The organism is Pyxidicoccus sp. MSG2, assembly GCF_026626705.1.
In the GTDB taxonomy this organism is placed as follows: Bacteria; Myxococcota; Myxococcia; order Myxococcales; family Myxococcaceae; genus Myxococcus.
The window spans coordinates 2,524,941-2,638,915 of the sequence record NZ_JAPNKC010000001.1; the positions used below are offsets into that span (position 1 = coordinate 2,524,941).

The 113,975-nt window shown below is 69.9% G+C and carries 99 protein-coding genes and 6 tRNA genes (2 of these 105 cut by a window edge); 28 read left to right on the forward strand and 77 right to left on the reverse strand.

Annotated features, from left to right (window positions below; genetic code table 11):
* Positions 1-353, reverse strand: the beginning of a protein-coding gene (locus tag OV427_RS08995; protein WP_267855702.1) for an RNA methyltransferase. 388 nt of this gene lie to the left of the window's left edge; 353 of the gene's 741 nt are visible here — the first part of the coding sequence; it begins with the start codon at positions 351-353; its stop codon lies beyond the left edge, outside the window.
* Between the two features lie 53 nt (positions 354-406).
* Here OV427_RS08995 and OV427_RS09000 point away from each other — a divergent pair, with 53 nt between their 5' ends.
* Positions 407-997, forward strand: a complete 591-nt coding sequence (locus OV427_RS09000) for a hypothetical protein (RefSeq protein WP_267855703.1) — start codon at positions 407-409, stop codon at positions 995-997.
* Positions 998-1,069: 72 nt separating this feature from the next.
* Complete coding sequence (locus OV427_RS09005) at positions 1,070-2,029, forward strand: phosphoribosylaminoimidazolesuccinocarboxamide synthase (protein WP_267855704.1); 960 nt, start codon at positions 1,070-1,072, stop codon at positions 2,027-2,029.
* A gap of 54 nt (positions 2,030-2,083) precedes the next feature.
* On the opposite strand, the gene purB is transcribed toward OV427_RS09005, so the two are convergent.
* From purB to rimP, 15 genes are all read right to left on the reverse strand, one after another.
* Complete coding sequence (purB, locus tag OV427_RS09010; RefSeq protein WP_267855705.1) at positions 2,084-3,397, reverse strand: adenylosuccinate lyase; 1,314 nt, start codon at positions 3,395-3,397, stop codon at positions 2,084-2,086.
* A 224-nt stretch (positions 3,398-3,621) separates the two neighbouring features.
* Positions 3,622-6,162 carry a protein kinase domain-containing protein gene (locus OV427_RS09015; protein WP_267855706.1) on the reverse strand — a complete coding sequence of 847 codons (2,541 nt, stop codon included), beginning with the start codon at positions 6,160-6,162 and terminating at the stop codon, positions 3,622-3,624.
* Positions 6,163-6,272: 110 nt separating this feature from the next.
* A complete protein-coding gene (gene dut, locus OV427_RS09020) occupies positions 6,273-6,728 on the reverse strand; it encodes a dUTP diphosphatase (protein ID WP_267863391.1) in 456 nt (151 codons plus the stop codon).
* A 47-nt stretch (positions 6,729-6,775) separates the two neighbouring features.
* Positions 6,776-7,789 carry a M23 family metallopeptidase gene (locus OV427_RS09025; RefSeq protein WP_267855707.1) on the reverse strand — a complete coding sequence of 338 codons (1,014 nt, stop codon included), beginning with the start codon at positions 7,787-7,789 and terminating at the stop codon, positions 6,776-6,778.
* A gap of 13 nt (positions 7,790-7,802) precedes the next feature.
* Positions 7,803-8,600 (reverse strand): hypothetical protein, encoded by a 798-nt coding sequence (locus OV427_RS09030; protein ID WP_267855708.1) that lies wholly within the window; start codon positions 8,598-8,600, stop codon positions 7,803-7,805.
* 164 nt (positions 8,601-8,764) lie between these two features.
* Positions 8,765-10,939: a polyribonucleotide nucleotidyltransferase gene (gene pnp, locus OV427_RS09035; RefSeq protein ID WP_267855709.1), complete on the reverse strand. Its 2,175-nt coding sequence runs from the start codon at positions 10,937-10,939 to the stop codon at positions 8,765-8,767.
* A 391-nt stretch (positions 10,940-11,330) separates the two neighbouring features.
* A complete protein-coding gene (rpsO, locus tag OV427_RS09040) occupies positions 11,331-11,603 on the reverse strand; it encodes a 30S ribosomal protein S15 (RefSeq protein ID WP_163995723.1) in 273 nt (90 codons plus the stop codon).
* 123 nt (positions 11,604-11,726) lie between these two features.
* Complete coding sequence (locus OV427_RS09045; RefSeq protein ID WP_267855710.1) at positions 11,727-12,050, reverse strand: hypothetical protein; 324 nt, start codon at positions 12,048-12,050, stop codon at positions 11,727-11,729.
* 1 nt (position 12,051) lies between these two features.
* Positions 12,052-12,921, reverse strand: a complete 870-nt coding sequence (truB, locus tag OV427_RS09050) for a tRNA pseudouridine(55) synthase TruB (RefSeq protein ID WP_267855711.1) — start codon at positions 12,919-12,921, stop codon at positions 12,052-12,054.
* A 32-nt stretch (positions 12,922-12,953) separates the two neighbouring features.
* The gene (gene rbfA / locus OV427_RS09055; protein WP_267855712.1) at positions 12,954-13,313 is read right to left on the reverse strand and encodes a 30S ribosome-binding factor RbfA; all 360 of its coding nucleotides are present in this window, start codon (positions 13,311-13,313) and stop codon (positions 12,954-12,956) included.
* Entirely contained in the window at positions 13,310-13,948 is a 639-nt protein-coding gene (locus OV427_RS09060; protein ID WP_267855713.1) for a DUF503 domain-containing protein, read from the reverse strand. The genes rbfA and OV427_RS09060 overlap by 4 nt, the downstream gene beginning before the upstream one ends.
* 111 nt (positions 13,949-14,059) lie before the next feature.
* A complete protein-coding gene (infB, locus tag OV427_RS09065) occupies positions 14,060-17,266 on the reverse strand; it encodes a translation initiation factor IF-2 (protein ID WP_267855714.1) in 3,207 nt (1,068 codons plus the stop codon).
* A 109-nt stretch (positions 17,267-17,375) separates the two neighbouring features.
* A complete protein-coding gene (locus OV427_RS09070) occupies positions 17,376-17,684 on the reverse strand; it encodes a YlxR family protein (RefSeq protein ID WP_267855715.1) in 309 nt (102 codons plus the stop codon).
* Between the two features lie 20 nt (positions 17,685-17,704).
* Positions 17,705-19,405 (reverse strand): transcription termination factor NusA, encoded by a 1,701-nt coding sequence (nusA, locus tag OV427_RS09075; RefSeq protein ID WP_267855716.1) that lies wholly within the window; start codon positions 19,403-19,405, stop codon positions 17,705-17,707.
* A gap of 62 nt (positions 19,406-19,467) precedes the next feature.
* Positions 19,468-19,953: a ribosome maturation factor RimP gene (gene rimP / locus OV427_RS09080; protein WP_267855717.1), complete on the reverse strand. Its 486-nt coding sequence runs from the start codon at positions 19,951-19,953 to the stop codon at positions 19,468-19,470.
* A 208-nt stretch (positions 19,954-20,161) separates the two neighbouring features.
* On the opposite strand from rimP, the gene OV427_RS09085 reads away from it, so the two are divergent.
* The 6 genes from OV427_RS09085 to OV427_RS09110 all read left to right on the forward strand — a co-directional run bounded on the left by OV427_RS09085 (position 20,162) and on the right by OV427_RS09110 (position 26,358).
* The gene (locus OV427_RS09085) at positions 20,162-20,965 is read left to right on the forward strand and encodes a carbon-nitrogen hydrolase family protein (RefSeq protein ID WP_267855718.1); all 804 of its coding nucleotides are present in this window, start codon (positions 20,162-20,164) and stop codon (positions 20,963-20,965) included.
* Between the two features lie 93 nt (positions 20,966-21,058).
* Positions 21,059-21,508, forward strand: coding sequence for a FecR family protein (locus OV427_RS09090; protein ID WP_267863392.1), 450 nt, complete (start codon positions 21,059-21,061; stop codon positions 21,506-21,508).
* Positions 21,505-22,398 carry a peptidoglycan-binding protein LysM gene (locus OV427_RS09095; RefSeq protein ID WP_267855719.1) on the forward strand — a complete coding sequence of 298 codons (894 nt, stop codon included), beginning with the start codon at positions 21,505-21,507 and terminating at the stop codon, positions 22,396-22,398. The genes OV427_RS09090 and OV427_RS09095 overlap by 4 nt, the downstream gene beginning before the upstream one ends.
* Before the next feature lie 19 nt (positions 22,399-22,417).
* A complete protein-coding gene (locus OV427_RS09100) occupies positions 22,418-24,124 on the forward strand; it encodes an HD domain-containing phosphohydrolase (RefSeq protein ID WP_267855720.1) in 1,707 nt (568 codons plus the stop codon).
* 86 nt (positions 24,125-24,210) lie between these two features.
* On the forward strand, positions 24,211-24,549 hold the full coding sequence (locus OV427_RS09105; RefSeq protein WP_267855721.1) for a DUF971 domain-containing protein: 339 nt from the start codon (positions 24,211-24,213) through the stop codon (positions 24,547-24,549).
* Between the two features lie 12 nt (positions 24,550-24,561).
* The gene (locus OV427_RS09110; RefSeq protein ID WP_267855722.1) at positions 24,562-26,358 is read left to right on the forward strand and encodes a serine/threonine-protein kinase; all 1,797 of its coding nucleotides are present in this window, start codon (positions 24,562-24,564) and stop codon (positions 26,356-26,358) included.
* A gap of 14 nt (positions 26,359-26,372) precedes the next feature.
* Here the strand turns inward: OV427_RS09110 and OV427_RS09115 are convergent, their stop codons facing one another.
* The 5 genes from OV427_RS09115 to OV427_RS09135 all read right to left on the reverse strand — a co-directional run bounded on the left by OV427_RS09115 (position 26,373) and on the right by OV427_RS09135 (position 30,025).
* Entirely contained in the window at positions 26,373-26,903 is a 531-nt protein-coding gene (locus OV427_RS09115) for a ClpXP protease specificity-enhancing factor SspB (protein WP_163995737.1), read from the reverse strand.
* 33 nt (positions 26,904-26,936) lie between these two features.
* On the reverse strand, positions 26,937-27,422 hold the full coding sequence (gene smpB / locus OV427_RS09120) for an SsrA-binding protein SmpB (protein WP_267855723.1): 486 nt from the start codon (positions 27,420-27,422) through the stop codon (positions 26,937-26,939).
* 16 nt (positions 27,423-27,438) lie between these two features.
* Positions 27,439-28,296, reverse strand: coding sequence for a pantoate--beta-alanine ligase (gene panC, locus OV427_RS09125; protein WP_267855724.1), 858 nt, complete (start codon positions 28,294-28,296; stop codon positions 27,439-27,441).
* Between the two features lie 2 nt (positions 28,297-28,298).
* Positions 28,299-29,216 (reverse strand): 3-methyl-2-oxobutanoate hydroxymethyltransferase, encoded by a 918-nt coding sequence (panB, locus tag OV427_RS09130; RefSeq protein ID WP_267855725.1) that lies wholly within the window; start codon positions 29,214-29,216, stop codon positions 28,299-28,301.
* Positions 29,217-29,380: 164 nt separating this feature from the next.
* The gene (locus OV427_RS09135; protein WP_267855726.1) at positions 29,381-30,025 is read right to left on the reverse strand and encodes a deoxynucleoside kinase; all 645 of its coding nucleotides are present in this window, start codon (positions 30,023-30,025) and stop codon (positions 29,381-29,383) included.
* A gap of 226 nt (positions 30,026-30,251) precedes the next feature.
* On the opposite strand from OV427_RS09135, the gene OV427_RS09140 reads away from it, so the two are divergent.
* On the forward strand, positions 30,252-30,530 hold the full coding sequence (locus OV427_RS09140) for a hypothetical protein (RefSeq protein ID WP_267855727.1): 279 nt from the start codon (positions 30,252-30,254) through the stop codon (positions 30,528-30,530).
* A 27-nt stretch (positions 30,531-30,557) separates the two neighbouring features.
* On the opposite strand, the gene rsmA is transcribed toward OV427_RS09140, so the two are convergent.
* From rsmA to OV427_RS09165, 5 genes are all read right to left on the reverse strand, one after another.
* Entirely contained in the window at positions 30,558-31,415 is an 858-nt protein-coding gene (rsmA, locus tag OV427_RS09145; protein WP_267855728.1) for a 16S rRNA (adenine(1518)-N(6)/adenine(1519)-N(6))-dimethyltransferase RsmA, read from the reverse strand.
* A gap of 15 nt (positions 31,416-31,430) precedes the next feature.
* On the reverse strand, positions 31,431-32,426 hold the full coding sequence (tsaD, locus tag OV427_RS09150) for a tRNA (adenosine(37)-N6)-threonylcarbamoyltransferase complex transferase subunit TsaD (RefSeq protein ID WP_267855729.1): 996 nt from the start codon (positions 32,424-32,426) through the stop codon (positions 31,431-31,433).
* A 45-nt stretch (positions 32,427-32,471) separates the two neighbouring features.
* The gene (locus tag OV427_RS09155; protein WP_267855730.1) at positions 32,472-35,285 is read right to left on the reverse strand and encodes a response regulator; all 2,814 of its coding nucleotides are present in this window, start codon (positions 35,283-35,285) and stop codon (positions 32,472-32,474) included.
* Between the two features lie 215 nt (positions 35,286-35,500).
* Positions 35,501-41,035, reverse strand: coding sequence for a J domain-containing protein (locus tag OV427_RS09160; RefSeq protein WP_267855731.1), 5,535 nt, complete (start codon positions 41,033-41,035; stop codon positions 35,501-35,503).
* Positions 41,036-41,069: 34 nt separating this feature from the next.
* Positions 41,070-41,573, reverse strand: coding sequence for a tRNA (cytidine(34)-2'-O)-methyltransferase (locus tag OV427_RS09165; RefSeq protein ID WP_267855732.1), 504 nt, complete (start codon positions 41,571-41,573; stop codon positions 41,070-41,072).
* A gap of 17 nt (positions 41,574-41,590) precedes the next feature.
* Here OV427_RS09165 and OV427_RS09170 point away from each other — a divergent pair, with 17 nt between their 5' ends.
* Together OV427_RS09170 and OV427_RS09175 are read left to right on the forward strand one after the other, a co-directional pair.
* A complete protein-coding gene (locus OV427_RS09170) occupies positions 41,591-41,959 on the forward strand; it encodes a DUF192 domain-containing protein (RefSeq protein ID WP_267855733.1) in 369 nt (122 codons plus the stop codon).
* A gap of 112 nt (positions 41,960-42,071) precedes the next feature.
* Positions 42,072-42,836, forward strand: a complete 765-nt coding sequence (locus OV427_RS09175; RefSeq protein ID WP_267855734.1) for a Stp1/IreP family PP2C-type Ser/Thr phosphatase — start codon at positions 42,072-42,074, stop codon at positions 42,834-42,836.
* A gap of 57 nt (positions 42,837-42,893) precedes the next feature.
* Here the strand turns inward: OV427_RS09175 and OV427_RS09180 are convergent, their stop codons facing one another.
* Both OV427_RS09180 and OV427_RS09185 read right to left on the reverse strand, forming a co-directional pair.
* Positions 42,894-43,925 (reverse strand): nucleotidyltransferase family protein, encoded by a 1,032-nt coding sequence (locus tag OV427_RS09180; protein WP_267855735.1) that lies wholly within the window; start codon positions 43,923-43,925, stop codon positions 42,894-42,896.
* Positions 43,926-43,955: 30 nt separating this feature from the next.
* Positions 43,956-44,996 (reverse strand): aminoglycoside phosphotransferase family protein, encoded by a 1,041-nt coding sequence (locus tag OV427_RS09185; protein ID WP_267855736.1) that lies wholly within the window; start codon positions 44,994-44,996, stop codon positions 43,956-43,958.
* Positions 44,997-45,381: 385 nt separating this feature from the next.
* Here OV427_RS09185 and OV427_RS09190 point away from each other — a divergent pair, with 385 nt between their 5' ends.
* Entirely contained in the window at positions 45,382-46,749 is a 1,368-nt protein-coding gene (locus OV427_RS09190) for a pyridoxal-phosphate dependent enzyme (protein ID WP_267855737.1), read from the forward strand.
* Between the two features lie 95 nt (positions 46,750-46,844).
* Here the strand turns inward: OV427_RS09190 and OV427_RS09195 are convergent, their stop codons facing one another.
* The 5 genes from OV427_RS09195 to OV427_RS09215 form a co-directional block, all read right to left on the reverse strand.
* Positions 46,845-47,291, reverse strand: a complete 447-nt coding sequence (locus tag OV427_RS09195; RefSeq protein ID WP_267855738.1) for a MaoC family dehydratase — start codon at positions 47,289-47,291, stop codon at positions 46,845-46,847.
* Positions 47,292-47,433: 142 nt separating this feature from the next.
* Positions 47,434-49,296, reverse strand: a complete 1,863-nt coding sequence (locus OV427_RS09200) for a discoidin domain-containing protein (RefSeq protein WP_267855739.1) — start codon at positions 49,294-49,296, stop codon at positions 47,434-47,436.
* A gap of 186 nt (positions 49,297-49,482) precedes the next feature.
* Entirely contained in the window at positions 49,483-50,628 is a 1,146-nt protein-coding gene (locus tag OV427_RS09205; protein WP_267855740.1) for a cystathionine gamma-synthase, read from the reverse strand.
* A 74-nt stretch (positions 50,629-50,702) separates the two neighbouring features.
* Positions 50,703-51,464 (reverse strand): crotonase/enoyl-CoA hydratase family protein, encoded by a 762-nt coding sequence (locus OV427_RS09210; RefSeq protein ID WP_267855741.1) that lies wholly within the window; start codon positions 51,462-51,464, stop codon positions 50,703-50,705.
* A 95-nt stretch (positions 51,465-51,559) separates the two neighbouring features.
* Complete coding sequence (locus OV427_RS09215) at positions 51,560-52,024, reverse strand: DUF2147 domain-containing protein (RefSeq protein WP_267855742.1); 465 nt, start codon at positions 52,022-52,024, stop codon at positions 51,560-51,562.
* 204 nt (positions 52,025-52,228) lie between these two features.
* Between OV427_RS09215 and OV427_RS09220 the strand changes: the two genes are divergently transcribed.
* Positions 52,229-53,215, forward strand: a complete 987-nt coding sequence (locus tag OV427_RS09220) for a class I SAM-dependent methyltransferase (RefSeq protein WP_267855743.1) — start codon at positions 52,229-52,231, stop codon at positions 53,213-53,215.
* A gap of 30 nt (positions 53,216-53,245) precedes the next feature.
* Here the strand turns inward: OV427_RS09220 and OV427_RS09225 are convergent, their stop codons facing one another.
* A complete protein-coding gene (locus tag OV427_RS09225; protein WP_267855744.1) occupies positions 53,246-54,406 on the reverse strand; it encodes a hypothetical protein in 1,161 nt (386 codons plus the stop codon).
* A gap of 240 nt (positions 54,407-54,646) precedes the next feature.
* On the opposite strand from OV427_RS09225, the gene OV427_RS09230 reads away from it, so the two are divergent.
* Positions 54,647-55,312 carry an RNA polymerase sigma factor gene (locus OV427_RS09230; RefSeq protein WP_267855745.1) on the forward strand — a complete coding sequence of 222 codons (666 nt, stop codon included), beginning with the start codon at positions 54,647-54,649 and terminating at the stop codon, positions 55,310-55,312.
* Positions 55,299-56,972 (forward strand): FecR domain-containing protein, encoded by a 1,674-nt coding sequence (locus OV427_RS09235; protein WP_267855746.1) that lies wholly within the window; start codon positions 55,299-55,301, stop codon positions 56,970-56,972. Before OV427_RS09230 ends, OV427_RS09235 begins: the two co-directional genes overlap by 14 nt.
* Before the next feature lie 20 nt (positions 56,973-56,992).
* Here the strand turns inward: OV427_RS09235 and OV427_RS09240 are convergent, their stop codons facing one another.
* On the reverse strand, positions 56,993-58,186 hold the full coding sequence (locus OV427_RS09240) for a tRNA-uridine aminocarboxypropyltransferase (RefSeq protein WP_267863393.1): 1,194 nt from the start codon (positions 58,184-58,186) through the stop codon (positions 56,993-56,995).
* 148 nt (positions 58,187-58,334) lie between these two features.
* On the opposite strand from OV427_RS09240, the gene OV427_RS09245 reads away from it, so the two are divergent.
* Both OV427_RS09245 and OV427_RS09250 read left to right on the forward strand, forming a co-directional pair.
* A complete protein-coding gene (locus OV427_RS09245) occupies positions 58,335-59,099 on the forward strand; it encodes a 16S rRNA (uracil(1498)-N(3))-methyltransferase (RefSeq protein WP_267855747.1) in 765 nt (254 codons plus the stop codon).
* 34 nt (positions 59,100-59,133) lie between these two features.
* On the forward strand, positions 59,134-60,663 hold the full coding sequence (locus OV427_RS09250) for an aminopeptidase P family protein (protein WP_267855748.1): 1,530 nt from the start codon (positions 59,134-59,136) through the stop codon (positions 60,661-60,663).
* A 24-nt stretch (positions 60,664-60,687) separates the two neighbouring features.
* Here OV427_RS09250 and OV427_RS09255 read toward each other — a convergent pair whose 3' ends face one another.
* The 16 genes from OV427_RS09255 to OV427_RS09330 all read right to left on the reverse strand — a co-directional run bounded on the left by OV427_RS09255 (position 60,688) and on the right by OV427_RS09330 (position 80,291).
* A complete protein-coding gene (locus OV427_RS09255) occupies positions 60,688-62,148 on the reverse strand; it encodes a DUF2914 domain-containing protein (protein ID WP_267855749.1) in 1,461 nt (486 codons plus the stop codon).
* An 88-nt stretch (positions 62,149-62,236) separates the two neighbouring features.
* Positions 62,237-62,557: a Grx4 family monothiol glutaredoxin gene (gene grxD / locus OV427_RS09260; protein ID WP_267855750.1), complete on the reverse strand. Its 321-nt coding sequence runs from the start codon at positions 62,555-62,557 to the stop codon at positions 62,237-62,239.
* A 15-nt stretch (positions 62,558-62,572) separates the two neighbouring features.
* The gene (locus tag OV427_RS09265; RefSeq protein WP_267855751.1) at positions 62,573-62,830 is read right to left on the reverse strand and encodes a BolA family protein; all 258 of its coding nucleotides are present in this window, start codon (positions 62,828-62,830) and stop codon (positions 62,573-62,575) included.
* Positions 62,830-63,375, reverse strand: coding sequence for a YqgE/AlgH family protein (locus OV427_RS09270; RefSeq protein ID WP_267855752.1), 546 nt, complete (start codon positions 63,373-63,375; stop codon positions 62,830-62,832). Before OV427_RS09270 ends, OV427_RS09265 begins: the two co-directional genes overlap by 1 nt.
* A 90-nt stretch (positions 63,376-63,465) precedes the next feature.
* Positions 63,466-63,927, reverse strand: coding sequence for a response regulator (locus tag OV427_RS09275; RefSeq protein ID WP_267855753.1), 462 nt, complete (start codon positions 63,925-63,927; stop codon positions 63,466-63,468).
* Positions 63,928-64,028: 101 nt separating this feature from the next.
* A complete protein-coding gene (locus OV427_RS09280; RefSeq protein WP_267855754.1) occupies positions 64,029-64,841 on the reverse strand; it encodes an ABC transporter permease subunit in 813 nt (270 codons plus the stop codon).
* A complete protein-coding gene (locus OV427_RS09285; RefSeq protein WP_267855755.1) occupies positions 64,838-65,722 on the reverse strand; it encodes an ABC transporter permease subunit in 885 nt (294 codons plus the stop codon). The genes OV427_RS09280 and OV427_RS09285 overlap by 4 nt, the downstream gene beginning before the upstream one ends.
* A gap of 199 nt (positions 65,723-65,921) precedes the next feature.
* Positions 65,922-67,508, reverse strand: coding sequence for a peptide ABC transporter substrate-binding protein (locus OV427_RS09290; RefSeq protein WP_267863394.1), 1,587 nt, complete (start codon positions 67,506-67,508; stop codon positions 65,922-65,924).
* Between the two features lie 275 nt (positions 67,509-67,783).
* Positions 67,784-71,164, reverse strand: coding sequence for an RCC1 domain-containing protein (locus tag OV427_RS09295; RefSeq protein WP_267855756.1), 3,381 nt, complete (start codon positions 71,162-71,164; stop codon positions 67,784-67,786).
* A 270-nt stretch (positions 71,165-71,434) separates the two neighbouring features.
* Positions 71,435-73,894: an endopeptidase La gene (gene lon, locus OV427_RS09300; protein ID WP_267855757.1), complete on the reverse strand. Its 2,460-nt coding sequence runs from the start codon at positions 73,892-73,894 to the stop codon at positions 71,435-71,437.
* Between the two features lie 198 nt (positions 73,895-74,092).
* A complete protein-coding gene (locus OV427_RS09305; RefSeq protein WP_267855758.1) occupies positions 74,093-76,318 on the reverse strand; it encodes a prolyl oligopeptidase family serine peptidase in 2,226 nt (741 codons plus the stop codon).
* A 178-nt stretch (positions 76,319-76,496) separates the two neighbouring features.
* On the reverse strand, positions 76,497-77,777 hold the full coding sequence (gene clpX, locus OV427_RS09310) for an ATP-dependent Clp protease ATP-binding subunit ClpX (protein ID WP_267855759.1): 1,281 nt from the start codon (positions 77,775-77,777) through the stop codon (positions 76,497-76,499).
* A gap of 217 nt (positions 77,778-77,994) precedes the next feature.
* Positions 77,995-78,615 (reverse strand): ATP-dependent Clp endopeptidase proteolytic subunit ClpP, encoded by a 621-nt coding sequence (gene clpP, locus OV427_RS09315; protein WP_164006741.1) that lies wholly within the window; start codon positions 78,613-78,615, stop codon positions 77,995-77,997.
* Between the two features lie 41 nt (positions 78,616-78,656).
* Positions 78,657-79,934, reverse strand: a complete 1,278-nt coding sequence (tig, locus tag OV427_RS09320) for a trigger factor (protein WP_267855760.1) — start codon at positions 79,932-79,934, stop codon at positions 78,657-78,659.
* A gap of 101 nt (positions 79,935-80,035) precedes the next feature.
* Positions 80,036-80,117 (reverse strand) — tRNA-Leu (locus OV427_RS09325).
* A 101-nt stretch (positions 80,118-80,218) separates the two neighbouring features.
* Positions 80,219-80,291: transfer RNA gene (locus OV427_RS09330), tRNA-Lys, on the reverse strand.
* 392 nt (positions 80,292-80,683) lie between these two features.
* Here OV427_RS09330 and bet point away from each other — a divergent pair.
* On the forward strand, positions 80,684-81,892 hold the full coding sequence (bet, locus tag OV427_RS09335) for a phage recombination protein Bet (protein WP_267855761.1): 1,209 nt from the start codon (positions 80,684-80,686) through the stop codon (positions 81,890-81,892).
* 120 nt (positions 81,893-82,012) lie between these two features.
* On the opposite strand, the gene OV427_RS09340 is transcribed toward bet, so the two are convergent.
* The 13 genes from OV427_RS09340 to OV427_RS09400 all read right to left on the reverse strand — a co-directional run bounded on the left by OV427_RS09340 (position 82,013) and on the right by OV427_RS09400 (position 89,781).
* Positions 82,013-82,086: transfer RNA gene (locus tag OV427_RS09340), tRNA-Arg, on the reverse strand.
* A gap of 25 nt (positions 82,087-82,111) precedes the next feature.
* Positions 82,112-82,185: transfer RNA gene (locus OV427_RS09345), tRNA-His, on the reverse strand.
* A gap of 85 nt (positions 82,186-82,270) precedes the next feature.
* Positions 82,271-82,347: transfer RNA gene (locus OV427_RS09350), tRNA-Arg, on the reverse strand.
* A 37-nt stretch (positions 82,348-82,384) separates the two neighbouring features.
* Positions 82,385-82,458 (reverse strand) — tRNA-Pro (locus tag OV427_RS09355).
* 81 nt (positions 82,459-82,539) lie between these two features.
* Entirely contained in the window at positions 82,540-83,130 is a 591-nt protein-coding gene (gene rdgB, locus OV427_RS09360) for an RdgB/HAM1 family non-canonical purine NTP pyrophosphatase (RefSeq protein WP_267855762.1), read from the reverse strand.
* A complete protein-coding gene (gene rph, locus OV427_RS09365) occupies positions 83,127-83,840 on the reverse strand; it encodes a ribonuclease PH (protein ID WP_267855763.1) in 714 nt (237 codons plus the stop codon). The genes rdgB and rph overlap by 4 nt, the downstream gene beginning before the upstream one ends.
* A gap of 83 nt (positions 83,841-83,923) precedes the next feature.
* Positions 83,924-84,733 (reverse strand): N-acetylmuramoyl-L-alanine amidase family protein, encoded by an 810-nt coding sequence (locus OV427_RS09370; protein ID WP_267855764.1) that lies wholly within the window; start codon positions 84,731-84,733, stop codon positions 83,924-83,926.
* A gap of 222 nt (positions 84,734-84,955) precedes the next feature.
* The gene (gene selD / locus OV427_RS09375) at positions 84,956-86,014 is read right to left on the reverse strand and encodes a selenide, water dikinase SelD (RefSeq protein ID WP_267855765.1); all 1,059 of its coding nucleotides are present in this window, start codon (positions 86,012-86,014) and stop codon (positions 84,956-84,958) included.
* Positions 86,015-86,065: 51 nt separating this feature from the next.
* A complete protein-coding gene (locus OV427_RS09380) occupies positions 86,066-87,001 on the reverse strand; it encodes an FHA domain-containing protein (RefSeq protein WP_163995784.1) in 936 nt (311 codons plus the stop codon).
* Between the two features lie 5 nt (positions 87,002-87,006).
* Positions 87,007-87,729, reverse strand: coding sequence for a tetratricopeptide repeat protein (locus OV427_RS09385; protein ID WP_267855766.1), 723 nt, complete (start codon positions 87,727-87,729; stop codon positions 87,007-87,009).
* Between the two features lie 39 nt (positions 87,730-87,768).
* Positions 87,769-88,473 (reverse strand): hypothetical protein, encoded by a 705-nt coding sequence (locus OV427_RS09390; RefSeq protein ID WP_267855767.1) that lies wholly within the window; start codon positions 88,471-88,473, stop codon positions 87,769-87,771.
* Positions 88,470-89,246: an outer membrane protein assembly factor BamD gene (locus OV427_RS09395; protein WP_267863395.1), complete on the reverse strand. Its 777-nt coding sequence runs from the start codon at positions 89,244-89,246 to the stop codon at positions 88,470-88,472. Before OV427_RS09395 ends, OV427_RS09390 begins: the two co-directional genes overlap by 4 nt.
* A 10-nt stretch (positions 89,247-89,256) precedes the next feature.
* Positions 89,257-89,781 (reverse strand): regulatory protein RecX, encoded by a 525-nt coding sequence (locus tag OV427_RS09400; protein ID WP_267855768.1) that lies wholly within the window; start codon positions 89,779-89,781, stop codon positions 89,257-89,259.
* 35 nt (positions 89,782-89,816) lie between these two features.
* On the opposite strand from OV427_RS09400, the gene OV427_RS09405 reads away from it, so the two are divergent.
* Positions 89,817-90,554, forward strand: a complete 738-nt coding sequence (locus OV427_RS09405) for a hypothetical protein (protein ID WP_267855769.1) — start codon at positions 89,817-89,819, stop codon at positions 90,552-90,554.
* Between the two features lie 113 nt (positions 90,555-90,667).
* Here OV427_RS09405 and OV427_RS09410 read toward each other — a convergent pair whose 3' ends face one another.
* The 4 genes from OV427_RS09410 to OV427_RS09425 all read right to left on the reverse strand — a co-directional run bounded on the left by OV427_RS09410 (position 90,668) and on the right by OV427_RS09425 (position 95,382).
* The gene (locus OV427_RS09410; protein WP_267855770.1) at positions 90,668-92,062 is read right to left on the reverse strand and encodes a type IV pilus twitching motility protein PilT; all 1,395 of its coding nucleotides are present in this window, start codon (positions 92,060-92,062) and stop codon (positions 90,668-90,670) included.
* A 133-nt stretch (positions 92,063-92,195) separates the two neighbouring features.
* On the reverse strand, positions 92,196-92,597 hold the full coding sequence (gene rpsI, locus OV427_RS09415; protein WP_163995791.1) for a 30S ribosomal protein S9: 402 nt from the start codon (positions 92,595-92,597) through the stop codon (positions 92,196-92,198).
* A gap of 15 nt (positions 92,598-92,612) precedes the next feature.
* Positions 92,613-93,059, reverse strand: coding sequence for a 50S ribosomal protein L13 (gene rplM / locus OV427_RS09420; RefSeq protein ID WP_163995792.1), 447 nt, complete (start codon positions 93,057-93,059; stop codon positions 92,613-92,615).
* Positions 93,060-93,285: 226 nt separating this feature from the next.
* Positions 93,286-95,382, reverse strand: a complete 2,097-nt coding sequence (locus OV427_RS09425) for an ATP-dependent helicase (protein ID WP_267855771.1) — start codon at positions 95,380-95,382, stop codon at positions 93,286-93,288.
* 124 nt (positions 95,383-95,506) lie between these two features.
* On the opposite strand from OV427_RS09425, the gene OV427_RS09430 reads away from it, so the two are divergent.
* Positions 95,507-95,977 (forward strand): hypothetical protein, encoded by a 471-nt coding sequence (locus tag OV427_RS09430; RefSeq protein WP_267863396.1) that lies wholly within the window; start codon positions 95,507-95,509, stop codon positions 95,975-95,977.
* A 28-nt stretch (positions 95,978-96,005) separates the two neighbouring features.
* Positions 96,006-96,503 carry a caib/baif family protein gene (locus tag OV427_RS09435; RefSeq protein WP_267855772.1) on the forward strand — a complete coding sequence of 166 codons (498 nt, stop codon included), beginning with the start codon at positions 96,006-96,008 and terminating at the stop codon, positions 96,501-96,503.
* Between the two features lie 18 nt (positions 96,504-96,521).
* Here OV427_RS09435 and OV427_RS09440 read toward each other — a convergent pair whose 3' ends face one another.
* From OV427_RS09440 to OV427_RS09450, 3 genes are all read right to left on the reverse strand, one after another.
* Positions 96,522-97,709, reverse strand: coding sequence for a class I SAM-dependent rRNA methyltransferase (locus tag OV427_RS09440; RefSeq protein ID WP_267855773.1), 1,188 nt, complete (start codon positions 97,707-97,709; stop codon positions 96,522-96,524).
* Positions 97,710-97,716: 7 nt separating this feature from the next.
* A complete protein-coding gene (locus OV427_RS09445) occupies positions 97,717-98,967 on the reverse strand; it encodes a metallopeptidase family protein (RefSeq protein WP_267855774.1) in 1,251 nt (416 codons plus the stop codon).
* Positions 98,968-99,098: 131 nt separating this feature from the next.
* Positions 99,099-100,061, reverse strand: a complete 963-nt coding sequence (locus OV427_RS09450) for a DHH family phosphoesterase (RefSeq protein ID WP_267855775.1) — start codon at positions 100,059-100,061, stop codon at positions 99,099-99,101.
* Positions 100,062-100,451: 390 nt separating this feature from the next.
* On the opposite strand from OV427_RS09450, the gene OV427_RS09455 reads away from it, so the two are divergent.
* A complete protein-coding gene (locus OV427_RS09455; RefSeq protein WP_267855776.1) occupies positions 100,452-100,694 on the forward strand; it encodes a hypothetical protein in 243 nt (80 codons plus the stop codon).
* A gap of 293 nt (positions 100,695-100,987) precedes the next feature.
* Here OV427_RS09455 and OV427_RS09460 read toward each other — a convergent pair whose 3' ends face one another.
* Positions 100,988-102,508 carry a TolB family protein gene (locus OV427_RS09460; protein ID WP_267855777.1) on the reverse strand — a complete coding sequence of 507 codons (1,521 nt, stop codon included), beginning with the start codon at positions 102,506-102,508 and terminating at the stop codon, positions 100,988-100,990.
* A gap of 121 nt (positions 102,509-102,629) precedes the next feature.
* Here OV427_RS09460 and OV427_RS09465 point away from each other — a divergent pair, with 121 nt between their 5' ends.
* Positions 102,630-103,427, forward strand: a complete 798-nt coding sequence (locus OV427_RS09465) for a TatD family hydrolase (protein ID WP_267855778.1) — start codon at positions 102,630-102,632, stop codon at positions 103,425-103,427.
* Positions 103,428-103,454: 27 nt separating this feature from the next.
* Positions 103,455-104,351: a tRNA threonylcarbamoyladenosine dehydratase gene (locus tag OV427_RS09470; protein WP_267855779.1), complete on the forward strand. Its 897-nt coding sequence runs from the start codon at positions 103,455-103,457 to the stop codon at positions 104,349-104,351.
* Positions 104,352-104,367: 16 nt separating this feature from the next.
* On the opposite strand, the gene OV427_RS09475 is transcribed toward OV427_RS09470, so the two are convergent.
* Complete coding sequence (locus OV427_RS09475; RefSeq protein WP_267855780.1) at positions 104,368-105,345, reverse strand: PD-(D/E)XK nuclease family protein; 978 nt, start codon at positions 105,343-105,345, stop codon at positions 104,368-104,370.
* A 111-nt stretch (positions 105,346-105,456) separates the two neighbouring features.
* On the opposite strand from OV427_RS09475, the gene OV427_RS09480 reads away from it, so the two are divergent.
* The 3 genes from OV427_RS09480 (at position 105,457) to OV427_RS09490 (ending at position 107,982) form a co-directional block, all read left to right on the forward strand.
* Positions 105,457-106,275, forward strand: coding sequence for an SDR family oxidoreductase (locus OV427_RS09480; protein ID WP_267855781.1), 819 nt, complete (start codon positions 105,457-105,459; stop codon positions 106,273-106,275).
* Positions 106,272-107,570 carry an A/G-specific adenine glycosylase gene (gene mutY, locus OV427_RS09485; protein ID WP_267855782.1) on the forward strand — a complete coding sequence of 433 codons (1,299 nt, stop codon included), beginning with the start codon at positions 106,272-106,274 and terminating at the stop codon, positions 107,568-107,570. The genes OV427_RS09480 and mutY overlap by 4 nt, the downstream gene beginning before the upstream one ends.
* Positions 107,571-107,757: 187 nt before the next feature.
* A complete protein-coding gene (locus OV427_RS09490) occupies positions 107,758-107,982 on the forward strand; it encodes a DUF2934 domain-containing protein (protein WP_267855783.1) in 225 nt (74 codons plus the stop codon).
* Between the two features lie 11 nt (positions 107,983-107,993).
* Here the strand turns inward: OV427_RS09490 and OV427_RS09495 are convergent, their stop codons facing one another.
* A complete protein-coding gene (locus tag OV427_RS09495; protein ID WP_267855784.1) occupies positions 107,994-109,088 on the reverse strand; it encodes a hypothetical protein in 1,095 nt (364 codons plus the stop codon).
* 129 nt (positions 109,089-109,217) lie between these two features.
* Between OV427_RS09495 and OV427_RS09500 the strand changes: the two genes are divergently transcribed.
* Positions 109,218-109,799, forward strand: a complete 582-nt coding sequence (locus tag OV427_RS09500) for an outer membrane protein (RefSeq protein WP_267855785.1) — start codon at positions 109,218-109,220, stop codon at positions 109,797-109,799.
* A 13-nt stretch (positions 109,800-109,812) separates the two neighbouring features.
* Here the strand turns inward: OV427_RS09500 and OV427_RS09505 are convergent, their stop codons facing one another.
* The 3 genes from OV427_RS09505 to metH form a co-directional block, all read right to left on the reverse strand.
* On the reverse strand, positions 109,813-110,118 hold the full coding sequence (locus tag OV427_RS09505) for a hypothetical protein (protein ID WP_267855786.1): 306 nt from the start codon (positions 110,116-110,118) through the stop codon (positions 109,813-109,815).
* 102 nt (positions 110,119-110,220) lie between these two features.
* A complete protein-coding gene (locus OV427_RS09510) occupies positions 110,221-110,916 on the reverse strand; it encodes a hypothetical protein (RefSeq protein WP_267855787.1) in 696 nt (231 codons plus the stop codon).
* A gap of 90 nt (positions 110,917-111,006) precedes the next feature.
* On the reverse strand, positions 111,007-113,975 hold the 3' portion of the coding sequence (gene metH / locus OV427_RS09515) for a methionine synthase (RefSeq protein WP_267855788.1). The gene runs 547 nt beyond the window's last position; the window shows 2,969 of its 3,516 coding nt (coding positions 548-3,516); the start codon falls outside the window, past its right edge — the gene reads right to left on this strand; its stop codon occupies positions 111,007-111,009.

A 113,975-nucleotide genomic window follows, 5' to 3' on the forward strand; every position in this document is an offset into this window, starting at 1 on the left:
TCGCCGCCGAACACCAGCGCCACGCGCCCGCGCTCGCTCTCCTCCGCCAGCTTCCGGACAGCCTCCTCCGGCGTCAGGGCGGTGCGCCCCTTGAGCTGGGTGCGAGACGTGGTGCCGACGGCATACACGCAGTCCTTCAGCGCCTCTGGCAGATCGCGCGCCACGGCCATGCGCTCCAGCACGGCATCACCCTTCACGGCCAGGCGCTCGGCGCCGCGGAAGGAGTAGGTGGCGGGGTCCGACAGAATCAGCCGTGAAAACCCGAAGTTGGCCATGACGCGCGCCACGGCCCCCAGGTTGTCCGGCGAGCGCGTCTGGTGCAGGACGACGGTGAGATACTCCCCTGGACGCATGCCTCCGAGTTTAGCTGGTTGATCCGGAGGGAGATCGGTATATTCCCGCGTGTATGCGTCGCTGGCTCCCTGGGTTGCTCCTCTCGCTCGTCACCGTCCTCACCGCCTGTGGTGAGGCTGGCGTGCCCGCGCGCGCAACGATGAGCGCCCGACAGGCCCTCACCAACCCGCCGGAGTTCCTCGAGTTCGAGTCCCCGGCGACGCGGCTGGAGTTGTTCCGCGAGGTGGCCCGCCAGTCCGTGGTGGAAGCCGGCCAGGCGGCGCAGGCGCTGGTGCTGTTCCCCATCAGTCAGCAGGGGGAGCTGCTCGCGGCGCGGGGCTTCGACACGAAGATGGACCTCTTCCAGTCCCCGGACGCGGGCGGCGGCATCCAGCTGGTGTTCGATGCGCGCGCCGGCGAGCGTTGGCCGGAGGACCGCCGTGAGGGCCTGCAGGGGCTCTCCGAGCGTGAGGCCGCGGAGCTGGTGGCTCGCACGCTGCTCGCGCACTGGGGCATCCACCCGGAGGGTGCGGTGCAGGTGGACCGGGCCTCGGGCGCGCCGTACGCGGTGGCCTACGTGGACGGAATCCTGCGCATCAACCCGGCCTTCCTGTACCTGGCGGCGGCGTACGGTCCCGCTTCCATGCCGGCCACGCTCCAGTAGAGTCGCGCGCCTCCAACGGAAGGCCCACCTTTCTCTCGCCACTCCCAGCGAGGGGTGGACCTCGAGGCGCTTGTGGATACCTCCGCACTTCACGCTCAGCTTTCCCTCACGCTCCAGCAGACGGACCTGACGTCGCTCGGCCAGCAGTACCGCGGCAAGGTCCGCGAGACGTACCGGCAGGGGGACAGGCTCATCCTCGTCACCACGGACCGGCTCTCCGCGTTCGACCACATCCTCACCACCATCCCCTTCAAGGGCGAGGTGCTGAACCGGCTGTCCGCCTTCTGGTTCGAGCGCACGAAGCACATCTGCCCCAACCACGTGCTGGACGTGCCGGACCCGAACGTCACCGTGGCGCGCGCCTGCCAGCCCTTCGCGATTGAAGTGGTGGTGCGCGGCTACCTCACCGGCAGCCTGTGGCGCGACTTCCAGAAGGGCACGCACACCGTCTACGGCGTGCCCTTCCCGGAAGGCATGCGCAAGGACGCGGCCTTCCCCGAACCCATCATCACCCCGTCCACCAAGGCGGAGTACGGCCAGCACGACGAGCCCATCTCCGAGAAGGACCTGCTGGCGCGCGGGCTCGCCACGCCGAGGGACTGGGCACGCGTCGCCGAGGCGGCCAAGGCGCTCTTCCTGGAGGGCCAGAAGTGGGCGCGGACGCGCGGCCTCATCCTCGTCGACACCAAGTACGAGTTCGGCAAGGTGGGCGACACGCTCTACGTCATCGACGAGATGCACACCCCGGACTCCAGCCGCTACTGGGTGGCGGACGAGTACGAGGCGCGCTTCGCCAAGGGCGAGGACCAGCGCATGCTGGACAAGGAGAACATCCGCCAGTGGCTCATCCGCGAGCGGAACTTCTCCGGCCAGGGCACCCCGCCCGTCATCCCCGACAGCGTGCGAGAGGACCTGGCCACCAAGTACCTCGCCGCCTACGAGCGGATTACCGGCGCGCCGATGGTGCTGGAGCCCGGTGACGTGCACGCGCGAATCGAGCGCAACCTGCGCGCGAAGGGCTACCTCGAGTAGGCCCTCGCGAGGCCGGAGCCTTCATGGCTCCGGCCCGCTTCCGAGGCCCGGGGGCTACTCGCTCCGGCCGAACACGCGCCGGAACACGTCGTCCATGTGCCGCGTGTGGTAGCCCGGGGAGAAGCAGTCGGAAATCTCCTCGGGCGTCATCATCTTCGCCAGGTCCGCGTCCGCGAGCAGGGCCTTGCGGAAGTCGGTGCCCTCCTCGTACAGCTTCATCGCGTTGCGCTGGACGATGACGTACGCGGCCTGCCGGTCCATGCCCTTGCGCGCCAGCTCCAGCAACAGCCGCTGCGAGTTCACCACGCCGCCGAGCAGGTCCAGGTTCTTCTTCATCTGCTCCGGGTAGACGCGCAGATCCTCCATCAGCCGCGCGAAGCGGACGAGCATGAAGTCCATGAGGATGGTGGCGTCCGGGCCGATGACGCGCTCCACGGAGGAGTGCGAGATGTCCCGCTCGTGCCACAGCGCCACGTCCTCCATGGCGCTCACCGCGTAGCCGCGCAGCAGGCGCGCCAGGCCGGTGAGGTTCTCCGACAGGATGGGGTTGCGCTTGTGCGGCATCGCGCTGGAGCCCTTCTGCCCCGCGGTGAAGGGCTCCTCCGCCTCGCGCACCTCCGTGCGCTGCAGGTGGCGAATCTCCACCGCGAACTTCTCGATGCTCGAGCCCAGCAGGGCCAGCGCGGTGAAGAACTCCGCGTGCCTGTCGCGCTGCACCACCTGGCTGGAGGCCGGCGCCGGCTTCAGCCCCAGCTTGCGGCAGACGTGCTCCTCCACCGCCGGAGGCAGGTGCGCGAAGGTGCCCACCGCGCCGGAAATCTTGCCCACGGCGATGGTGTCTCGCGCGTGCTGCAGGCGCGTGCGGCCGCGGCGCAATTCGTCGTACCAGATGGCCAGCTTGTGGCCGAACGTAATGGGCTCGGCGTGGATGCCGTGGCTGCGGCCCATCTGGAGCGTGTGCTTGTGCTCGAAGGCGCGCTTCTCCACCGCGGCCATGACGCGCTCGAGGTCCTTGAGGATGAGGTCCAGCGCGTCGCGCAGTGTGAGCGCCAGGGACGTGTCGAGCACGTCCGAGGACGTCATGCCCAGGTGCAGCCAGCGCGCGCTGGGGCCCACCCGCTCCTCCATGAAGGTGAGGAAGGCGATGACGTCGTGCTTGGTGGTGCGCTCGATGTCCTCAATCTTCGCGGCGTCGGCGGCGGTGAAGTCACCGGCGCGCTGGAGGCAGTCGGCCAGCGCCTCGCGGGGAGCGAGCCCCGCCTCCACCATGCCCTCCAGGGCAGCGAGCTCCACGTCGCGCCAGCGGCGGTAGCGGGCCTCGTCGGACCAGAGGGAGGACATCTCCTGTCGGCTGTATCGCGGAATCACGGGCAGACCTTCGCGGCAAGGTCCACCGCGCCGTGAGCCGGAGACACTCCAGCACGGCGTCGGAGGACGGACCTGACTTCCTCGCGGCGGGTCCTACCCCTCCCCTCGCCCCACCGCCAGCGCTTCTGTCTGAACCATTTCGCTGGCGGTCGGTGACGGCATCACACGAACTGTTGGCCATTGGCCGTGGGGCCCGGCAGGCGAGCCCTCCAGGACTCAGGGGCTCAGGGCCTCGCGCCCGCGCAGCAGCGGAAGCCCACCGAGTTCAAGCGCTCCGTCGGGGCGCCGTTCTTCCGGGCCGAGCAGCGCGACGCATAGTTCGGCCGGTTGAATGCGCCGCCCTTCTGCGTGAAGTCCACCTTGTCGAACTTCGTGGCCGTCCACTCCGCCACGTTTCCGGCAAGGTCCACCACGCCGTAGGCGGAGCGGCAGTTCTTGGAGGCGCCGGAGACCGCCAGCTTCCGGTCCGCGCCCGAAGCGTCCTCGGTGTTGCAGATGTTCGCGTCGTACGGGTTGCCGTACGGGAAGCGCGCGTTGCCCGGGCCCTTGCAGGCCTTCTCCCACTCCTCCTCCGAGCACAGCCGCTTCCCCGCCCCCTCGCACAGGGCGCGAGCCTCCTCCCAGCTCACCTCCACCTTCGGCGCCTGCCCGGCCTGGTTGGGGTACTCGTACTCGTCGATGCAGAAGGTGGGCACCTGCAGGCTCGTGAGCGGGAGCTCGTCGAGGAACTTCATCGAGTCGTCCACCGGCGTCCCCATCTTGAACGCGCCGCCACTCACGCGGCGCATCCCCGCGGGGCAGTCCCCCACGGGCGCGGCCACGGCGGAAGTCCCCTCGCTGGCGGAAGGAGCCACGCCCTCGCGCCCTGCCTGCCCGGATGGCGCGGGGCCTCCAGTGCTCCCCGAGGTCATCGCCTGCTGGCGCAGGCGCACCAGCAGGTAGCCGCCGCCCAGGCCCAGGACGAGGCCACCCACGATGAGGAGCACCATCCACATGGTGGAGCGCGACTTCGACTTCGACTTCGCCGCCCGGATGACCGGCTGCGTGGGCAGCGCGCCGATTCGCGGGGCGGAGCGCGCCGCGGACGTCGTCGGTGAGTCCAGGCGCCGCGCGCCCGAGCGGGCTCCCGACATCGCGGGCGAGGAGTCCAGCGTGCGAGGCCCGGAGCGTGCGCCGGAGACCGCGGGCGACAGGTCCAGGGTGCGCGGCGCGGTCCGAGCGGCGGACACCGCCGGAGTGGCCTCCAGCGTCGGCATGCTGGCGCGTACGCCGGAGACCGAGGGGCCCGCGTCCAGGGGGGGCGCGCTGGAGCGAGCTGCCTCCGCGTCCATGCGCGCCGCCGCCCGGGGCTGCGCGGTGGGCGCTTGCGCGGGAGGAGAACGGGGCACGGGTGGAGATGACAGGGAGGGCACCGGCCCCGAGGGACGAGGTGCCGGTGGCTGCGCGGAGGACACGGGGCCCGACGGACGGGGCGCGGGGGCCGGAGGCGCCCTGGGCGCGGGCGGCGTGACGAACGGCAGGGCCTGTTCCGTCAGGCGCTGCGAGGGGTGTCCTCCGCCACCAACCGTCGACGGGTGGGCGCCGCCCATGATGGCCGCCAGCGTCGCGGCATCCAGGGGCTGCGTCGCATCGGGCGGGGGCGGCTCCTCCTCGGGAGGAAGCGGCCGTGGCGCGGCGACTCCAGGCGAGGCGACTCCGGGCGAGGCGACTCCGGGCGAGGCCGTCTCGAGAGGAATGGAAGGCAGCATGCCGGTGGGTACCGGCGGGGGCGGCGGCGGCCGGGACACGGCCTTCGCGGCCTGTGAGCCCGGAGGCGCGCGCTGCGCCGTCACGATGGCGGCCGGCGTGCGCGAGAGGATGCTGGCGAGCTCCGCGTGCAGCTCCCCCGCCGTCTTCGGGCGGGCCAGCGGGTTGGGGTTGAGCGCGCGGCGGTAGAGCGCCTCGAAGGACGTCGGCAGGTCCGGGTGGTGCATCGACAGCCCGGGGATGACGCCCTCGTCCGGGAGCAGCCCCGCGACGAGCTCGCCCAGGATGACGCCGAGCGAGTACACGTCCATGCGCGTGTCCAGCTCGCCTCCGGCGATGTACTCCGGGGCGATGTAGACGTCCGCGCGGTGGCCCTTCTGGGCCTGGACGAAGGGAAGGTGCGGCACCGCCAGCCCCAGGCCGTAGTCCGTCACCTTCAGCAGGTCCGGCAGGACGATGACGTTCTCCGGCTTGAGGTCGGAGTGCGGACCGAAGCGGTGCGCGGCATCCAGCGCGGCGGCCATCTGCGCCACCAGCGGCTCCACGTCCTTCAGCGAGAAGAGCTGCCCGCGCGTCGCGCGCTGCTCCAGCATCCGCCGCAGCGTCATCCCCTCCAGCATCTGCATGGTGAAGAAGGGCCGGTCCCCGTCCTGGCCCTCCTCGTACACACGCAGGAGGTTGGGATGGTTGAGCTTCTTGCCCACGCGCAAGGACAGCGAGAACTGGGTGCGCTCCTCCGGCTGCTGCACCAGGCGCGGGTGCACCGTCTTGAGGGCGAGCTCGACGTCAATCTCCTGGTCCTGGGCCCGGAAGACGAAGCCCATGGGGCCCGAGCCCACCACCTCCTGGATGGCGTAGCGGCCGGCGACGACGTCCCCCGGCTTGTAGGGAGCGCCCTCCAGTCCCCGCCTTCGCGCGGCGCCGGCCTGAGGGCGCGACGTCGCGTCGTACTTCAGCCCGCAGGTGGGACAGGTGTCTGTCGTCGGTGGGACGTGGCTGCCGCAGCGGTGGCAAAGCAAAGCAGTGGGACTCCAGGGGCCAGTCGGGGGATGGCCACCACGGGGGGCGGCTCAACCTCATATTCTGCCCGCTCCCCTGACAGCAAGGAACGACGAGCGGAGTCCGGTGGCTAGAGGCCCGTGGAACCGAAGCCCCTTTCACCTCGCGCGGTGGCGTCCAGCACGTCCACCTCTTGCAGCTCCACGGACGTGACGGGCGCTACGACCAGCTGCGCCACGCGGTCGCCCCGACGCAGCGTGAAGGGCGCCTGGGAGAGGTTGACGAGGATGACCTGCACCTCGCCCCGGTAGTCCGCGTCCACCGTCCCCGGCGCGTTGAGCAGCGTCACGCCGTGCCGCAGCGCCAGCCCCGAGCGGGGCCGCACCTGGCCCTCGTACCCGGGCGGCAGCGTCAGCGCGAGCCCCGTGGGCACCGCCATCCGCTCCAGCGGCCCCAGCACGCGCTCGCCCTCGATGTCCGCGCGCAGGTCCAACCCGGCGGCCAGCTCCGTCTCGTAGCGGGGCAGCGGCAGCGGGTCCGGGTGGGCGCGCACGCGACGCACCCTCACAATCAGCGGAGAGGCCATGTGCAACTTCATACCACATCCACTCACCAAAGCCAGTTTCCGGAGACTCAGGGCGTGAGGCTCCTGGCGGCCGCCGTGCGCAGCGCGGTGCGGAACTTCAGCGGGTCCATGGGCCGCGAGGCGAGCTCCAACTGGTAGTGCAGGTGCGGCCCGGTGGAGCGGCCGGTGTTGCCCGAGCGGGCGATGAGCTGCCCGCGCTCCACCCGCTGCCCCACCGCCACCACCAGCTCCGAGTTGTGGCAGTACGCCGTCGTCACCCCGCGCCCGTGGTCCAGCACGAGGACGCGGCCATTCACCGCGTCCTCGCTCGCGCGCCGCACCACGCCCGCGGACACCGCCAGCACGGACGTGCCGGTGGGCACGCTGAGGTCCACGCCGGTGTGTATCTTCCGGGTGCCCAGCACGGGGTGGAGGCGCTCGCCGAAGGGGCTCGACACCCGCGCGCCCTCGTCAACCGGCCACGCCAGGCCGAACGCGGTGGCCAGGGCCAGGGCCTGCGCCGCACCCACGGACGCGCCCTCGAAGCCAGGAGGCAGCTGCCCCGCCAGCCGCTCCAGCGTGGGCACCCCACCCTCCGCCATCACCCGCGCCAGCGCGTAGCGCGCGGGCACCCGGCCCGCGAACAGCGCCGTCAGCCGCGCCTCATCCCCCGGGAAGTCCGCCTCCAGCGCCGCATGCAACTGCTTCGCGGCGGCCGGCCCCTCGCCCGCGTCGAGCAGCGCCGTGGAGGACACACCCAGCTCCGTGGCCAGCGCCAGCACGGGCTGCCGGGCGCGCACGTCCAGGCCCTTGAGCGCCAGGTGCGTGCCCCAGGCCAGGGCCTCCGCGTCCGTCAGCGGCCTCGCCAGCGGCACCTCGGGTGCCACCAGGGGCTCGGACAGCGACGTGCCCGTCACGCCGTCGTAGTACGCGAGCAGCGGGCGCGCGGTGCTGCGCGTCCCGGTGGCCCACGCCGCGCCCCGGCGCACCAGCGCGCCCGCGGGCGTGTGGTGGTACGCCGCCCACAGGCACAGCACCGCCATGCAGAAGTCCAGCAGCCCCTTCGCGCGACTCGGGAACATGGAGGGGGCCTCGTCAGCGCAGGAAGGACAGCACCGGAGACGCATCCAAGACGGCGGCCACCGCCAACGGCACCACCACCGCGCACCCCACCAGCCCTCGGCGGAAGGCGCCCTTCCCTCCATCCTCCTCACAGGCCGCATCCGCCGCCTGCAGGTTGCGCAGCACCGCGCGCCACCCCAGCGACACCCCCACGCCCAGCAGCGCGCCCAGGGCGAGCCCCCGCGCCGCCACATCCGCCGCGCTGTCCCCCATCAGCTCGCGCCAGGAGAGGTACACGGTGCCCTGGACGAGCCGCGCCACCGCGCACGCCCCGGCCAGCGCCACCGCCGCCGTGGCCAGCGGCCGCAGCCACCGCATGGGCGTGGGCCGGCGCAGGCACCGCGTCCACAGCGCGCGCCACGAGGGCCGCGCCGGCTGCTGCCCCATCGCCGCGCGCCAGGCCTCCGCCGGCGCGGGCGCCCGTGCCTCCCGGTAGCCGAGCGCGGGCAGGGCCAGCACGAGGTCCGCGGACAGCTCCCACGCCAGCGCGAGCATGCGGGCCAGCCGGGTGCGCGACTCCAGGGACAGCCACTCCACCATGGGCGCGGTGGCGTCGTAGCGGCCCACCAGCGCGTCGAAGAGGGAGTCCGCCCGGTCCACCACCGCCAGCAGCCGGTCGTCCAGCGTGTCCGCCGCGGAGTGGACACCCACGGCCACCAGCGCCAGCAGCCCCAGCGGCATGAAGGCCCACCGGAAGCCGCCGAGGAAGCGGGACACGTCGGTGATGAAGCTCGAGGACGGCGGTGGGGCGGTGGGCGGTCGGGGCGGCACGAGGCCTCCAGGACGGGGCTCGCACCTCCAACGCACGGCCCCCTTCCCCCGGTCTAAGCCATCCGCGCCAGAAACGAAAACGCCCCCTCCCGCGCGGTGGCGGAAGGAGGCGTCAGCGGCTCAGGCCCTCACGGACCCGAGCCGTCCGGCGTCAGGCCTTCTGTTCAGGCCTTGGCGTCCGGCTGGGTGGCCTCGGGGGCCTGCTGGGCGGGCATGCCGTCGCCGCCGGCCGCGCCCTGCTGGGCCGCCGCGCGCTCCGCCATCGCCTCCTTGCGGGACAGGCGGATCTTGCCCGTCTTGTCGATGCTGACCACCTTCACCAGCACCTCGTCGCCCTCCTTCAGCACGTCGGACACGCTCTTGACGCGCTTGTCGGACAGCTCGGAGATGTGGATGAGGCCGTCGGTGCCGGGGAACAGCTCCACGAAGGCGCCGAACTCCGCAATCTTGCGCACCGTGCCCGTGTAGATCTTCCCGATTTCCGCCTCGCGCGTCAGCGCCTGAATCATGGCGATGGCGGCCTTCACCGCGTCGCCGTTGGCGCTGGCGATGTCCACGCGGCCGGAGTCCTCGATGTTAATCGCGGCGCCGGTGCGGGCGATGATGTCCTTGATGACCTTGCCGCCCGGCCCGATGACGTTCTTGATGAACTCGGGACGAATCTGGATGGTGGTGATGCGCGGCGCGTACTGGCTGATCTCCTTGCGGGAGGTCGCCAGCGTCTTGAGCATCTCACCCAGGATGTGGATGCGGCCCTGACGCGCCTGCTCCAGCGCGCGGCTCATGATCTCCGTCGTGAGGCCGGTGATCTTGATGTCCATCTGGATGGAGGTGATGCCCTTCGTGGTGCCGCACACCTTGAAGTCCATGTCGCCCAGGTGGTCCTCGTCACCGAGGATGTCCGAGAGGATGGCGACCTTGTCGCCCTCCTTCACCAGGCCCATGGCGATGCCCGCCACCGGGGCCTTGATGGGGACGCCCGCGTCCATCAGCGCCAGCGTGCCGCCGCAGACGGAGGCCATGGACGAGGAGCCGTTGGACTCCAGGATGTCCGACACCAGCCGCACCGTGTACGGGAAGGAGTCGCTCTTGGGGACCATGTTGCGCAGCGCGCGCTCCGCCAGCGCACCGTGGCCGACTTCACGACGGCCCGGACCGCGCAGCGGCTTCGTCTCGTTCACGCTGAACGGGGGGAAGTTGTAGTGCAGCATGAAGCGCTTGAAGGCCATGCCGCCCAGCATCTCCAGGCGCTGCTCGTCGTCGCTGGTGCCCAGCGTGGCCACCACGAGCGCCTGCGTCTCGCCGCGGGTGAAGAGCGCGCTGCCGTGCGTGCGCGGAAGCACGCCGACCTCGTTCGTAATCGCGCGCACCACGTCGTGCCCACGCCCGCCGATGCGGCCACCGTTGACCGTCATCTCGCGCATGTGCTCGTACTTCAGGTCCTCCACCACCGCCTTGGCGTGCTTCTCCACCAGCGGGGTGTAGCCGTCGCCCAGCTGCTCCTTGAGCCTGGCAATCGTCTCCTTCTTCGCCTTGGAGAGCGCGTCGTAGCGGGCACCCTTCTCCTTGATGCCGTAGCCGGCCTTGATGGAGTCCATGGCCAGCTCGCGCACCTTGGCGCGCAGGCCCTCGTCCACCGCGGGGGGCTTGTCGAAGGAGCGCACCTGCTTCTTCAGCTCGCGGCGCAGCTCGTCCTGCATGTCCAGCGCGGGCTGCGCCGTCTTGAAGCCGAACTCGAGCGCGGCCACCATGTCCGCCTCGGACACCTCTTCCGCGCCGCCCTCCACCATGACGATGGCCTCGCGGCTCACGGCCATGACGAGGTCCAAATCACTCTGCTCGCGCTGCTTCGCCGTGGGGTTGGCGACGAGCTGACCGCCGACGCGGCCCACGCGGATGCCGGCGAGGGGACCGTTGAACGGGATGTCCGACACCCACAGCGCCGCGGAGGCGCCGGTGATGCCGTGGATGTCACCCTCGTTCTCCGGGTCCGAGGAGATGACGCTGGAGATGACCTGCGTCTCGTACGCGTAGCCCTCCGGGAACAGCGGGCGCAGGGAGCGGTCGACGAGGCGGCTGGCCAGCGTCTCCTTCTCCGTCAGGCGGCCCTCGCGCTTGAAGTAGCTGCCGGGGATGCGGCCCGCCGAGTACAGCTTCTCCTGGTACTCCACCGTGAGCGGGAGGAAGTCCACGTCCTTCTTCTCGCGCGCGCTCACCGCCGTCACGAGCAGCATGGTGTCGCCGTAGCGCACCACCACGGAGCCGTCGGCCTGCTTCGCCATGCGGCCCACTTCAATGCTCAGCTCGCTCTCACCAATCTTGACGCTCTTCTTCAGCATGTCCGTGCCTCTGGGTACTTCAGGGGCGAGGACCCCACCGCACGCACCCGGCCCGCGAAATGCGGCCAGGCACCCCGGGAGGGCCCTCGGGGTGTATGAGCGGTCGCCAGGGCCTGGGACAGGCGCACGACAGGCAACCGCCAGCCTGTACTGCGGAGGGCGCTTGCGGAGCGCCGGAGGGATGTCTCGGAACTTTTGATCCCTGATCGCACCGGCTGACCTGTGGGTCAGCCGGTCCGAACGGAAACCAAAACCTCCGACGGCACCACTCCCTTGCCCGCCACCACCCACCGCGCTTCTACGACGTCACTTCCAAACCGCTTCCTACCGCCTACGTCTTAAACACGCGGGGCGCTGGTTGCTGCCAGCGCCCCGGGTGCTGCTCAGATGACTACTTGCGGATGCCGAGCCCCTCGATGAGCTTCTTGTACCGGGTGACATCCTTGGACTTGAGGTAGTCCAGCAGCCGGCGACGCTGACCGACCAGCTTCAGCAGACCGCGCCGCGAGTGGTGGTCCTTCTTGTGCGTCTTGAAGTGCTCGGTGAGCATGTTGATGCGCTCGGACAGCAGCGCCACCTGCACCTCGGGAGAGCCGGTGTCCGTCTCATGCGTCCGGAACTTCGCCACCAGCTCCGTCTTGCGCTCGGTATGCAATGCCGACATGTGTTGCTTCCTTCGCCCACTCCGGTGGAGGACTGCTCGAGTCACCACGGTCCGCGGAGGGGTACAGACCGGGTCTCGTCCTTCTAACGGCGGGGGGGCTTATAAGCTCCGCCCCCCACAGGGTCAACCTTCGACGCCTGCCCGCCGGGCTCCTGGCGTCCTCGACAGTGCGAAGAAATACAGCTTCAGGCCGGCGGATAGTCCCCCGCCCCCGTGGGCCAGCTCCTCGCTCGCCCGCTCGTCCAGGGCGATGTGGAGGTAGAGGCCCTGCCCGCCCCGCTCCCCCGCCAGGTACTGCCGGACGCGGGGGTAGAGGTTGAAGAGGGACTCCAGCACGTCACCCACGCCGGCATTCGCGGGCAGCCCCAGGGTGAGCTCACGCCTGCCCTCGAAGGCACCTCGCAGCGCGGGAGCCACCACCACCGTGACTTCCCAGGTCCGCGCCACGCTAGACGAGCACGCGCAGGTAGCGCAGCCGGCCGGCCACCACTTCGGCCACCGCCAGCAGCTCGCCGGCCGGGCCCATGACGCGCACCCGGCCGGGCCGCCCCGCGGGCACCTCCACCGGCACGCCATGCGACACCCGCTGGGCCTCCGCCGCGCTCACGCGCACCTCGGGCAATTCCACCAGCGCGTCCGCCATGGACACCAGCCGCGGCGCCAGCGCACCCTCCTTCGCCAGGGCCGGCAGGTCCGCCAGCGGCAGCGCCTGGGCCAGGGTGAAGGGGCCGCTGTGCGTGCGCCGCAGGGCCTCGAGGTGGGCACCGCAGCCCAACGCGCGGCCCAGGTCGAAGGCCAGCGTGCGCACGAAGAAGCCCTTGGAGCAGCGCACCGACAGCTGCAGGCGGTCCGCGGAGTAGTCGCGCAGCACCAATTCGTACACGGTGACGTGGCGGGCGGCCCGCTCCACCTCCTCGCCGGCGCGCGCCAGCTCGTACAGCCGCTTCCCGGCCACCTTCACCGCCGAGTACATGGGCGGCACCTGGTCGAAGGAGCCCCGGAAGCGCGCCAGCGCGGACTCCAGCAGGGCGGGCGTCAGCGGCGGCACGGGCGAGCGCGCCGTCACCTGGCCCTGCGCGTCCTGGGTGTCCGTCTCCGCGCCCAGGCGCACCGTGGCGTCGTAGGCCTTGTCGCCCTCGGTGATGAAGCCCGCCACCTTGGTGGCCTCACCCAGGCACAGCGGCAGCACGCCGGTGGCCATCGGGTCCAGTGTCCCCGTGTGGCCCACCTTCTTCAGCTTGAGCAGCGAACGCACCTGTCGCACCACGTCAAAAGACGTGGGGCCCGAGGGCTTGTCGATGACCAGGACGCCGTCCATGTCACGCCAATATTGTGGGCCCGGGGCTGGAACTACCAGCCTTCCTTGTTCCGGACCTCACGAAGGAGACGGTCAATCTTGTCTCCCTCTCCCACGGACTCGTCGAAGGAGAAGAAGATTTCGGGCGACACGCGCAGGTTGACGGTGGACGTCACCTCGCGGCGCACGAAGCCCTTGGCGGCCTCCAGCCCCTTCTGCGTGTCAGCACGCTCCTGCTCGGTGCCAATCATCGAATAGAAGACCTTGGCCACGCGAAGGTCCGGAGAGACCTTCACGCCCGTAATCGTGATGTAGCCGATGCGCGGGTCCCTCAGCATGCCCCGGGCGAGCAGGTCGCCGATGGCCGCCTGGATTTCCTGTCCCACGCGCTCCGGTCGGGAATGCGTCGTCATTTCTTCTCCCAGTCTCGCGGATTGCGCAGGGTGCGGGCCCGGGCCCGCGCCTCATCCAAGGTCATCCGTCCACCGCCCGACGGAGACGGGCGGCCCATTCCGGGGCCCCCCTCGTTGTCGCCTTCATGCCGGCGCTCCCAATCCCCCAACCCCTCCGCCTCCGCCAGCGACGCCTTGTCACCCCTCAGGAAGCGGGCAATGGCGGCCTCCGACTGCGCCGCCGCATCCTCGGGCGAGGCCTCCGCGTCCAGGAAGTCCTCGTCGCCGTCCTCTTCGTCCGCTGAAGCCATGCGCGGAGACGGGCTCCGGCCGGGCGAGCGGGTGGCCCCGCCGGAGAACAGCTGGTCCCCGAAGCCGAGGATTTCCGTCTCCCGCGCCATCAGCGGGGCGACGTACATCTCCTCGATGAAGTGGATGACCTTCTCCAATTGCTCGTCCACGTGGCGGCGGTCATTCCCCACCACCGCCAGGGCGAGCGCGGCCTTCTGCCAGAGATCCTGATCATCGACCTCGGCCATGGCCACGTTGAAACGGGCCTTCACCCGGTCCGTCACCCGGCGGAGCACCTGCCGCTTGGACTTGAGCGACCCGCTGTCCGGAATCTGGAGGGTGAGGCGTGCGACACCTACGAACATGGAAGTCCCCCGGCCACCGGCGGACGCGCCACGAAGGGCGGCCACCGGGGCATCAGCACCCTGGGAAGATGGGGTCTTCCCAGGGTTTCAAGGAGGGCACTGGACTGTCGACTACGTGAGGCTCTGACGAGTCTCTTCGATCTCGTAGGCCTCGATGATGTCACCGGGCTTGAGGTCGTTGAAGTTCTCGATGCCGATACCGCACTCGAAGCCCTGCGCGACCTCCTTGACGTCGTCCTTGAAGCGCCGCAGCGACGCCATCTTCCCGGAGAACAGCTGCTTGTTCTCGCGCATGAGCCGCACGAACGAGCCGCGCTTGATGACACCGTCCAGCACCGCCGCGCCGGCGATGGTGCCCAGGCGGGGCACGTTGAAGGTGTTGCGCACCTCCGCGCGACCCAGCTTGCGCTCGGTGCGGATGGGCTCCAGCAGCCCCTCCATGTCCTCGCGCACACCGTCGATGAGCTCGTAGATGATGGAGTAGCTGCGCAGCGTCACGTCCTGCGCCTTGGCCGCGGCCTCGGCACCGGACTCGGGGTTGACGTTGAAGCCCAGCACGACGCCCTTGGAGGCCGCCGCCCGCATCACGTCGCCCTCGGTGATGGCACCCACGCCCGAGTGGACGATCTCCACCTTGACCTTGTGCGTGGAGAGCTTCTGCACCGCCTGCTTGACGGCCTCGGACGAGCCCTGCACGTCCGCCTTGATGACGACGCGCAGCTCCTTGGGGCCTCCGCCCGCCTTCGTCTTGGCGAACAGCTGCTCCAGGGACTCGCGGTTGACCTTGCTGAGCTCGGTCTGCCGCTCCTTCATGTTGCGGTGCTCGGCGATCTGCTTGGCCGCCTTCTCGTCCGCCACCACGTTGATGGCGTCACCCGCGCTCGGCACGCCGGACAGGCCGACGACCTCGGCGCAGTAGCCGGGCTTCACTTCCTTGACCTGCTCGCCGCGGCTGTTCGTCATGGCGCGGACACGGCCGTAGTGCGCGCCGGTGACGATGGCGTCGCCCAGCTTGAGCGTGCCCTCCTGCACCAGCACCGTGGCCACCGGCCCGCGGCCGCGGTCCAGCTTGGCCTCGATGATGGCGCCCACGCCCGGACGGCTCGGGTTGGACGTGAGCTCGAGCACCTCGGCCTGGAGGGCCAGGTTCTCCAGCAGCAGGTCCAGGTTCTCCTTCGTCTTCGCGGAGACCGGCACCATGATGGTGTCGCCGCCCCACTCTTCCGGGACGAGCTCGTGGGTGGCCAGGTCCTTCTTCACGCGGTCCGGGTTGGCGCCGGGCACGTCCATCTTGTTGATGGCGACGACGATGGGGACTTCCGCCGCCTTCGCGTGCTTGATGGCCTCCACCGTCTGCGGCATCACGCCGTCATCCGCGGCCACCACCAGCACCACGATGTCCGTCACGTCCGCGCCACGGGCGCGCATGGACGTGAAGGCCTCGTGGCCCGGCGTGTCGAGGAAGGTGACGTCGCCGCGCGCCGTGGAGATGCTGTACGCGCCGATGTGCTGGGTGATGCCGCCCGCCTCGCCCGCCGCCACGTTGGCCTTGCGGATGGCGTCCAGGAGGCTCGTCTTGCCGTGGTCGACGTGGCCCATGATGGTGACCACCGGCGGACGGGGACGCTCGTCCTCGGGACGGGCCTCCACCTCGGGCAGGTAGTCCTCCACCTCGAAGCCGACGCGGTCGATCTTCCAGCCGTAGTCGGTGGCCAGCATCTCCGCGGTGTCCGCGTCGACCATCTGGTTGGCCGTGGCCATCTTCCCCAGGCCCATCAGCTTCTTGATGATGTCCGCGCTGCGCACACCCATGCGCTGGCCCAGGTCGGACACGCTGATGCCCTCCTGCAGCTTGATGACCTTCTTCTCCTCGGCCATCTGGGTGATCTGCGTCTTGGCGCCCTTCTTCGTGGGCTTCTTCTTCTTGCCACGGATGGGGATGGTGACGCGGCCCCAGACCATGTCCGTCAGTTCCTGCTTGGACACGCTGGTCGTATCGCCACTGGTGCGCTTGCGCTGGCCACGCTCCTTGTTCTTGGAGACGTCCACCAGCTCGCGGCCCCGGCCCAGGTGGTCCGGAACCACCTTGTACTCACGCCGCTCGGGGATGCCCGCGCGGCCCGGTGCCATGGGGTACTGCTTGGCCTGGCCGGCCGTGGGCGTCACACGGCGCACCTGGATGAGCGGGCGCGAGATGACGACGGCCTGCGTGGCCGTGGGACGGGCCTGGCCGCCCGTGGGCGACACCTGGGCGTGGGGAACGCCGCCCACCATGATGGTGGGACCCGCGGGAGCCGCCGTGCCACCGGCCGAGGCCTGGGCACCCGGCGCGCCCGTGGGACGCACCGGCGGCTGACCCGGACGCGCGCCCGGGCCCTGATACGTCTGCCCCTGGTAGCTGGGACGACCGCCCGGGCCACCCGGACGACCCCCGGGACCGCCCGGACCACCCGGACGCCCCCCCGGACCGCCGGGGCCACCCGGACGACCACCGGGACCGCCCGGACCCCCGGGACGCCCCCCCGGACCGCCCGGCCCCCCGGGACGACCACCGCCTGGACCACCACGCTGGACATAGCCCGGGCCACGGGACACGACGGTCGCGGACGTCGAAGTGCTCGAAGGCGTCCGGACAGTCGGCGGGACCGGTGAGCGAGGGGGGGGTTGGGGCAAGGTGGTGCGCTCCTGGGCTGGGGAAGTGGGCTGCGCGCCGGCAGGCGGCTGCACGGCGGCGCGAGGTGCCTCGACCGGGGCCCTGGGGGCCTCGGCAGCGGGCGTGGACACAGCCGCGACTGCGGCGGGGGCCTGGGGGGCCTCCGCGACGGGCGCGGGCTGCTGCGGGGTGGCTGCGACGGCGGGAGCCTCCGGAACCTCCGGGGCGGCCTCCACCGGCTTCGACTCAACGGCCCTCGGCGCCTCGACAGGGGCCTGGGGTGCCTCGACGACGGGAGCCGACGGCGGCTCCTCGGCCCGGGCGGCGGCCGGAGGCGCTTCGTACGCCGCGGGAGGCGGCTCGTACTGGGAATGGTCGTACTGCTGGCCTTCGCCCGCCTCCGCGGACGCACCACCGGCGGGCGCGCCCACCTTGCGGCGGACGACGAACCCCTTCGCCGTCACGGGCGGCGTGGCCTGCTTCGGCTTGCGCTTGTCCAGGATCTTCTGGACGGCGGCGGTCGCCTGGTCGTCATCGAGTGAGGACGAGTGGCTCTTGACGTCGTAACCGAGCGCAGAGAGCTCGGTCACGACCTCCTTGTTGTCGAGCTCAATGCCGTGGCCCTTGAGCTCCTTGGCGATTTCATGGACGCGCTTCTTCGACATATTGCCCTTGTTGGCCTTCTGCTCCGCCGGCTTCCGGGGCGCAGCACCCTAGTCCAAACCCGAAAATGTGTGCGAGTGGTCCTTAACACCCACTCCCCCCCCACACCCCTTAGCTCCCCGTCCCCGACTCCCACGCCTGCCCGAGCTGCGACGGGTCAACCTGTCCCGCCTTGCCGCGAAAGGCCCTTCCAAACGCCTTCCGCTTCAGCGCTGCCGTCAGACAACCGGCACCGCACAGGTAGGCGCCCCGTCCTGGCAGCCGCCGTGCCCTATCCACCTCGATGGCGCCCCCAGGCCCTATCACGAACCGGGTAAGCTCCGCCTGCGGTCGCTTGGACCCGCATCCGACGCACGTCCGGACCGGACCTGACTCCGCGCTCTGCTCTCCCGACGCCTTGCGGCCTGACGGGCGCCCCACGTTCCCTTCCCTCCCCTAGCTTACGGCGACTTGGTGGCTTCCGCGCCACCGTCCAGGGTCGCCGTCATCGTGCCACGCTCGGCGTTCAGCTCCGCGCGCAGCTTCGCCTCCTCCACGAGGTAGTTCTCCGCCGCGCTCTTCAGCTGGCGGGCCTTCTTGATACCCACACCCGGCACGTCGCCCAGCTTCGCCAGGTCCTTCTCGTTGGCGATGTCCTCCACCGACTTGTAGCCGGCGAGGATGAGCTGCTCGATGGTCTTCTCGCCGACGCCCCTGACACGCGCCATGCGCTCGGACGGGTTGAGCTCGTCCGGGTGGCGCCGGGCCTCGGCCAGCCGGGCCTGCTCCCTTTCATAATCCATGCGCGACAGTTCCGCCTGGTCCTCCACCATGCGCTTGCGCGCAGCCTCCTGCATGGAGGGGATGCGGGCGGGGTCGATGCCGGGCATCTGCGCCAGCATCTCCGCGTTCGCGTCCGCGATGTCCCGGGCCTGGCGGAAGCCGTGGGCGTAGAGCGTCTCCACCAGCATCTCGTTGATGCCCGGCAGCGAGCCCAGCGAGCGGCTGGCGAACTCGCGCAGCTCGCGCACCCGGCTCTCGCTGTTGATGTCCAGCTTCCAGCCGGTGAGCTGGGCCGCCAGGCGCACGTTCTGCCCGCGCCGGCCGATGGCGAGGCTGAGCTGGTCGTCCGGGACGATGAGCTCCATGGCGTGGTTGGCCTCGTCGATGATGACGCGGCTGACCTCCGCGGGCGCCAGCGCCGAGCACACGAAGCGGGCCGGGTCCTCGTCGAAGGGGACGATGTCGATCTTCTCGCCGCGCAGCTCCTGCACCACCGCCTGTACGCGGCTGCCCTTCATGCCCACGCACGCGCCCACCGGGTCCACGTCCGAGTCCCGGCTGGACACGGCGATCTTCGCGCGGCCACCCGGCTCGCGCGCCGCCGCCTCGATGACGACGATGCCCTCGGCGATTTCCGGCACCTCCATCTCGAACAGCTTGGTGAGCAGGTTGACGGAGGCGCGGCTGAGGACGATCTGCGGGCCCTTGGACTCGCGCAGCACGTCCAGCACGTAGGCCTGCACGCGGTCGCCGGGGCGGTACGTCTCGCGCGGCACCTGCTCGCGCACCGGCAGCACGGCCTCGGCGCGGCCCAGGTCCACGATGATGTTGCCGCGCTCGAACCGGCGGGCAATGCCGGTGACGATCTCGTTCTTGCGGTCCTTGTACTCGTTGAAGACGTTCTCGCGCTCCGCGTCGCGCGTGCGCTGCAGGATGACCTGCTTGGCCGTCTGCGCGGCGATGCGGCCGAAGCCGCGGCGGAAGGTCTTCAGGCGGAGGATGTCGCCGTACTGGTCGTCCTGGGCCTTGGCCTCGGCGGCGTCCTCGTCGCGGTAGAAGATCTGGAAGACGAGCTCGTCCCCGGACTCCACCTCCATGCCCTTCCTGTGCGCCTCGGCGGTGGTGATCTGGTTGACCGCCTGGACGGGGTCGACGATTTCATCCATCACCGTGATGGCCTGGAACAGCTCCACCACGCCCTTGTCGGGGTCGTACTTGGCCTCGAGCTCGCGGTCCTGGCCAAAGTGCTTCTTGGCCGCGGTCTTCATCGCGTCCTCGAGGGTGGCAATCAGCACAGCCCGATCGATGCCCTTGTCCTTGGCGACCTGGTCGAGGACGAGGTTGAGGTTGACGCTCGGGTTGGCTTGTTGCGTGGCCATGGTGTTCTCCTAAAAGGGTCCACGGGCGTCCCCGCTCGGAGGGGCGCCCTGTATGTCGACGTCTAGAACTCGAACTCCAGGTTCGCCTTCGCGATGTCCTTGAAGAGGATGTGGAAGGTTCCGGCACCTTCCACGTCCACCGAGATGCCGTCGCCCGCCACCTCGGTCAGCGTGCCGGTGAAGTTCTTGCGCGGGGGCTCGCCCAGCGGCCCGAACGTCTTCACCTTCACCTTCTGTCCCTTCACCCGCTCGAAGTGCGCCGGCTTCTTCAGCGGCCGGTTCACCCCGGGGCTGGAGACCTCCAGGCTGTACTCGTGCGGAACCAGGTCCTCCACGTCGAGCGCGGGGTCCACCGCGCGCGACACCTGGGTGCAGTCTTCCAGCCCCACCCGCCCGCCCGGCTTGTCGATGAACAACCGGAGGACCCAGCCCTCGCGCTCCCGGATGAACTCCAGGTCCACGAGCTCCAGGCCTTCACCCGCGACGATGGGCTCGAGCAGGCTCATGGCCCGCTCCTCCACCGTCTGCTTGAGGTTCTTCTCCGACATATCCGGGAAACAGGTCTCCAAAAACGCGAAAAGCGGGCACGCGGCCCACTTTTCGAGGTCCATCATCGAAAAATGTGGGGCGTCCGTAGCACACGCCCCGTCGGGGTGTAAAGGAAGGACGCACCCTCCTGCTCCGGGTGAAACCTGCCCGACAGGGCAAGGAATTCCCAGGGGTTCCGCGACCCGGACGGGCGTTATAACGGGGTCCATGCACCTCATCGCCGCCGCGCAGATGGTGTCCACCGCGGACAAGAGCCACAACCTTGAGGTCGCCACCCGCCTCGTGCGGCAGGCGGCCAGTCTGGGGGCCCGCCTCGTCGGTCTTCCGGAGAACTTCTCGTGGATGGGTCCGGAGCCCGAGCGCCCCGGAGCCTCCGAGGGACTCGACGGCCCGACGCTCGCCCGCATGGCCGAGCTGGCCCGCGAGCTGAAAGTGACGCTCCTGGCCGGCAGCGTGCTGGAGACGGGCGCGCCGGGGGGCCGGCTCTACAACACCAGCGTCCTCTTCGGGCCCGGCGGCGAGCGGCTGGCCGTCTACCGGAAGATGCACCTGTTCGACGTGGAGGTGGGAGACGGGGCCACCTATCAGGAGTCCGCCGCCGTGGCGCCGGGCACCGAGGTGGTCGCCGCCCAGACGGAGGTGGGCCGGCTGGGCCTGTCCGTCTGCTACGACCTGCGCTTCCCGGAGCTGTACCGGCGGCTGTCGAGGGACGGCGCCACCCTGCTGGCGGTGCCGGCGGCCTTCACGCTGATGACGGGCAAGGACCACTGGGAGGTGCTCCTCCGGGCGCGGGCCATCGAAAACCAGGCCTACGTGCTCGCACCCGCACAAGGTGGGAAACACTCCGCCAACCGCCTCACCTATGGCCACGCCATGGTGGTGGACCCGTGGGGGCTGGTGACGGCGCGGGCGTCGGAGGGCGAGGGGCTGGCGCTGGCGCAGGTGGACCCGGAACTGCAGGCGCGAATCCGCCGCAACCTGCCCTGCCTGCAGCACCGGCGATTGGACTAGCGTCTGAGTGGCCGGGCTCGTTTCCCACGAGTCCCTCCCATTACACTGCGGCTTCCCGGAACCCCCCACGTGAACGGACGACGCTGGCCACCCATGCTGCTCGCGCTCGCGCTCTCGGCCTCGCCGCTCGGCTGCACCGCCGAGGAGGCGCCGCCTGCGCCCGCGGCGTCCGCCCGTCCGGCACTCGCTCCCCGCGCGCACCTGAAGGCCCTGAAGGGCGAGGTGCAGATCAAGCGCGCCACCGAGGATGACTGGAGCGTCGCGCGCGAGGGGCACCCCCTCTTCGAGAACGACAAGGTGCGCACCGAGTCGGGCGCGGGCGCGGACCTCGTCTTCGCCAGCGACGGTGGCACGGTGCACCTGGGCGGCGACTCGCTCATCGGCATCGCCGAGACGCGACTGCGGCCGGGCCAGCCGCGCACGGACCTCACGGTGCTGCGCGGCCGCATCGACGCGGAGTTGGAAAAGCCCGCGGTCCAGTCCCTCTCCGTCACCACCCCGGCGGCCACCATCCAGGCCGGAAGGGAGATTGTCTTCCAATGAAGACGGCGCTCCTGACGCTGCTGGCGGGGCTGGGCGGCGTCGCGCAGGACACGGCGGTGGTGGGCCCCCACGAGACGCTGCGCCAGGTGGCGGAGCGCACCGTGGGCGACCCGGGCGCCGCGGAGGAAATCCAGGCGCTCAACCGGCTGACGACGGACACCGTGGCCGAGGGCACGCGGCTGAAGGTGCCCGGACAGGAGCGCGTCCTCGCGCAGCGGGCCCTGGAGACGGCGCGCACCCTCGTCGGGGACGCGGGGACTTCACCCGAGGCCGAGGCGCGGCTGAAGGAGGCGGAGTCGCACTTCCGCGCCGCCCGCTACACCCTGGCCTCCGAGGCGGCCAACGCGGCCGGGCGGCAGGTGGCGGCGACACCCAAGCCGCAGCCCTCCGCCTTCAGCGTGGAGGTGGGCCCGGACGGAGGCACCACCACCGTCACCGTGAAGAAGGGCCCACCCGTGCGAGTGGAGGCCGAGGGCGTTACCCAGCCTGTCGCCACGGGAGAGTCGCTCAGCGTGGTGAAGGGCTCTCCGCCGCCGGCGCCGCATCCCCCCCTGGTGGCGCCGAAGCCGGGATTGCCGGAGGATGGGGTGCTGCTGAAGCTGCGCCCGGACCGGGCGGGCCTGCTGGGGCCGGTGAAGCTGACCTGGGCGGGAGTGCCCGGAGCGGAGCGTTACGAGGTGGAAGTGCTACACGACACGGAAAACACCCCTGTCTTCGCGCAGAGCGTGTCCTCCGTGGAGTTGAAGCTGCCCGTACTGCCGGCGGGCCGCTACCGGTGGACGGTACGCGCGCTGGGCCCGGCGGGCCGGTCCGAGCCCGGGGCCTCCCGGCGCTTCGAGCTGGTGTCGGAGCGGCTCAAGCTCGAAGTGCAGAAGGGACAGTGGCAGTAGCCACTGGAGGAGCAGCACCGTGCGCCTTTTCAAAGCCATCCTCCTGTTGATGTTGGTGGTGGGCTTCGTCCCCACGCTGATGGTGGGCTGGCTCTCCGTGTCCCATACGCGCGAGCTGCTGGTGCGCGACGCGCAGGAGCTGGCGCAGGAGCGCGTGAAGCAGCTCCAGCTCAAGGCGGAGGGCTTCCTGGGCGAGCCCACCGACGCGGTGCTGATGCTGGCCCGCGTGCCCGGCTTCTTCGCGCTGCCCCTGGAGGCACAGCAGACGCACCTGGCGTCGGTGCTCACGCAGCGGCGCGAGGTGCTGGCGCTCACCGTGTTCGGCCCGGACCGCAAGCGGCTGCCGGGCCTGCAGGCCTTCTCGCGGCACGACGTGTCGCCCAGCTCGCTGGCGGGGCACGAGGAGCGCGCCCGCGCGCTGCTGGAGTCGCTGGACGGGCTGCGCTACGCGGACGTGGTGACGGGGCCGGACGGAGACGGGCCGGTGGTGACGCTGGCCTTCCCCGTGGGCGAGCCCGTGAAGGGCTACGTCGCGGCGGACCTGTCGCTGGCGGGGCTGCGGCGGATGCTGGAGCAGGAGCGCGTGGGCAGCACCGGCTTCGCGTACGTAGCGGACCGGCATGGGCACCTCGTCGCCGGAGGCGGAGGCGTGGCGGGCCTGGGCGAGGACGTGTCCCGGCGCCGCCCGGTGGCGCACCTGCTGCGACAGTTGGAGCGCCAGCCGGACACGGAGACGTTCCACGTGGGCAACTTCGGCGAGGGCCGGGACGCGGTCGTGGCCGCGTACACGGTGCTGCCGGAGGCCGGCTGGGCCATCATCTCCGAGCAGCCGGTGGAGCATGCGTACCGGCAGGTGGAGGCCATGGAGCGGCGCATCCTCCTGGGCCTGGGCGCGGCCATCCTCGTCGCGCTGGTGCTGGCGGCGCTCTTCTCGCGCAACCTCACGCGGCCCCTCAAGGGCTTCACGAAGGGCGCGCTGGAGCTGGCGCGCGGCAAGTTCGGCGTGGAGGTGGACATCCCCCAGAAGAACGAGCTGGGGGAGCTGGCCCAGACGTTCAACTACATGAGCAAGCAGCTGCTCGCGTACGACATGGAGAACCGCGGCCTCTACGAGAGCCTGGAGAAGGGCTACCTGGAGACCATCGTCGCGCTGGCCAACTCCATCGACTCGAAGGACGCGTACACGCGCGGCCACAGCCAGCGGGTGGGCGACGTGGCGGTGGAGGTCGGCCGCGAGATGAACCTCACCGAGCGCGAGCTGCGGCAGCTCCAGTACGGCGGCATCCTCCACGACATCGGGAAGATTGGAATCGTGGAGTCCATCCTCTGCAAGCAGTCGCGGCTGACGGACCAGGAGATGGCCATCATGCGCGAGCACCCGGCCATCGGCGACGCCATCATCGGCCCGGTGAGCTTCCTCGGCGCGGTGCGCGCGTGCGTGCGCCACCACCACGAGCGCTGGGACGGCACCGGCTACCCGGACCGGCTCCAGGGCGAGGACATCCCCCTGCTGGCCCGCATCGTCGCGTGCGCGGACACCTTCGACGCCTGCACCTCCACGCGCCCGTACCAGAAGGCCATGCCGCTGGAGAAGGCGATGGAGATTCTCGACAACCTCAGCGGCGCGCAGCTGGACCCGCAGGTGGTGCTGGCGCTGCGGCGGGTGCTGGCGAAGCAGGGCGTGCGGCTGGAAGGCCACCGGCTGCCCGTCAAGCTCGCCTCGTAGGGGGCTCGCGCGCGCTTCGACGCGCCACGGGGCGGGAAGGATGGTAGGGAGGGCGCGGCGCTGTTGAGACTTCGGAAGGTGCAACGTTGAGTTTCTGGGACCGCATCAAGCCCGCCGAGAAGCCCGTCTCCGGGACGGATGTCCGCGTGGCTCCCGACGGCTCCCGGCTGGAGCTGGGCTGGGACGACGGGGCGAGGACGGCCACCTCCGCACAGGTGTTGCGACAGCAGTGCCCGTGCGCCGGGTGCGTGGACGAGTGGACGAACAAGCGCACCCTGGACGCGACGAAGGTGCCCGCGGACCTGCGCATCAAGGAGGTCCAACCGGTGGGCAACTACGCGCTGGCCTTCGTCTTCAGCGACGGCCACACCACCGGCATCTATCCCTGGAAGTTGCTGCGTGAGGTCACCCAGCCCGTCACCTGAGGAAGACCGTCCGTGAACGAACGCTATCGGTTGGTACGGCTCCTGGCCTCTGGAGGCATGGCGGAGCTGTTCCTCGGCGTGGCGCGCACGGAGGGCTTCGAGCGCGCCGTGGCCATCAAGCGGATGCTGCCGCATCTGGCGCAGGAGCCGGACATCGCGCGCATGTTCCTCGCCGAGGCGCGGCTGGCCATGCTGCTGCAGCACCAGAACATCGCCACCGTGTACGACGTGGGCCAGGGCCCCGGCGGACTCTTCCTGGTGATGGAGTTGGTGGACGGGTGGGACCTGGGCGTGCTGCTGCGCACCGCCGCGCGGCAGGGCGTGCGCTTCCCGCCGCACCTGGCGGCCTTCATCGTGCTCCAGACGCAGGCGGGCCTCGCCCACGCGTACCGGAAGCTGCACGACGGGCGCCCGGTGATGGCGGCCCATCGCGACGTGTCCCCCTCCAACGTCCTCGTGTCGCGCGAGGGCGAGGTGAAGGTGACGGACTTCGGCATCGCCCGGCTGGAGGGCGGCTCGCTCACGGAGCCCGGCGTCTTCCGCGGCAAGGAGGCCTACAGCGCGCCCGAGGTGCTCCAGGGCTCGCCGGCCAATGCCCTCAGCGACCAGTTCTCCCTGGGCATCGTCTTCCACGAGCTGCTCGTGGGCCGGCATCCGTTCCATGACGTGAAGGAGCCCATGGCGGTGGTGTACGCCATCCTCTCCCGCGAGGTTCCGCCGCTGCCTCCGGACGTGCCCGCGCCGCTGGCGGACACCGTCCTGCGCATGCTGGCGCGGGCCCCCGAGCAACGCTTCCCGACGCCCGAGGCCCTGAGCGAGACGCTCGCGCGCTGGCTGGCCCGCTCCGGCGAGCCCGCCACGTCCCACGCGCTGGCCGACTTCATGCGGCGGATTTCCCTCCCCCCCACCCTGCGCGAGCAGGCCGAGGCGGGAATGGACGCGAAGTCGGCCCCGGCTGGAGCCACACGCCCGTCGAATCCGGGGCCCTTCTCGCTCGCCATGAAGGGGGAAGAGGTGGCGCTCGCGCCCGGGGGGCCAGCGCTCAGCGCCAGCGGACGGCTGACCCGCAACTGCGCGACGTGCGGTATGCCCCTGGCTGATCCGCAGGCGCCGTGCGACTTCTGCGCCGAGGAGACCTCCGCGCGCGATGACGTGGAGGGACTCCCCATGGCGGCCCCGCCTGGCTCGGAGCCGGCGCGCACGGCCGCGTTTGGCACCCCGGTGCCCGTGGCGCCTCGGGGGACCGGGGGCCACGCGGGTGCCGCGGCGCCCGTGGGCCCTGGTGTCTCCGCGTCGTCGAGCCAGGCGCGCCATCAGGGCATGCCCGCCCCGCAGCCGGAGCCCGTCCCTCCCCCGGAAGCCCTCCCACCGCGGAGCCTGCGGGAGACTCCCGCCAACGAGCTGGAGCTGGAAGAGCGCGCGCCGCGTCCGGAGAGCGACTGGGTGGAGGAGCAGGATCTGCCCCGCCCTCGCGGGCGCTGGGTGCGGACCGCCGTCGCGCTCGGTGTGGTCGCGGTGCTGGTCTCCGGTGGCCTCTGGGTGCTGACCACGCGCTCCTGGGTGGTTCCCATGGTGCTCGCGAAGCTGGGCGTCCCGATGCCCTCCCCCATCCTGAGCATCGTCAGCAACCCGTCGGGCGCCACGGTGCTGGTGGAGGGCCAGGACGTGGGCACCACGCCGCTCGCCGTGGACAACCTCTACCCGGACAAGCCCATCTCCGTGCAGCTCAAGCTCAAGGGCTACCGGCCGTGGAAGGGCACCTTCCGCGGCGGCGAGCCCGTCGAGTTCAAGGTGGCGCTGGAGCGCTGAGCCCGACTCCAGCCTTACTTCACCAGTCGCAGGTGGCCCCGACGCGGCGGCGGCGGGTCGTCCTGTGGCCCGTCCGGCGGTGCCGGAGGCGGAGCCACGTCGGACGGCTCACTGGAGCGCTCGCTGGCGGTGGGCACCTCGCGCAGGAAGGTGCGCGGGCGCTCGGCGGCCACGGGCACCACCGGCACGGGCTGCGGCGGACGCGCCGACGCGGGCTGCTGGAGCAGCTCCGGCGGCATGTCGTCCGGGTACATCCAGAACTCCTTCGTCACGTGGCTGGCGATGGCGAACAGCGCCGACCAGGGCACCGCCACCGTGAAGCGCGAGCCGGAGAAGCTCAGCGTGCAGCGCACGCCCCACTCGCCCACCGTCAAATCCGGCGGGTCGAAGCGGTAGGAGAGGTTGAGGCGCAGGTGGGCCTCCCCCCTGATTGAGGCGGGGACGAGCACGCCGGGGCGGCGCGCGTCCAGGTGGATCATCACCATCCCCTGGTCGAGCGCGGCCAGCAGCCGCTCCTTCTTGTCGAGACCCTTCTTTTCGTCCATCGGTGTACGGCGAGAGAAATTCGGGCGCCCCTCTCAACGTCGGCGCATCGCCCGGTCCATCTCCCGCTTCGTCTCCCGCTCCTTGATGTCCTGGCGCCGGTCTTCGTGGTTCTTCCCGCGGCAGAGCCCCAGCTCCACCTTGGCCCGTCCATTCTTGAAGTACAGCACAAGCGGGATGATGGAATAACCCCGCTCCCTCACCTTCGCCGCCCAACGGTCAATCTCGGCCCGGTGCAGCAACAGCTTCCGGCCCCGGGTGGGCAGGTGGTCGAAGAGGCTGGCGGCCTTGTACGAGCCGATGTTGGCGTTGAGGAGGAACAGCTCGTCTCCCTTGGGAAGCGCGTAGGCGTCCGACAGGTTGGCGACTCCCTCCCTCAGCGACTTCACCTCGCTGCCGGTCAGCTCCAGACCGGCCTCCAGCTTCTCGTCCACGGTGTAGTCGAAGCGCGCACGCCGGTTCTCGGCGATGACCTTCACCCCGGGCTCACCGCCGGGTCCCTTCGACTTGCCACTTGTCATACGCGTCCCGCGTCTCCTAACCGGCCAGCGGCATGTTGTCGATGAGGCGCGTCGTTCCACTGAAGGCCGCGACGAGCAGGCGGGCGGATTGTCCTGGTGCCACCGAGGCCAGGGACGTCAGCCGCTCCGCGTCCACCAGCTCCACGTAGTCCTCGCGCAGCCCCGCCGCCTCCAGCTCGCGACGGACGGCGCCCACCAGCGCCCCTGACTCCCGGTTGCCCTCCCGCAGGAGCGCCTGGGCCGCCTTCAGCCCCTTCGAGAGGGACAGCGCCCGCTTGCGCTCCTCGGGGGACAGGTAGGCATTGCGGCTGCTCATCGCCAGCCCGTCGGGCTCGCGCACCGTCGGCATGCCGACGATGTCCGCGCCCAGGTGCAAGTCCCGGTTCAGCGCCCTGATGACCTGGAGCTGCTGGTAGTCCTTCTCCCCGAAGAGCGCCACGTCCGGCCGGAAGAGGCACAGCAACTGGGTGACAATGGTGGCCACGCCACGGAAGTGACCGGGTCGCCGCTCGCCGCACAGGCCCTGGCTGACCTCCGTCACCTCCACGTACGTCTGGTACCCCGGCGGGTACATCGCCTTGGGGTCCTCCGGGGCGAAGACGACGTCCACGCCCGCGCTGGCGCACTTCGCCACGTCCCCGGAGAAATCCCGGGGGTAGCGCGACAAGTCCTCCTTCGGTCCGAACTGGGTGGGGTTGACGAAGATGGACGTCGCCACCACGTCGGTGCGGGAGCGCCCCTCGCGCATGAGCGAGAGGTGCCCCTCGTGCAGGAAACCCATGGTGGGCACCAGCGCGAGCCGGCGCCCCTCACGGCGCAGCCCCGCCACCCACGCCTTCACTTCCGCCACGGTGCGCAGGACTGCGGTGCCCATGGCTAGACCGGAACCCCGTAGACGGGACCAATCTTCTCCCCGCCCTCGGCGGTGGCGGTGGACGACTCCACGCGCGGCGCCGCGGGGTTGCCCGCCACGAGGCGGATGTTCTTGTTCGACTTGAAGGAGTGGTCCTCGTCGGGGAACGCGCCCTTGCGGACCTCGGAGAAGAAGGTGCCAGCCGCCTCCGTAATCGAGCCGTGCAGGTTGGCGTAGCGCTTGACGAACTTGGGCTTGAAGTCCGGGTTCATCCCCAGCAGGTCGTAACAAACGAGGACCTGGCCATCACAGTCCACGCCCGCGCCGATGCCAATGGTGGGGATGGACAGGCTCTGCGTCACCGTGCGCGCCAATTCCAGCGGCACGCCCTCCAGCACCAGTGCGTAGGCCCCGGCCTGTTCCAGCGCCAGCGCGTCATCGAGAATCTTGCGGGCCTGGTCCTCGTCGCGGCCCTGTACGACATAGCCGCCCATCTTGTGGACGGACTGCGGCGTCAGGCCCAGGTGGCCCATGACGGGGATGCTGGCGCGGGTAATCGCGCGCACCGTCTCCGCGAACTCGGCGCCGCCCTCCAGCTTGATGCTGCCCACGCCACCCTCGGACACCAGCCGGCCCGCGTTGCGCACCGCTTCCTGGGGCGACACCTGGTAGCTCATGAAGGGGAGGTCACCCACCACGTGGGCCCGGCGCGCGCCGCGCGTCACGGCGGCGGAGTGATAGACCATCTGGTCCATCGTCACGGGCAGCGTGGAGTCATGGCCTTGAACGACCATGCCCAGCGAGTCACCCACCAGCAGCACGTCCGCGCCCGCCTGGTCGAGGATGTGGGCGAACGTGGCGTCGTAGGCGGTAACCATGCAGATCTTCTGGCCGATCTGCTTGAAGCGCTTCAGCGTATGGATGGTGACCTTGTCCTTCACGGTTCACCTCCTGTTGTCGACGGGTTGAACGGCCGTTGCAGACCCCTTCGCCCCTCGCCGTCCCTTTCGGGATCGCCGGAAGCCCGGAGTCCTCACCGCACTCTAACGCCCTCCGGGCGGCCGTGGGGGCCAGGAGGGCGTGCGGCCCGCCGGGAGCCTGAACCTCAGGCCCGTCGGGAAGCCTTTGGAAGGTAATGCTGGGTCCCCGGCTTCGCCTTCCGGATGGTGGCCAGGAGGTCCTCCCGGTCCGCCTCGTTGTTGACGAAGTCGATGTCCGAGGTGTCGACCACCAGCAGCGGCGTCTCCGTGTAGTGGAAGAAGAAGGTGTTGTAGGAGTGGACGAGCCCCTCCAGGTACCCCGAGTCGAACTTGCGCTCGAACTCGCGACCCCGCTTCTTGATGCGTTGCAGCAACACGTCCAGGCGGGCCTGGAGGTAGACGACGAGGTCCGGCTTGGCCACGCGGGGCCCGAGCGCCTCGAAGACGCGCTCGTAGAGGGCGAGCTCGTGGGCGTCCAGGTTGAGGTGGGCGAAGATGCGGTCCTTCGCGAACAGGTAGTCGCTGACCGTCATCGAGCTGAAGAGGTCCTGCTGGAACAGGTCCTGCTGCTGCCGGAAGCGCGACAGGAGGAAGAAGATCTGCGTCTGGAACGCGAACTTCTGCCGGTCCCCATAGAAGCTGGAGAGGAAGGGGTTCTCCTCCACCACCTCGAGGATGCGCCGGCCGGACAGGCGCTCCGCGAGGATGTTGGAGAGGCTCGTCTTGCCCACGCCAATGGGCCCCTCGACCACGATGTACCGGTAGTCCATCCGCCGAGGCCTCCCGACCGCGGAATGCGCCACTCGAGGCCGCGCGCGCACCTGCGCGAGGGCACGGCCACGCACCCGGGCGGATAACACAACACGGGCGCTGGAATCCGGCAATTTTCGACGGCCGCACCGAGCGTCCGGGACGCTCGCGCTCCCTTGACGCTCCGGAGTGCATCCCCTACGGTCCGCGCGACTTCATGGCGTGTGCGCGGGACGGTCTCCGGACATGAGTGGCAGGCAGCGGGCGAAGACGGTGGTGGTGTTGGAAGAGGCCCGCCAGAGCACCACCTCCAAGTCCACACCCGCACCGCCGGTGGAGCCGGATCCGCTCTACGGCGTGGTGCTCCTGAAGACGGCGTTGGAGCTCAAGCGGCGGCAGGACGGCTCGGTGGAGGAAATCCTCCGCGGCGTGCTGGCGCGCATGCGCATTCCCGAGGCCGAGTTCTTCACGTACCTGGAGCAGCAGGGCGGCCTGCTCCAGGCGCTGGGCCTGCGCAAGCGCTAAAGCCCGCGCGAGCGCCTGGCCCCCGCCCTACTCCTCCAGCTTCGGAGGGGGCACCTTCTCCACCACCGGCCCGAGCGCGCGCTCGATGGCGGCGAACTCCTCGGGCGCGAGCGTCTCCGCGCGGCGCTGCGGGTCGATGCCGGCCGTCTGCAGCGCGGCGAGCAGCACTTCCGGAGTGCCGAGCGTGGTGTCCGACTTGATGGAGTTGAGCAGCGTCTTGCGCCGGTGCGAGAAGGACGCCTTCACCACGCGGATGAAGCGGGCCTCGTCGATGATGGGCGCGCGCGGGGCCTTGCGGCGGATGAGGCGCAGCACCGCGGAGTCCACCTTCGGCGGCGGGTGGAAGCGCCAGGACTCCAGCGTGAGGATGTTCTCCGCGTCGAAGTGCAGGCCGAGCAGGACGGTGAGCAGGCCGTAGTCCCGGTTGCCGGGCACCGCGGCGAGCCGCTCCACCACTTCCTTCTGCAGCGTGAAGACGGCGCGCGACACGTGGGCGCGCTGCTCCAGGACGCGGAAGAGAATCTGGCTGGACAGGTGGTACGGGAGGTTGCCCACCACCGCCACGTCGGGCGCGCCGGCCACCTCGGCGAAGTCCACCGTGGCGGCGTTGCCGGCCACCACGCGCACGCCGGGGATGGCCTCCTTCTCCAGCACCGTCAGCATGTCGCGGTCCCGCTCCACGGCGGTGACGCGCGCCTTCGTCGCGGCGAGGAAGCGCGTGAGGTGGCCCAGGCCGGGGCCCAATTCCACCACCGGCTCGCCCTCGCGCAGGTTCACCGCGTCGGCGATGGTCTCCAGTGCCTCCTCGTCCCCGAGGAAGTTCTGCCCCCAGCTGTGCTTGGGGCGCAGGCCATGACGCTTGAGGATGTCTCGAGGCTGTTCCACCCAATCTCCTTCCCGCTACATGCGCCAGGCGGGGTCCGCCGCCAGGCGGAAGTCTCCGCGCAGGCCGCGGCGGTAGGCCTCATACCCCGCCACCGCGATCATCGCCCCATTGTCCGTGCACAACCGCACCGGCGGCAGGAACATGTTCAGCCCCCGCTCCTCCGCCCGCGCCTTGCACAGCGCGCGCAGGCGCGAGTTGGCCGCCACGCCCCCGCACAGCACCAGGTTCTTGTGGCCCAGCCGGCGCGCGGCGGCCACCAGCTTCTTCGACAGCACGTCCGCCACCGCCTCCTGGAAGGACGCGCACAGGTCGGACAGGGCCTGCCCTTCCGGCAGGCCGTGCTTCTGCACGTGGTGCAGCACCGCCGTCTTCAGCCCGGAGAAGGAGACGTCGAAGTTGTCGCCGGGCAGCGCGCGCGGGAAGCGGATGGCCTCCGGGTTCCCCTTCTGCGCGAGCTGGTCGATGGGCAGCCCACCCGGGTACGGCAGCCCGAGGATGCGCGCCGTCTTGTCGTAGGCCTCGCCGGCCGCGTCGTCGCGGGTGCTGCCCACCAGCCGGTAGTGGCCGTAGGCCTGCACGTCATAGAGGCTGGTGTGCCCGCCGGACACGACGAGCCCGAGGAATGGCGGCTCCGGAGCCTCCTCGATGAGGCGGATGGCCAGCAGGTGGCCCTCCAGGTGGTTGGCGCCGACGAAGGGCTTGCCGGTGGCGAGGCTCAGCCCCTTGGCGACCTGCAGGCCCACCAGCAGCGCGCCGATGAGGCCCGGGCCGGAGGTGACGGCGATGAGGTCCACGTCGTCGAGCGTCTTCTGCGCGCGGGTGAGGGCCTCGTGGATGACGGGCATCACCTGGACGATGTGGTTGCGGCTGGCCAGCTCCGGCACCACCCCGCCCCAGCGCCGGTGGATGTCCACCTGGGTGGAGACGACGTCCGACAGCACGCGCCGGCCGTCCTCCACGAGGGCGGCGGCGGTTTCATCACAGGAGGTTTCCAGTCCGAGGACGAGCAAGGCGGCTCACTTCTCCGAGGCGAGGGGAGCCAGCCGCCAGCCCGCTCAGTTGCCCAGGCCCTTGAGCAGCGAGCGGACCTCGTTGGCGGAGGGTCCCGTCGGTTCCAGGAACAAGTATCGCTTGTAGGCCTCGGCCGCCTGGGAATTCCGCCCGGTGGACTGGTACGCCATGCCGAGCGACAGCCAGGCACGCGCATTCCGGTCCTCCTCCTTGACCACTTCCTGGAGGAGCTTGGCGGCCTCGCGGTGGGCGGACTGCGCGATGGAGCCGTTCACCAGCGAGATGCCCAGGCCGGCCTTCGCCTCCATGGAGGCCGGCTTGATCGCCAGCGCCTTGCGGTAGCTGATGGCAGCGGACATGTGCCGGCCACCGACGATGGCCGCCTTCGCCGCCTTCACCAGGCTCGCGTACTCGACCTCCGGGTCCACCGGCGGCGTGTTGACGACCGGGTCTCCACCCTCGGGCTTCGGAGCCTCCGCGGTGGCTGCCCCGGCATCCTGAGTGGCAGCGGGCGCGGGAGGAGTCACGGCGGCGGTGGCCGTTCCCGCGTCGACGGTGGCCGTCCCCGCGTCGACGGCGGCCGTCGGCGTGGCGACCTCTGTCGGAGGCGGCGTCGGGTCCTTCTGGGGCTGAGGCGGCTTCACCGTGTCGACCGGGGTCGGCTGCTCCACCGGAGGCTTCGGCGCGGGCTCCTTCTCCTTCCCACCGGAGCCCGAGCCCCCGCCGACGGCGACGACCGCGGCGACGGCGCCGATGAGCAGCGCGCCGACGGCCACGTACAGGCCGGTGCGCTTCGGACGGACGGCCTGGGCCAGCGCGGCGTCGGAGAGGTCCTCCTTCGACGCGGGGGCGGGCTTCACCTCGGCCGGCTTCGGGGCCGGCGTGGGCTTCGCGTCGACAGGCTTCGTCTCGACGGGTTTCGTCTCGACGGGCTTCGCTTCCGCGGGCTTCGTCTCGGCGGGCGGCGCGGTGACAGGCGTCGGCACCGCGCTCGGCGTTCGAGGCTCCTCGGCGAGGGCGGGCGCCACCGGCGCGGGAACGCCGTGGCCCGGGTACGGCGGCAGCGCGAGCTGCTGGGGCGGAGGCGACGGGACCTCCTCGACCTCCAGGACGGACTCGTCGGCCGCGGACACCGGTGCCGCCGGCGGCACGTTGGAGCCAGGCTGGGACGGGGCGCCCCTGCCGCTCACCAGCGTCACCTCGGACGACGGAGGAGCCGGCGAGGGCGGCGGCACGGGAGGCAGCGGGTTGGGGCCCACGGCGGCGCCGCCGAAGATGGGCGCGCGCGAGGCGGCCGACTCGGCGGCAACGGCGCCCTGGCCGAACGCCGGGGCCGAGGCGCCCTGGCCACCGGCACTCCCGAAGGTGCGCGGCGAGGGAGACCAGAGCGAGCCCGGCCCCCACGTGGACGCCGAGCTGATGCCGTCGGTGTCCACGCGGCTCCAGTCCAGCAGGAGGCTGCGGTGCGCCTGCTCCACGGCGCGGTGGGCCGGAGGCGGCTCCACGAGGAAGGCAGAGCCCTCCTCCGCGGGAGGCAGCGGGGGCGCCGCGGCCGGCTCCTCGGCGACGCCGTTGCGCCGGGGCCTCGCGGGGAAGACGACGACGTTGGCCGGCTGGGCCGGGCCCGTCGCGGCGGGCGCGAACGAAGCCTCGTCCTCCACGCCCGCGGGCGGCGAGAGCACGCTATGCGGCATCGTGCGCGGCGCGACCGGGACCTCCACGGGCGCGACGGCCACGGGAACGCTGGGGACTTCCACGGGCGCGACGGCCACCGGGACGCTGGGAGGCGGCTCGGGAGCCACGGGCGGCGGCTCGGGAGCCACGGGCGCGGGCTCCACCGGAGCGCTCGGAAGCGGGGCCGCGTTGAGCCACTGCTCGATGCCGGGCTTGCTGCTCTGCACCGGCTCCAGCGGGGCGTTGCCCAGCTCGCGGATGAGTCCCTCGAAGTACAGCTTGCTGATGATGCCCAGCGCGGCGAGGTCCTCGAAGTCCGAGTCCTCCACCACGCGGCTCAGGGTGCGCTTGCCGTCGAACAGGCGCAGCAGCCCGTTCACCTCGTCCGGAATCTCCGAGAGCCGGTCGGCGAGCTGGTGGTAGTCGATCTCGAACACCGTCTCGAGCGGCGGCAGCTGCTCGAGCATGCGCCCCCACTCGTCCAGGCGGCGCATGCCCTCCATCAGCAGGCCCTGGGTGGAGATTTCGATGCGCTCCGGGCGGTCCAGCGCGCTGAACTGCACCTCGAACTGGCCCTCGAAGGTGTTGAGCATGCGGTAGAAGGCGTTCTCGCCCTTCAGCCGCCCCAGCTCCGCGTCGATGACCCGTCCGTCCTTGAAGTAGACGGTGCCGGTGCGCTCACCCTGGATGTTGATGAGGCCCGTCTTGCGGCCAATCTCGAACGTCTGCACCAGGTCCACCACGCCCATGTCGGCGAGGCTGCCGGCGAAGCCGCCCTTCGTCGTCTCCCGCTTCTCGATCCTCTCCTTCTCCGCCTTCTGGAGGATCATCTTCACGCGGGTGACGATCTCTTTGATGTAGATCGGCTTGGTCAGATAGTCGTCGCCACCGAGCTCGAGGCCGCGCACCTTGAACTCGACCGACTTCTGGTTCGTCAGGAAGACGTACGGGATGAACTTGAAGCGCTCGTCGGACTTGAGCGCCTTGCACAGCTCGAAGCCGTCCATCTCCGGCATCTTCGTGTCGGCCAGCACGAGGTCCGGTGGGCTGATCTGGACCTTCTCCAGCGCATCCTTGCCGTGGATGGCCGTCGTCACGGAGAAGCCAGCCTTCTTGAGGCTGACCTCCATCACGCGGAGGCTCTTTGCGTCACCATCGACCAGGAGCAGGTGCTGCTTGGCCACGTTACTTGCCTTTCGTCACTGCGGACTTCTACAGAGAGCCTGACGCGGGAGCATCCTGCCCGCTTTCCAGGCATGTCAATGGCTTGGGGCGGCGGTGCCTCTGGCTGGCCCCCTGCTGGACAGGCGGCACCCGAGCCCGGTTCCAGGGAGGGCCGAGAAGGCCCGCTGCCAGGCACCCGCACGATGCGTGAGGAACGCGGGAGCCCTCGGGCGGGTCAGCGGAAGAAGCCGCCTTTCTTCGGCGGGTTCTTCTTGCGCATCTCGATGAGGCGCAGCTCCTGGTTGGCTTCCAGGTGCTTGGAGTTGGAGCGCACCGCATCGCGGAAGTGGCGCTCGGCGCGGTCCATGTCGCCCTCGACGCGGGCGATGACGCCGAGCTGGTAATGGGCGCGGTCGCAGTTGGGGTCGGTGCGCACGGCGTCCGCCATCATCTGCTTGGCCTTGGCCATGTCCGCCTTGCGCGCCGGGTCCATGTAGATGGCCCAGGCACGGGCAGCGAGGTACACGGGCTTCGCGTCCATCGAGTAGGCGCGCTCGTAGTGGTCCGACGCGGTGGTGAAGTCCCGCTTGCGGAAGAAGACCTCGCCCATCTTGTAGAGGTCGTCCGGGCTGCTGTCGGGGCGCCCCGCGGCGCGAGCGGCCGGACTGGCGGGCGTGGGCGACGGCGTGGGCGCCTTCGGCAGGGCCTGCTGGGACTGGAGGGTCTGCTGGTACGCCTTGCGCCGGGCGTCGTCGTAGAGGACCTCGTAGGCCTCGCGGATGGCCTCGAAGACGGCGGTCATCTTCGGCGCCAGGTGGGGAATCGTCGGCGGCAGCCGGTCCGGGTGGTAGACCTTGGCGAGGCTGAGGAACGCCGTCTTCACCTGGTCTCGCGAGGCGTCCTGCGGGACGCCGAGCACGAAGAAGTGGTCCCGCTTCGCCTGGATGTCGGCGTAGCGCTGCTCGATGTGCTGGGCGAGCCGCGCCTCGTCCGGCTTGGGAGGCTCGGCGGAGGCGGCGGGGGTGGGAGCAGCCTGGGAGGGCTCGCTCGTGGGTGTCGCACCCACCGGGGCGGCAGGGCGCGCGCCGAGCACGCCCATGTTCTCCATCGCACGGCGCAGCAGGCGCTGGCGCCGGAGCTTCGCTGCCTCGTCGGGGTTGGAGGGGTCTGCCGCCACGTCGTCCTCGTCGAAGTCCCAGTCGTCCAGGTCTCCGGACGGCTCGGCCCATGCAGTCTGTCCAGTTGCCCCGGTGTTGTCACCGGGGAAGGTCCCCGGATCCAGAGGTGTCTCCGGTTCGATCGTCGCTTCAACAATGCCCTCCACGGGGGGCTCGTTGAAATCGACGCTCGCCTGATTGACATCCGAGCGGACGAGCGATTCCAGGTGCGAGTCCACCTGCATGAGGGCCGCCTCGAAGGAGGCCGTGAGGGTGGCGGCGCCCTCGTCCTTGTCGAAGGCGACGATGCGCCACAGGTCCTCCTCCCCCGCCTTGGGCGAGGCAGGCCCCAGCCGGAGCGGCGGCGGCGCGGAACTGGGCGCCGGACGGGTCGCCCACAGGCTGTCGTCCGCCGTGGACGAAGTTTCCGCCGTGAGCGGGAGCGAAGGGGTGGGCGTGAGGACGGGAGGCGCGCCCCGGGGCGAGGCGCCGCGAGCGGAAGGCGGTGCGTCGGACGGCGTCAGGACCGGAGGCCCGGCGGCGGCGGGGGCCCGGGCCGGAGGCGCGGGCAGCGGGTCGGAGGCGGGAACGGCGTCGTCCCAGAGCTCGGGTTCGACCTCCAGCAGGGGCAGGTCCTCCGCCTCCGCCGGGGTGGACTGGGAGGACTCGCGTGCCTGCCACGGCTCGTCCTGCACGGGGACGAGGTCCTTCGTGCGAGTGGGCGGAGTGGTGCGGGGAGGCTCTTCGGCGAGCCAGGGCTCCAGCGGCTGCCTCTGCGAGCGGCGGAGCGCCTCTTCCATGTCCTGAAGGAGCGCGGCCTGGGCGAGCTGGCGGGCGATGCGAAGGGTGTCGGGGCTCTCGGGCTGGGTGGGGAGCTCCAGGGAGGCGACGGCGGACGGCGGGACGGCCTCCGCCCACGAGTCGGCGGCGGAGGCCTTCGGGGGCTCGGGGTCGGTGGAGATGATGTCACCGACGTCGAGGGTGAGGGCGTCGGCGTCATCCGGGGTGGGCGCGGAGGAGAGCTGCTGGGACTGGCGGGCCTCGTCGGCGAGGCGGGCTGCCTCGGCGATGCGAGCCTCTTCGGCGATGCGAGCCTCTTCGGCGAGCCGGGCCTCCTCCTGCCGACGCTCCTCTTCGAGACGGGCCTCTTCCGCAAGCCGGGCCTGCTCAGCGAGACGCGCCTCCTTCGCGCGACGGACCGCTTCAGCGCGGCGACGCTCCACCTCGAGCCGAACCTCCTCGGCATGGCGGGCTTCCTCGGCGAGCCGGGCCTCTTCCGCGAGGCGGGCTTCCTCGGCACGACGCGCCTCTTCGGCACGGGCTTCTTCAGCGAGCCGGGCCTCTTCAGCGAGCCGGGCCTCTTCAGCGAGCCGGGCCTCTTCAGCGAGCCGGACTTCCTCGGCGCGACGCGCCTCTTCGGCCCGGGCTTCTTCCGCGAGCTGGGCCTCTTCAGCGACACGGGCTTCTTCAGCGAGCCGGGCCTCTTCAGCGACGCGGGCTTCTTCAGCGACACGTGCTTCTTCAGCGAGCCGGGCCTCTTCAGCGAGCCGGGCCTCTTCAGCGACGCGGGCTTCTTCAGCGACACGTGCTTCTTCAGCGAGCCGGGCCTCTTCAGCGAGCCGGGCCTCTTCAGCGAGCCGGGCCTCTTCAGCGACGCGGGCTTCTTCAGCGACACGTGCTTCTTCAGCGAGCCGGGCCTCTTCAGCGAGCCGGGCTTCTTCAGCGAGCCGGGCTTCTTCAGCGAGCCGGGCCGCTTCAGCGACGCGGGCTTCTTCAGCGAGCCGGGCCTCTTCAGCGACGCGTGCTTCTTCAGCGACGCGTGCTTCTTCAGCGAGCCGGGCCGCTTCAGCAAGCCGCGCCTCTTCGGCGATGCGTGCCTCTTCGGCTCGACGTGCTTCCTCAGCGAGGCGAGCCGCCTCTTCGGCGCGACGTGTTTCTTCGGCTAGCCGAGCCTCTTCGGCGATGCGAACCTCTTCGGCTCGACGTGCTTCATCGGCGAGGCGAGCTTCTTCAGCAAGCCGCGCCTCTTCGGCGATGCGTGCCTCTTCAGCGAGGCGCGCCTCCTCAAGCCGAGCCTCTTCAGCCCGTTGAGCCTCCTCCGCGAGCCGAGCCTCCTCCGCGAGCCGACGCTCTTCCTCCAGTCGCTCCTCTTCGGCGAGTCGGGCCTCCTCTGCGATGCGAGCCTCTTCGGCTCGACGCGCCTCTTCCGCGAGCCGGTTCTCTTCAGCGAGGCGCAGCTCTTCCGCTATGCGGGCCTCCTCAGCGAGTCGGGCCGCTTCAGCGACACGTGCCTCTTCCGCGAGACGCGCCTCTTCAGCCCTGAGCGCTTCGTCGGCCAGGCGTCGCTCTTCCGCGAGGCGAGCCTCTTCAGCCCTGCGCGCATCTTCTTCGCGCCGGACCTCTTCGGCGCGACGTGCCTCCTCCGCGAGGCGCGCTTCCTCCGCCAGGCGGGCTTCTTCAGCAAGGCGACGCTCTTCTTCGAGGCGGGCTTCTTCCGCCAGGCGAGCCTCTTCCGCGAGGCGGGCTTCTTCCGCACGCCGCGCCACTTCAGCGAGACGCGCTTCCTCTGCACGGCGCGCCTCTTCTTCCGCGAGGCGAGCCTCCTCCATCAATCGCGCTTCTTCGGCGAGGCGCAGCTCTTCCTCTGCGATCTTGCGACGCACCTCCTCGGCTCGGCGCGCCTCCTCCGCGAGCCTCAACTCCTCTTGGAGTCGAGCCTCCTCTTCAATCCTTCGCTGTTCTGCAACCCGGGCCTCTTCAGCAAGTCGCGCCTTCTCCAGCCGCGCCTCTTCGGCGAGCCGGGCCTCTTCCGCTAGACGACGCTCCTCTTCGAGGCGAGCCTCTTCCGCGAGGCGGGCTGCTTCCGCAAGACGGCGCTCCTCCTCCTGACGCGCCTCTTCCGCGAGTCTCAGTTCCTCCGCGCGACGGGCTTCTGCTTCAAGACGGCGCTGTTCAGCAACGCGTGCCTCTTCGGCAAGGCGAGCTTCTTCAGCGAGGCGGGCCTCTTCAGCGATGCGAGCCGCCTCTTCGGCACGACGTGCTTCTTCGGCCAGCCGAGCCTCTTCAGCTATGCGGGCTTCTTCAGCGAGTCGGGCCGCTTCTTCAGCCCGACGTGCTTCCTCAGCGAGACGTGCTTCCTCAGCGAGACGAGCTTCTTCAGCCAGCCGCGCCTCTTCAGCGAGACGCGCCTCTTCAGCCTGCCGAGCCTCCTCAGCGAGACGCGCCTCTTCAGCCTGCCGAGCCTCCTCAGCGAGACGCGCCTCTTCAGCCAGCCGCGCCTCTTCAGCGAGTCTGCGCTCCTCTTCAAGGCGCGCCTCTTCAGCAAGGCGCCGTTCCTCTTCGAGACGGGCTTCTTCCGCCTTCCGACGCTCCTCCGCGGCGCGCCGCTCCTCTTCTTCGGCACGGAGTCGAGCCTCCTCCGCGAGGCGGCGCTCCTCAGCGAGCCGAGCCGCTTCAGCGAGCCGGGCTTCTTCAGCCAGTCGAGCAGCCTCTTCGGCCTGGCGCCGCGCCTCTTCGAGTCGGGCCGCTTCGTCGGCGCGACGGCGCTCTTCCTCGAGCCGTGCCTCCTCGGCAAGCCGAGCCTCTTCCTCTGCTCGGATCCGCTCGGCTTCGCGTCTTGCAGCCTCCGCAAGGCGGGCTTCCTCCTCGACTCTGCGGCGCTCCTCTTCGCGACGGGCCTCCTCGGCCAGACGCGCCTCTTCGGCGAGCCGAGCCTCTTCAGCCCTGCGGCGCTCCTCTTCGAGCCGGGCTTCTTCAGCCAGACGCGCTGCTTCAGCCAGACGACGCTCTTCCTCGAGCCGAGCCGCTTCCGCCAGCCGCGCCTCTTCCGCGAGGCGGGCTTCCTCGGCCAACCGTGCTTCCTCAGCCCGGCGACGAGCCTCCTCCTCCGCGATACGGCGCGCCTCTTCCTCCGCCCTCCGCCGAGCCTCCTCCTCAACCCGACGCCGAGCCTCCTCCTCCGCCTCACGCCGTGCCTGTTCCCGCGCCTCCCACTCCTCCACCGACAGCGCCTGGATGCACCCCTCGCGCTCCAGCACGAGCAGCAGTGCCTCCTGCGCGGCCGTCAGCCCTTCCGGCTGCCGGAACGCCCCCAGCGTCTCCAGGAACTCGCGCTCCGCCGCATCCGTGAGCCACGGTGCACACTTCGCCACGTCCTCACAGCGAAACACCCTCGCAACCCGGCTCCCGCCGACGGGCGCCTCCAGCGCCGCGCGCACCACCCGCGCACCCGCAATGGGCCGGAAGTCCTCCTCCACCGCCCCGGGCTCGAACGCCGCGCGCTCGGCCAGCTCGCTCAGCCTCCGCACGTGGGCGAGCACCTGCTGCTCCACCACCGCGTCCGGCTCCAGGCCGTACTCCTCCAGCAACTCCTCGTCCGGCGTCCCCGCCCCACCCCGCGCCCACAGCGCGTCCAGCGCCTCCGCGCCCAGCATCCCGCTCTGGAGGAGCGCCTGCGCCGGGCTCTGGTAGCCGAACCCCAACTGCGTGCCCACGAGGTTCCCCTCGCGCAACAGCAACCGCGACTCACGCCCTCCCGCGGAAAGCGTCAGCCTCCCGGTGGCTCGGGTCTTGTGGGCGGAGTACAGCGCTTCGGCGGCCTGCGACGGGGTCATGCTCCGCCGCAGTGTAGTCCCTCTGCACCGCCCCTCAACTTGCCGGGGGTGCCTGCCTGCCCGCTCCGCTGAAGGCCACCTGCCTCAAGGCCTCATAGGCCCCGATGCCCACCGCCGTGGACAGGTTCAGACTCCTCCGCTCCGAGAGCATGGGAATCGTCACCGCCGTCCCCGTGCCCCCTTCCATCACCTCGGGCAACAGGCCTGTAACTTCCGAGCCGAACACCAGGTGGTCTCCCTCCTGGAACCGGGCCTCGTACAGGGACGTCTCCGCCCGCGCGGAGAACAGCCACCGCCGGGCGTCCGGGAAGTCGGCCACGTACGCCGCATAGGTGGGATACAGCTTCAGGAACACCTTGTCCCAGTAGTCCAGCCCCGCCCGCTTCAGGTGCTTGTCGTCGATGGAGAAGCCCAGCGGCTCCACGAGGATGAGGCGGCAGCCCGTCACCGCGCACAGGCGGGCGACGTTGCCCGTGTTGGGCGGAATCTGGGGGGACACCAGGACCAGGTGCAGCGGACGCGCCAGGGGTTCGAGCATGGGATAGAACGGACTACATGCGCTGGAGGGTGAACAACGAGACGCGGCAGCGGCTATTGGCGGACCGGGCCGAGCAGGCCACCGGGTTCCTCCACCGCTTCAAGGGGCTCATGGGGCGGCGCTCGCTCGCCGTGGGCGACGGGCTGCACATCCTCCCCTGCAACTCCATCCACACCTTCTTCATGCGCATCCCCATCGACGTAGTGTTCCTGGACCGCCAGGGCGTCATCGTCAAGCAGTTGTCCGCGCTCCCGCCCTGGAGGGCGACCTCCGTCTACTTCCAGTCCCGCTCCGTGCTGGAGCTCCCGGCGGGCGTCCTGGAAGCGAGCGGCACCCGGGAGGGTGACCGATTGACCTTCGAGCGGGTCTCCGAAGCCGTGCCTTGAGCCTTGTTTCCCCCGCCTGAACAGCGGGCAGGCACGAGTTTTGACCGTTTTCCGAGGGCTTTGTTACTCTCCGGCGCCAGTTTCCCGCCCCCTCCATGAAGAGTTCCCGAGCATGCGTATCGAGGTAGCCGGCAGCACCCACGTCGGGATGAAGCGGAATCACAACGAGGACAACTTCCTGGTGCTCCAGGAGGAGAACCTCTTCTGCGTGGCGGATGGCATGGGTGGCCACTCCTCCGGAGAGATTGCCAGCCGCATCGCGGTGGACGAGCTCGGTGAGTTCTACCGGATGACGTCCAAGGACCAGGACTGCACCTGGCCCTTCAAGATGGACAAGCAGCGCAACTATGACGAGAACCGGCTGTCCACCGGCATCAAGCTCGCCAACGCGCGCATCTTCGAGAAGGCCAGCATCGAGACGAAGTTCAAGGGCATGGGGACGACCATCGTCACCGTCCACTTCGCCAGCGACGTGGCCTACGTGGGCCACGTGGGCGACAGCCGCGTGTACTTCTTCCGCGCCGGCACGCTCAAGCAGGTGACGGAGGACCACTCGCTCCTCAACGACTACCTCAAGGCGAAGAAGCTCTCGCCGGAGGAAATCGAAAACTTCCCGCACAAGAACGTCATCGTCCGCGCGCTGGGCATGAAGGAGAACGTCCAGGTGGACGTGTCGCGCGTGGAGCCGCAGGAGGGCGACGTCTTCCTGCTGTGCTCGGACGGCCTGAGCGGCATGGTGACGGACGCGCAGATGCAGGACATCCTCCAGCGCACGCCCGAGCTGGAGAAGGCCTGCGGTCAGCTTATCGACCTGGCCAACGCCGCCGGTGGCAACGACAACGTCACCTGCGTGCTGGCGCGCTACCACGCCGCCTGAGCCGGACCGCCTCGCGGTGGAGGGCCCCGAAGCACCGGGGCCCGTCCCGCGAAGACCTCACCGTCCGGTGAGAGGCGCGGGAATCCGGTGCGGGCCCCACGCGAGCACCTCGGACAGCGTCTCGCCCGCGGCCACCTCGGTCTCCTCGAACACAGCGGCGCGCTGCGCATTCACTCCGTCGCCCAGCTTCGCGCCCACGCCCACGGACACACCCGGGCCCACCGAGGCCCCAGCCGCCACGGTGGCGCCGCGCCCGATGTACACGGGCCCCTCCACCGACGTCGTGTCCACCTGCGCCTCGGGAGACAGCCACGCGCCCCCGGGCCCGCGCATCGTGCCGGCCAGCGGCGAGTCCGCGCCCAGCCACTCCAGCCGCACGCGCCCGGCGAGCACGTCCTGCACCGTGGCCAGGTAGCGCGACGGCGTGCCCAAATCGGACCAGTACCCGTCCACCCGCACGCCGCGCACCGTCTGCCCCGCCTGCATGGCGCGCACGTAGACTTCGCGGTTGATGTCCTCGGGCCCCTCGGCCGCCATGAAGTCGAAGATGCGGGGGGACATCACGTGCACGCCGGTGAAGTGCCACGGGGAGAGGCCCTCGCCGCCGGGGCCGTGGCCGGCGATGCGCCGCACCCGGCCCCCGCCGTCCAACTCCACCGCCGCGTACTTCTCCGCCTCCGGCATGGGCTGAAGCACCATGGTGGCCACCGCGCCGGACGCGCGGTGCATGGCCACCACGGGTCGCAGGTCCACCGGGTAGAGGATGTCCCCGTTGAACACGAGGAAGTCATCCCCGGAGAGGAAGTCGCGCAGGCCGCGGATGCCGCCGCCGGTGCCTTGAATCACGGGCTCGTGCACCACGTGCAGCGGCAGCTTCAGGCGCGCGCACTCGGCGCGGGCCACCTCCGCCATGGTGTCCGGCAGGTGGTGGGTGTTGATGCCCACCGCCGTCACGCCCGCGGCCTTCAGCACCGCCAGGTGGTAGCGCAGCAGCGGCTGCCCGAGGAGCGGCATCGCCGGCTTGGGCCAGCGCTCGGTGAGCGGACGCAGGCGGGTACCCAGCCCCGCGCAGAGGACCATCGCCTTCATTGTCGCTTCCCCTCTCCGGGCTCGGGGCCGCTAGGCGGCCAGCTCGGGGACGTACTTCGCCACCAGCTCCTGCAGCTTGCGCAGCTCCGGCTTCCGCGCGAAGGCGTCACGCACGTAGCGCAGCGACGCGGGGATGGACACCAGGAAGCCCGGGTTGCCCTTCACGCGGTTGATGAACTCGAAGCGGCCCGCGTCCTTCAGCTTGCGCTGGATGGTGAGCAGGTCGAAGAAGGACTTGAACGCCGCCGCGTCGATGGCCTCGCCGCTCGCCTCTTTGAACGTCGCGATGTAGCGGTCCAGCATCTTGTCGACGAAGGTGCGGTCCAGCTCCACGTAGCTGTCGCGCAGCAGGGCCACCAGGTCGTACTGGCGCGGGCCCTGGAGGGCGTCCTGGAAGTCGATGACGACCAGCTCGCCCTCCTTCACCATGATGTTGCGGCTCTGGTAGTCGCGGTGCGTGAAGCCGCGCGGCGCGGCGGCCAGCTGCTTCGCGATGTCGCGGAAGGTGCGGTCCAGCTCGGCGCGCTCGGCGGCGGTGGGCTGTTTGCCGCTCCACGCCTCCAGGCCCCACTCGCGGAAGTGGTGCAGCTCCCAGTCGTACAGGTCCTCGTCGAACGCGCGCGTGAAGGCGAGGCAGTCCGGGTCCTGGTGCTTCTCCGCCTGAACGCGCAGCCGCGCCAGCAGGTCCACCGCGCGGGTGTAGAGCGCTTCGTTGTGCTTGCCGCCCTCGAGCGCGGACTCGAAGGTGATGTCGCTCAGGTCCTCCAGGACCATCATCCCCGCCGGCTCGTCGTAGCGGAGGATGCGCGGCACGCGCACGCCCAGCTTCTCCAGGTAGCGGTGCACGTTGACGAAGGGCAGCTCCTTCGGAGGCTCACCCTTGGTGGCCTCCTCGCTCTTCTTCGTCGCGTCCGGCGGCATCACCATCACCACCCAGCTGTCGGGCGCCGCGCCAACGCGGTAGTACGAGCGGTTGCTCGCGTCGCCCTTCAGCTTCTTGATGGCGGCGTGGGGAACGGGACGGCCGACGGCCTGTCCCACCTGGTCGCGCAGGGCGGCCTCGAGTTCCATATCGGCAGGATTCTCCGGAGGGGGTTTGAGACGAGAGACTCCCGAGTATGGGAGGCGCCCCCATCCGGGTCAAAGCCCACGAGACGCGAACGGCCGGAAGCCCCCCGGGCTGTCACGTACGCGACGCGGCACCCTACCCCACACACCACGTCGCACCGCGTTGAGGGCCGCCTGGCGTCCGGGGAGAGAGGCCAGGGCCCGCCAGGGTGCGACACCCCTCCGACCCCTCCCAGCATGCGGCCGGCCGGATGTCGGAGATAGGGGTCCGGAAGGACGCCGGCCCCGGCCCTGTTCCTCACCGAGGGGCCGAGATGTCGCGTGCTGTCGACCGGGCCCGGGCGGCGACATATAAGACGCGCCGCGAACCCTTTTTCCGGAAGCAGTGATGGACATCCACGACACCATTCTCTCCGCCATCGGTCACACGCCGCTGGTCAAGCTCCAGAAGCTCGTCGGTCCGAACGACGCCACCGTGCTCGTGAAGTGCGAGTTCATGAACCCGGGCGCGTCCATCAAGGACCGCATGGCGCTCTACATCCTCGAGAAGGCCGAGCGGGAGGGGAAGCTCAAGCCCGGCGGCACCATCGTGGAGAACACGTCCGGCAACACCGGCATGGGCGTGGCGCTCGCGGCGGCGGTGAAGGGCTACAAGTGCATCTTCACCATGCCGGACAAGATGTCCCTGGAGAAGATCAACCGCCTCAAGGCCCTGGGCGCGCAGGTGGTGGTGACGCCGACCAACGTGCCGGCCGAGGACCCGCGCAGCTACTACGAGACGGCCAAGCGCCTGCACCGTGAGACGCCGGGCGCCTTCATGCTGAACCAGTACCACAACCCCGACAACATCGAGGCCCACTACAAGCTCACCGGGCCGGAGATCTACGAGCAGACCGAAGGGAAGTTCGACTACTTCGTGTCGGGCCTGGGCACCGGCGGCACCATGAGCGGCGCCGGCAAGTTCCTGAAGGAGAAGATTCCCGGCCTGAAGAACGTGGGCGTGGACCCGGAGGGCTCCGTCTACGAGGGCTACTTCAAGACGGGCAAGCTGACCGAGCCGCACGTCTACAAGGTGGAAGGTATCGGCGAGGACATGCTGTGCGGCGCCATGGACTTCAAGGTCGTGGACGACGTGCGGCAGGTGGATGACCGCCAGTCCTTCATCGCGGCGCGGCGCCTGGCGCGCGAGGAGGGCATCTTCGCGGGTGGCTCCTCCGGCGCGGCGGTGCACGTGGCCGTGCAGCTGGCGAAGGAAGTGGGCAAGGGCAAGACGATTGTCGTGGTGCTCCCCGACTCGGGCAGCAGCTACATCAGCAAGTTCCACTCGGACGAGTGGATGCGCGACAACGGCTTCCTGGAGGAGAAGGGCACCGGCACCGTGCGCGACATCATTGGCGACAAGCGCAAGGACGTGAAGACGGCGCGCAAGGGCGACAAGGTGGACCAGGTGGTGGAGACCATGCGGGGCCACGGCATCAGCCAGATGCCCGTCGTCACCGAGGACGGCCGCGCGGTGGGCATGGTGCACGAGTACGACCTGCTCAACGCCCTGGTCGCCGGCAAGGTGAAGTTCGGTGACGCCATCGACGCCATCGTCTCGCCGCTGCAGGGCGCGCTGTCGCCCGACACCAGCATCACCCGCCTGCGCGAAGTCTTCGCCCAGGACAACGTCGCGGTGGTGAAGGAGGGCGAGAAGGTCGTGGCCATCGTCACGAAGATCGACCTCATCGACTACCTGCACCGCACGGGGGCGTAGTCGTCCGCTTCACGGACACCTGAAGCACGGAGGGCCTCCACGCACCCTGTTCGGGAGCGGGAGGCCCTCGGTGTTTGTGGCGACAGGTGGGCGGCCTACGTCGCGGGGCGCCGGGCGAAGAGCGCGTTGGCCAGCTCGGTCATCACCACGTCGCCGTGCTGGTTGCGGACCTCGAAGCGGAACTTGATGGCGCCGCGGTCCGCCTTGCTGCGCGACGGCGTGGTGGAGACGACCTCCGTGCGGACCGTCAGCGCGTCACCGGGGCGCACGGGCTTGAGCCAGCGCAGCTCGTCCAGGCCGGGCGAGCCCAGGCTCGCGGCCTTCCCGAGCAGGCCCTCCACGATGAGCTTGTGGCAGATGGAGGCCGTGTGCCAGCCGCTGGCGATGATGCCGCCGAAGATGCTCTCGCGGCCACCCTCGTCGCTCAAGTGGAAGGGCTGTGGGTCGAACTGCTTCGCGAAGGCGATGATGTCCTCACGCGAGATGACGTACGGCCCGAGCTCGCTCACCTCACCTGGCTGGAAGTCGTCGAAGTAGCGCATGCCGCCTGTCATAAAACCGCGGACCGGCGCGCGCCAGCCCGTGGTGAGCCCTGTGTCAGGGCGTGGGGAATACGAAGGGCCTCCACGTCTTCACGGAGGAAGACGGGAGGCCCCGGGACGTCAGTGACTCTGGAGCGTGGCGCTACTGGCGCGCGGGCTCGTCGTGGTCCGCGGTGTCCTCCAGGCGGTCCGCGGGAGGCAGCGGCTGGTCGAAGCGCAGGCCCTCGGGAGCGCGCGCCGGGTCATCCACGGGGCCGGACACGGCCTGCGTCTCCAGCGACTGCGCCTTCAGCGCCGCAGTCACCGTCGCCGGCAGCGTCTTGGTGAGGGTGAGCGTGTCCTTCACCGCGCCGGTGGAGGAGATGAGCCTCGCCGTCAGCGTGCCGCCGTCCACCACCACGTCCATGAAGCCGTACGTCGTGTTGTCGCGCAGGGCGGTCCACGAGGGCTGGCTGCCGGCGAAGGGTCGCAGGGTGGCGCCGCCGCTGCCCACCACGATGTACGGAATGCCACGCGTGCCCGACGGAGCCACCGCGTCGCCCTTCATCGGCTTGCTGCGCTCGTAGTTGTGGTCATGCCCGGTGAGCACGAGGTCCACGCCGTTCGCCTCGAAGATGGGCGCGTAGTTGCGGCGCACGGAGAGCTGCGAGCCGTGCTCGCCGCTGGACCAGGGCGGGTGGTGGAAGAACACAATCTTCCAGGGCTGCTTCGTCGCCGCCAGGTCCTGCTCCGCCCACGTCTTCTGCGCGGTGGCGGTGCAGCGGTCCGACGACGCGAGGCCAATGGCGCAGTTGGAGTCGAGCGCCACGAAGTGCACGTTGCCCCAGTCGAACGAGTAGTAGCGCTCCGTGCCCGCGGGGTTGTTGGTGGGCAGGTAGAAGTTGTCCAGGTACGGCTGCCCCTGGTTCGTCACGTACTCGTGGTTGCCCAGCGAGGGGAACACCGGCACCTCGCGCAGCAGCGTCCCCATGGGGGTGAACATGCGGTCCTGGAACTCCTGCTCCGTGCCGGAGGAGTAGGCGTTGTCGCCGAGCGCCACCAGGAACTCGCCGCGCCACTCCGGCTTGTTCATCATGGCAATCACGGCCTTCTGCGAGCTGCCACCCGTGCCGAAGTCACCCATGGTGGTGAAGCGCACGCGCGGCGTGCCCGTCGCGGACGCGGTGCGGAAGGCACGCACGCCGGTGACGGAGCCGCACGCCTCCACGCTGTAGCCGTACGTGCGCCCCGGCAACAGGCCCGTCAGCTTCACCGCGTGCCGCCAGCCCGCCACGGTGGCGGTGGCCGTGCGGGACAAATCCGTGCCCTCGCCGTAGCGAACGAAGGGCGTGCAGGACACACCGGAGCGGAAGGCGACGAGGGCGCTCGTCTGGCCCACGCTCTGGAGGTACGGCAGCCGCGGTAGCGCCGGCCCCGAGTCCGCCGTGGGCGTGGGGGTCGGCGGAGGCGTCGTCTGCTGGGCACAGGCGCGCGACTCGGCAATGGAGGCCCAGTCGTTCACCGAGTTGCCGTTGACGGTGATGCGCACGTAGCGCGCCTGCCGCGCGCTGAAGGCATACGTCTGCGCGGCGGTGTTCAGGGCGCTCGTCCCCGAGGTCGCCTGCGTGAAGGTGGTGCCGTCCGTCGAGGTGGAGATGACGAAGGAGTTCTGCCGCGTGTTGCCCTGGTGCCAGGCCACCGTGGTGCCGGCAACCGACTTGGAGGCGCCCAGGTCCATGGTGAGCCAGGCGCCCTTGCCCGGCCCGCTCCAGCGGGTGGCGAGGTTGTCGTCCTGGCTGTTGGCGGCGACGCTGCCGGCGCCGTCATCACCGCTGGCCGTGACGGCCGTGGTGGTGAGGATGCTGCACCCGGTGGCGGTCAATTCGGCCGCCGCGCCGCGGGCGTCAGGCGCCGGCAGCTCGACGGGGAAGTTCTGGTCGGTGGGAGTGGGGAGTGCGTCACAGCCGGAAGCACCGGCGAGCAGCGCACCCAGCAGACACGAAGTAGGAATGAATCGGTTGCGCATCGTGGGTGCCCAAACGGTGTCCGGCAGCAGACATTCCGTTTTGTGACGCGGCATCCCATGGCCCGACCGAAGCGCAGGCGGCCAGGCAGGCGCTCCGGAGCGCGGATACACGAAGGGCCTCCGCGCAGCCCCGGGTGGGGAAGCGGGGAGGCCCTCGGTGGCCCGGTCTGCTGAGGACCTGGCGGCCTACTTCACCGTGTCGAGCGCCTGGGCGAGGTCATCGCAGAGGTCCTGCGCGTCCTCGATGCCGACGGACAGGCGGATGAAGCCGTCGGCGATGCCGAGCTTCTCGCGCGTCTCCTTCGGGATGGAGGCGTGGGTCATGATGGCGGGGTGCTCGATGAGCGACTCCACGCCACCGAGCGACTCGGCGCAGGCGAAGACCTTCACCGTCTTCAGGAAGCGGCGTGCCGCCTCCAGGCCGCCGTGGATGTCGAAGGTCAGCATGCCGCCGAAGCCCTTCATCTGCTGGCGCGCGAGCTGGTGCTGCGGGTGCGTCTCCAGGCCCGGGTACGTCACCTTCTTCACCTTCGGGTGCGTGGCGAGGAACTGAGACACCTTCATCGCGTTGTGCGCGTGGCGGTCCATGCGCACGTGCAGCGTCTTCACGCCGCGCAGCACCAGGAAGCTGTCGAAGGCGCCGGACACGCCGCCCACCGCGTTCTGGAGGAAGTACATCCGCTCGGCGACGTCCTCGCGGCTGGTGCAGGCGAAGCCGCCCACCACGTCGCTGTGGCCGTTGAGGTACTTGGTGGTGGAGTGCGTCACCACGTCGAAGCCGAGGTCCAGCGGGCGCTGGAAGTACGGCGTCATGAAGGTGTTGTCCGCGACGGACAGGATGTTCCGCTTCTTCGCCACCTCGGCGATGCGCGCCAGGTCGATGAGCTTGAGCATCGGGTTGGTGGGGGACTCGACCCACACCATCTTCGTCTTCGGCGTAATCGCCGCCTCGAAGTTCTCCGGCTTGGACAGGTCCACGAAGGAGAAGTTGAGGCCCAGGCGCTTGAAGACCTTGTCGAAGATGCGGAAGGTGCCGCCGTACACGTCATCCGACACGACGACGTGGTCGCCGGTGTCCAGCAGGTGCATCAGCGTGTCGGTGGCGGCAAGGCCGGAGGCGAAGGCGGCGCCGTGCTTCGCGCCTTCCAGCGCGGCGAGGCAAGCCTGGAGCGCATTGCGCGTGGGGTTCTGCGTCCGGCTGTACTCGTAGCCCTTGTGCTCTCCGGGCCCGTCCTGGACGTAGGTGGAGGTCAGGTACACGGGCGTCATGATGGCGCCCGTCGTGGGGTCCGGCTCCTGGCCGGCATGAATGGCAAGCGTGTCGAAGCGCATGGCCGGGGAACTAACACAGCCCTCCCGGCCACGCACCAGGAGCGCCGCTGACCCGCTCACCGAGCCTACTCGGCCTACTCGAACTTCCCGTGCCGGCCCGCCCCCCGGGCGAAGCGGGTGGCGCCGCCGATGGACTCCGTCTGCACCACCTGGACGCCTCGCTCGAACTCCTGACGCAGTGCTTCCTCCAGGCCCAGGCCCGCCTGCTCGTAGGCCGAGGCCCGGTCGGCATTCATACAGGCCTGGGGGAAGGCGGCGACCTCACGGGCCAGCGCCTCGGCGGCCTGTCGGGCCTGGCCCTTCGGTACCACGCGGTTGACCAGCCCCATGGCCAGCGCCTCCTGGGCCGACACGGGACGCCCGGTGAGGATGAGGTCCATGGCCCGCGACAGGCCGATGAGCCGGGGGAGGCGTACAGTTCCGCCGTCGATGAGCGGTACACCCCAGCGCCGGCAGAAGACGCCGAGCACCGCGTCCTCCTCCGCCACGCGCAAATCACACCACAGGGCCAATTCCAGCCCTCCCGCCACCGCATGGCCGGCGATGGCCGCGATGACGGGCTTGCCCAGCCGCATGCGCGAGGGCCCCATGGGGCCGTCACCGTCCGGGGCGAGCCGGGGCAGGCGCCCTTCCGAGACGGCCTTGAGGTCCGCGCCCGCGCAGAAGGTGCCGCCGTCGCCGTAGAAGACGCCCACGCGCGAGTCCGGGTCCGCGTCGAAGGCGCGGAAGGCGGCCACGAGTTCCTGCGCGGTGGGGCCATCCACCGCGTTGCGCACCTCGGGCCGGTGGAGGACGACGGTGGTGACGGGCCCGTTCTTCGCGATGCGCACGCTCATGGCCCGGGAGTCTCGGTCAGGCGGCGCACGCCGAGGTGACGCCGCCATCGCCGTTTGTCGGACTCTCTACTCATGGTCGAGGCCCGACCTCGGGCCTACTCCGCCTTCACCCAGTGCTGGGTGCGGCCGAAGACGGACACGCCGACGAAGCCGCGGACCTTCAGCTTCTTGCCCCCGTCCTCGACGGCAATCTTGCACTTGTAGGTCTTGCCGTTGCCCGGGTCGAGGATGGTGCCGCCCGTCCACTCGTCGTCGTCCTTCTTGAGGTTCTGCAGGATGACCATCCCGAGGATGGGCTGGTTCTTCAGCGTCCCCTCGCACTTGTCACAGACCGGGTTCTCCGGCTGGTTGGGCTCGGGGAAGATCTTCTCGATCTTGCCAAAGAGCTTCCCGTTCTCCTCGTAGATGGCGATGACGGACTTCGGCTTCTTCGTCTCGTCATCAATGGTCGTCCACCGGCCCACCGGTGACGTGGCGTCCGCCTTCGCATCCTCCGCCAGGGCGCTCGAGGCGAACAGCACGGTCAGCGTGGCCAGTCCCAACCAACGGCTTGCAATCATTCGGAGTTCCTCCGGTGCGGGGTTCGTTTGCGGACGAAGACTACCCCGGGGGCCTCTATATTCAGAGAAGACATCGCACCCCGCCACCGTCATGGACTTCCACAGGGGGCATGCCCTACAGCCCGAGACCGCCTTTCGGAGCTTGTCGTACGTCGGAGACTCGGGGATGAGGGGGCAGCGGTCTGGACGGAAGGACGCTTGGGCATGGCTGAGTCAGAGGGCAACCACGGCGCGCAAGGGGCACCCGACCCGGTGGGGATGTTCGCCAACCGGCTGCGCAAGGACGCGAAGCGCTTCCGCAAGTGGGCCCGCGCGGAGCGGCTGACGGCCTTCCGCGTCTACGACAGGGACATTCCCGAGTACCCCTACGCCATCGACCTCTACGGCGACTGCGCGCACGTGGTGGAGTACCCGCGCCGCCGCGCCCTCAAGTCCGGCACCGCCGAGTCCCAGCGCGAGGAGGTGCTCGCGGAGGTGACGGAGGTACTCGGCGTCCCACCCGAGCGCATCTTCGTGAAGACGCACACGCCCCAGCCCTGGGGCCGCTCGCAGTACGGCCGGGTGGGCCAGGGCAGCAGTCGAATCGTCGTGGAGGAGCAGGGCCTGAAGTTCTGGGTCAACCTCGGCGACTACCTCGACACCGGCCTCTTCATGGACCACCGCAACACCCGCGCACGCGTGCGGGAGGAGGCGAAGGGCAAGCGCTTCCTCAACCTCTTCGCGTACACCGGGGCCTTCACCGTCTACGCCGCCGCGGGAGGCGCCACGAGCACCACGACGGTGGACCTGTCCAACACGTACCTCGACTGGGCCGAGGACAACCTCGACTTGAACGGACTCGCGGACGCGCGGCACGTGCTGGTGCGCGCGGACGCCAAGGCGTGGGTGGAGGCACAGGCCGACGAGCCGGAGCGCTACGACCTGGTGGTCTGCGACCCGCCGTCCTTCTCCACGTCGAAGAAGATGTCCGGCAGCTTCAACGTGCAGCGAGACCACCCGCGCCTGTTGGCCGCCATCCGGGCGCTGCTTTCGCCCGGCGGCGTCCTCTACTTCTCCACCAACTTCCTCGGCTTCGAGCTCAGCGACGCGGCGGCGCGGGGAATGGACGTGGAAGAAATTACCCCCGCCTCCATCCCCGAGGACTTCCAGCGGAAGGAAATCCACCGGTGCTGGCGGATGGTGGCCCCCTGAGCTGAAGGGGCCACCTCTACCGGGCGCGCGCTACAGCCAGCAGACGTTGTCGACGCAACGCTCGCCGGCGGGGCACTCGCAGTTCGCGACGCACTCCTTGCCGCTGCCCTGATTCACCGGCTTGCACACGCCGCTGTTGCACACGTTGCCCGCGGGGCACTCGCAGTTGGCGCGGCACACCGGCGAGGTGCCCGCGTCCGTCGTGGGCGTCGGCGTGGGCGACTTGCAGTGGCCGCTGCTGCAGACCTGACCCGAGGGGCAGTCGCAGTTGGCCACGCACACGGGGCCGGTGCCCGCATCCGGAGGCGGGGGCGGCGGCGTGGGCGACTTGCAGTAGCCGCTGGTGCAGACCTGACCGGAGGGGCAGTCACAGGTGGCCACGCAGGCCTGGCCCGGGTCCGGCTGCGGCGACTTGCACTGGCCATTCGTGCAGACCTGCCCGGAGGGGCAGTCGCAGTTGGCGCGGCACTCGCCCCCGCTGGGAATGGGCATGCAGTAGCCGATGTGGCAGGAGTACTCGTTCGGGCACTCGGTGGTGGAGTCGCAGGACGCGCGGCACTGGCCGTCCACGCAGTCCTTCCCGTCCCCGCACTGGTAGGCGGACGTGCACGCGTTCGGGTCCGGCGGGCGGGTGCGGCACACGCCGGAGACACACGCGTCCGTGGAGGGGCACTGCGAGTCCGCCGTGCAGCCGTGGTAGCACTGGTTGTTGATGCAGTAGTTGCCCGCCCCGCAGTCCGCGTTCAGCAAGCACTTGTCGCTCGTGCCGGCGTCCGGACGCGTTCCACCATCCGAGCCGGCATCCGGGCGCGTGCCACCGTCCGTGCGCGTGCCAGCGTCCGTCCCGCTGTCCGGGCGCGAGCCACCCTGGCCGGGAACGCAGAAGTGGTCGGCGCACTTGTTGCCCGAGCCACAATCCAGGTCACGCACGCAGGGCGTGTAGCAGACGTTGTTGACGCACACCTCGCCCCGGTCGCAGTCGCGGGAGGCGGAGCAGCTCGTCGAGTCGGGTGGCACCTCGTAACAGCAGTTGTCGCGACAGGTCTCATTACTGTCGCAATCCGAGTTGCTGTAGCAATACTCCTCGTCGTCGTACCAGTCGTCGTTCTCGTGGATGATGCAGCCCGGCAGGGTCGATCCAAGCAAAAGCAAAAGCGACAGCATCACGCTGCGCGCGGGGGTATTCCTCATGAGTAGGTACTCCGAGAAAGCTGGGGGACCGGTCCGGCCACCGGGTGGGTTGTCCGGGTTCAGGCGCGTTTGACGCCGGAGGCGGTACGGCTGATCAAAGAATAATTTTGATCGCCCGCGTTGGGAGCGGCGACCCAGTCAGTACGGAGGTAGTCTGTGCTGGCCTGGACCATTCACATCGGCAACGGCGCGCTCGTGAAAGGCGCAGAACCGTTGCCGGCCCCCGAGGGAGCGCCTCCGGTGTTCTTCAGAGGAACTCGTTCACTGGCGGAAGTCAGCGCGCCGGCCGAGCGCCTCGCGAGCGCCGTGCCCGCGCCGGTGAGCGCGGACGAGGCCCAGCTCCACCACCTGGTGTGTCGGGTCCAGGACGGAGACCTCGCCGCCTTCGAGCAGCTCTACCAGCTCACGCGGCTGGACGCGGCGCGGACGCTGCGGCACCTGGTGGGCGACCGGGTGGAGGTGGAGGACCTGCTCCAGGAGACGTACCTGCGGCTGCTGACGGCGGTGAAGGGCTACCGGGGCGAGTCCCGCTTCCGGACATTCTTCTACCGGGTGTGCTCCAACGTGGCGCTGTCGCACCTGCGCTGGAAGCGGCGGCGGCCGGAGGACTCGTTCGCTGAGCCGCCGGAGCAGGAGTCACCGGGAGAGGACCCCGAGCGCGCCGCGGCCCGGCGCCAGGCGGCCCGGCTGGTGGAGCTGGCGCTGGAGCGGCTGAAGCCCAAGAAGCGCATCGTCTTCGTCTATTACGAGCTGTGCGGCATGAGCCCGGACGAGATTGCCGAGGCCGTGGGAAGCTCGGCCAACACCGTTCGCAGCCGCCTGCACCACGCGAGACTGGAGTTCAACGAGGCCATGCAGCGACTGCTCGTTACCCGCCGCCCTGGAGGTCTCCATGGCCGGCCATGAGGTCCAGGCGCTGTGGGCGCTGGCGGCGGGGGAGCTGGACGCGGCGGAGCGCTCCCGCGTGGAGGCGCACGTCTCTGGATGCGCGGAGTGCGCGGCGGAGCTGGAGCGGGTGAAGCAGTCCCGCGCGGCGCTGCACACGGTGCGAGAGGTGACGCCGGACGTACGCTGGGATGTGGTGGACGCGGGGCTTCGGGCCGCGGCGGCGCGACAGGCGGCGGCCCGGTCCCTGGGGCCGTGGGCGAGGCTGCGTGAAGCGGCGGCGCAGCGGGTGAAGCCTGCATCCGGGTCCTGGCGGCCCGGCGCCATGGCGGCCCCGAGGTCCCGGCTCCCGTGGGCCATGCTGCTCGCGGGGGCCTGCGCGGCGATGCTGGGCTTCTGGATGTTGCGGACGCCGGACGTGGCGCCGGGCACGACGGTGGCGGTGCTCGACGGTGACGGCGCTCCGGACACGCCCCAGACGGTGCAAGCGGGCACGCCCCAGACGGAGACGGTGCGCGACGGTGACGGCGCCCTCGCGGAGCTGCCTCGCGAAGGCACGGGCACCCTCGACACGGCGCAGGCGGAGAGCACCTCGGGCGCGGTGGTGCGCGAGGCGGGTGGCGCGGAGCGGACGCTCCAGGCGGGCACGAAGCTGCGCTCGGGTGTCGCGGTCCGGACGCCCGCGCGTGCCACGGCGATGCTGCGGCTGCCGGACGCGAGCCGGGTGCGGCTGTCGGCGGGCTCGGAGGTGGAGCTGTCCCGAGCGGAGGCCCGCGACGTCCACCTCACGGTGCGTCGGGGCCGGCTGTCGGTGCAGGCGTCGCATGCGCAGCGGGAGGGATTCCTGGTGGAGGCGGCGGGCCTGCGAGTGTCCGTGGTGGGCACCGTCTTCACGGTGGAGCACACGGAGCACGGCGCGGCGGTGGCCGTGGCGGAAGGACGCGTGCGCGTGGAGGTGGAGGGCCAGCCTCCGCGACTGGTGAGCGCGGGTGAGCGGGTGGAGCTGGATTCGCGGAAGCAGACCCTGAAGCATGCGCCGGTGTCGGAGCCCGACCAGCGGGCCTTCGCGGAGCTGAGCGCCCCCGAAGCAGGGGTCCAGGCTCCGGCGACGGGGAAGCCGGTGGTGGCCATGAAGGAGCCGCGACCGCAGGCGCCACGCCCCGAAAACAAGGAGTCCGCAGAGCTGCCGGAAGAAATCCCGACGCGCACGCAGGTGGTGGCCGAGGTGGCTCCGTCCAAGGACGTGGCGTCCTCCGAAGCGGACCCCGACCAGGAGTTCGCGCCCTACCCCGCGAAGTCCGTGACGGAGCAACTGCCTCCGAAAATGGCCGAGCCTCCCGCCCCACCGCCCCCCACCGCCGTGGCGGAGCGGCCCGCGCAGGAGAAGAAGAAGGAGCCGCTGATTCCGATGGCGCTGCTGTCGGGCGACGCGGACGAGCGCTTCCTGGGGTACGCGCGGCTCCAGATGCGCCCCCGTAAGTGCGAGAGCTTCCTGGTGGGCCTGCAGGAGATTGCGCAGCGGAGCCCCCGCGCGGACCACCGAGACCAGGCGCGCCAGCTTCGTGCACGGTGCCTGGCGGAGAAGCCTCCGCAGCAAGCGCCTCGGATGGACCCGCCGACAGCCCCTCGACTTCCCACGGGGCCGCTGAAGCCGGGAGGCCGCACCGGACGGCTGCCCTGAAAGTCACGCGCTACGACAGCTCAGCCGTCTGAGCCCGTGCGCGGCAGCTTCTGCGGCGGCTCCGTGGCATTCCCCCGCGCCACCAGCTCGCGAACCACGGACTCGAGCGCGCGGATGCGCCGGCCCGCGCGTCCGGGAGCCCACTCGGGCACGGCAGGTCCGCGCAGCAATTCCATGGCCTGCTCCACCCCGCCCGCCTTGCCCTTCAGCGCGCGCGCCGTGGCCAGTCGCACGTTGCGCGCCGGCCGCCGGGTGACGCCTCCCTCCCACAGCAAATCCAGCGCGAAGGTGGTCCACACGGCCAGCTCGTCATCGGGACGCAGGAACGCCTCGAACCGCGCCAGCGCCTGCGTGCGCGGCTCTCCCGCGAACAACACCTCCTCGGGCAACTCCACATGCAGCGGTGTGCTGCGCGCCAGTGGATGCTCGGGAGCGATGACAGCCTCGAAGCGCTCTCCCGTGGCTGGACGGCAGGCCACCGCGTGGACCAGCTCGGAAGGAATGTTCGTTCCGGTCGGATGTGCGTTGGCCTCGCCGTAGAAGACGACGAGGTTCTCGAAGCGGTCGGCCAGCGTGCGCAGCTCCAGCGGCGGACGCCACGGGCCGAAGTAAATGCGGCGGCGGTTCGGAGACGTCCGCTGCGATTGCCGCTCCAACTGCGTGTCCACCATGTACTCGAAGGCCTTGAGCATGGTGTCGAAGCGCTCCGCGTCCCCCTCCAGGATGCCCAGCATCTCCACCACCGCCTCGATGGTGGACACGCAGTGGTCCGCGGGCTCGGCGCGGATGCGGTAGTTGCTCGGCCGGCGGGGCACGAAGCTGATGCGCGGCAGGCTGGCGAGCAGCGGGTTTCGCGAGACGACCTTCTTCGCCTGGGGCCACGTGCCGTCCACGACGATGATGGTCTCCGGCGGATTCCTGCTGGCCTCCTCCACCGTGATGGCGTTGTCGCCCGGGAAGAGCACGGCCACCGACTCCGGCTTCGCCGCGAGCTGCTCCAGCCGCGCGTGGCCGGTGAAGTCCACGCCCTCGTGCAGTTCGGCGTTGCGCAGCGCCAGGCGCGCCATGCGTGCCGTGCCAATGGCCACGCGCCGCTCACGCGGATGCTGGAGGAAGACGACGCGGGTCTTGGTCTCCAGCGGGGGCGGCAGTTGCGCGCAGTAGCAGGTACTCTCGGGACGGCGGCAGCGAAGGCACAGATTACGCACAGTCAGCCTTTACGGTACGCCCCGGAGAGGGGCAAGCACTGCCGACAGGCCGTGCGGAGGCCGACCGGGGAGGCAGCCGTCCCACGGCTCCCGCGCCCTGACATCCCGCCCAAATGTCCCCCACGCCCCGGGGTGCCGGGGTACAGAAGCCCCCGTGAATCTGCTCCTGCTCTTCGACGAGGACTTCCTCCCGGACGGCACCGCCCGCCTCACCGGACGCCGGGCCCAGCACGCCCGCGAGGTGCTGCGCGCCGAGCCCGGTGAGTCCCTGCGCGTGGGCCGCCTGGGCGGCCTCACCGGCACCGGCGAGGTGCTGGAGAACAGCACCGGCGTCCTGCACCTGCGCGTCTCCCTCACCGAGCTCCCACCGCCCCGGGCAGGCGTGGACCTGCTCCTCGCCATCCCCCGCCCCAAGGCCCTGAAGAAGGTCCTCCCCGCGGTGGCGTCGCTCGGCGTGGACCGCGTGGTGCTGGTCAACGCGGCCCGCGTGGAGAAGAGCTACTTCGACTCCAAGGTGCTGGACGCCGCCTTCGTGCGCGAGTTGCTCCTCCAGGGCCTGGAGCAGGCCCGCGACACGCACCTGCCGGAGGTCCTCATCCGCGAGCGCTTCCGCCCCTTCGTCGAGGACGAAGCGGACGCGCTCTTCGGCCCGGACGCAGTCCGGCTGCTCCCCCACCCGCCCGCGAAGCAGCCCCTGCGCGCGGCCGGGGCGGACACGGCCGAGCGGGTGGTGCTGGCCATCGGCCCCGACGGCGGCTGGGTCCCCTTCGAGGCCGACCTCCTCGAGGCCCACGGCTTCCGCCCCTTCTCCCTGGGCCCGCGCATCCTCCGGGTGGAGACGGCCGTGCCCGTCCTCCTGGGGCAGGTGGCCCTTCTGCGAGAGGACATTGCCCCGCGTCAGGAGTCATCTCGGGCTTGAAGGGTTGCCGTGCGCTGTTGAAGAGTCACACGCCATGGCCACGTCCAACCCTTCCTCCCCCTCCGCCGACGGCACCTCGCAGCCCGCCGTGGGTGAGCAGCAGCCCCTCGTCACTTCGGAGCCGCAGGCCGCGCCCGCGAAGCCCGCCAGCCACGACACGGTGCCGCCCCCGGCCCTGCTCGACTTCATGGTGAAGCGGTGGAAGCCGGGCGCGAAGAAGCTGCCGCCCAAGCTGAAGAACGCCGACGCCTTCCGCGCCCGCCGCCGCGCCCTCTCCAAGCTGTTCCCCGGCGAGACGCTCATCATCCCCACCGGCCACGAGAAGGTGCGCGCCAACGACACCTACTACCGCTTCCGGCCGGGCACCGACTTCTACTACCTCACCGGCAACACCGAGCCGGACTGCGTCCTCGTCCTCCAGCCGAAGGAGGGCGGCGGCCACACCGACGTCCTCTTCGTGGAGCCCAACCCGGGCCGCAGTGACGCCACCTTCTTCACGGACCGCGTGAAGGGCGAGCTGTGGGTGGGCCCGCGCCTGGGCGTGAAGGAGAGCCAGGCCCGCTTCGGCGTGGACGAGGCGCGCGGCCTCGACGGGCTGAAGGACTACCTCGCCAGCCTGCACGGCGCCGTCAGCCGGCCCACGCGCGTGCTGCGCAACTTCTCGCCCAAGGTGGACACCGCGATTCCCGAGGGCGGAGAGCGCGACAAGGCCATGGCCCAGGCCCTCTCCGAGATGCGGCTGCTCAAGGACGCGCAGGAGCTGCGCGAGCTGCAGGCCTCCATCGACTCCACCCAGCGCGGCTTCGAGGACGTCATCCGCGGCCTGAAGACGGCGAAGACGGAGCGCTACGTGGAGGGCATCTTCAACCTGCGCGCCCGCGTGGAGGGCAACGACGTGGGCTACGGCACCATCGCCGCCAGCGGCTCGCACGCGTGCGTGCTGCACTGGACGCGCAATGACGGGCCGCTCGTCCCCGGGGACTTGCTCCTGCTGGACGCGGGCGTGGAGGGCCACACGCTCTACACGGCGGACATCACCCGCACCCTGCCCCTCTCCGGGAGGTTCTCGAAGGAGCAGCGCGAAATCTACGAGCTGGTGCTGGAGGCGCAGGACCAGGCGATTGCAGCGGTGAAGCCGGGCAACGACTTCATGGAGCCCAACCGCGTGGCCATGCGCGTGCTGGCGAAGGGCCTGGAGTCGCTCGGCATCCTGGAGAGCGCCGAGGAGGCGCTCAAGGACGAGCACCAGTTCTACAAGCGCTACTCGCTGCACAACGTCAGCCACATGCTGGGCCTGGACGTGCACGACTGCGCCCAGGCGCGGCAGGAGGCATACAAGTACGGCAAGCTCCAGCCCGGCATGGTGCTGACGGTGGAGCCCGGCCTGTACTTCCAGACGGACGACCTCACCGTGCCCAGGCGCTACCGCGGCATCGGCGTGCGGATCGAGGACGACGTCGTCGTCACCGCGCGCGGCTGCAAGGTCCTCTCCGGGAAGATTCCCCGCACCGCGAAGGACGTGGAGGCGTGGATGAAGTCCGTGTGGAAGGCCGCGAAGAAGTAGGCGGCCCCACCCCGGAGGACGGTGCTACGGCGCCGTCCCACCGGCCTGCGGCGCCGTCTCGCCGGGCTCCGTCCCCACCGAGCCTGGAGCGGGCGCTGGCGAGGGCGCGGGCGTCCCGGCCTTCGGCGCGGCCGTCTTGCGCGTCTTCTCCCAGTCCTCCTGGGACAGCGGCTTCATCTCCTTGAGGGTGGAGTACTCCAGCTTGTACTGGCGCGGCTCGGTGCGCTCGTCCGGGCCGACGGAGAAGTTGATGCGGTGGATTTCGTGCCCGTCCTCGGTCTCCAGCAGCACGCGCCAGTCGCCGGGCTTCAGGTTGGACGTCGTCGCGTAGTAGCGGTAGCCGCCGTCCGTCCCGTTGCTGCTCACGTTGGCCATGAAGCCGTTGCCGGACGTCGTCCAGCCCTTGTCGGGGTGGTCGTAGTACCAGCGCACGCGGACCTTGTAGGGCGCGAAGCCCTTGGGCGCGAAGATGCGGAAGAAGTAGTAGGGCTTGTCGCCCGGCTGCATCTGGAAGTCCGGGCCGAACCACGTCCACGGCTTGAACCAGACGGAGTCGTCCACCGAGGACAGCTGGTACACGCCGGGGCTGATCCTCTCCACCTTGTGGTAGATGTCCGCGAACTGCACGGCCACCGGCAGCGGCGGAATCACGCCCACCAGGTAGAGGACCAGCAGCACGCCCTGCACGCCGAAGCCGGGAATGGCCACGTTGCGGACGAGGAACTCCACGTCCGGCCGCCAGCGCTCAATCAGGCGCATCAGCCCGAAGACGCTCGCGCAGCCCAGGGCCACCGCCAGCAGGAACACCCAGAAGCCCATGCGGCCGAAGACCACGGGCAGGAGGCACGCGAAGTACAGCGTCACGCACAGGCTGAGCAGCACCACGCGGATGACGGGGCCCACCTGCCGGAAGCGCGGCAATTCGTTGGCCACCAGCAGCGCGAACAGGCCCACCACGAACAGGTAGGGCGTGAAGCCCGACGTGGCCTTGAACAGGATGAGCATGAAGACGCTGAGCAGGCTTCCGAAGAGGAAGTGCACCGCGTCCTCGCGCCAGCGCCACACCTTGGCCAGCAGCTTCGGCGGCTCGGTGCCCTCGGGGAAGCGCTGCTCCAGGAGCAGCAGCGAGGTCAGGATGAGCAGGTACGCGAAGCTCTGCACCTGCGTCAGCGTGTCGTCGATGCGGCTGAGCGAGACGATGTCGTAGATGAAGCCGCCGAAGAAGAAGACCGCCATCTCCCACTTCTCGTGGCGGGTGCGGAAGTCCTGCACCTTCTCCATGAGGGTGGGCGTCTTCGCCGTGGCCACCAGGTCGTCCGGGTCCACCACCCCAGCGGGCGAGGTGGCCGGGAGCGCGGTGTCCTTCAGCGCGACGGCGGCGTTGGTATCGGCGACGGGGACGTTGCCGGAGGCGACCGGGGCTCCCGGCGCTTCGACGGTGTCGTCCTGCTTCTCGGAATTGTTGGGCTGTGTTGCGGTGACCACGGCGGTTCCTCGGGGCAGCGGCGAACCATTCTAGCCGCACCGGGGGGAGTCGGTCTCCCCCTCCCCCCCGAGGCCCCGCGAGCCCCCGTCAGGCCGGGGACTTGCCGGCGACCAGGTCCGCCAGCTCACCGCGCTCGGCCAGCTCCATGAGGATGTCGGAGCCGCCGACGAACTGCCCGTTGATGAAGATCTGCGGAATGGTGGGCCAGTTCGTGAGGTCCTTGATGCCCTGGCGAACCTCGGGGTCCGCCAGCACGTCCACCGTGTGGACCTCGCCGAAGGGCTGCAACAGCTGCAGCGCCCGCGCGGAGAAGCCGCACTGCGGGAAGAGGGCATTGCCCTTCATGAACAGGACGATTTTGTGCGACTGGGTTTCCTTCTCCAGCCGGGCCTTGAGCTCAGGGGTCATCGACAGCGTCTCCTTCTAGCGTTGGCCGAGCTTCTGCCACTGCTCGGGCGAATAGGTCTTCAGCGCGAGGGCGTGCAGCTCGCCCGACTTCAGCCACTGCTGCAGGGGCGCATAGACGAGCTGGTGCTGCTGCACCATGGGTTTGCCAGCAAAGGCGGGGCTCACCACCCGCGCCTCGAAGTGGTCTCCCGTCCCGGTGGTATCTCTAACCTCGACCTCTGAGCCCGGCAGGGCCTCGAGGATGCGGGTCCGGACGAAGTCGGCATCGAGCATCAGTTCATCCCCCTTCCCATCACCAGCATGGCCGGGTCCACGCCCATGCCACGCAACGTGGTCTCCCACAGTTTCGAGGGCTCCAGGCCCAGCACCGCCTCGGCGGTCGCCTCGGCGAAGAGCCAGGAGCCGGCGGCAATCTCGCTCTCCAACTGCTTGGGGCCCCAGCCCGCGTAGCCCAGGCAGAAGCGCAGGCGCGGCGAGGGGTTCTCCAGGAGCGGCCCCAGCGCGTCCAGCGTGACGCTCAGGAACAGGCCGGGCAGCACCGGGTGCTTCTCGGTCTGCTCCGCGTCTTCGTGCAGGACGAAGCCGCGCTGCGGCTCCACGGGGCCGCCCACGAAGACGGACTGTTCGGTCCGCGCCGAGGCGATGCCCATGTTCTGGCCGCGCGCCAGCTCACCGAGCGTGAGGGGGGCCCCCCGGTTGATGACGAGCCCCATGGAGCCCGTCTCACCGTGCTCGATCATCAGGATGACCGAGCGGTAGAAGTTCGGGTCCCCGAGCTGGGGCATGGCCAGCAGGAGTCCGGGAGCGAGGTTCTTCACGAGAGGAGCATCAACCGTTCGCGGGGACGGCGCAACCGGAACCCGTTGCCCGGGTTCCGGGCCGTCCACCCCCGCGACATGCGGGCGACGTCAGTGCCAGCTCGTGTGCCTGGACTGGAGCGCCTCGGCGAGCTTCTCGGGGTTGAGGGGCTTGCCGATGAAGAGGTCCGCGCCCAGGCCCTTGCACTTGCGCGCCATGGCCGCGTCGCTCATGGCGCTGACGCCGATGAGCACCGCCTGGGGGAAGCGCTCGCGCAGCTTGGACATCAGCGTGGCGCCGCTGCGGCCGGGCAGGAAGACGTCGACGACGGCGGCATCCATGCGCTTGTTGCGCACGGCGAACTCCGCCTCCTCCGCGCTGCCCACGGGGAGCGGCTCGTAGCCCCAGCCCGCGAGCAGCTCCACGAGGATTTCCCGGTGCGTCGGGTCGTCCTCGACGACGAGCACCGCGCCGCGCGCCGGTTCGAGCTTCAGGTCGTCGCTGCGCGTGGTGCGCTCGCTCGAGTCGTGTCCGGTGGAGATGGGCAGCTCTTCGACGGTGGGGAGGGACATGAGTGCACCGGTGGGCAAAAGGTTTCCGTGTGATGGAAACCCACCCCCCAACGTGGGGCATTCCTCGGGAGGAGGAGCCTCTCCCACCCCTGAGACCTTCCTCAGGCGGCGCGGCGAGGGGCCGCCGAGAGCGCCTGGGAAGCAAGCGAGGCACCGAGCACCAGCAGCACCAGCAGTGCCCACGCGGGCAGCACCACGCGTCCACCGCCCACGTAGATGAGGGCCGCGTAGCTGGTGCCCAGGTAGCGGCCCAGGGACATGGGCTCCATGCGGGCGATGCCGAAGAAGCTCACGGTGGACTCGGTGAGGATGGCGGCGGGCAGGCGGCTGAGGAAGACGGCCAGCGCGAAGGGGCGCAGCGCGGGCCACAGGTGGACGCGGAGCAGGTGGGCCCCTCCCCCGCCGAGCGCCCGAGCGGCCGCGACGTACTCCTGTGACTCCAGCGTGGCCAGCCGGTTGCGGAACATGCGCGCCGGGCCCGCCCAGCCGACGAGGGCCAGCGAGGCGACCATGAGCCCGAAGGGCCCCAGTCCTCCGCCCGCCCCTGCATCCGAGAGGGACTGGCCCGCGAGCTGGAGCACCATGACGACCAGCACGTCGGGCAGCGCGAAGACGGCGTCCACGGCGCGCAGCAGGGCCTGCTCCACGGTGCCACCGGAGAGGCGCGCCACCGCGGCCACGGCGAGGCCGATGAGCGTGGACAGCGCACCCGCCGCGAGCCCCACGGCGAGGGACACCCAGAGCCCACCGAAGGCGAGCTCGCACACGGTGCGGTCGGGACGCGTCGGGTCCATACCGAGCGGGCACGTGCTCGCGAGGGCCTCCGGGAAGAGGCGGCCCGCGACGAGGCTGAGCACGCCCAGTCCAATCAGGAGCGCCAGGCCGAATCGGGCCCGCGAAGGAACGCGGCTCATGTCGTGGCCTCCCGGGAGCGAGGGTCCACCGCGTAGCGCAGCACTTCGACCGCGAGGCTCACGAGGACGAGCAGCGATGCGAAGGTGGTGGTGGCCACCACGACGACGGCCACCTGCTTGTTGAGCACCGCCAGCACGTAGAGCTGACCGAAGTACGGGAGGCCGAAGACGCGCTCCGCGGCGAACGAGCCGGCGAGCAGTGAAGTGGCCACTGGCCCTACCGCGTCGAGCATCGCGGGCCACACATTGGGCAGCACGTGGCGGCGGAGCACCGTGCCGTAGGCCAGGCCCTTGCCCAGCGCGGTGCGCACGTAGTCGCGAGACAGCTCCGTCTCCAGCGAGTCACCCACCAGCGTGCCCAGGAAGATGCCGGGCCACACCGAGGTGCAGAGCGCCGCGCACAATTCCGGCAGCATGTTCCCGCGCTCCACCACGCCGGGAGCCAGCAGCAGCGCGGGAATGAAGACAGGCGTGCCGAAGGCCACGGCCGGCACCACGTCTCCCAGTGTCGCCCACTTCCCTCTGCGCCACCGCGTGCGCAGCAGCGCGAAGCCCAGCGCCCACGCCAGCGCGAGTGGCAGTGCCATCAACCCCACGCCCACGCTGCCGGAGAGCTTCAGCAGCAGCTCGTCGCCGGTGATGCCCTGGGCGCTGGTGCCCAATCGCTCGCCGCGAAAGAGCTTCTGCCAGGGACGCATGAAGCCCAGTGGCTCACCGATGCCGAGATCGCGCTGGTACGAAGCGGCCAGTTCCTTGGAGACCTGCCGCTTGGCATCCGTCTCCGTGGTGAGCGGCAGCGAGGCCATGAGGAAGTACGAGGCCACCGCCACGAGGGGCACCAGCACCAGCTGCCGCGCCAGCCGCTGCGTCACGAGCCTCATGGCGTCACTCCAGCCCACTCGTTCGAGCGGCGGGCTCGCGGAATGAACATTCCTTCCGCGTCCACCGGGTGGCCGGCTCGCGGAATGAACATTCCTTCCGCGTCCGTCGGGCGCCGGGCGGGGTTGCCTCCGCGCCCGGATGAGCCCCCGAGACGAAGCCCTTCCGCCAACGGGGCAACGCACCATTGCGGCAGCAGCCTCATGGCGCAGCTCCCGCCTGCGCTTCCGTCGCGGGAGCAAGCCGCAATGCACGCAGGGCGAGGAAGTTGAAGGGGTCCACGTCTAGCCCGCGCAGCCGCGCCCGGACGCGGAAGTAGCGGTCCGGGTGGTAGATGGGCGCAATCACGGCCTGCTCGCCCACCAGCACCTCCTGGGCCTGGGCATACAGCGTGCGAGCCTTCGCCTCGTCCGGCTCGCCGTCGCCCGCCTCGAGCAGCCGCTCGAAGCGAGCCATGGGCTCGCCGCCGGCCTGCGTCTCCCAGCCGGTCTGGTGATTGCCCTCGTGCTCGAAGAGGGTGAAGAAGGTGTTCGGGTGCGCGTAGTCCCCGCCCAGTCGGCGCAGGTACAGGTCATACACGCGAGGCCCCTCCGCCGAGCGCCGCGAAATCTCCGCCGAGAAGTCCGAGCGCGCATCCAGCACCACCTGCACGCCCACTCGCGCCAATTGCGCCGCGACCCGCTCCGCGATGGCCACTTCCGGGAGGAACCCGTCGCCCTGTCGATAGACGAGCCGCAGCGGCCGGTCCAATCCAGGCACGCGAGCCAGCTCGGCCTTCGCGGCCTCGGGGGCATAGCCAGGCAGGCGCGCGGCCTCCTCGGGCGTGGCGGCACCGGGCAGCTCCGGTGGCAGCAGCACGTTGGACGTCCGGGCCGCCGGCAGCAGCCCCGCCATCAGAGCGTCCCTGTCCAGCGCGCGGGCCAATGCGCGCCGCACCTCGGGCCGGTTCAGCGGGGGACGCTCGGTGTTGAAGGCGAGGAAGTACGTGGACAGCAGCGGCTCGCGCTGCAGGTCCTCCGGCCGGCGCATGCGCAGCGACGCGGCACTGTCCATGAACACGAAGTCCACCCGGCCTCGCTCGTACAGCGCCGGGCCAATCTCGGACTTCATCAGCGTGATGACGGGCGCGGGCGTCTCGCCGGGCTGCAGCGGCGGAGGGAAGGCGGTGGCCGGGTTGTAGACCAGCCGCACGCGCTCACCTGCACGGTCCCAGCGCTCCACGCGGTACGGCCCCAGTGCGAGCGGGCGTCCGTCACGCGGCCGATCGAAGTAGTCGCGAACGTCCTCGTCCGACCTGCCCTCCAGGTCCGCCGCGGGCGCGGGATAGAAGATGTAGACGTTGGCCACGCGGGCCAGGAAGTAGCTGCGCGGCCGGGACAGCGTCACCCGCAGGGTGTGCGCGTCCACGGCTTCCACGCCCACGCTCTCCAGCGCCGCGCGCACCTCGGCCTCGGGGGCACCGCGCTCCTGGGCTGCGAGCGCCTCGGCCGCGCCCGCCAGGTCCACCATCTCCCCGCGCTCGCGCCCGCGCAGCGCGCGCCGCCAGCCGATGACGAAGTCGCGCGCGGTGAGCGGCGAGCCGTCCGACCAGCGCACGTCCTGTCGCAGGTGGAAGGTGTAGACCTCGCGGCCCTGGTCGTCGGTGACACGCTCCCAGCGCTCGGCCAGTCCGGGCTGCACGGAGTAGTCCGCCCCCAGCACGGTGAGCCCGCGCTGGGTGGCGAGCATGACGGGATAGTTCGCCCAGCTCTCCGGGTCCGAGTGGCTCCAATCCAGCGTGGTGGGCATGGACGGCACCACCACCTTCACGCCCGGGTCCGGCTGGAAGCCGCACGGCCCGCAGGCCGTGGCCGCCAGGACCAGCACGAGGAACGTCCACCGGAGTCGAGCGCGGGAGGCCACTTGGGGCCCCTTGTACCCCGAAGCGCCCGGAGCCCGGAAAGAGAGAAGCCAGGACCCCGGCGACCCTGGTCGTCCGGCATCCTGGCTTCGCTTCAACTCCGAGTCCCTCCCCGCTCAGGGAGGAAGCCTTCGCCCGGGTGCGCCCTGGCCGGCAGGGCGGTTCAGGTCCCTCCCTGAACCATCACATTGACCGGTCTGGGGCGGTCAGCGGTCGTCCCGTCCCCCACCTGGCCGAGGTTGTTGCGCCCCCAGGCCCAGCCGGCACCCTCCGGACTCATGGCCGCCGTGTGGAACCGGCCCGCCGTCAGGGTGAAGGCGCCCGTCAGCCCCTCCACCCGCACCGGCGTGGAACGGCCCGTGGAGGTCCCGTTGCCCAGCTGGGCACCGGAGTTGTTGCCCCAGGCCCAGAGGGTGCCGTCCTGCCGCACCGCCACCGTATGTGCATACCCGGCGGCAAGAGCACTGACTTCCGTCAGCCCCTGCACCTGCACCGGCGTGGAGCGGGCCGTCAATGTCCCATCCCCGAGCTGTCCCCAGAGGTTGTAGCCCCAGGCCCAGACGGTGCCGTCCTGCAGCACGGCCACCGTGTGGAAGTAGCCAGCAGCAATGGCCGCGACGCCCGTCAACCCCTGCACCTGCACCGGCGTGAGGCGGCGCGTGGTCGTCCCATCCCCCACCTGGCCGAGATCGTTGAAGCCCCAGGCCCAGACGGTGCCGTCCTGCCGCAAGGCCACGGTGTGAAGAGAGCCCGCGGCGATGGCGGTGACGCCTGTCAGCCCCTGCACCTGCGCCGGCGTGGTGCGGTGCGTGGTCGTCCCATTCCCGAGCTGTCCCCAGGAATTGCGCCCCCAGGCCCAGACGGTGCCGTCCTGCCGCAAGGCCACCGTGTGGGAGTCGCCGGCGGAGATGGCCGTGATGCCCGTCAGCCCCTGCACCTGCACCGGCGAGAGGCGTTGAGTCGACGTCCCGTCCCCCAATTGGCCATAGGAATTGCCGCCCCAACTCCAGACAGTGCCGTCCTCTCTTACGGCCAGGGTATGTGAGTAGCCTGCGGCGATGGCGGCGACGCCCGTCACCCCCTGCACCTGCGCCGGTGTGAGGCGTTGGGTGGTCGTCCCGTCCCCGAGCTGTCCCCAGAGGTTGTCGCCCCAGGCCCAGACGGTGCCGTCCTGCCGCAAGGCCACCGTGTGGGAATCACCCGCGGCGATGGCGGTGACGCCCGTCACTGCCTGCACCTGCACCGGCATGACGCGGTAGGGGAGCGGTCCGCGCCCCAGTTGACCGTTGGAGTTGAAGCCCCAGGTCCAGACGGTACCGTCCTGCCTCACGGCCACCGTGTGGTCGATACCCGCGGCGATGGTGGTGACGCCCGTCAACCCCTGCGCCTGCACCGGAGTGGTGCTTTTGGTGGTCGTCCCGTCCCCGAGCTGGCCCCAGGGGTTGTTGCCCCAGGCCCAGACGGTGCCGTCCTGCCTCACGTCCGCCGTGTGGGAATCACCCACGGCGATGGCAATGGCGCCCGTCATTCCCTGCACCTGTGCCGGAGTGCGTCGTGGGGTGGTCGTCCCATCTCCGAGCTGTCCCCAGGTGTTGTAGCCCCAGGCCCAGACGGTGCCGTCCTGTCTCACGACCGCCGTGCCGAAGTTGCTCGCGGCGATGGCGGTGACGCCTGTCAGCCCCTGCACCTGCACCGGCGTGGAGCGGTTCGTGGTCATCCCATCCCCCAGTTGACCGTAGGAGTTGTTGCCCCAGGCCCAGACGGTGCCGTCCTGCCTCACGGCCATCGTGTGGGAAGCACCCGCGGCGATGGTGGTGACGCCTGTCAGCCCCTGCACCTGCATCGGCGTGGAGCGACGCGTGGTCGTCCCATCCCCCAGTTGACCGTAGGGGTTGTTGCCCCAGGCCCAGACGGTGCCGTCCTGTCTCAAGGCCACCGTGTGGTCGCCACCTGCGGCGATGGCGGTGACGCCCGTCAACCCCTGCACCTGCACCGGCGTGAGGCGTTGGGTGGTCGTTCCATCCCCCAGTTGGCCAGAGAAGTTGACGCCCCAGGCCCAGACGGTGCCGTCCTGCCGCAAGGCCACCGTGTGTTTGCTATCCGTGGCGATGGCGGTGACGCCCGTCAACCCCTGTACCTGCACCGGCGTGAGGCGTTGGGTGGTCGTTCCATCCCCCAGTTGGCCGTAGGAATTGAGGCCCCAGGTCCAGACGGTGCCGTCCTGCCGCAAGGCCACCGTATGGGAGTCACTTGCGGCGATGGCGGTGACGCCCGTCAGCTCCCGCACCTGCGCCGGCGTGGGGTGTTGGCGGGTCGACCCGTCCCCCAGTTGGCCGGAGGAATTGCTCCCCCAGAGCCAGACGGTACCGTCCTGCCTCACGGCCACCGCGTGGTCGCCACCTGTGGCGATGGCAGTGACGCCCGTCACTCCCTGCACCTGCACCGGCGTGAGGCGTTGAGTGGTCGTCCCGTCCCCCAGTTGGCCAGAGCCGTTGTCGCCCCAGGCCCAGACAGTGCCGTCCTGTCTCAAGGCCAGTGTGTGGAATTCACCGGCGGCAATGGCGGTGACGCCCGTCAGCCCCAGCACCTGCGTCGGCCAGATGCGACGGGTGGTTCCCCCATTCCCCAGCTGGCCAAACTCGTTGTAGCCACAGGTCCAGACGGAGCCGTCCTGCCTCAAGGCCACGGTATGGAGGTAGCCTGCGGCGATGGCGGTGACACCCGTCAGTACCTGCACCGGCGTGAGGCGTTGGGTGGAGGAGGTCCCGTCCCCAAGCTGTGTCCATAAATTGCTGCCCCAGGCCCAGAGGATGCCGTCCTGTCCCAAGGCCACGGTGTGGTCTGAGCCTGCGGCGATGACGGTGATGCCCGTCAGCCCCTGCACCTGCACCGGCGTGAGGCGTTGGGTGGTCGTCCCGTCCCCGAGTTGTCCCCAGAGATTCTTGCCCCAGGCCCAGACGGTGCCGTCCTGCCTCACAGCCAGGCCATGAGTGTAACCTGCGGCGATGGCGGTGACGCCCGTCAGCCCCTGCACCTGCACCGGCGTGAAGCGGCGCGTGGTGGTTCCATCTCCCAATTGGCCGGAATCGTTGTTGCCCCAGGCCCAGACAGTGCCGTCCTGCCTCACGGCCAGGGTATGAGCGTAACCTGCGGCGATGGCGGTGACGCCCGTCAACCCTTGCACCTGCACCGGCGTGAAGCGGCGCGTGGTGGTCCCATCCCCCAACTGGCCGGAATCGTTGTTGCCCCAGGCCCAGACGGTGCCGTCCTGCCTCACGGCCGCCGTGTGGTTGCCACCTGTGGCAAGGAGGAGCCCCGCGGAAGTCGCGGCGGCGTTGGCATCCAGCAAGCCCGACGAGGTGCTCTTGAACGAGCCCAGACCGCCGCGCGCCGTCGAGACGACTTCGCCCGTCGCCGCTTCGCGGGTGGCCGTCTCCTGCATCCCCTGCTCCGCGCCCGGAGCACCTTGCGGACCGCAGCCCGCCACCGCGGCACAGATGGCCAGGGCCACCCACGCCAACCACTTCCGTCCTTCCTGTCTCATCAATCCCCTCTTGCTATCGCGCTGCGCGAGCGCTGCCGTCCCGGGCCGGGCGGCAAAGGCAGCCGGCGCTTTCCGGGAGGGAGCTTCGGGAGACCTATAATATTCCAGGAGCGTTGCAACTGGGTGCGCCCCACCCCATGGGAGTCGACACGGCTCCCAAAGGCAGACACCCAGAAAAACAGAGAAGCCAGGACCCCGGCGACCCAAGTCGTCCGGCATCCTGGCTTCTCTTCAACTCAGCGCCCCCGCGAAGGGGCCTTCAACCCAAGCCTACGCCGGAGCCACGGCCGGCGTGGACGCCGCCAGCTCCGACGAGGGCGTCGTCTTCGCGCCGTCGGAGGACAGCGGCTTGCGGCCGAACTCCTCCGGCTTCTCCAGCACCAGCGCCTCGCGGAGCACCTCGTCCACGAACTCCACCGGGATGATGCGCAGCTGCTTGCGAATCTTCAGCGGGATGTCCTTCAGGTCCTTCTTGTTCGCCTTCGGAATCAGGACCGTCTTGATGCCCGCCCGGTGCGCGGCCAGCGTCTTCTCCTTCAGGCCGCCAATGGGCAGCACCCGCCCGCGCAGGGTGATTTCACCCGTCATCGCCACGTCGCGCCGAATCAGCGTGCGCGTGAGCGCGCTCACCAGCGCCGTGCAGATGGTGACGCCCGCGGAGGGGCCGTCCTTCGGAATCGCGCCCTCCGGCAGGTGGACGTGGATGTCGTAGTTCTCGAACACCTTCTTGTCGATGCCGAACCGCTCGGCGCGGCTGCGCACGTAGGACATGGCCGCCTGCGCGGACTCCTGCATCACCTCACCGAGCTTGCCGGTGATGATGAGCTTGCCCTTGCCCGGCATGATGGTGGCCTCGGTGGTGAGGATTTCACCGCCCAGCTCCGTCCACGCCAGGCCCGTGACGATGCCCACCTGGTCCTCGGCCTCCGCCATGCCGTAGCGGAAGCGCGGGGTGCCCAGGAACTTCATCGCCATCTTCCGGTCCACCGCCACGTCGCGCTTGCCGTTCTTCAGCACGTCGCGGGCAATCTTCCGGAACACGCCGCCAATCTCACGCTCGAGCGAGCGCACGCCGGACTCACGCGTGTAGCGGTGGATGATGGTCCGCAGCGCGGGGTCGCTGATGTCCACCTTCACGTCCGCCAGCCCGTTGGCCTCCTGCTCCTTCGGGATGAGGTAGCGCCGGGCAATCGACAGCTTCTCCGGCTCCGTGTAGCCCGCGATGCGAATCACTTCCATGCGGTCCTGCAGAGGACCGGGGATGTTGTGCATCGTGTTCGCGGTGCAGATGAACATCACCTTGGACAAATCGTAGTCGAGGTCCAGGTAGTGGTCGTTGAAGTTGTGGTTCTGCTCGGGGTCCAGCACCTCCAGCAGCGCCGCGCTCGGGTCGCCACGGAAGTCGGTGGACATCTTGTCGATTTCGTCGAGCAGGAAGACGGGGTTGTTGCTGCCCGCCTTCTTCAGCGACTGGATGAGCTTGCCCGGCATCGCGCCGATGTACGTGCGCCGGTGGCCGCGAATCTCCGCCTCGTCACGCACGCCGCCCAATGACAGACGCACGAACTTGCGGCCGGTGGCCCGCGCAATGGAGCGCGCCAGCGACGTCTTGCCCACGCCCGGAGGACCCACGAAGCACAGCACGGGGCCCTTGAGCTTCTTCACCAGCTGCTGCACCGCCAGGTACTCGAGGATGCGCTCCTTCGGCTTCTTCAGGCCGTAGTGGTCCTCGTTGAGCACCCGCTCCGCCTCGGTGACGTCCAGGCGGTCCTGCGTCTCGTCGTACCAGGGCAGGCTGATGATCCAGTCGATGTAGTTGCGGACGACCGTGGCCTCGGCGCTCATCGGGCTCATCATCCGGAGCTTCTTCAGCTCCTTCTTGACCTTGAGCGTGGCCTCCTTGCTCATCCGCTTGTTCTTCAGCTTCTCTTCAATCTCCTGGATTTCGTTCTTGAACTCGTCGCGCTCACCCAGCTCCTTCTGAATGGCCTGCATCTGCTCATTCAGGTAGTACTCCTTCTGGGTCTTCTCCATCTGCTTCTTGACGCGCGTGCGGATCTTCTTCTCCACCTGGAGAATCTCGATCTCACCCTGCATCAGCTCGTAGAGCTTCTCCAGGCGCTTGGCCGGGGACTCCGTCTCGAGCAGGGCCTGCTTGTCATTCAGCTTCAGCGAGAGGTGCGCGACGATGGTGTCCGCGAGCCGCGCCGGGTCGTCGATGCTCGCCACCTGCATCAGCATCTCAGGCGGAATCCGCTTGTTGAGCTTGACGAAGGCCTCGAACACGGAGTGGACGCTGCGAACGAGCGCCTCCAGCTCCACGCTCTTCTCGGTCTGCTCCTCGACCTCCTCGACCTCCACCATGAAGAAGGCGTCGTTGGGGTGGAACTTCTTCACCCGGGCGCGGCGCACGCCTTCGACCAGCACCTTCACCGTGCCGTCAGGCAGGGGGAGGAGCTGGATGACGTGTCCCAGCGTACCGAAGTGGAAGATGTCGTCCGGGGTGGGGTCGTTGGTCTTGGCCTTCTTCTGCGCGGCCAGCAGGATGACGGCCTTGTCGTCCGGCCCCTTGTGCGCCATCGCGTCCTTCAAAGCCGCGATGGACTTCTCCCGGCCGACGAACAGCGGCACCACCATGTGCGGGAACACGATGATGTCCCGAAGGGGCAAGAGCGGGACGGTGAGTCCCCGCTTCTGGGCTTCCTTCTTGTCGTCACGTCCGAAGAACATGTATCCGCCACCTGCTGGCCTGCCGGGGAGACAGGCCATTGAAGAGTTGCCCGCCTGCCCGCTGGGAGAGCGCGCACACGGGGTGAAGCACGTCTATAACACGGCGATTTCGGGCACCGTTCCCCGCCTCAAGATTGGGGAACGGTGTCCTGCCATCAAGGGAACACCCGTAGCCTCCTCGGGTGTCCGCCCGGTATGTCAGCGGCCCTGCGCAGCCACCCCACCCTGGCGCATCTGCACCTCCAGCACGTGGAAGAGGAAAGCGTAGAGGTCCGCGCTGGACTCAATCTGCTTGGCCACCTGATCCGCGCCACCGTGGCCCGCGTTGGCCTCGATTCGCAGCAGGGCAGCCGAGCGGTTGCCCGCCGCGTTCTGCACGGCCGCCACGAACTTGCGGGCGTGCATGGGGTCCACCCGGTCGTCGTGGTCCGACGACATCATCAGCAGCGCGGGGTAGCGCACGTCCGGCCGCACGTGGTGGTAGGGCGAGTAGGCGTACAGCGTCTTGAAGTCCTCGGGCTTCTCCGCCGAGCCGTACTCCGGAATCCACGTCCGGCCGCTCCCGAAGAGGTGGTAGCGCACCATGTCCAGCAGTGGCACGGCGCACACCACCGCGCCGTAGAGCTCCGGGCGCTGCGTCATGGCCGCGCCCACCAGCAGGCCGCCGTTGCTGCCGCCGTAGATGGCCAGGCGACGGGCCTGGGTGAATTTCTCGCGGGCGAGGTACTCGGCCGCCGCGTGGAGGTCGTCGAAGACGTTCTGCTTGTGCTCCAGGCGGCCGGCGTCGTGCCAGGACTTCCCGTACTCGCCGCCCCCGCGCAGGTTGGCCACCGCGTACACGCCGCCCGCGTCCAGCCAGGGCAGGATGCTCGCCCGGAAGGTGGGCTCCATGTTCACGTTGAAGCCGCCGTACCCGTACAGGAGCGTGGGCGCGGTGCCGTCCTGCTTCAGGCCCTTGCGGTACACGAGGAACATCGGCACCCGGGTGCCGTCCTTCGACGGATAGAAGACCTGCTGCACCGTGTAGGCGTCCGGGTCCATGGGCAGCTCCACGCGGGCCCACTCCTCGGACTTCCCGGTGCTGACGGACGTCTTGTAGACGAGCCGCGGCGTCGTGAAGGACGTGAAGATGAAGTACGCGTCGTCCAGGTCCTCAAGACCTACCAGGTTGGACGCCGCTCCCACGCCCGGCAGCTGCACCGTGCGCACCGGCTTGCCCTCCAGGGTGGCCACGCGCACCTCGGTGGTGGCGTCCTTGAGGTACTCCATCGCCAGGTGCCCACCGACGACCTTGGCGCCCTGCAGGGAGGCCACCGGGTCCTCGGGGACGATTTCCTTCCACGCGGCGCGCTCGGGCTTCGCCGGGTCCACCACGAAGACGCGCTGGCGCGGGGCGCCCTCGTCCGTGGTGACGTAGAAGCGGTCCTTCCACGCCTGCAGCTCGTACTTCGCTCCCTGCCCCTTCACGAGCAGGCGGAAGTCCTTCTCGCCCGGCCGCTTCCAGTAGATGTCGTTCTCGCTCCAGCCGCGGATGACGTAGACGAACAGGTACTTCCCGTCCCGGCTCAAGTCGCTCTGGAGGAAGGTGGTGGGGTCCCCCGTGCGCGGGTGCACCAGCGCGTCCTTCTGCGGGTCCGTGCCCAGCACGTGGTAGCGGATGGTGGTGTAGCCGGGCCGCGCGTCCACGGGGATGCTCGGGTCCGTGGGCAGCCACTCGTAATAGAAGCCCTTGTTGTCCGGCGTCCACTTGGGCGAGGCGTACTTGCCGCCCTCAATCACGTCGACCTTGGACCACTCGCCCGTGTCCACGTCCATGACATGGAGCACCGCCTCGTCCGCGGCGTTGGGCTTCTGGGAGAACACCACCTTCTTGCCGTCCCACGAGGGCGCCCACATGCCCATGGAGAGGGTGCCGTCCTTGCTCCAGGTGTTCGGGTCCAACAGCACCTTCTCCGTGCCGTGCTCGCCGTCCCGCCAGTAGACAATCGACTTCTCCTTGTCCTTGTGGGTGCGGACGTAGAAGAAGCGGCCGTTGCGGCGCGACGGCGGGGAGATGGAGTCCGTGTAGAACAGCTCACGGAAGCGGCTCGCGAGCGCGTCGCGGCCCGGCATCTTCGCCAGCTCTCCGCGCGCCAGCGCGTCCTGCGCCTTCATCCACGCCTGGACTTCGGGGGCCTTCTCGTCCTCCAGCCACCGGTAGGGGTCCGCCACCTGCGCGCCATGCAGCGTGTCCACCACGGGCTCGGCCCGGGTCGCCGGGTAGTTCATTCGCGAGGATTCCTCCTGAGCCGACGCCAGGGACGCCGGCCGGGTCAGTTCGCTCGGCGCCGCGGAGGCGGACGCCGGAAGCTCCTCGCGCGCCGCTTCCTTCTGGCTGGCGCACGCGACGAGGGACAGCAACGCAGGGACGAGCAGCTTTCTCATGGGGCCCCAGCACATACAGAAAGGCCCCCGGTCGTCCCACAAAAAGTGTGGTGGGGCCGGAAAGCGCCCGGCCCCTCTCCTAACGCGCGGGGCGCGCCGGAGCCGCCTCATTGGCTCCGTGACGCGCCCCGTCAAACTTCTTCGACCCGCGAGTCAGCCGGGCCGCAAGGTCCGCGCTCTAGGCGGATTCCTTCTTCGGCTCGGTGGACTCCTTCTCCTGCGAGTGCAGCACCACCGGCTCGCTCTTCTTGAGGATGACCTCCTCGGAGATGAGCACCTCGCGGGCCGTCTTGCGGGACGGGATTTCGTACATCACGTCCAGCATGGCCGACTCGAGGATGGAGCGCAGGCCGCGGGCCCCGGCCTTGCGGCGGATGGCCTCGCCGGCGATGGCCTTCAGCGCGCCGTCGGTGAACTTGAGGGCGACGCCGTCCAGCTCGAAGAGCTTGCGGTACTGCTTGGTGAGCGCGTTCTTCGGCTGGTTGAGGATGTTGATGAGCGCGGGCTCGTCCAGCTCCTCCAGCGCGGTGATGATGGGCAGTCGGCCGATGAACTCCGGAATCATGCCGAACTTGAGCAAATCTTCCGGCTCCACGTGCTTGAGCAGCTCCGTGAGGTTGCGCTGCTTCTTGGACTGGATGTCCGCGCCGAAGCCCAGGCTGCGCCCACCCAGCCGCCGCTCAATCACCTGGTCCAGGCCGCCGAAGGCGCCGCCGCAGATGAAGAGGATGTTGGTGGTGTCCACCTGCAGGAACTCCTGCTGCGGGTGCTTGCGGCCACCCTTGGGCGGAACGTTGGCCACCGTGCCTTCGATGATTTTCAGCAGGGCCTGCTGCACACCCTCGCCGCTGACGTCGCGGGTGATGGAGGGGTTCTCCGACTTGCGGGCAATCTTGTCGATTTCGTCGATGTAGACGATGCCGCGCTGCGCCCGCTCGATGTCGTGGTCGGCCGCCTGGAGCAGGTTGACGATGATGTTCTCCACGTCCTCGCCCACGTAGCCGGCCTCGGTGAGGCACGTGGCGTCGGCAATCGTGAAGGGGACGTTGAGGATGCGCGCCAGCGTCTGCGCGAGCAGCGTCTTGCCGCTACCGGTGGGGCCCAGGAGGAGGATGTTGCTCTTCTGGAGCTCCACGTCCTCCATGGCGACCTTGGACTCGATGCGCTTGTAGTGGTTGTGCACCGCCACCGACAGCGTCTTCTTCGCGCGCTCCTGGCCGATGACGTACTCGTCCAGCACGGCCTTGATTTCGGAAGGCCGGGGGATGCGCAGCTTGGTGTCCTTGGTCTCCTCGCGGTCGATCTCCTCCGCGATGATGTCGTTGCAGAGCCCGATGCACTCGTCGCAGATGTAGACCGTCGGCCCCGCGATGAGCTTCTTCACTTCCTTCTGCGACTTGCCGCAGAAGGAGCAGCAGAGGGTCTGGTTGTCTCGCTTCTCCACGTTCTTGCCCGCCATGTCATCCCTCGCTGCGCCTGTAAGGCCCCACGCCTGAAGACCGCCCCAACCCCTGCCTCCAGCCCAATCTAGTCAGCCCCTGTCCGGAACGTCCACGCACCTTCCGGGTACTTAACAGGCCGGTGTCACCGACGCAGAAACGAGAAAGCCGGAGTCGCGGGGACGCATTCCCGCGAGCTCCGGCCGCCCACCGAGGCCCGGGGCCTCGGACATGCGCCTACTTCTTCTCTTCCTTGCCCAGGCCCACGACCTTCCGGGGGCTCTGGATTTCGTCGATGATGCCGTAGGCCTTCGCCTCGGTCGCGCCCATGAAGTAGTCGCGGTCCGTGTCCTTTTCGACTCGCTCGATGGACTGGCCGGTGTGCTTGACGATGAGCTCGTTGAGCTTGGCCTTCATGCGGAGGATTTCACGGGCCTGGATTTCGATGTCCGTGGCCTGACCCCGCACGCCGCCCAGCGGCTGGTGGATCATGATGCGGCTGGAGGGCAGCGAGTAGCGCTTGCCCTTGGCACCGGCGAGCAGGAGGACGGCCCCCATGGAGGCCGCCTGCCCGACGCAGATGGTCGACACCGGACACTTCAGGTACTGCATGGTGTCGTAGATGGCGAGGCCGGCCGTCACCGAGCCACCGGGCGAGTTGACGTAGAGGTTGATGTCCTTGTCCGGGTCCTCGGACTCCAGGAACAGGAGCTGGGCGACGATGACGTTGGCCACGTCATCGTCGATTTCGGTGCCCAGCATGACGATGCGGTCCTTCAGGAGCCGGCTGTAGATGTCGTACGAGCGCTCACCGCGATGGGTCTGCTCGATGACGTAGGGAACGGGCATGAAGGGCATGTCGACCTCAGGAGGACCAGCGAAGCTCTAGGAGAAGAACCTCACGAATACTTCGCCCGACCCCTCAGGAATTCAATCGTCTTTTCCTCCCTGAGTCGGAGAGACAACCCGAGCCGCTCGTCCGGGCCCTTGAAGTACTTCTTCACGGCGGCGACGGGCTGACCGGCCTCGGCGGCGAGCTGTTCAATCCGGGCGTCCACGTCCGCGTCGTTGGCCTGGATGCCCTCCTTCTGGGCGATGGCCTCGAACAGCAGCGTGCCCTTCACCTCCTGGACGGCCTTCTCGCGCATCTCCTCGCGCAGGCGGTTGAAGTCCAGGTTGAGGCGGCTGGGGTCCACGCCCGAGCGCTGCAGCTGCTGCAGGGCGCCGCGCAGCATGGAGTCCATGGCGCGCTCCACCATGGCGCGAGGCACTTCGAAGGCGTTGCGCTCGATGAGGGCCTTCATGAGCGCCTCGCGCTCCTCGCCCTCCACCTGCTGCTTGCGCGCCTTCTGCATGTCCTCGCGCATCTTGGTGCGCAGCTCGTCGAGCGACTGGGCGATGCCGGTGTTCTTGGCGAAGTCGTCGTTGAGCTCGGGGGTGATTTCCTTCTGGAGGGACTTCACGGTGATGTGGAAGCGCGCCGTCTTCCCGCGCACCTCCTCCACCCGGTAGTCCGCCGGGAAGGCGTAGTCGATGTCCTTGGACTCGCCCACCTTCACGCCCTCCAGGGCGGCGATCTTCGACTCCACCAGCTCACCGGGCTCCACCTGGACGGTGATGCCGTCGGCCTTGCTGCCGGGGAAGGGCTGGCCGTCCACCTTGGCCTCGAAGTCGATGGTGACGTGGTCATTGGCGGCCGCGGTGTCGCGGTCCGCGACGGGCTCCATGCGGCCCATGGACGAGCGCATGCGCTGCAGCTGCTCGTCCAGCTGCGCGTCGGTGACGTCGGTGTCGGGCTTCGCCAGGGGCAGCTCGACGTACTCCCTGGCCTCCACCTTGGGCTTCACCTCCACCCGCGCCTCGAAGGTGAAGGGGGCGTCCGGCTTGAGGCCGGAGTTGGTGACCTGGGGGTTGGCGACGACGTCCACGTTGTGCTCGCGGATGGCCTCCACGTACGCCGCCTGGACGACGCGCTGGATGACCTCGTCCTCGACCTGGCCGCGGAAGCGCTGCTCGAGGATGCGGCGAGGCACCTTGCCCTGCCGGAAGCCAGGCAGCCGCACCTGCTGGCCGAGCCTGGAGTACGCGCGGTTGAGCTCCTCCGCCACGCGGGCGTTCTCGACCTCGATGGAGAGCTTCTTCTCGATGGGAGAGAGCTCCTCGACCTGGACCTTCATGCGGGCCTCGCTCGTCGCCGCGGCGGACATCCGTCCCGGGCGGCGCCGGAAAAGTGGGACGTGCGCCTTTAGGGGATAGGCACGAACGGGTCAACGCGAAATGGGCGAGGAGGGACTCGAACCCTCACACCTTGCGGTACCAGATCCTAAGTCTGGCGCGTCTACCAGTTCCGCCACCCGCCCAGGGTGCGTCGCGCGCCTGCCGTCTTACCGCGAAACGTCGGGTGGACGGCAGTGGCCGGAAAATGAAACGGGGCCCCTTCATTTCTGAAGGGGCCCCTGAGTGAGAGCGGAGGGAATCGAACCCACAACCTATGGATTAAGAGTCCATTGCTCTGCCAATTGAGCTACGCTCCCGGCACTGCCCCGGTCCGTCGCCTGCGCGACGTCCAGGTGGCGGCGGTAACTACAGAAGCCCGACCGTGCTGTCAAAAAGTATTTTCGGGCGCCCTTCATTCCCCCACTGCTGAGGATCTGACGGCCGGCGCGGCCAGCACCTGACGCCGCTCCGCACGCCCGGCGGCCGGCCCCTGGAACAGCTCCGGACGCGGATGAAGCAAGCGCCTCCCGCCGCTGTTCAACATGGCCGTAGCACGCCTTTCGTCCCGGCCGCACGACGCGTCGTGCGCGAGCCGCACTCCGGGACACGAGGCGCACGAAGGTTTCGTGGGCACTCATGCAGCAGAGGGTCGCCGCCGCGGCAACCAGGCGGGCGGACGGAGGTCGTCCGCCCTTTTCGCGAAGAACGGATGCAGGAGACGACAGTGACGGAAGCCAACACCCACCACAAGGCGGACAGCGCGACGGGCCAGGGCCCCCAGCAGGGACAGTGGAGCCGGGAGCGCGCGGAGCTCGTGCGGCGCACCATCTGCCCCAAGGGCATCAGCGAGGACGAGTTCGCCCTCTTCATCGAGCAGTGCAAGCGCAGCGGCCTGGACCCGCTGCTCAAGGAAGCCTTCTGCGTGGCGCGCCGGCAGAACGTGGGCAACCGCGAGCGGCCCAACTGGGTGACGAAGTACGAGTTCCAGCCTTCCGAGGCCGGCATGCTCGCCCGTGCGGAGCGCTTCCCGGACTTCAGGGGCATCCAGGCGTCCGCCGTATTCGCCGAGGACGAAATCATCGTGGACCAGGGCAAGGGCGAGGTGGTGCACCGCTTCAACCCGGCCAAGCGCAAGGGCGCTCTGGTGGGCGCCTGGTCCCGCGTGGTGCGCGACGGGAAGCTGCCCGTCGTCGTGTGGCTGGACTTCAGCGGCTACGTCCAGCAGACGCCGCTGTGGGCCAAGATTCCCACGACGATGATTGAGAAGTGCGCGCGCGTGGCGGCCCTGCGCAAGGCGTACCCGGAGGCCTTCGGCGGCCTGTACGTGCGCGAGGAGATGCCGGCCGACGACTACGAGCAGCCGCACACGCACGAGGAGCCCGGCCACGCCAGCGGCCCCTACGAGGTGCTGGGCGCGAAGCCCGGCCCCGTGAAGGCGTCCTTCCCCACCCTGGCCCCCGCGCCGGCGAAGGAGGAGAAGGCGCAGGCGGTGCCCGCGGCGCTGGAGGTCGACGTGCCGGTGCCGCCCGCGCCCTCCCGGCAGGCCGCGGTGGAGACCGAGCCCGTCGTCACCGCCCACGGCTCCGGTAGGAAGAACGGCAAGACGGCCCACGCCCCCGCGGCGACGCCCGTCGAGGAGCCGCCGGAGAAGGAAGTGGTGGTGGAGGCGGCCCCGCGCCCCAAGCCGAGCGCCGTGGTGGTGGCGTTCGGCCCGTACAAGGGGAAGACGGCCTCCGAGCTCTCCGACGAGGAGCTGAGTGAGACCATCGACATGGCCAACGAGAAGCTGATGGAGCAGCCGAAGGCGCGCTGGGCCAAGGCGATGCGGGAGAACCTGGCCGCGCTGGAGGCGGAGACGGAGCTGCGCTGCCGCGTCCCCGCTTCCGCGAAGAGCGGCGGCGCGGCCCACGAGGCCTGAAGCCGCTCCGCACCGCTCAGGGAGTGAAATGAGAAACGCCCCCGTCGCGAGTGAGCGGCGGGGGCGTTTTCGCGTCTTGCGTCGTCCCGGCGGTGGAGGCTCGACTCGGGAGAGGAGGAGCGCGCTCGGAGGGACTTGAACCCCCAACCCCCGGGTTCGAAGCCCGGTGCTCTATCCAGTTGAGCTACGAGCGCAGCACGAAAGGGGCGGGTGAAGGAGGGCGGCCAACCGGGATCGAACCGGTAACCTCAGGAGTCACAGTCCTGCGCTCTAACCAGTTGAGCTATGGCCGCCGTGACAGCGTTACGGCGTTGAAGCGGCGGCTTCCCTATCGTGGAAACCGTGGCCATTCAAGGCCAAATGTGACGGCAGGCAGGTTGGCGCCCCAGGCAGGACTCGAACCTGCGACCCCCGGCTTAGAAGGCCGGTGCTCTATCCAGCTGAGCTACTGGAGCTGGCCGGGCCGCCTGCTTCCAACTGCTTTACTTCAAGTCGGGGCGAGAGGATTTGAACCTCCGACCCCCTGCGCCCAAGGCAGGTGCGCTACCAGGCTGCGCTACGCCCCGAGAAGTAGAGTCCGGCATTGTTGAACCATCGCGAACGGACGCGCAAGGCCGACGTGCCTGACACCCTTTCATTCGGCCCGACTACAGGCCGAGCAGGTGGGGCTTCATCATCCGGAAGGCCGCCCCCCGGTGGGACACCGCGGCCTTCTCCTCCGCCGCCAGCTCCGCCATCGTCCGGCCCTTGTCCGAAACGATGAACACCGGGTCGTAGCCGAAGCCGTGCGTTCCACTCGGCGCATGGCCGATGCGTCCCTCGCACCGGCCCACCTCCACCTTCGACTCGCCGCCCGGCTTCACCAGCGCCAGCGCGCACCGGAAGGACGCGGTGCGCTTCTCGTCGGGCACGCCGGACAGCTCGGTGAGGAGCTTCTCGTAGCGGGCCTTGTCGTCCCCCGGCGCATAACGCGCGGAGTGCACCCCGGGCCTGCCTCCCAGTGCGTCCACGAACAGGCCGGAGTCGTCCGCCAGCGCGGGCAGCCCGGTGGCCTGCGCGTACTCGCGGGCCTTCTTCAGCGCGTTGCCCTCGAGGGTGGGCTCGTCCTCCACGACGTCCGGCAGGGGTGGCAGGTCCGCCAGGGACACCACCTCCACCCCGTCCCCCACCAGCCCACGCAGCTCGCGCAGCTTGCCCGCGTTGGTGGTGGCGAAGAGCAGCCGGGGCTTCTTCGTCATCCCAGCACCTTCGCCTGCGCGGCGACGAGCTGCTGAATCGCGGCGAGCCCTCCGTCCACCATGGCGTCCAGCGTCTTGCGGTCGAAGAGCTGGTGCTCGGCCGTGCCCTGCAGCTCGACCATGCGACCGTCCGCGGTGGCCACGAGGTTCAGGTCCACGTCCGCGGTGGAGTCCTCGTCGTAGTCCAGGTCCACCCGCACCTCGCCCTTCACCACGCCCACGGACACGGCGGCCAGCGGCGTCAGCTTGGGCGTCTTGGTGAGGGTGCCCGCCTTCTGGAGCGAGCGCATGGCCAGCACCAGCGCCACGTAGGCCCCGGTGATGGAGGCGGTGCGCGTGCCGCCGTCCGCCTGGAGCACGTCGCAGTCCAGGGTGAAGGTGCGGGGGCCAATGGACGCCAGGTCCACCGCCGCGCGCAGGGAGCGGCCGATGAGGCGCTGGATTTCCATGGTGCGGCCGGTCTGCTTGCCCTTGGCGGACTCGCGCTGGTTCCGCGAGTGCGTGGCGCGGGGGAGCATGCCGTACTCGGCCGTCACCCAGCCGGTGCCCTTGCCCATCAGGTGCGGCGGCACCCGCTCCTCGGTGGAGCAGGTGACGAGCACCTTGGTGTGGCCGAACTCCACCTGCACGGAGCCCTCCGCGTAGCGGGAGACACCGGGGGTCAGGGTGACGGGGCGAAGGTCCAGCGCACCACGTTGGAAGGAACGCACGGCAGGCTCCTGGGAAATGGAGTGGGCCACCCCTCTCTACCAGAGCCGCGCCGCGCGGGTGGAATCTCCGCGCCCGTCTGCCCTCACTGCGACACGGGGCCGGCCACCTGGGGCTCGCGGGTGGCGTCGCGCCGGCGCGTTTCCTTGAGGAAGGCCAGCACGCCGTCGGCAATCGCCTCGGCCAGCTTCTCCTGGTACTCCGCGCGGCCCAGCTTCGCGCCCTCCTGCGGATGGGAGATGTAGCCCACCTCGACGAGGACGGCGGGGCACTCCACGCCGGAGAGGACGAAGAAGGGCGCCTGCTGCACGCCCCGGTCCGCCGCGCGCGTACCGCGGATGAGGCGCGGGTGGATGGAGTAGGCCAGCCGAGACGAGTCCGCGTGCGCCTCGGTGCGCACCAGGTCCTGGAGGATGAGGGCCAGCATGGAGTCCCCGCGCGCCGCGCGAGTCTCGGGGGCCTCGGCGTTCTCCCGGTCGGCCACCGCGCGCGCGGCGTCGCCGGAGGCGTTGGCGGAGAGGAAGTAGGTCTCGATGCCCTCGGTGCGCTCGCGCATCCGCTTCGTGGGCATGGAGTTGGCGTGGATGGAGAGGAAGAGGTCCGCGGCGTGGTCGTTGGTCAGCAACACGCGCTCCGTGAGGGACACCTGCGCGTCGCGCTCGCGCGTGAGGTACACGTCGCCGCCGGCCGCCTCCAGGCGCGCACGGACGCGCTGGGCAATCTGGAGGGCGACCTCCTTCTCGCGCAGCTCGCCGGGGCCCTTCGCGCCCTCCTTCGCGCCGCCATGTCCCGGGTCGATGACGATGCGCGCAGGCCGCTCCCCCGCCCTCGCGGCGAGGGGCACGAGGCAGAGCAGCGACAGGACGGCGAGGAGGGGGCGGTGCGACGACGGCATACCGGGGACGGATGCTAGCGGAGGGAGCCCCCGGGGGCGAAATCCGGGCCCGGGGGCGTTCAGCCGATGACGGCGCTGTCGCCAGGGTCCAGCTCCGGAGTTCGTGCGAAGAGGCCGGGCGTCCGGCCAACGTAGGCCCCGTCGCAGGCGGCACGAGGAAGCCCTGGCCTTTCGTCAGCGCGGGGCCCCATTGCCTGCAGCCGTGCGAGAGAGCTGGGAGGCTCAGCCGATGATGTCGATGCCGGGACGCCCTGCCCTCACTTCACCAATCAGGGCCGCGTCCACGCCCGCCGCATCCAGCGCCTTGAGCGCCTTGAGCGCCTGACGCGCGGGCACGCTGGCCAGCAGCCCGCCGTTGGTCTGCGCATCCGCGAGCACCCACTGGATGTGCTCGGGCAGCCCTTCCGGGAAGCGCACCTTCTTCAGCACATGGGCGAGGTTGGCCTTGGTGCCACCGGGCACCACGCCCTGCTCGGCCAGCCCGGCGACCTCGGAGATGAGGGGGATGCGCTCCAGGTCGATTGCCGCGCGCGCCTTCGCCCCGGTCATCATCTCCAGCAGGTGGCCCAGCAGCCCGTAGCCCGTCACGTCCGTAAGGGCGTTCACCTTGAACTTCCCCGACGCGAAGACCTCCCCCGCGGCGCGGTTGAGGGCGGACATCACCGCCACCACGCGCTTGGAGAGCTGCTTCGAGGCCACGCCCCGCTTGATGGCGGTGGTGGCGATGCCCGAGCCCAGGGGCTTGGTGAGGAAGAGCACGTCTCCCGGCTTCGCGCCCGCGTTGGTGAGCACCTTCTTCGGATGCACCACGCCGGTGACGGCCATGCCGTACTTCGGCTCCGGGTCCCTCACGCTGTGGCCGCCGAGGATGGGGATGCCCGCCTCGTCGGCCTTGGACTGGCCACCGGCGAGAATCTTCGAGAGCACCTTCAGCGGCTGGCCGTCCGGGAAGCCCACCAGGTTGAGGGCGAACAGGGGCCGCGCGCCCATGGCGTAGATGTCCGACAGGGCATTCGCCGCGGCGATGGCCCCGAACTGGAACGGGTCGTCCACCACGGGCGGGAAGAAGTCCACCGTCTCCACCACGGCCAGGCCGGGCGTGAGGCGATAGACGGCCGCATCGTCGTTGGTGGCGAAACCCACCAGCGCGTGAGGACTCCTGGCAGTCTTCAGGAGGCGCAGGACCTGCGCCAGGTCCGCGGGCCGCAGTTTCGCCGCTCAGCCCGCGCAGTGACTTAATTCGGTGAGGCGCTTCGGCTTCACCGGCTGCTCGTCCGCCATGGTGCTCCCCTTCCGCCGTGTGCGGCCCGGGTACCAGGCCGCGTATGTCCGTCAGGCCTTGCGCACGTAGTCGCGCTTCAGGAGCTGCGCGACTGCTTCCGCCGTCACCACGTCGTCCGCGTCCGCGCGGTCCAACACCGCGCCGAAGGTGCCGTAGTTGTGCACCAGCTGGAGCACGTCCAGCATCTCCGGCGACAGCTCCTTGAGCGGCGGCGTCAGCGGCATGGCCAGCGCCAGCGGCGCGTCCAGCGCCGGCAGGTTCGGCTGCAGGCGCTTCATCTCGTCCAGCTGACGGAGCGAGTCCATCAGGAGCGCTTCGGTGGACGAGTCCAGCTCCACCATGAACTCCTGGTTGTCCGCCGGGCGCAGCTCGAAGTCGCCCTGCTCCCAGGTGATGATGCGGTTGAAGCTCTTCTGCGGGCCCAGGTTGTGGTTGTCGCCGATGACGGCGTAGTACACACGGCCCTGGCGCAGGTAGATGCGGCCCTCCTGGTCGCTCGTCACCACCAGCACGCCGTTCTTCTTGGACGTGTGGAAGAGCTGGAGCAGGTCCGGCAGGGGAATCTCTTCAATCTTCCCCGTCATGGAGCTGGCCTTGTTGGTGGTCCGCGCGGCCTGGACGGCGGCGACCTCCTCCAGCTTCTGCTTGGCCATGCTCTCGTCGACGTTGGCGCCATCCGCGCCCTGGTGGACGAGCTTGAGGATGGAGGTGCCGATGAGGATGCGGTCCCCCTCCTTCAGCCGGGCCTGCTTCACCTTCTCGCCGTTGACGAAGGTCCCGTTGGTGGAGCCCAGGTCCTCGATGGTGATCTTCCCGTCGCTGAAGCTGATCTTCGCGTGCTTGCGGGAGACCATGTCCTCGACGAGCACCATGTCCAGCTCGCTCGAGCGGCCGATGACGATGTGCTTCTCCGCCTTCAGCGGGAACTCGCCACCCTGGTACTTCCCGGAGATGAACTTGAGGGCGTAGGTCTTTTGGGTGTCCATGGTCATCAACCGGCCTGCTCCGGCGTGCCGGGGTCCTTCACCAGGTTGAGGTACATCTGCGCGCTCTTGTTATCCGGGCTGCGCGCCAGCACGTCCTCCCAGACCCGCACCGCCTCCGCCCGACGCCCGGCCGAATACAGCGCCACTCCATACTGGATACGGCCCGGGATGAAAGATGGGTTCTGGGTGATGACCTGCTCGTACTCGGCGAGGGCCGCGGCGTTGTCGCCCGCGTCACGCAAGGCATTGCCCAGCTTGAGGCGGATGTCCACGAACTGCGGGCAAAGGGCGAGCGCCCGCCGGTACTCTTCGACCGCCTTCGCCCACGCCCCGCTGGAGGCGTAGACGTCGCCAATCTCGCCGTACATGTTGGCGATCTTCTTCTCCACGTAGGGGTCCAGCTCGCCGGGGCCGGTCTTCTGCTGGGAGAGGGCGGCTTGGTAGACCTCCTTCGCCTCGGCGTACTTCCCCATGTCGTTGTAGATGACGGCCAGGTTGAGGGCCGCCTCCGTGTACGCGGGGTTGAGCTTCAGCGCGGACTCGAAGGCGCGCTGCGCCCGGGCGAACTGGCCCTGGTCGTGGTAGATGATGCCGAGCATGTTGAACACGTCCGCGAAGGTCGGATTCTGCTCGACGATCTTCGCGAGGTATTGCTCGGCCTGGGCGTACTGCTTCTTCTCGAAGTAGCCGCGCCCGAGGGTCAGTAGCTGCTTGAGGGGCTCTTCCATGAATCGGCCCGAACGGGCTCTGCCTCCGAGGCGGCTAGCCTACATGAGCCCGGGCGAAAACAAGAATTCATCACCGCGAAGCGTCAGGGAAAGTTGGCGCTCGCCCCGGGTGTCCACCGGACGCGAGGGCAGTGCCCCCTGCAGGCGCCAGTGTTCGGTAACGACAGCTTCTTCCCGCTCCAGCCGGACGTACCAGGCCTCCGCCCGGTAGCCGCGCGCGCGCATCCGCCGCAGCTCGTCCCACTCCGGGCCACCCACACCGGGAGTGCCCGGCGCCGCCAGCTTCGCCAGGGCGTCCGCGTCCGCCGCCTGCAAGGCCCGGCGCCGGGACTCCAGCGCCGTCACCACGGCCAGCAGCCGGGGCGCCGCGGTGCCCTCCGGCACCCAGTCACCGTCGCGCCGGACGAAGGGCACGCGCTCCACCCCGGCGGTGCCCACCTCGGTGGGCCCCAGGGTGCCGTCGAAGTCGAGCGTGGCATGGGCCTCCGCCCGCTCCCCGCCCGGCGCCACCACCACGGTGATGCGCGCGAAGCGGTGCTTGCGGGACTTGAGGGGCACGTCGGAGCCGGGCACGGGCAGCGTCAGCCCGTCGGCCTCGGTCTGCTTCAAGGCGGTGATGATTTCCGCCTCGGGGCCGGCGGCCGCGCCGAGCAAGCGCGGGGCGAAGACGGCCAGGGTGGCGCCCAGCGCCAGCACGACGATGAGGGTGCCGCCGAGGCGGCTCCACTCCTCGGTCGTCTTCACGAGCCCAGCATGCGCTGGGCGCGCTCCGCGGCGGGCGTTCCGGGCAGCCGGCGCAGCACCTGCCGCAGCGTCTCCTCCGCCTTCTTCGGGTCGTTCAGCTTCACGTAGGCCGCGTGCAGGTCGAAGAGGGCCTCCTCCTCGTACTGGGTGCCCGGGTAGCGGCGCAGCAGCGACTCCAGGCGCTGGGCCACCGCCTTCCACCGCTCACGCTTCTGGTAGAAACGGGCCACGTACAACTCGTGCTCCGCCAGGCGCCTGCGGGCCTCGTCGGCATTGGCCTTGGCTTCGTCGGCGTACTCGGACTTCGGGTACTGGCGCCGGAAGTCCTCCATGGCGAGCAGCGCGGCCCGGATTTCCCCCTGGTCCTTCTCCTCCGGGGGCGGCAGGGCGAAGAACTCGGAGGGGTAGTCCTCCACGTGCGTGAGGGCGGAGCGGTAGGCGGCGTAGTCCACCTTGGGGTGCGTGGGGTGGAGCTTGATGAAGGACTCGTACTGCTCGCGCGCCTCGGGCCAGGCCTCGCGGGCGAAGTCCACGTCCGCCAGCTTGAGCTCGGCCTCGCGGGCGGCATCCTGGTAGGGGAACTTCGCGCGGACGTACTCGAAGTACTTCTGGGCCTTGAGGAAGTCCTTGTTCTCCATGGCCTCCGTGCCAAGGCGCAGGTTCTCCTCGGCGGAGCTGGCGTAGTTGGGCTCACCGGCCTGTCCCGAGGTGAGGGACGCACAGCCGGAGGCGAAGAGCAGGACGGCGGTCAGGAAGGCGACGGCGGAACGCATCTCCACCACGCTATTCGTCCGGGCCTGAGGGGTCCAGCGAAGGTTCACCCAGCAACCGGTGGATGACGTCTTCGGAAAAGCCCCGGCTGTCGAGGAGCCGTCCCGCGCGGGCCCGCTCCTTCGCGTCGAGCGGGCGGCCGAGCAGCCCCTTCCCCTCCAGCACCGCGCGCGCGGCGGCCAGCGCGTCGAAGTCCTCCGTGCCGCTCGCCTGCGCCAGGGCCTGGCGGGCCGTCTCCTCGGGCAGCCCGTGGGCCTCGAGGCGCTGGAGCACGGCGCGCGGGCCCAGCCGTCCCTTGCGCAGGAGCGCGGCGGCGCGCTCCTGGGCGAAGCGCGCATCGTCGAGGTAGCCCCAGCCCGTCACCCGGGAGAGCGCCTCCTCGCGGACCTTCTGTACGAAGCCCTTTCGCGTGAGGGCCGCGTCCAATTCCTGACGGCTGCGGGAGCGCACGGAGAGCAGCTTCAGACAGGCGTCCGTGGCGCGGCGGACCGCGTCCGGGCCGGCGTCTTCGGGGGGACCGTCATCCTCCGGATGCATGGCGGGATACGTAGCATGTGGTAACAGGCGCAACCATGCACCCCGTCCTTGCCCGCTTCCTCGCCGCCGATGCCGCCCGGGAGACGCTTCGCAAGCAGCAGTCCGGTGAAGCCCTGTCCTCCGAGGAGCAGGCCTTCATCGACGCCGCCACCGCGCACCCCAAGCACCGGGGCGTGCTGCTCGGTGTGAGCGGCCGCGTCCTGTCGTCCGACGCCCAGGCGTCACTCGTGCTGCTGGCGGCCCATGCCGCGGCCCGCGCCATGCGCGAGGACACCGACCTGGCCGAGCCCACGCGCAAGGCGCGCGAGGCGCTGGCCGAGGAGGGCGCCAGCGACGAGGAGGCGGACGCCTTCATCGCGTCCATCCTGCTGGAGGAGGCCTTCGGCTACGAGCAGGACGTGGACGCCTTCGACGCCGAGTACGTGAAGGAGTCGCTGGGCGAGGTGCCCGCGCTGGCCGCCCTCACCAAGGAGGCGGTGGACGCGCTCTTCCTCTCGTTCGTGAAGGGCGCCGCCAACGACGCCGAGCGCAAGGTGCGCGAGGGCATGGCCCGCGCCCTCTTCGACATCGCGTGGTCGGAGGGGCCCGCGCCCATCAACCCCGAGCACATGGAGGCCGTGCTCGACGCGGAGGTGGTGGACCGGCCCGAGGAGGAGCAGGAGGCCAAGGTGCACGCCACCGCGCAGCTCCTCCAGGCGCTCTCCAAGGAAGGCCTGGTGGGGCCCATTCGTCTGTCGCGGCTGCGGGCGCTGCTGGGCGAAGGAGACGCGTAGCGGCCGAAGGGCGAGAGGTGCCCGGCCTCAGCGCGGCAGGTCCGCTCGCATCGAGCGACGAGGACGCGTCGTAGCGGCGGAGCCGGGAGCACCGGCCCCACCGCTACAGCGAATCAGAAGCGCTCAATCTGGAAGTCGTCGTCCCCCCCCGCGGCAGGCGCCGGGGCCGGAGCGGGCGCAGGCGTCGGCGGGCGCGCGGCGGGCGCGGGCGGACGCGCGGCGGCGGGGGCCGGAGCACCGGGACGCGGCGCGCCAGCGGGCGCGGGCGCCCCCGGGCGCATCGCCTGGGCCACCGGAGCCGGCGTGGGCGGAGTCGCCGGAGCCGGGGCCGGAGCCGCCGCGGTGGGCGCCCCCTTCTGAGCGAAGGAGGCCGAGCCGGGGATGGGGCGCGCGTCGCCGGGCTTCGCGTCGAAGTTGTCCCACTTCGAGTCGGACGTGCCGCTGATGCCGGAGAAGCGCAGCGCGAAGTCGTCCGGGTTGGAGGCCTGACGGTGGGCCTCCTCGTAGGTGACGAGCCCCTGGCGCACCAGGCTCATCAGAGACTGGTCGAAGGTCTGCATCCCGTACGAGTCGGTGCCCTGCGCAATCGCGTCGTGGATTTCCTTCGTGCGGTCCTTGTCCTCGATGAGCTCGCGCACGCGGGCGGTGACGCGCAGCACCTCCACCGCGGCCACGCGGCCCTTGCCGTCCGCGCGCGGCACGAGGCGCTGGGAAACCACGCCCTTGAGCACGCTGGCGAGCTGCAGGCGCACCTGCTTCTGCTGGTGCGGAGGGAAGGCGGACACGATGCGGTTGATGGTCTCCGTCGCGTCCAGCGTGTGCAGCGTGGACATCACGAGGTGGCCCGTCTCCGCCGCGTGGAGCGCCGTCTCAATCGTCTCGTGGTCTCGCATTTCGCCGACGAGGATGACGTCCGGGTCCTGCCGCAGCGCGCTCTTGAGGGCCTGCGCGAAGCTCATCGTGTCCACGCCCACCTCGCGCTGGTTCACGATGGAGCGCTTGTCGCGAATGAGGAACTCGATGGGGTCCTCAATCGTCATGATGTGGCTGGTCTCGTTGGCGTTGATGTGGTCGATCATCGCCGCCAGCGTGGTGGACTTGCCGGAGCCCGTGGTGCCCGTCACCAGCACGAGGCCGCGCTCCTCGCCGCAAATCTTCGCGAGCACCTGGGGCAGCAGCAGGTCCTGCATCGTCATCACCTTGAAGGGGATGACGCGCAAGACGGCGCCCACCGTGCCGCGCTGCTGGAAGACGTTGACGCGGAAGCGGCCCAGGCCGGGGACGCCGTACGCCAGGTCCACCTCGTTGCTCGACTTGAACTTCTCCTTCTGGAACTCGTTCATGATGCCGAAGGCCATGCGCGCGACCTCCTCCGGGGGGAGGCGGCGGCCGTCCTTGAGCGGCACCAGCGAGCCGTCCACGCGGAACATGGGCGGAAGGCCGGCCTTGAGATGAATGTCGGAGGCACCGCCGCGCAGGGCGATCTGCAGAATCTCGTTCAGTTCCATGAGCGGACCGGATGGTAGCAGAGGCCCTCGGCCTCATGCGATGGGCCGCTCCGGACCCCGCAAAGACGACGGCGGAGGCCCTCGAAAGAGGACCCCCGCCGAAGGGAAACAACCGAGCAGCCGGGCTTGACGCCTAGCGCTTGGAGAACTGGAACCGGCGACGCGCGCCCGGCTGGCCGTACTTCTTGCGCTCGACCGCGCGAGCATCGCGGGTGAGGAAGCCGGCCTTCTTCAGCGCCGGACGGAACTCCGGGTTGAAGGAGCACAGCGCACGGGCGATGCCGTGACGGATGGCGCCGGCCTGGCCGGAGAGACCGCCGCCCTTCACGTTGACCGTGATGTCCAGCTTGCCCTTCTGCTCGAGGATGTCGAGGGGCTGGTTGAGCACCATCTTCGAGGTCTCACGACCGAAGTAGGCGTTGAGCTCGCGACCGTTGACGGTGACCTGGCCGGTGCCGGGACGAATCCAGACGCGGGCGGTGGCCTCCTTGCGGCGGCCGGTGGCGTAGAAACCGAGTTCTTGATGGATGGGCATGGACGTTGTCTCCCTTTACGCCTCGACCTCAAACGCGGCGGGCTTCTGGGCCGCGTGAGGATGGGTGTCACCCGCGTAGACCTTCAGCTTCGTCATCATCTGCCGACCGAGCGCGTTACGCGGAAGCATGCGGCGCACGGCGTTGATGACGATGTCCTCGGGGTGACGCTGGCGGAGCTTCTCCAGGTTGGTGATCTTCAAGCCACCAGGGAAACCGGCGCGGGAGTGCCGGTAGTACTGCTTGTCCTGCTCCTTCGTCCCCGTCACCTTCACCTTTTCGGCGTTGATGACGACGACGTGGTCGCCGGTATCGATGGACGGCGTGTAGATCGCCTTGTGCTTACCCTTGAGGAGGGTGGCAATCTGGCTCGCCGCGCGGCCCAGCACCTTGTCGGACACGTCAATGACGTGCCACTGGCGCTTGATGTCCCCAGCCTTCGCGCTGTAGGTCTTCTGCGACATTTCTTTGCACTCCAGACTTCTCGCGGTCGCCGTGTGCATGCCAGGGACCGCTGCTCGTGCCAAACCAACCACGGGTCCGCCGTGAAAACTCCACGAGGCCCGGAAAGGCCGACCGTCCTAGTGGGTGCGGAGGATCAAGTCAAGGTCGCTCCACACCTCCCGTCCGGATTCCCCGCCCGGCCCTCTCCCGGGAGTCGCATGGGAGGGGCTGCCGGGGGGCGCTCCCCTACCCGGTCGCCCCTCCCGAAGGCCCCGCGGGCCGGCTGGGGGCCGCTCCAGGTGCCGGCCCGGCCCCCCCCGGCTGGGGCTTCTTGAAGCGCTCCTTGAGGTTGGCGAAGAAGTTCTTCTCCTCCGGGGTGGCGGGGCCCTGACGCGGTGCTTCCAGGTCCACCTTCTCCACCACCTCCGGAGGAAGGTCCTCCAGGAAGCGGGAGGGGGTCCGGGGCACGTCCTTGCCGCGCTTGGTCCGGACGTTGGCGCGGGTGAGGTAGAGCACCTCCTTGGCGCGGGTGATGCCCACATAGCAGAGGCGCCGCTCCTCCTCGAGGTTCTGCGCCTCGCCCTGCATGCCCCCGTGGGGCATCAGGTCCTCCTCCATGCCAATGAAGAACACGAGCCGGTACTCCAGGCCCTTGGAGGCGTGCACCGTCATCAGGGTGACGCGGCGGTTGCCTCCGGGCACCTCCTCCTCTTCCTGGCGCGTGTCCAGGCTCAGGCGGTTGAGGTAGGTGAGAAGGCTGGCCTTGGGCCCCTCGCGCTTCTCGAAGTTCTCCAGCGAGTTGATGACCATGTCCACGCTCTTGAGCTTCTTGTCCGCGATGGTGGAGGACGTCGCGTGGGCGCGCGTGGCCTCGGCGAAGCCAATCTCCTCCAGCAGCTTGCGCGTGGCCGTGGCGAGCTGGCCGAACTCGTACGCGGCCCGGTAGCGCTCGATCATCTCCACGAACTCGAGCACCTTGCCCCCGGCGCCGGGCGGCAGGTCTTCGTACTGGTCGGCCTTGCGCATCACCGTCCACAGCGTGACGCCCTCGCCGCGCGCGTGGACGGCCAGCCGCTCCATCGTCACGTCACCGATGCCGCGCGACGGCACGTTGACGATGCGCAGGAGCGAGATTTCGTCCAGCTTGTTCACGATGACCTTGAAGTACGCGATGACGTCCTTCACCTCGCGCCGGTCGAAGAACTCGCTGCCGCCCACGACCTCGTAGGGGATGCTCTTCTCGCGCAGCATCTCCTCGATGGGGTGCGACTGGCCGTTGGTGCGGTAGAGCACGGCGATGTCGTCCGCGGGGATGCCCAGGGACATGTGCTTCTGGATTTCGTGCGCGACGAAGCGGGCCTCCTCCTCGTCGTTGGGGCAGCCCACCACCTTCACCTTCGGCCCCCCCGCGCGGTCGGTCCACATCTGCTTGGCCTTGCGCTCGGGATTCTTCGCGATGACGGCGTTGGCCGCGTCCAGCACCGTCTGGACGGAGCGGTAGTTCTGCTCCAGCCGCACCTCCTTCCCTCCCGGGAAGAAGCGGTCGAAGTCGAGGATGTTGCGCACCTCGGCGCCGCGCCACGAGTAGATGCACTGGTCGTCGTCACCCACCGCGCACACGTTGCGCTGCTCGCCGGCCAGCAGCTTGAGCAACTCCAACTGGGCGCTGTTGGTGTCCTGGAACTCGTCCACCAGCAGGTAGCGGAAGCGCCGCGTGTACTTGGCGTAGAGGTCCGGAAACTCGCGCAGCAGGCGCGCGGGCAAGAGCAGCAGGTCGTCGAAGTCCACCGAGCCCTGCGCCTTCAGCGCGAGCTGGTAGTCCGGGTAGACGAGGTGGGTGATGAGGTCGTAGTCGTCGCCGATGCCCTCCGGCTTGGGCTCGGGCGTCTTCCCCGAGTTCTTCGCCTTGGAGATGAGCGTGAGCACCTTGCGCGCGTCGAAGGCGCGGTCGTCGATTTTGTGCTCGCGCATGGCGCGCCGGATGTTGGCGAGCTGGTCGCCCATGTCGGCGATGGCGAACTTCTTCGGCCAACCCAGGCGGTGGATGTCCTCGCGGAGGACCTCCGAGCCAAATGCGTGGAAGGTGCACACCAGCACCCCCTGCGCACGCGGGCCCGCCATGTGGACCAGGCGCTCCTTCATCTCCGTCGCCGCCTTGTTAGTGAAGGTGACGGCGAGGACGTTGCGGGCCATGAGGTGGCCCGGCCGCTCGTTGAGCAGGTGGACGATGCGGTGGGTGATGACTCGGGTCTTGCCGCTGCCGGCGCCCGCCAGCACGAGGAGCGGACCCTGGAGGGTGACCACGGCCTCGCGCTGCGGAGGGTTGAGCTTCGAGAGGTCCATTGCGCGCGGGCCAGGGATACCCTTTGATTCGTCCGTGCGCGACCCCTTCCTCCGGCTCTCCGCCGTTTTTCTCGCGCTCGGCGTGGGTGCGGGTTGCATGGACAACGCCAGCGCTCCAGCCCAGGTGACACCGTCCGTCCCGGCGGCGAGCGCGCCCTGCGTGTACTTCAAGCAACTGTCGCCCTTCCTGCCGGAGACGCTGGACGGCTTCACCGTGGCGCGCACCCAGGGCTCCACGGGGAAGTACGGCGAGGTATCCGTGTCCGAAGCCGAGCGGCTCTACACGCGAGGTGAGGGGCGAGAGGTGAAGGTGCGCATCGTGGACACCACGATGGGCGAGAAGATTGGCCAGGCCATCCGCGAGGCCGCGGACCGGGCGAAGGGCAAGGCCGCGAGCGACCCGGCGGCGCCCATCCACTGGGACGACGCCGTGGGCTTCGTGAGGTACGACGCGGAGGAGTCCCTGGCCGAGGCGAACCTCCTGGTGGGAGACCGCTTCGTGGTGGCCGTCACCAGCCGGGGCTTCCCCGGCACGGTGGAGGTGCGGCGGGTGGCGCGAGGCATCGACCTGGCCGGGCTGGCCCGGCTGCAGTGAACCCCGACATGGGCAAGGAGTGTCCCTGGTGGTGAAGGAGAAAGGAACGCGACCCGAAGCGGTGGACCCGCTCGCACAGGAGAAGGCCGCGCGCGCGGTGGTGGCCACACTGGGCAAGCGGGAGTTCCTGGAGCAGTTCCAGAAGCTGGCCAAGAGCTACGCGCAGGACCCGGGCAACCCCGGCTCCTACGCGTGCGAGGGCTGCCAGCGCTGCGCCAACTGCATGTTCTGCAAGGACTGCGACAGCTGCTTCCAGTGCACCCACTGCACCCGGTGCGAGCTGTGCAACAACTGCTCGCACTGCGTGGAGTGCAAGAGCTGCCACGCGTGCGCCTACTGCGTGCAGAGCGAGAACTGCACCAGCAGCGCGTACCTGGTGCTGAGCCGCAACCTGCAGGACTGCAACTACTGCTTCGGCTGCGTGGGCCTGGCCAAGAAGGACTTCCACATCCTCAACGTCCCCTTCCCCCGGACGGAGTACTTCAAGGTCGTGGGGCGGCTGAAGAAGGAGCTGGGGCTGCCGTAGCAGCCCCGGGCCCCATGACTACAGGGCCCTCACGTAGAGGGCCTTGAGGTACTCGGTCTCCAGCAGGCCGCCGAGCACCGGGTGGTCCAGCCCGGCGCCGCGGCGCTCGAGAATCTGCACCGGCCGCTTCGCATCCGCGGCGGCCGCGAGCACCATCTCCTCGAAGCCGGCGCGGTCCAGCTTGCCCGAGCAGGAGCAGGTGACGAGCAGCCCGTCCGGCTTGAGGCAGCGGAAGGCGCGCAGGTTCAGCTCGTGGTAGGCGCGCAGCGCGGTGGCCAGGCCCTCGCGGCGCTTGGCCAGGCCGGGCGGGTCCAGGACGATGGTGTCGAAGCGGCGCCCCTCCGTATCGAAGCGGCGCAGCACGTCGAAGGCGTTGGCGTTCTCCACGGTGACGTTGGCGCGGCCGTTGGCCTCGGCGTTGGCCTTCGCGCGCGCGGCGGCCTTCGCGTCCTGCTCCACCGCGAGCACCGAGGTGCAGTTGCGCGAGAGCGAGAGGGCGAAGCCGCCGTGGTAGCTGAACAGGTCCATCCCCTCGCCGCGCGCCAGTTCCCCGGCGCGCAGGTGGTTGTCCACCTGGTCCAGGAAGGCGCCCGTCTTCATGTCCCCGAGGAGGTCCACCTCGAAGCGGCTCAAGCCCTCGTGGTACGTGAAGCGCGCGTCGCCCTCGCCGTGGAGCAGGCGCGCCTCGCGGGGCAGGCCCTCGAAGTCGCGGCCGGAGCCGTCGTCCCGGGCCACGACGTGGGTGGCGCCGGTGAGCTCCACCAGCATGCGCGCCAGCGACTCCTTGCGCGCGTCCATGCCCTCGGAGAGCGTCTGCAGCGTGAGGCCCTTGCCGTAGCGGTCCACGAAGAGGCCGGGCAGCAGGTCCGCCTCGCCGTGCACCAGGCGCAGCCCGTCGCGGCCGGACAGCGGGGCGCGGCGCGCCAGCGCGGCCTCCAGCCGGCGGCGGAAGAAGGCGTCATCCACCGGCTCCTCGGCGGGGCCCTTGCGCGTCAGCAGGCGCAGCGCGAGCGGCGAGCGGCGGGCGTAGAGCGCCTGGCCGATGGGGTTGCCCTGCGAGTCCACCACCAGCACCACCGCGCCGGGGCCCTTCACGTCGGGGGGGGCGGCCAGCTCGGTGCGGTACAGCCAGGGGTTGCCGTGGCGGAGCGACTTCGCGCCCTTGGGGGTGGTGCGCGCGACGGGGAGCGCTGCATGGGGGGGCATCGGGCTTTCACTCCAGGCCGCGCGCGGCCAGCTCTTCATCGTCCTCGCCGCGAAGGTGCCCGATTTCGTGCAGCAACGTCACGCGAATCTGCTCGCGCAGCTCCTCGGACGTCCGCACCGCGCGCGCGAGGTTGCGCCGGTAGAGCACCACGGAGCGGCACGGCGTCTCGGTACCGTCGCACGGCTCGCCCAGCGGAGGGCCCCGGAAGAGGCCCAGAATCGTCGGCGACAGCGGGGGCTGGTTGGCCAGCAGGTCTCCATCCGCGGGCAGCTCCTCCGCGGTGACGGGCACGCCCTCCAAATCGCCCCGCATGTCGGCGGGCAGCGCGGCCACGGCGCGTATCACCTCGGCACGGAAGTCCGCCTCCGAGGGCAGCGGCGGCGCCGGGAAGTCCTCCGGCGCCAGCTGCCGGGCCTTCTCGAAGTGCGTCTGCGCCAGCTTCCACTTCCCCTCGCGCTCCATCAGCAGCCCGAGGTGCTGGTACGCGTGCGCGGCACGCTCCTCGTCGTCCACCAGCGTGGAGAAGGCCGTCCGCGCCTCCGCGAAGCGGCACAGCTCGAAGAGGGCGAGGGCGCGCTCGTAGAGGGCCTCCTTGCTGCCCGGCTCGCGGGCCAGGACGATGGCGGCGCGCGCGAGGGCCTCCTCGGACTGGCCGAGGTCGTTGAACGCCATGGCCGCCACCAGCGCCAGGTGCGGCACCAGCTCCGGCGGCGTGCCGGGCTGGGACAGGCCGCGCTCGGCGTAGAGGGCGCCCAGTTCGTCGCGCTCGCGGGTGGAGGGCAGCTGCACGGCGTACAGGTGCGCCGAGCCGAGCAGCGCGTCCGCGTCTCCCGGGTCGATGGCGAGCGCGCGCGCGTAGGCGAGCTGCGCCTCGGACTCGCGGCCGAGGGCGGCGAGCGCCACGCCGCGCTCGGCGTGGGCGGCGGCGAGGTCCGGCTCCAGGGCGGCGGCCTGCGCGGCGCAGGACAGGGCCTCCTCGAAGCGGCCGTCATCGAAGTAGCGGCGGGCCGCGTCCAGCGGGGCCGTGCCCTCCGCGCGGCACACGGCAAGCGGCTGCACCCGGTGGGTGGCGTCCCCGGGCGTCATGACAGGAGCGTCGCCGGAACCCGGGGAGCCCTGGGCGCCCGGGCCCGGCGCGGCGGAGGCACCCACGGCGGACAGGGCCGGAGCGCCCGCGTCCGGCACCGCCGGGGCCGGGGCGTTCCGCTTGCAGGCAGACAGAAGGAGACAGAGGGCGAGCAGACCGCGCCGCGACATGGGCCGCCAGGGTACGGCATCACCCCGTGGGCGTGAAGCGGGGACGTGCCTGCCCGCCCGCCTGGCGACATCCCTGGAAACCCTCCGGCTTCTCATTCTTCGAGCGCCGGGAGCGTCCGGGCCCCGCGCCTTCAGCCCGCGGTGGATAGCTCCGCGAGGATTTCGGCGTACGCGGCGCGGGCCTTGTCCGCCTGGTCCGCCTTGAAGCTGGCGGCGGCGACGACGGGGTGCCCGCCCCCGCCGTAGCGGCCGGCGATGGCGGCCAGGTCGTGCTGGCGCAGCTCGGGCTTCCACGGGTTGGAGCCGAGCGACACCTTCGCGCGCGAGGCCCCCTTGCCCACCCACAGCGTGTAGCGCGCGTCCGGGTAGAGGGCGTAGGCGATGAACTTGTTGAGGCTGTCCACGCCCTCGTCCACCAGGTCGAAGAAGACGACGCCGCGCTCGTAGCGGGCCTTCGCGCGCACCAGGTCGATGTGGCCGCGGTGGCGCTCCAGCAGCGGGGCCAGTGGCGTGGCGATGAGCGGCGAGGCGGCGATGGCCGCGAGCGACTCGGACTGCATGCGGCGGATGACCTCGGGGATGAGGGCCGGGTCCTTGTTGGACTCCAGCACCGTCATGATGCGCAGCGCGGGCTCCTCCAGGGCCACCGCCATCTGCGGCGTGGGGAACTGCGCGCCGTCGATGATTTCCGCCCAGTGGATGAGCTCCGCCAGGGGCGAGGCATCCCAGCCGAAGCGCTCGCGCGCCACGTCCGCGAGGTACTTCGTGCAGCTCTTGCGGTGCGCGTCGTGGAACTTGCGGCCGCTGGTGTCCGCGCGGAAGTGGTCCTCGTCACCGGGCTGCTGGAAGGCCGAGACGTGGTGGTCGAACCACCACGTCAGCCGCGAGTCCTGGCTGTAGCGGAAGTCGACGATGACGTTCTCCTCGCCGGTGAAGACGGCCGGGTCGATGCCCTCCGCCCCCGGCTTGTGCGCGAGCCCCAGGTACCGGAAGGCCGCGTCCGGGCGGAGACGCTCCCGGTAGAAGCGCGAGAAGACGGCCGCGCTGGCGGCGCCGTCGAAGCAGCTGTCGTGGAAGAGGACCTGGACGTTCATGGCGAGGCTCCCTTATCGCAACGCGACTTCCACGTCAGGGCGGCCTCGAATCCCACTCGGGAGCATGACCCTGGAGGGTGAGAAGGCCGGGCGACAGTGGGGTCACAGTGACCTGCCCCACGGACGCTTTTGGGCAGGCGACGGAACCTTGACTGTTGAACGAAACGTCGAGATTGCGAGCCCAACTGAACGAAAAAGCTCGACAGAACGGAACACCACCCCAAAGGGCACCCCGCATTTTCACCCCGCGTATCGCGGAAACCCGCTATCCGACTGGGGAAAAGTGCGTCATGTCACACCGGGCAGGTAGTCAGGCCTCTGGCACTCCGTCTGCATATGTCAGCCCCCAAGTGTACTCACCCGTGCAGCGCGACGCGGTGGGAGGAACACATGGGCAAGAGGACGACACGCAAGAGCGGGACGCTCACCCGGCAGGGGCGAAGGGTGATGCCGTCGCTGCGGCGGACCGCCCAGCGGGCCCGGGCAGTGGCGGAGAAGGCCCACCTCACCGTGGGAGAGGTCATCGCGGCGGCCTTCGACACCTCCGGCGGAGAGCTGGGGGACGTCCTGGAGCTGGTGACCTCGCCGCAGATGACCCGGGCGCTGGGGCGCCGCATCATCCTGGAGGGATAACCCCTCCCCTTCCCCCTCCTGCCGCTCCCGGATGACGGGACGCGGGCGGGAGGGATGTCGTGTTCCCGCTCACCCGTCGGTCGCCGCCCGGACTCCGGATGCCGGCGCACTCGGGTGGACGCTCCCTCGAGGCACTTCACCGAGTTCCTGACGCCGCGGTGCGTCTCCGCGCGCACGGGTTCGCGGCCCGGCGACCACGGCACGGGCCTTCGCCTGGGTGGACGGACGAAGGCCCGCGCCCTGCTCGGTGGCGGGACGCGGGCCTCGTATGTCAGGACTTCAGACTTCCGGCGCTACCTGGGCTGCCAGCGCGGACGGTGGTCGTCGCCAGCGCCGGTCTGGAGGGTGTAGCCGCCCTTCGGATGGACGATGGCGTCCACGCCCTGAGCCGGCAGTCCCGTGGCCGGGTCTATCTGCTGGACGTAGAGCTGCCCACCCTTCACGTAGGCCAGGAAGCGGCCATCCGGTGAGAAGGACGGGAGCGTGCCACCTTCGACGAAGGATGCCTCGGCCGCCGCGCCAGAACCGTTCTGGGTGTTGATGCGACGGACGAAGATGATGTTGCCGGGCCGGTTCGGGCACAGCGTGGCCGAGGGATTCCCACAGAGCTCCGGTGCGGAGGACCCGGTCCGGTTGGAGAAGTAGGCCCGCACGTAGGCGACCAGCGAGCCATCCGGCGCCCAGGCGGGATTGGCGACGTACGAGTCGACGGACCCTCCCGGCGCGGGCTCGGTGACGGGCTCGGTGGTGAAGTCCGCAATCGTCTGCACCGTGCCGCTGGAGACGGGAACCACGAAGAGCGAGGTGTCGAAGCCCTCGGGCTTCGCCGCATCCGTCCTGAGGAAGAGCAACTGGTCGTTGACCCGGTTGTAGAGCGGCTGCTCCGCGGTAGCACCGGAGTTGGCGATGGGTGAAGGCGAGCCACTCAACGTGGACGTCGACAGGCCCAGGGTGGCCGTGCTGAACGCGAACGTCGTTCCGTCACTGGCCCAATCCGGGAACGTTCCGGCCTCCGTCGCCGACTTCACCGCGCCATCGCTCGTCGCCACCGCCGAGATGCCCGACGTGCTGCTGCCAGTCCTACGGACGTAGAGGATGGCGGTGCCCGGCTCCCACTCCATGTAGCGGAAACTCTCGGTGTTGCCGGTGCCACCATCCGCGAGCACCGTCGCCTGGTTCGCGACGAGCGGGATGTCGCGCACGACCAGCTCACCCGCGATATTTCCAGAGTTCTTGCCCGTCTCGACCGCATCCTGGGCGAACGCAATCCGCGAGCCTCCCCGCCCCCAGCGCGGGTAGCGGCTGCTCGTATCGGCGTCCGTCAGCGGGACCATTCCGGGCGTGTCGTAGCGCATGACCAGGGCCGCATAGCCCCCGTCCGCATCCATCGTGGCGGTGACAGCCAGGTGCATGGCCTGGCACAGGGACGGAGTTCCCTCGCAGCGCAGGCCCGGCAGGCAGTCAGCGGACGAGACACAGGCCTCGCCCTTGGGCACGCTCATGCTGCCCGCGTCGGTGCCGGCGTCCACGTCCGTGCCCGCGTCGGTGCCAGCGTCCACGTCCGTGCCCGCGTCGGTGCCGGCATCCAGGTACACGCCCGCGTCCTCTTGTCCCGTGCCCGCATCCTCACCGGAAGGCTGCTCCAGGGGGCGCTGCTCACACTCGTTGTCAGAGTTGCAGGTCCACTGCTGCCCTTCATCAGGCGGCCCGTTGTCGGCGCGGCAGTCGAACGCGTCGGTACACTCATCCCCGCAGCCCGTCGTGAGCACCCACAGCGCGCAGCACACCGCGCTGACAACCACACGTCTGGTCATAATGACCCTCCGAAGTACCTGGGGCCGCGTATAGCTTCACGACTCCTGGCCGCGCGGGGTTTGCCGCGCGGGAACTGGAGGCCGTGTTCCTGAATGAACGGCCATCTGTGCTGCGTGCTCAATGATCGACACCCATTGCCACCTGGATGCGACGCGCTTCGACCTTGACCGCGCCGAGGTGCTGGAGCGCGCCTGGGCCGCGGGCCTCCACGGCATCGTGATTCCCGGCGTCGGCCCGCATGACTGGGAGCTCCTGCTCGAGCTGTCGCGACAGGACGCGCGGCTTCAAGTCGGCCTGGGCATCCACCCGCAGCTGCTGCCGGAGATGCCTCCCGAGGAGGACGAGGCCGTGCTCGAACACCTCGACGCGCTGCTCTCCAAAGGCGGAGCGGCGGCCGTGGGCGAGTGTGGCCTGGACGGCCCCTCCATCCCCGGTGCGTCGCTGGAGCGGCAGGTGGCGGTGCTGCGACGGCACCTGTCGCTCGCGCGCAAGTACGGGCTGCCGGTGCTGATGCACTGCCACCGGCTGCACCCCGCGCTCATCGAGTTGCTCAAGCAGGAGGAGATGCCCGAGGCGGGCGTGCTCATGCACAGCTACAGCGGCGGCGTGGACCTGGCGCGCTTCTACCTCCAGAAGGGCTGCCACTTCTCCTTCGCCGGCCCCGTCACGTGGGCGGAGGCGCGCAAGCCGCTGGATGCGCTGCGGGCCATCCCCCTGGAGCGGCTGATGGCGGAGACGGACGCGCCGGACCAGGCGCCCACGCCCCACCGGGGACAGCGCTCCGAGCCCGGCTACCTGCCCCACATCATCGAAGGCATGGCCCGCGTCCGGGGAGAGCCTGTCGAGGTGGTCGCCCAGCAGACGACCGAGAACGCGCGTAGGCTGTTCCGGGAAGCTTTCCCCCTGCCTTCGCGGTAGGCGAGCGTCGCGTTATAGAGGACCGCCATGAACCCGCAGCCGCTCCCGTCCAACCTCCCCGAGACCGAGACTCCGCCCGCCGCCGCCCCGGCCACCCAGGCGAAGGGGGACACCTCGCTCGCCCGCCCCTTCAAGCTCTCCCGGCGCTTCGACCGGACCGGCCGGCTGCTGGGCGACAACGCGATGGAGCGGCTGGCCAACGCGCGCGTGGTGGTGTTCGGCCTGGGCGGCGTGGGCAGCTACGCGGCCGAGGGGCTCGTGCGCAGCGGCATCGGGCACCTGACGCTGGTGGACCATGACGACGTCTGCGTCACCAACACCAACCGCCAGCTCCACGCGACGGTGAAGAGCGTGGGCAAGAGCAAGGCGGAGCTGATGGGCCAGCGCTGCCAGGACATCAATCCGCAGGCGAAGGTGGAAGCGGTGCGCGAGTTCTACCGCGAAGAGGTGGCCGAGCAGATGCTGCAGGCCGGCCAGTACGACTTCGTGGTGGACGCCATCGACAACGTGAAGGCGAAGCTGCACCTGCTGCACCGCTGCGTGACGCTGGGCCTTCCGGTGGTCAGCTCCATGGGCGCCGCGGGCCGGCTGGACCCCACGGCCATCCGCGTGGAGGACCTGTCCGAGACGCACATGGACCCGTTCGCCAAGGACATCCGCAAGCTGCTCAAGCGCAAGTACGCCGTGGAGACGGACCGGCACACCGGCATCACCGCCGTCTACTCCATCGAGGCGCGGCGCATGCCGGTGACGCTCCAGTACGACGACGCCACCGACGGCTTCCTGTGCGTGTGCCCGCAGGACAATGACTTCCACACCTGCGACCACCGCACGCAGATTGACGGCAGCGTGGCCTTCGTCACGTCGTGCTTCGGCATGAATGCAGCCGGCGTGGTGGTGCGGCGGCTGGCCTCGGCGCGGTAGCCGCGCCGCTTCAGATTCAGGCCACCTGCTGCTGGCGCTGGGCCTGGAGCTCCGCCACGGCGGCCTCGCGCCCACAGGGGCGGCGGAACACGCAGCGCGCGCAGGAGGCCACGTCCTCCGTTTGCGGGAAGGCGGACGCGTCCAGCGGCGTGTTGGTGGCCACGTCCTTCAGGAGCGCGCGCATCCTCGCCACGCTCCCATCGAAGTGGCGGCGGAAGGACTCCATCGCCGCCGGGTCCACCGTCACGTCCTGCTCCTTGCCCTCGTTGAGGTACACCAGCGAGGCGCGCACCTTCTCCACCGGGACGCGGTAGCGCTGCGACACGTAGAGCGCGTAGCCGAGCACCTGCTCGTCGTACCCGTCCCGCGCCTTGCCCGTCTTCCAGTCCACCACCACCGTGGTGCCTTCCGCGTCCACGAAGGCGAAGTCGGGAATCGCGAAGACCTTGATGCCGTCCAGGGTGAAGTGCGCGAAGTCGAAGCCGGCATCCACCTCCAGCCACTGCTGCGGCTTCAGGCCCCGCGCAATCTCCGGCCAGCGCGACGCGAAGAACCACGCGAGCGCACTGCGCACCGTCTCCCAGTTCTGCTTCCACGCCTCGTCCGGCACCCCGTCGCCGTACTCGTGCTCCACCAGGCCGGTGAACTGCTTGCGGTACTTCTGGTTCCAGTACGCCTTCCCGCGCGAGTGCCGGAAGTCGTCCTGCATCAGCTTGCGCGCCCGCGCCTCCACCGTCGCCGGGTCCACCACGCGCCCCGCCTGCCAGTCGAGCAGCACGTCCTTGATGCTCTCGTGCACCACGCTGCCCGCCCAACTGAAGCGGTTGGCCAGCTTCTTCAGCACGTACAGCTCCCGCACGTCCTTCGCCGCGTCCGCCTCCCACCCGCCCCAGGAGCGGTAGTAGTAGAGGTAATATGCCCGGAGGCACTCGGAGAACTTCTCGTGGCGGCTCTTGGACCAGGAGAAGTCGTTGCTGAGGGTGGGACGCCGCATGGAAGCGGCGCATCCTAGCCCTCCAGCAGGGGGACGAGCGAGGAAACGAGCGCCCGCCTCGCGTTGAAAGACACTTGGGCCGCCGAACCTTGCGGGTAAGGTGCGCGCCGCATGAAGACCCAACCCTTGAAGGGCCGGACGGTCCTCATTGCCGGGGCTTCCGCGGGCATCGGGCGGGCGGCGGCGAAGCGGTATGCGGCGGCCGGGGCCGACGTGGTGCTGGCGGCGCGGCGGCAGGCGGAGCTGGAGGAAGCGGCCCGTGAAGTGGCGTCACTCGGAGTGAGGGCACTGCCGGTGCGGTGCGACGTGACTCGCGGCGAGGACGTGGATCACCTGGTGCGCGAAACGGAGGCCGCCTTCGGGGGGCTGGACGTGCTCGTCAACAACGCGGGCCAGGGGCTCTACGGGCCGCTGGAGGCGATCAGCGAGGCGCAGCTGCGGCAGGTCTTCGAGCTGAACGTGTTCGGGCTGTGGCGGATGACTCGTGCGGCGCTGCCGCTGTTGCGCAAGCGCCCGGGGGCGCAGGTGGTCAACGTCAGCTCGGTGCTGGGCCACCGGGGCCTGCCCATGCTGGGCGGCTACTGCGCGTCCAAGGCCGCCGTGAATGCGATGACCGAGTCGCTCCGCGCCGAGCTGGCCGCCGAGGGCATCCGCGTGCTGCTCGTCTCGCCCGGCCTCACCGAGAGCGAGTTCCGGGAGAATCGCCTGCACGCGGAGGGCTGGAAGCAGGACGCCATTCCGCTGAAGGCCATGTCCGCCGAGGAGGTCGCCACCGCCATGGTGCGCGCCAGCCTGCGCGGGAACCGCGACACCGTGCTCACCCTCCCCGGCCGCGTCATGGTGCTGGCCAACCGACTGATGCCCGGCCTGTTCGACCGCGTCGCCCGACGCCTGGCCGCCGATGCAAGTCAGCCGAAGAAGGAACCATGAGTCTCCGCGGTCCCCGTACGAAGCGGGCCGGGTCCGAGCAGGCCCCGGCTTCCGATGTGCCTCTCGACGCCACGGGTCCGAAGCCGCGCGCGAAGGGCAAGGTGTCCGCGCGGAGCCCGGGCGCCGTGGAGGACAGCGCCCCGTCTTTCACTGCGACTCCGGCCCGCCGCGCGAAGCGCACCGCGTCCGCCGCGCCCATCGCCGTGCCGGGCCCCGAGCACCTCGCTTCCGTGCGCGGCCCGCTGCTCGGCTGGTACGACCGCAACAAGCGTGATTTGCCGTGGCGACGCACGAGGGACCCGTATGCCATCTGGCTGAGCGAGGTCATGCTCCAGCAGACGCAGGTGTCGACGGTGATTCCCTATTGGGAGCGCTTCCTCGCGCGCTTCCCCACTGCGCTCGCGCTGGCCGCCGCGCCGCTGGACGACGTGCTCGCCGGGTGGAAGGGGCTGGGCTACTACAGCCGCGCTCGCAACCTGCACCGCGCCGCGCAGGAGGTGGTGTCGCGCTTCGGCGGCCGGCTGCCCGCCACCGCCGAAGAGTTGCTCACCCTGCCCGGCTTCGGCCGCTACACCGCGGGCGCGGTGGCCTCCATCGCCTTCAGCGAGGAAGCGCCCCTCGTCGACGGAAACGTCGCCCGCGTGCTGTCGCGCCTCTTCGAGGTGGAAGGCCTCCCCGGAGACCGCGAGCGCGAAGCCACGCTGTGGGCCCTCGCCACCGCGCTGGTGAAGGGCGAGCGGCCCGGCGACTTCAACCAGGCCCTCATGGAGCACGGCGCCACCGTGTGCCGTCCGGAGAGCCCGCTGTGCCTGCTGTGCCCCGTGCGCGATGCGTGCCTCGCCTTCCGCAAGGGCCGTGTGGATGAGTTGCCTCCCGCCAAGGTGCGCGCCGCACCCAAGAAGCTGACGCTGGCCCTCGCGGTGTGGCCACACGCGGGCACCCTCCTCTTCGCCCGCCGCGCGGACGCGGGCCTCTTCGGCGGCCTGTGGGAACTGCCCGCCGCCGAGGTGGACGAAGACCTTCCGGCCGCCGACGCCACCTCGCGGCTCGCGGCGGCGCTGGGCACGGAGGTGAAGCTCGAAGGGGCGCTCGGCACGGTGAAGCGACAGCTCACCCACCGCGACCTCACGCTGCGCCTGCTCCGCGTGTCCGGCCCCCAGCGCCCCACGCTCACGCCCGCCTTCCAGGAGCTGCGCTGGTGCACTCCCACCGAGGCCTCCGCGCTCGGCATGAGCACCGCCATGCAGCGCGCGCTGGATGCCGCGCTCGCCTCGGGCGTGCTGCGCGGGGAGTGACGGCGACAGAGGCCCCGCTCCGCACGTGTGGCTCGCGCTCACACGGTACGGCAGGGGCCCTGTCCAGCACGCGACACCGCCGCGTTCATCCTGTTGCTCCGAGAACCCCAGCCCCGGGGGGTCGGTTCCGCGCGCGCACGTGGGAGCCCCACACTCCGCGCCTCACACCCCTCTGGAGGAGGCTCCCATGGCACGCAATACCGCCAACAAGCAGACCCCCCACACGCCGGCGAGCATGCCCGCGCGCTCCACGAACACGGAGCCCATGGCTTCGTCGCCCCGCAACAGCCCCACCCACGAGCAGATTTCGCGACGGGCCTACGAAATCTTCCTCGCCCGCGGTGGCACGCCCGGCAACCCCGAGCACGACTGGTTCCAGGCGGAGCGCGAGCTGCGCCTCGGCCGCCAGTAGCCACTCACCCCTCAGTGGGGATTGGGCATCTGGCGGGCCGCGGGACGCTCCGCCTCGAGCGCCCCGCGCAGCCGCCGCTGCGCCGCCTTCAGCTCCTCCAGGATGCGCTCGGCGTCCACCACCGAGCGCATCGCCAGCCCGCACGCGGGCGTCAGCACCACGGTGGACACCACCTGCGGGAAGGTGAAGCCGCGGGGCAGCGCCGCCTTCAGCGACGCCTCCACCGAGTCCACCAGTTCCCCCACCTCGTACGCGGACGCCAGGTCCGTGGGGACGATGCCCAGGCTGAGCGTCGCGCCCGACGTGAGGAAGCGCTCCAGCGCCTCGCGCTCCTCCACCATCGCATCCAGCGACAGCCGCACGTCCAGCGACAGCAGGTCCGGCTGCACGTCCAGCAGCGCGCCCCAGTCCGTGTTGCCGCAGCAGTGCACGCCCACCAGCGCGCCCTCGCGCTGCAGCGCCACCACCAGCAGCTTCAACTCCTGCAGCGCCAGCAGGTGCCGCGGCTGCGTGCGCTGGAAGGCGTAGAGCCCCGGCTCGTCCAGGAAGAACAGCGGCGTGGTGCCCGCGCGCCGCAGCGCCTTCACCATGGCCAGCGAGCGCGCCAGCACCAGACGGAAAATCGCCTGGTCCAGCCCCGGCACCTCCAGCGCGGGCTGCCCCGTCGAGACGCGCGCCACCGAGCGCACCGTGAAGGGCCCCGCCAGCTGCGCCTTCGCGAAGGCCAGCTTGCGCGTCTCCACCTCCCACAGGAAGGGCCTCCAGGCGCGGCACCCCTCCGGCGAGGGCTCGTACGCCTCCAGCTTCCCGGCGGACAGCGCCGCCTCCAGCCGCGCCTCGAAGTCCGCGCGGCCCGCATCCCAGGCCGCCAGGTCCACCGTGCACAGCCCTTCCGCGTCGAAGGACAGGCCCGGCAGCCCCTCCAGGGCGGCGGGAATCATCAGCTCGGACGGGTGCCCCACCGGCAGCTGCGGCAGGAAGGGGATGTCCTGCGCCAGCGCGGCCTGGAGCCCCAGCTCCACCTGCGTGTGCGGCAGGCTCCCGATTCCGGTGGTGGCGCAGGCGGGCAGCAACTGGACGGCTCGGCGGATGTTCGGGGCGCTCATGCACCCACTCTAGCCGCTCGCCCCTCCCGCCGGGGCTGCTCAACATCCCCCGCGTGCCGGGTTCCGGACCTCTCGTCCCGACCCCATGCTTTCTGCGGACACGCCCAGCGGGCGAGGAGGGACGCGGCGATGACGCGACACGCATTGCAAGCGGGCACCCTGGCGGCACTGCTGGCCGCCCCGGCCCTCGCGGAGACCACCGACCCGGGACTGCAGCCGGCCCCCGGCTTCGGGGCCCCGGGGCTGACGGTGCACTCCGGGCTGACGAGCTACACCGGGTCGCTCGGCGGCGAGACGGACGTGGGCGCCTTCATGGACATCCAGGCGGAGGTGCCGCTCCTGCCGGGCCTCGGCCTGGAGGCCGGCTACGAGGGCTCGGCCAATGGCTTCGCGACGTCCAACGTCGGCGCGCTGTGGCGGCACAACCTGGGCGCCGTCGCCAAGCTCGGGCCCACGCTCGGGGGCCACTGGAAGCCCTTCGTCGGCGCGGGCCTGGGCATCAGCTACATCTACACGAATGGCGCACCGGATGAGCGCAATGGCTTCGTCCCGGAGCTCCCGCTCGCGGCCGGCGTCGAGTACCGGTTCAGTGGCGTGACGGCGGGCGTACGCGCCAGCTACCGCATCATCGGCGGTGAGACCTTCACCTCCGGTCCCAGCTACGAAGGCGACCTGCTCACCGCCGGGCTCAGCCTGGGCGCGCGCTTCTAAGCCGCGGGCGCGCTCACTCCGCCTGGATGGCTTCGATGGCGCAGCCACACCGCCTGCGGCACGTCGTTCCGCCCGACACGACCTGTCCGGTCGAGTTGTCGTAGCAGTAGAGCGTCTCCTCTTCGTATCCCGAGGTGCACGCGCTCGACGTCTGGCCGGTACACACCCAGTAGTACCCCATGGACGTGGTGCCGAAGGGACATCCCGTCGGGCACAGCGCCTGCTCGGTGGACTCGAGCGACTCCTCCGCTCCGTCCGTCGCCGGGCCGCACGCCATGACACCCATTGCAAGGCAAACCACCGCGAAGAGCTTCTTCATGTCTGTCTTCCCTCCCTGGTGAGCCGTGGAGACAGGAAGGAATGCACAAACATCCGGATGGGCGGAATCCGTGGAACCCCATACACGGTGTTCCACCCCTGCTCAGAAGCGCCCCATCAGCCCGAGCGAGCCGCCGCGCGAGGACACGCCCACCGTGGGCGTCCACCATGTGCCGCTGCCGTGAGACGCCGCCGCGAGCGCGCGCGGCCCGGGTTGGTTCCAGGACGAGGTGACCTCGTACGTGATGATGGACGTGGCCAGCGGAAGGATGATCAACAGGGGAGTCGCCTCGCCCTCGAGGGCCCCCGACATGTAGAGACCCGCCGACGCGCCCCCCGCCAGCAACCCCAGGCCCACCGTGGGCAGGAACCGGCCCCGGCCCTCCAGCATCGAGCCCGAGCCATACACCCCCAAGGCCGCGCCGAGCGACCAGCCCACGAGCGCGCTCCCCACCAGGCCCGAGCCGTCACAGACATCCCCGTCGCAGCCCAACTCCAGCCCCCCGAAGGGAAGCGTGGCCACCAGGCCCATGAAGGCGCCTCCCACGCCGCCCACCGCGCCCCCCATGGACTCGAGGAGCACGCGGCCCGCCACCCGGCCCGGAGGCTCCGGCGCCCACTCCAGCTCCGGAGTCGCCCGCGAGGGCAGCGCCTCGGGCGGAACAGGCTCCGCCTCCTCCCCCTCGACGACATCCTCCACTCCGATGAGCGGCGGAGGCTGCAATGGCTCGGTGGACTGGGCGAGCACCATGCCCGGGAACAGCCCGAGCACGAGCAGCACGACACGGATGTCAGGCACGGGGATTCTCCGACGGGGTGTGGCCCCTCTGGGCCAGAGGGGACGCGTGGACCCGGTGCAGCTTCCGAGCCACGCGCCGCCGTCACCTGCTCACGTCACGGAGAAGTACGAGGCCTGCGGATGGTGGAAGACGATGGCGGACACCGAGGCCTCCGGCTCCATCATGCAGCCGTCGGTGAGCTGCACGCCGATTTCCTCCGGGCGCAGCGCGGCGAACAGCTTCGACTGGTCCTCCAGGCGCGGGCACGCGGGGTAGCCGAAGGAGTAGCGCTTGCCCGAGTACTCCGCGCGGAAGCGCTCCAGCATCGTCATGTCCGGACGGTCCGGCGTGCCCCACATGCTGCGCAGTTGCGTGTGCAGCAATTCCGCGTAGCCCTCCGCCGTCTCCAGCGCGAGCGCCTGCACCGCGTGCATCTTCAGGAACTCGCCCTTCGCCTTCAGCTCCTCCGCCAGTTCGCGGATGCCCGCGCCCGCGGTGACGACGAACATGGCCACGTTGTCGCGCGGCTTGCCGCCCTCCAGCGGCCGCAGGTAGTCCGCCAGGCACAGCCCGCCCTCGCGGTCCTGCCGGGGGAAGTCGAAGGACGCCGCCTCCTTCCCGGTGTTCCCATCGAAGAGCACCACCCGATTGCCGTCGCTGCCCGCCTGGAAGAACTGGAAGACGGAGCGCGCGTGCATGAGCCCGCCGCGCAGCACGCCCTTCAACTCCTCCACCGCCTCCTTCAGCGCCAGCGCCTTGCGCCCTTCTTCCGTCTTCGCCAGTTCCGCCTCGGCCGGCGTGCCCAGCGCGCGCGACGAAGAGCGCAGGCCCAGGTGCCGCCCGTACAGCATCACCGGGTTGATGAACTTCCAGATGTGGTCCAGCGGCGTGTTCGTCAGCACATGCCGCTCGAAGTCCGGCGCGGCCGGCACCGTCTCCAGCACCTGGATTTCGGCGCTGCGCCCGCGCGACACGGGAGCCGTCACGGCCGGACGCTCCTTCACCTCCTGCGCCAGCTTCTCGCGGCGCACGGCCAGGTCTCCCCGCAGCTTCTCGTGCGCGCCCGGGTCCACGATCTGCTTCGCCAGGTCCAGGCCGCTCATCGCGTCCTGCGCGTAGGCCACCGTGCCGCCGCCGTAGGCCGGGGCGATGTTGCGGTCCACGAAGTTGCGGCTGAGCGCCGCGCCGCCCACGAGAATCGGCGTCTCCACGCCCGCGCGCTTCAAGTCCTCCGCCGTCGCCACCATCTGGTGCGCGCTCTTCACCAGCAGGCCCGACAGGCCGAGGATGTCCGGCCGGTGCTCGCGCACCGCCTGCACCAACTGCTCGGGCGGCACCTTGATGCCCAGATTCACGACGTGGAAGCCGTTGTTGGCGAGGATGATTTCCACCAGGTTCTTCCCGATGTCGTGCACGTCGCCCTTCACCGTGGCGAGCACCACCTTGCCGCGCATGGCCGCCTGGGCCTTGCTCATGTGCGGCTCCAGGTGGTTCACCGCGGCCTTCATCGACTCGGCGCTCTGGAGCACCTCCGCGACGATGAGCTCGTTGGCGGCGAAGAGGCGGCCCACCTCGTCCATGCCCTTCATCAAGGGGCCGTTGATGATTTCCAGCGGCGCGTACTTCTTCATCGCCTCATCCAGGTCCGCGGTGAGGCCGTCGCGCGTGCCCTCGATGATGTAGCGCTGCAGCCGCTCCTCCAGCGGCAGGCTGCTCACCGCCGCGCGGGCCGGCTTGCGCTCGCGGAAGTGCGCGGCGAAGGGCGTCACCGGGTCCGTGCCGCGGTTGTAGAGCAGGTCCTCCGCCAGCTTGCGCTCCTCCTCCGGCAGCGAGGCGTAGCGCTCCAGCTTCTCCGAGTTGACCAGCGCCATGTCCAGGCCCGCCTGGACGCAGTGGTACAGGAAGACGGAGTTGAGCACCTCGCGGCCCGCGGTGGGCAGGCCGAAGGACACGTTGGAGATGCCCAGCACCGTCTTGCAGCGCGGGAAGCGCTCCTTGATGAGGCGCACGCCCTCAATCGTCTCCACGCCGCTGCCCGTGTACTGCACGTCGCCAGAGGCGCACGGGAAGACGAGCGGGTCGAAGTAGAGGTCCTCCGCCTTCATGCCGTACTTCTTCGTGAGCAGCTCGAAGGAGCGCTCCGCGACCTCCAGCTTGCGCTGGCGCGGAACGGCCATGCCCACCTCGTCGATGCAGCCCACCACCAGCGCCGCGCCGAAGCGGCGCGCCAGCGGCACCACCTTCTCGAAGCGCTCCTCGCCGTCCTCCAGGTTGACCGAGTTGATGATGGCCTTGCCCTGGCTGTACGTGAGCGCCATTTCAATCACGCGCTCGTCCGTGGAGTCGATCATCAGGGGCACGCGCACCTTCTTGACGACCACCTCCAGGAAGTTGCGCATGTCCTCCAGCTCTTCCCGGTCCGGGTTGGCCAGGCAGATGTCGATGACCTGCGCGCCCCGCTTCACCTGCGCGCGGGCAATCTCCGACGCGTCGTCGAGCTGGCCCGCGACGATGAGCTCCTTGAACTTCTTGCTGCCGATGACGTTGGTGCGCTCGCCGACGATGAGCGGGCGCTCGTCGTCCTTCACCTCCACGTAGTCCACGCCGGACAGCGAGGCTCGGGGCCGGGGCGTGGCATTCCGGGGCTTGAGCCCCTTCACCGCCGCGGAGAGCGTCTCGATGTGGCCCGCGTGCGTGCCACAACAGCCACCCACCACGTTGAGCCAGCCCTGCTCACAGAAGCGCTTGAGCGAGCGGGCAATCATGTCCGGCGTCTCGAGGTACTGGCCATTCTCGTCCGGCAGGCCCGCATTGGGCACGCACGACACGGGGAACTGGCTCATCGCGGACAGCGAGCGCAGGTGGTCCGTCATGAAGTCCGGACCCGTGGCGCAGTTGAGCCCGAGGTACAAGAGCTCTGCATGCTCCAGCGACGCGGCGAGGCTCTCCACGCTCTGCCCCGCGAGCATCGTCCCCATGGGCTCAATCGTGCCGGACACCGCCACCGGCAGTGAGTAGCCCAGCTTGCGGAAGGCCTGCTCGATTCCGAGGAGCGCCGCCTTCACGTTGCGCGTGTCCT

Excerpts from the sequence above, each read along its gene's own strand:
- OV427_RS09135 (WP_267855726.1), bottom strand. The coding sequence starts at position 30,025 with ATGGACTACCGGTACATCGTGGTCGAGGGGCCCATTGGCGTGGGCAAG.
- grxD (WP_267855750.1), bottom strand. The coding sequence starts at position 62,557 with ATGACCCCTGAGCTCAAGGCCCGGCTGGAGAAGGAAACCCAGTCGCAC.
- OV427_RS09405 (WP_267855769.1), top strand. The coding sequence starts at position 89,817 with ATGCACCCCGTCCTTGCCCGCTTCCTCGCCGCCGATGCCGCCCGGGAG.
- OV427_RS09095 (WP_267855719.1), top strand. The coding sequence starts at position 21,505 with ATGAAGACGGCGCTCCTGACGCTGCTGGCGGGGCTGGGCGGCGTCGCG.
- OV427_RS09445 (WP_267855774.1), bottom strand. The coding sequence starts at position 98,967 with ATGTCGCGGCGCGGTCTGCTCGCCCTCTGTCTCCTTCTGTCTGCCTGC.
- OV427_RS09370 (WP_267855764.1), bottom strand. The coding sequence starts at position 84,733 with ATGCCGTCGTCGCACCGCCCCCTCCTCGCCGTCCTGTCGCTGCTCTGC.
- OV427_RS09295 (WP_267855756.1), bottom strand. The coding sequence starts at position 71,164 with ATGAGACAGGAAGGACGGAAGTGGTTGGCGTGGGTGGCCCTGGCCATC.
- lon (WP_267855757.1), bottom strand. The coding sequence starts at position 73,894 with ATGTTCTTCGGACGTGACGACAAGAAGGAAGCCCAGAAGCGGGGACTC.
- OV427_RS09475 (WP_267855780.1), bottom strand. The coding sequence starts at position 105,345 with ATGCGGCGTCCCACCCTCAGCAACGACTTCTCCTGGTCCAAGAGCCGC.
- OV427_RS09165 (WP_267855732.1), bottom strand. The coding sequence starts at position 41,573 with ATGCTCGAACCCCTGGCGCGTCCGCTGCACCTGGTCCTGGTGTCCCCC.
- OV427_RS09410 (WP_267855770.1), bottom strand. The coding sequence starts at position 92,062 with ATGGAACTGAACGAGATTCTGCAGATCGCCCTGCGCGGCGGTGCCTCC.
- OV427_RS09220 (WP_267855743.1), top strand. The coding sequence starts at position 52,229 with ATGGCTGAGTCAGAGGGCAACCACGGCGCGCAAGGGGCACCCGACCCG.
- rpsI (WP_163995791.1), bottom strand. The coding sequence starts at position 92,597 with ATGCCCATCCATCAAGAACTCGGTTTCTACGCCACCGGCCGCCGCAAG.
- OV427_RS09140 (WP_267855727.1), top strand. The coding sequence starts at position 30,252 with ATGAGTGGCAGGCAGCGGGCGAAGACGGTGGTGGTGTTGGAAGAGGCC.
- nusA (WP_267855716.1), bottom strand. The coding sequence starts at position 19,405 with ATGGCCACGCAACAAGCCAACCCGAGCGTCAACCTCAACCTCGTCCTC.
- OV427_RS09195 (WP_267855738.1), bottom strand. The coding sequence starts at position 47,291 with ATGCGCTACTTCGACGACTTCCAGCCAGGTGAGGTGAGCGAGCTCGGG.
- OV427_RS09465 (WP_267855778.1), top strand. The coding sequence starts at position 102,630 with ATGATCGACACCCATTGCCACCTGGATGCGACGCGCTTCGACCTTGAC.
- OV427_RS09495 (WP_267855784.1), bottom strand. The coding sequence starts at position 109,088 with ATGAGCGCCCCGAACATCCGCCGAGCCGTCCAGTTGCTGCCCGCCTGC.
- OV427_RS09060 (WP_267855713.1), bottom strand. The coding sequence starts at position 13,948 with ATGTTCGTAGGTGTCGCACGCCTCACCCTCCAGATTCCGGACAGCGGG.
- OV427_RS09505 (WP_267855786.1), bottom strand. The coding sequence starts at position 110,118 with ATGAAGAAGCTCTTCGCGGTGGTTTGCCTTGCAATGGGTGTCATGGCG.
- OV427_RS09280 (WP_267855754.1), bottom strand. The coding sequence starts at position 64,841 with ATGAGCCGCGTTCCTTCGCGGGCCCGATTCGGCCTGGCGCTCCTGATT.
- OV427_RS09490 (WP_267855783.1), top strand. The coding sequence starts at position 107,758 with ATGGCACGCAATACCGCCAACAAGCAGACCCCCCACACGCCGGCGAGC.
- OV427_RS09185 (WP_267855736.1), bottom strand. The coding sequence starts at position 44,996 with ATGGAACTCGAGGCCGCCCTGCGCGACCAGGTGGGACAGGCCGTCGGC.
- OV427_RS09085 (WP_267855718.1), top strand. The coding sequence starts at position 20,162 with ATGCACCTCATCGCCGCCGCGCAGATGGTGTCCACCGCGGACAAGAGC.
- OV427_RS09460 (WP_267855777.1), bottom strand. The coding sequence starts at position 102,508 with ATGACCAGACGTGTGGTTGTCAGCGCGGTGTGCTGCGCGCTGTGGGTG.
- mutY (WP_267855782.1), top strand. The coding sequence starts at position 106,272 with ATGAGTCTCCGCGGTCCCCGTACGAAGCGGGCCGGGTCCGAGCAGGCC.
- OV427_RS09000 (WP_267855703.1), top strand. The coding sequence starts at position 407 with ATGCGTCGCTGGCTCCCTGGGTTGCTCCTCTCGCTCGTCACCGTCCTC.
- infB (WP_267855714.1), bottom strand. The coding sequence starts at position 17,266 with ATGTCGAAGAAGCGCGTCCATGAAATCGCCAAGGAGCTCAAGGGCCAC.
- OV427_RS09235 (WP_267855746.1), top strand. The coding sequence starts at position 55,299 with ATGGCCGGCCATGAGGTCCAGGCGCTGTGGGCGCTGGCGGCGGGGGAG.
- truB (WP_267855711.1), bottom strand. The coding sequence starts at position 12,921 with ATGGACGGCGTCCTGGTCATCGACAAGCCCTCGGGCCCCACGTCTTTT.
- clpX (WP_267855759.1), bottom strand. The coding sequence starts at position 77,777 with ATGGCGGGCAAGAACGTGGAGAAGCGAGACAACCAGACCCTCTGCTGC.
- rplM (WP_163995792.1), bottom strand. The coding sequence starts at position 93,059 with ATGTCGCAGAAGACCTACAGCGCGAAGGCTGGGGACATCAAGCGCCAG.
- OV427_RS09250 (WP_267855748.1), top strand. The coding sequence starts at position 59,134 with ATGGCCACGTCCAACCCTTCCTCCCCCTCCGCCGACGGCACCTCGCAG.
- bet (WP_267855761.1), top strand. The coding sequence starts at position 80,684 with ATGCAGGAGACGACAGTGACGGAAGCCAACACCCACCACAAGGCGGAC.
- OV427_RS09115 (WP_163995737.1), bottom strand. The coding sequence starts at position 26,903 with ATGGACGAAAAGAAGGGTCTCGACAAGAAGGAGCGGCTGCTGGCCGCG.
- OV427_RS09395 (WP_267863395.1), bottom strand. The coding sequence starts at position 89,246 with ATGCGTTCCGCCGTCGCCTTCCTGACCGCCGTCCTGCTCTTCGCCTCC.
- clpP (WP_164006741.1), bottom strand. The coding sequence starts at position 78,615 with ATGCCCTTCATGCCCGTTCCCTACGTCATCGAGCAGACCCATCGCGGT.
- OV427_RS09305 (WP_267855758.1), bottom strand. The coding sequence starts at position 76,318 with ATGAGAAAGCTGCTCGTCCCTGCGTTGCTGTCCCTCGTCGCGTGCGCC.
- OV427_RS09440 (WP_267855773.1), bottom strand. The coding sequence starts at position 97,709 with ATGCCCCCCCATGCAGCGCTCCCCGTCGCGCGCACCACCCCCAAGGGC.
- rbfA (WP_267855712.1), bottom strand. The coding sequence starts at position 13,313 with ATGACGACGCATTCCCGACCGGAGCGCGTGGGACAGGAAATCCAGGCG.
- OV427_RS09025 (WP_267855707.1), bottom strand. The coding sequence starts at position 7,789 with ATGTTCCCGAGTCGCGCGAAGGGGCTGCTGGACTTCTGCATGGCGGTG.
- OV427_RS09090 (WP_267863392.1), top strand. The coding sequence starts at position 21,059 with ATGCTGCTCGCGCTCGCGCTCTCGGCCTCGCCGCTCGGCTGCACCGCC.
- OV427_RS09470 (WP_267855779.1), top strand. The coding sequence starts at position 103,455 with ATGAACCCGCAGCCGCTCCCGTCCAACCTCCCCGAGACCGAGACTCCG.
- OV427_RS09380 (WP_163995784.1), bottom strand. The coding sequence starts at position 87,001 with ATGGACACCCAAAAGACCTACGCCCTCAAGTTCATCTCCGGGAAGTAC.
- OV427_RS09290 (WP_267863394.1), bottom strand. The coding sequence starts at position 67,508 with ATGCCCACCACGCTGGATTGGAGCCACTCGGACCCGGAGAGCTGGGCG.
- rdgB (WP_267855762.1), bottom strand. The coding sequence starts at position 83,130 with ATGACGAAGAAGCCCCGGCTGCTCTTCGCCACCACCAACGCGGGCAAG.
- OV427_RS09170 (WP_267855733.1), top strand. The coding sequence starts at position 41,591 with ATGCGCTGGAGGGTGAACAACGAGACGCGGCAGCGGCTATTGGCGGAC.
- OV427_RS09385 (WP_267855766.1), bottom strand. The coding sequence starts at position 87,729 with ATGGAAGAGCCCCTCAAGCAGCTACTGACCCTCGGGCGCGGCTACTTC.
- pnp (WP_267855709.1), bottom strand. The coding sequence starts at position 10,939 with ATGCTGAAGAAGAGCGTCAAGATTGGTGAGAGCGAGCTGAGCATTGAA.
- OV427_RS09275 (WP_267855753.1), bottom strand. The coding sequence starts at position 63,927 with ATGTCCCTCCCCACCGTCGAAGAGCTGCCCATCTCCACCGGACACGAC.
- OV427_RS09210 (WP_267855741.1), bottom strand. The coding sequence starts at position 51,464 with ATGAGCGTGCGCATCGCGAAGAACGGGCCCGTCACCACCGTCGTCCTC.
- OV427_RS09200 (WP_267855739.1), bottom strand. The coding sequence starts at position 49,296 with ATGCGCAACCGATTCATTCCTACTTCGTGTCTGCTGGGTGCGCTGCTC.
- OV427_RS09205 (WP_267855740.1), bottom strand. The coding sequence starts at position 50,628 with ATGCGCTTCGACACGCTTGCCATTCATGCCGGCCAGGAGCCGGACCCC.
- OV427_RS09160 (WP_267855731.1), bottom strand. The coding sequence starts at position 41,035 with ATGACCCCGTCGCAGGCCGCCGAAGCGCTGTACTCCGCCCACAAGACC.
- OV427_RS09215 (WP_267855742.1), bottom strand. The coding sequence starts at position 52,024 with ATGATTGCAAGCCGTTGGTTGGGACTGGCCACGCTGACCGTGCTGTTC.
- OV427_RS09175 (WP_267855734.1), top strand. The coding sequence starts at position 42,072 with ATGCGTATCGAGGTAGCCGGCAGCACCCACGTCGGGATGAAGCGGAAT.
- OV427_RS09190 (WP_267855737.1), top strand. The coding sequence starts at position 45,382 with ATGGACATCCACGACACCATTCTCTCCGCCATCGGTCACACGCCGCTG.
- OV427_RS09265 (WP_267855751.1), bottom strand. The coding sequence starts at position 62,830 with ATGCTCGATGCCGACTTCGTCCGGACCCGCATCCTCGAGGCCCTGCCG.
- OV427_RS09480 (WP_267855781.1), top strand. The coding sequence starts at position 105,457 with ATGAAGACCCAACCCTTGAAGGGCCGGACGGTCCTCATTGCCGGGGCT.
- OV427_RS09455 (WP_267855776.1), top strand. The coding sequence starts at position 100,452 with ATGGGCAAGAGGACGACACGCAAGAGCGGGACGCTCACCCGGCAGGGG.
- panC (WP_267855724.1), bottom strand. The coding sequence starts at position 28,296 with ATGGGCACCGCAGTCCTGCGCACCGTGGCGGAAGTGAAGGCGTGGGTG.
- dut (WP_267863391.1), bottom strand. The coding sequence starts at position 6,728 with ATGGCCTCTCCGCTGATTGTGAGGGTGCGTCGCGTGCGCGCCCACCCG.
- smpB (WP_267855723.1), bottom strand. The coding sequence starts at position 27,422 with ATGACAAGTGGCAAGTCGAAGGGACCCGGCGGTGAGCCCGGGGTGAAG.
- OV427_RS09425 (WP_267855771.1), bottom strand. The coding sequence starts at position 95,382 with ATGGACCTCTCGAAGCTCAACCCTCCGCAGCGCGAGGCCGTGGTCACC.
- OV427_RS09400 (WP_267855768.1), bottom strand. The coding sequence starts at position 89,781 with ATGCATCCGGAGGATGACGGTCCCCCCGAAGACGCCGGCCCGGACGCG.
- rpsO (WP_163995723.1), bottom strand. The coding sequence starts at position 11,603 with ATGTCGGCATTGCATACCGAGCGCAAGACGGAGCTGGTGGCGAAGTTC.
- OV427_RS09180 (WP_267855735.1), bottom strand. The coding sequence starts at position 43,925 with ATGAAGGCGATGGTCCTCTGCGCGGGGCTGGGTACCCGCCTGCGTCCG.
- rimP (WP_267855717.1), bottom strand. The coding sequence starts at position 19,953 with ATGTCGGAGAAGAACCTCAAGCAGACGGTGGAGGAGCGGGCCATGAGC.
- tig (WP_267855760.1), bottom strand. The coding sequence starts at position 79,934 with ATGAAGGTCCAGGTCGAGGAGCTCTCTCCCATCGAGAAGAAGCTCTCC.
- OV427_RS09500 (WP_267855785.1), top strand. The coding sequence starts at position 109,218 with ATGACGCGACACGCATTGCAAGCGGGCACCCTGGCGGCACTGCTGGCC.
- OV427_RS09225 (WP_267855744.1), bottom strand. The coding sequence starts at position 54,406 with ATGAGGAATACCCCCGCGCGCAGCGTGATGCTGTCGCTTTTGCTTTTG.
- OV427_RS09285 (WP_267855755.1), bottom strand. The coding sequence starts at position 65,722 with ATGAGGCTCGTGACGCAGCGGCTGGCGCGGCAGCTGGTGCTGGTGCCC.
- OV427_RS09450 (WP_267855775.1), bottom strand. The coding sequence starts at position 100,061 with ATGAACGTCCAGGTCCTCTTCCACGACAGCTGCTTCGACGGCGCCGCC.